The following is a 115,343-nucleotide window of genomic DNA, read 5'->3' on the forward strand; positions in this document are numbered from 1 at the left end:
CGCAGGATGCCGAAAGCCTGTTGGAATGGGACCATCGATTTGCCGACGTCTTTCCACGGCGACTTGGCCGCGTACGCGTCACAATCAAGTACGCCGACCTGAAGCGATATCGCGACAAGTATGGCGTTCGATTCATGGTTGTTGACCGCCGCATCACCGGCCCCAATCTGCCGCTCGTCCAACTCTATCCCGTGGGCAAAGAAATCAACGCAACCTATGCCGTCTACGAATTGCCGCACGCTGATCGGTAACAGATCGCGATTGCCTTGGCAGACGCGGTCAAGTCATTGGTTCTTTTGCTCACCAAAAATGATCCCGGGAACGTAGATGGCGACTCCGATCGCAGCGGAAACCATCCAAGATTGCAACGACTGCATTCCAGGCACACCCAGGGTCGGCCCGAACAGGATCACGATGGTGGCGATGATCGCGAACGGAGTCATTCGCCACCCAGAAACAAAAGCGGACAGGGACAACAAGAGCCCCGCTAAACCGATCGACCAATTGCTAGTGGCTTGCCCCAGCAGTTTGCCGCCCGTGTCAGTCTCCAGCGTCGCCACATTGATGTCACCGGCGCGGACGGTATCAACCAAACCCGCGTTCTTTGCCCAAATAGCAAACAAGGCTAACAGCAAACTCCCGGCGATCAATCTTGACTGGCCGCCCAAAGCAAATCGAACGATGGCAAAGGGGTCTCGTTTTCGTTTGTACTTACCGCTGCGGGCATCGGCCAACATGACTTTCTGTCGTTCACGTTTGATCTGCGCCGCGACGGCAAAGTCATCGCTGGACGTGGACTTATCTCGGGCGTTCGCCACAATCGCCTGAGCCATCTGCCATGCTTGATCGCGGGCCTTCGCGGCGCTGACGCCCTGGCTTGCCAAACCAAGTTCTTCGATCTTTGCCAATCGCTTTTGATCCTGACGATGCCGATTCGCTTCTGCTTTGGCCTGCAACGTGGCACTAACCTTGTCGCGTAAACCGCCGCGTGTGGATCCACCGCGAAAACTAGGATCGCTGCCTAGCTGTTCGCGCATCTGACAAAGCGATTCGTAGCCGAACAACGATTCGTAAAGTGGCTGCCAACTGTTGCCCGCGTACCTTGCCACAAACGACCGCACACCGTCTTCGTCGGCACCGTCGATTCGCAAATCCCGAACAAACTTCTCCGCATCCTTGATCGCTCCTTCCGCCGACGATTGTGTCGGCACGACAATCAAGAAATGATAGGCCGCACCCGCCATCGCTCCCAGAACCATTCCCACCATCACGCCCAACCAAAGTCCAATTACAAACCCAACTAAGAGGGCAACCAAACTACCGAAGACCGCTACTAGATAGTCAAACCACGACAAAGACGCAAGCCAACGCCGTGCACTCGTCCCAACCGCGCTCTGTGAACCTGCCAGCACGGTCGCAACGACCAATGCGGTGACGAACATGGCCGGGGCAAACAGCAGCCAGTTGATCGCGATGAACGGCATCGCCAACGTGAGCAATCCGCAAAGCAGCGCAAAACCGAACAAAACCGGAGTCGACAGCCGCGACCGAGTGGTCGCTTCGGCAAACTGTTTGCCAATCGTTTCCCACTGGTCCGCCTGTTCGCTGGTCGGCGAGAACGAACCGTCTTTACTGACGCCCAGGTAAGACTCCAATTCATGGATCATTTCAGCCAGCGAAGCAAAACGATCGCTCGGGCGCTTTGCCATCGCTCCCTGGACAATCTCATTCAGCTCTGCCGGTACGCGCGCGTTGACGTCGACCAAACTAGGCAGTGCCTGCTGCGCATGCTGCTGCATGACTTCCGACACGACCGACCCGTCAAAGGGCGGCCGTCCGGTCAACATGTAAAACAAACTACACCCCAGCGAGTAGATATCCGCGCGATGATCGACACTTGCCGCATCAATGCCTTGCTCGGGTGCCATGTAGGCTGGCGTCCCAACGGCCGTGCCCATCATGGTGACCTGGGTGCCGCTTTGCATACCACTTGTGACGGCGCCGATTTCGGTCTCAGGATCAATCTGGTCAGGAATTTTGACCAAGCCAAGATCCGCGACCTTCACCACACCATCATCGCTTAACAACAAATTCGCGGGCTTGACGTCACGGTGAACCATGCCATTTTGATGCGCAAACTGAAGTCCCCGCGCGGCTTGCAAAGCGTAGCCGGCAGCACGCTTGGGTTCGATCGCCCCTTTGTTGCGGATCAGATCGCTCAATGGACCGCCGCGAACCCATTCCATGGAAAAAAAGTGACGCCCGTTGTCTTCACCAAAGTCGTAGATCTGTACGACATTGTGGTGTGTCAGCTGCGCAGCGGCGTAGGCTTCACGAGTAAACCGGGCCAGCGAAGCGGGGTTATTCGCAAGTCGGCTACGTATTGTTTTCAGTGCAACGATTCGGTCCAGTGAAATCTGCTTGGCTTCGTAGACAGCCCCCATCGCACCGCGTCCAATCATTCGCATGACTTTGTAGCCACCCAGACGTTCCGGAATAGCGGCCACTTGGTCGTCGCTCTCCGACACGGCGGGCGATTTCACCGAAGCCCCCGATCGATCGCCGGTTCGCACTGACGCAGCCGATTTGAGTTGCACCGCCTCACTTCGATCGACGGTTTGGTCAATCGTTGCATCAACGTTCGCTGCCGTTTGGTTGACCTTCGTTCGACTGACACTCGTTCGGTGCGGTTTGGTGCCAACGTCCGCCGATGCAGCTGATTTTCCAGCGGACACTGATGCCGAAGCAGTTGCCGTCGGGCTAATCTGACCTGTGGAATCCATCGTCTCGTCAACGAGCGTCCTCGCTACGTCATCCGCCGGCGAGCTTTCCAAAGGCGGCTTGGCTTGCTTTGGTTTGATTCGACCAATACCGATCTTGGCTGGTTCGTCATCAGTGACCTTCAATATGAATTGCTTTCCGCATTGTTTGCAGCGAGGCCGGTACTTACCAGGCTTTGGCTGCCCCAAGTTCAATTTAGATTTGCACTCGGGACATTGAATTTGCATAGCACAACAAAGGGGCAGATGGCTGGTCAACGCAGCGATGACTTCATACTGAACGAACTTGACTAGCCGAGAAGGAGCCCGTCATTCTAGTTGATCGGATAACGCAATGTGTTTTCCAAACCAGAGACGCGTTCATTCGCCTTCAATCCATTTGGCCAACCGCTTGCGCCAGCGAGACAGGTTTTTCTCAAGCGAGTTTCGGCCAAGCGGTGGCAGAGCCCCGGCCAGCGAATCTGCCCGTCGGGTTAGTTCATCCCCCATCAACGCGAAACAGTTCGCGCGATAGTCATCACAGATCGCTCGCAGCTTTTCGTGCAAACCGCGACTCCAATCACCCGGCGCGTCGACTTCATCCTGCACGACCAATTTGATCAATGCTCGCGCATCTGTCATCCACGGGGTGTCATCCACTTTGGTCTCGCCGCGATCAAGCCAACGGAGCAAGCCTGATGACGAACCCACCGCATCGACCAAATGTATGGTGCCTTGATGGTCGACGATCAAGTTTTCCGCGTGCAAACCTCCGTGCCAGGCACCACTGCGATGAGCTGATTGCAGGACATACGCCACCTTGGAAAGCAAGTGAAGACGAGAAGGAATTTCCGCCGACTGGGATGTGATTTGCCAGTGCGTGCCAAAACACCAGGGACGAATCACGGCCAAGTATCCTGATTGGACAGCGGCAAGCGAGGGTCCTTTCCAGGAAGGATTCTTGACTTGAGAGGCACGCTCGCACGCATCAAGAATTTGATCAACGATCGACGTCGTGATTTGAGTTGGCAGCTTCAATATTTTAAGCCCAAGCGTTTGCCCGCTGTTTGTATCGCGACCGCGCAGGAGCCAATGATCCGAAGTGCCAGCCACGCAGGATTCACCCACGAACCAATCGGGCAACTGCACGGGTAATTGGACGGGCAAAGATGACGCGAGCCCAACATTGGCCGGTTCGAATTTGCCGGTACCCGAAGAGTCATACGACAGTTCGGCGTCGCCTAAATCGGCTTCGGATTGCTCAGCTAGTTGCATCCCATTTCGCGTTGGTTCACTACCGGAGGAGTCCAATGGATCGTTGCAGATGTGGGCGGCGTCTCCTTTGCCGTCCAAACCAACCAGCTCGTTGATCTGCTGCTGCAAACTCGGAAAGCGGCGTTGGTAAGACTCCAGCTCTTCTTCGTTGCTACGGTCGCCGCTCAGCTCGCGACGAATACAGAGCTCGGCGTCGACCAGATCCAACAAAAACTCGCCGCCTGCAAGCTCGGGAAACTGTTCAACGTAGTCTTCCACCTTCGTTGGAACTCCGACACGATGCTGCTCAATCAGGTCGATGCAAACCAAGTCAACTAATTCGTCAGGTGTCATCTGCCAATCGCTGGGAAGCAATTCGCAAAGTCGCTGACCGGGATCGTCCTGCCGTTGCCGATTCAGCCAATCGATCCTCTGCTCAAATGTGAATGGCTCTGCGGTCATGCTTCGTCCTGCCCCAAACGGGGCGATTCAGCCTGCTCGTCATTCAGCGATGAATCCGTCAGACCGATGTCACCACGAATGCGATCTAAGGCTCGCCGCACTCGCATTCGCGCTGTGTCGGGACGCAGATCCAGAATTTTGCCGATCTCTTGCCAATCACGATTTTCTAACATGAGATCCACGATCCGAGCATCTTCGGGGCCGAGAAGAACTCGAATGCGTGACATGACTTCTTTGCGAATCGCAACTTGACTGGGTGTCGTCGCAGTTGTCGCCATGGGCATCTCATCGACAGGCAACGCATCGTTGCGACGAAAGTCTCGGCACTGACGGGCAAGTGTGCGAAAGGTATCTAGCACTTGATTGTCGATGGCACGCATGATGTATCCCAGCACAACATTGGCATCCAACGCTGTGCCGCCCGCAGGTGATTTCTTTTGCCGACGGGCCAAATCGACCATGACATCGTTGCAGATGTCCATCGATTCGGTCTGACCGGTCAGCCCGTATTGCCGCAACCGCGTCCGCGCTCGGCGGCGAAGCTGCGATCCAAATTCACGCCAAAGCACATCAAGCGAATCGCTAGACGACGAAGCGTCTTTGTCGGTCGACGATTTTTGCGGTGACAATTCCGTTGGCCTTGATCAAAGAGAATGGACAGGACTGGGAGCGGCAACATCAATAGGCGACAAGTCGCGTGCAAAGCGAACAGGGGTCGCGAAAATGATTTCCTCCGTTATCACGACGATCTCGGACACGACCTCGTATTTTAGGCGATCGGTCGAACATTCGAAACTTAAAAAACCCTGCAATCGAGAAACCAAGAGGTTCTCAACAGCAGGGTCTGGATGTGTCTGTCATCTGACGATTCGAGAAGCGTCAGGACTTATCACGCTGAGCAGGCTTACGATTTGGCCGATCCGTCGCCGGCTTTATGGGAGCCGATACCAGCGGTGTTCAAGGCAGCTGCATCGTCGATGGCGTCGGCCGACTGACCGGCATCACTATCCAGCCCTTCAATCTGAGCCATGTCGGATTGACTGATCTCGCCGGATTCGGCCGCTGCCATTCGTGTGCTGGCTTCTTTCATCAAGGCCATGCCTTCTTGACCGTACATCACCGCGACCACGATTCCTAAACCACAGCACATCGCACACCAGATCAATCCGAGTTGCTCGCGGAAGTAGATGCAGAGCAAACCACACGCAAGTCCGGTAATCGCCCCCAGAAACTTGTAAACCGCTTTGACTTGTGTATCACGTGCTTGAATGCGAACACTTCTTGCGACCGCGCTCCGGGCCGACTCGTTCGCCAGATCACGCATCGCTGACATATTGCGACTGCGTTCGGGAGCTTGCGAACGCGGAACCAAGGGAGCATCAGGATCCAACGGTTCGGCATCGTCGACGACGATTGAATCGCTGTCCGCCGATTCCATCATCACCGTATCACCGGCAAGACTCATCGACTTGGTTTCACCCATCGCTTCTTCGTTCGATGCGTCGGGTTCCGTTTGCACTCGCTTAAGCAAACGGTTCATGTACGCTTCGATCGAATCATCGTCTTCACTGACCGCCTCGGCCGCATCATCACTGGCCGAATCGGCAACTTCAGCAGACTCGGCTTCCACTTCGTCGGCAACACCTTGATCGTTCGCACCGACGCTGTCGGGCTTGTGCAAATCCCAAGCCGCATCGTCGTCGTCCAAGTCATCTGGCTCGTTGAGCAAAGACTCCATAACAAAGGTCGACTCGACCGATTCAGCTTCTTTCGACTCGACTTCATTCGGATGTTCTTCGCGAAATGCGTCTAGCGAATCGGATTGCTCGTAGCCCACCGAATGATCTTCCGCTTCGACGCCCTCTTGCGAAGCGTCATTGTCCATGTCGCGAATCAACATGTCGGCCAACGATCCAACGGATGCGTCTTCGTCGCTGTTTTGGGACGGATCGTTCTCTTCGCCAAGGTGGTTCTCCAAGGAACTAGAGACGGATTCGTCGGAACCGTTTACTTGAGCCCAAGGATCGATCGGTTGGTACCCTTCGGCGGATTCCTCTTCAGAATCTTGTGCTTCATTGTCACGCCAAATGTTGGCTGTGGGTTCAGGCTCCGCATCGTCGACAACCGAACTGCTCCAGGGATTGAACTCGTCCGCACTTGCTTCTTCACTCTCCGTGATCGGTGTGGCGAAATCGCCAGCGTCCGTTTCGACATTTTCGTCCAACATGCCCGCGACGGCATCGCTGGCAACTTCATCAACTGCAACTTCATCCGCGACAACGTCATCAGCGGCAACGCCGTCGATGTCCGCGATTGCCTGATCGACATTTTGCTCGATGTCCGCAATGGCTTCGTCCAGAGCCGTCTCTGGCGATTCGTTCTGCCAAACAGGCACATTTTCGGGAGTCACGCCCGCGGCGGCGGCAGCATCGCTCGCCGAAGCATCTTCGATCGAAGCATCCGGACTATCCCAAGCGGAAAGATGCCCCGTCGTTTCGACCTGCTCTTGGCCATCAGGACGCCATTGGTTTTCCGTGGACTCAGCTACGCTAGAGTCTTCGATGGACTCGCCCGCCGACGGCGATTGATCGATGTCTTCGCTGGACGATTGCCAAGGGTTTGCGTCTTCCGCAGCTGGCTCAAACTCAGACGCCGCATCGATCTTCTCGACCGGAGACTGATACGTTGGCCAAGCTTCGCTGTCGTCTTCGTCCTGCGAATCGTTGCTGGTCTCAGTCGAATCAGCGTCTGCCGAAGGGGCATCCGCGGTCTCAAAAACAGTCGGTGTTTCTTCCGCAACTTCGTCGACCGTTTCGATCCCCGACGACGCATCGGTGTCAGAAATCGGTGCATCAGCAGACGGCATTCTGGCCAACGAGTGACCGATCAGCCCCATTTCGACGCTCGAGACAGAGTCCGTCGAATCCGCGACCTCTTCTTCTTGCAGAGAGCTAGCTGACTGATCGATTAAGTGATCAACATCCGCCACCTCACTGCTGAACTGCTGAGGCTCTTGCGAATCGATCCGCGCGAGTGTGTCGTCGTACTCTTGCTGCATTTGCTCCAACCGCGACTTGACCGTATCAAGTTCATCACGCAGCGAATCAAACGCTTCAGTGGTCGGTCGAGACTGCGCGTCTTCGACTGCGGTGTCACGTTCTTCACGCGTTTGCGTCAAATCACTCGACAAGGCATCATTAGCCGCGCGAAGCTCGGTCAGCTCCAAATTGGCTTGGCCAAGATCGTGATTCAATTGTTCGACGCTATGACGCAAAGCATCGGATTCGATTTCCAAACCGCCGCGAGCTTCATCGCGTTCGGCGGTGGTTTGATCGACCAGCAATTCAAGTTGCCGGATCGATGCACAGGCACCTTCGTAGTCCTCACGAAGTTGCGAGGCTTCTTCGGTAACCTGTCGAACCCGGTCTTCAAGTTCGACGATCTGCGAACGTAGTTCAGCGGCAACCGATTCGTCTTCGGAAACCAGATTAGCATTATCCGCTGCAGCACTCTCCATGGTTTCGATTTGCTGAATCAGTTCAGCGACACGATTTTCGGCACTGTGCCGCTGGGCTTCACTCTGAGCACGAGCATCGACAGCTTCGTCGCGAGCTGTTTCCAGTTCGCGTTGCAACTGACGATGTTGCTCCATGTGCGAATGATCGCTCGTTTCAAGAGCGGTTTGTTGCTGCGTTAGACGCTCGAGCTGCTCATTGAGCGACGCGAACTGTTCTCGCATGCGCTGAACAGCTTCGGTGGCACTTTCGGCCTGCTGCTGCGAAAGCTCCAACTGCCGCGTGGCATTGTCCACCTGCTGCTGGTACTCAAATTCCATGTTTTGAATTTGGTCTTGCCGCTCGTCCAGCAGACGGCGCTGCACACGACTTTCGTCACGCAGTTTTGCGAGCTCTTCTTTGCGTGCCAGATACTCTTCTTGAATCTGCAGTGCAGCCGTTTCCTGCGACATCAGTTGCGTTTCGCGGCGATGCAACTGGTCGGCACGCGACCACATGTCGGCTTCGCGAGCGCGAAGTTCGGTTTCGCGTTCAATGCAACGGTTCTCTCGCAAATCGACTTCGCTCTGACGAATCCGCCACTGTGCGGCTTCACGTTGCAAACGCGACTGCCATGCCTGTTGATCGTTTGGATTGCTGGGGTCAAACGCCGCATGATTCGGGTCGTGAATCGTATCACTGCCCGGAACCGCTGACGCCAACTTGGTGGACGGATCGATGCCCGAGAGAAGTTCGAATCGGTAGGCGCCCATGCGCATCACGTCACCGATTTGCAACGCAGTCTCGGTGACCCGGTTTCCGTTGACTTCAAGCGGAACGCTGTAGGCTCGTACCAAGACACGATTCGCATCACGAATCAGCACCGCGTGCATCGGACGCAGCGTTGCGTCGTTGAGCCGAATCGAGCAACCTTCCGCACTACCAAACGTGTACCGATTGCCGGTCAAACGCAGGCGTCGCACGGGAACCCCGGGGCGAATCACGCGAAACTCAACGGCATCGACTTTCGGTCCCGGCATGGTGGTCGAATCACTGCGTCCAACATCCAACGCTTCTGCGCCGAATCCCCCAGCGGATTGACCGATGGGAAGGTCTGCAGGGATCGATCCCTGGATGCCCGCATTAACCATCGAACTGGAGCCAACGACAGGCGGCGAATTGATATCGATTGGATGACTGCCCATTGTGAATGGGGGCAAAGAGTCGCTGTGATCAGTACTCACCGTCAATGTCCTTCCGTGGCAAACAAATACGCGACCAAGGTCACGCCCAGAGCAAACTGTCTGGGCTGGCTCGCATTCATTTCGATTTAAAGTTTCGTAACGCCTGGTAGGCGTCAGGCCGGATCACGAATCAACGCATTCCAATCCGGCTTCTTGTGTTCAATTTGGATGCGCAGAATGCACCCAGAAGTCTTATTTCGGCTCGCTAGCCGCTGCCTGTTAGAGAAACTGCAACGCCTGTAGGGTTTTTGCCAACGTTTTGGACTGGCCAAACTAAGGACAGCGAAAAACCACCCTGCAGAGTGGTTTGCAAAAGTCGCTTTCCGATCACCAACAAACTGTCCTGCTCGATTCGCGGCTGTCACTTTGGCGGTCCAAATCGCCTGAAAGTCATTTTTATCCTTAGTTATGGAACGCTTCGGGCGGGGGATTCGTCCAAATCCGGAGACAAGGGGCGGTTTAGTTGCCCCATGCTTCTATCATTGCGGCGGAGTGTAAAACCCGGATCAGAGCCATTTTGGGAAACCGAAATTTGACCTGCTCCGTACTATTCACTGCCAAACGGTCTCTCTTAGCGGAGAATTCGCTTGGCAACCCATGTCCAGCGGCATGTGATGTGCAACACGATTCATCCGTCGATGAGATCTTGCTGGCATCCGTTTCGCCGGCATGCCCCCCCCAACGTGCATTGCGAGAAAACTTGTGTGTCGCCCGAGGCCGTCGGTTCTTGGTCGGCGCCTCATCGTGCGATTTGAGACCAAAGTGGTTTCAGCGAAGAAGAAAACGTTTAGCGATACCGTCCATCGAGTGCATCCTTTTCCAATTTCGAGGTGTTGAAATGTCCCGCAAAGAAGCCATCAAAAAACTTGAGCAGACGCTCATTCGGCGCCGTGACGCGATTCGCCGAGCACTGAAGGGCGACCTAAGCCTTTTCCAAGAATTGCACCAGGAAAAGACAGGTGATGTCCTGGATGCTGCAGCGGACTCTGTCCAAGACGAATTGAACAGCCAATTGATCGAAGTCGAAGCACGCGAGTTAAGTGCGATCGATGAAGCCATCGCACGAATGCGTGATGGTTCCTACGGCCACTGCGCGGGCTGCGGCAGATCAATCCCGCTGACCCGACTGCGTGCGGTACCTTATGCGACCGATTGTATCGAATGCCGTCGCAAATCCGAAAGCAAGGCTAAACGCGGTGGTGTTTCTTGGAACCGAGTTTACGACGAAGCCGACGCAACTAGCTAACCTCTGCGATTGGATGCTCGTCGTGCTAATTGTTGGATCTGCAACAATTAGCGTTCGGCCCAGCTGTTATCACTCGCACGACTGTAACGCTGAATCGCAAAGCGACCGGACGATTGTCCGGTCGTTTTTTAATGCGCCATCATTACTGATTCTGCTGCCTACTGCGCTGAGGTATGCCCAACGTTTATGACAGCAAGCCGACTTGCCGAAACGACGATGCGTACAATGCGAAGCACTCCCCGGTGCAATGGTTTGTTTCCATAAACCAGCATCATCGATTGTTCGCGTCCTGATTCGCTCCCAACGCTCGTTACTGTCTAGCCGTATGAAAACAACTTCGCGTCGACGATCGAAAGCCAACCGTTGCCTGGGCCAACGCATGTCCTTTTCGCGGATTTCCTGGTCCCGAAATACAGCGGTGCGAACGTATGCTCGTACGGCTGCCATGGCATGCGTGACGTTCGCCCTTGGTTTGCAAGGCGTTGGATTCAATCCGGCTGCACAGGCACAGGTCGTCGGTGACGCTGTGCCTCGGTTTTCGTCCGATGCGACGACTGGTATTTCACCACGTTCGGAGGTTGGCATTCGTAGCCGCACCGATGTGAATCGAACAGACATCAGACGAATTGCAACGCCCAGCCGCGTCGGTGACGGTGGGCAATCAATTAGCGTGCGAAAGCCCTCGTTGGGGCCTCCGTCGGATCCAATCCGCAGTCCTGCTTTTGATCAAGCTTCTAAGCGTGATCAATTGTTTGCGGCGTTGGCCGACGAAGTCAGCATGTTTGATCGCCTGGGCAATTTGGTTCGTCGCGTGTCGCACTTGGTCAAACCAAGCGTGATTCATATCGAAGCCCACAAGACGGAAACCAAAGACGGTCAGCGAGAATCGTTTGACGAAGCGGGAAGCGGAATTGTGGTGAGTTCAGGTGGCCAGAACTGGGTGCTTACGAATCGCCACGTCATTTTGGGGTCCAAGATAAACGAGATCGTTCTACGTACCAACGACGGACGAGACTTTCACCCGGTCCGAATCTTGGATGATCCCAATACAGATGTCGCTGTCATGCAGATTGACGTTGGCGATTTGCCGCCTGCCCGCGTCGGGGACAGTAGCCAAACCGAGATCGGTGATTTTGTGATCGCAATCGGCAGCCCCTTTGGACTCAGCCACAGCGTGACCTTCGGCATCCTGAGTGCCAAAGGACGTCGTGACCTGTCATTGGGTGAACAACGCATCGACCTGCAGGACTTCTTTCAAACCGATGCCGCGATCAATCCCGGAAACAGTGGTGGCCCTTTGCTGAACCTGAAAGGCGAAGTGGTTGCCCTGAACACTGCCATCGCCAGTAGCAGTGGTGGCAGCGAAGGCATCGGCTTTGCGATTCCTATTAACATGGCCATGCAAGTCGCAAACGAATTGATCCAACACGGTCAGCTACGCCGCGGTTACTTGGGCGTCACATTGGATCCTGATTTCACGGTTAACGATCTGGTTTCAGCTGGCTATGAACTCCCTGGCGGAGCGTTGGTCAAAAGCGTTCAGAACGGATCGCCCGCTGCTGTCGCCCACCTGCAACGCGGTGACATCATTGTCGAATTCGGTGGCAAGTCGGTCGACAACGACGACCACTTGGTCGCTCGAGTGGGACTGACCCCGATCGGTTCAACGGTTCCGATGATCATCTATCGCGACGGAAAACGTTATCGCACCGATGTCGTTCTGAAAGACCTGAACTAGCCGCTTGAGGGCTGCGACCACCACTGGTCCACTCTGTAAACGCCGGTCAGCCGAATTATTTCCGCGAAGGCAAGCCGTGTCTTCGCAAACCTCTCAGTGCGTTCGCTTGAGACCTCGACAGCGTTCGGCCGCGAACCAGTCCGCGATCAGACCATTCGCATCTTTCGCCAACGACCTTGGATGTACCGGGCCGTCATCGCGGAAGCCAACAGCCCGATCCAAAGCGTGATCATCCACCACCACCAATGCAGTGCGCTAAGGTCGACTGGCGACGTCTTGGTGGGCTCCATGGTCAGCCCCGCTGTGAAGGCAATCGCGATCGCAAACACACCTGAGTACAACACGTACCAGGTATCGCCCGCCCCACGAAGTGCGCCAGCCAATGTGAGCTGAGTCGTATCTAAGAACAAATAGACCGCCACGAAGAAAAGCAGTCCTTTAGCAATCGCAATGGATTGCTCGGTCGATGCGTCACCTTCTTGCAGGGAGTAAAAACTCATCAAAGCTTCCGGCATCAACAGGAACATGGCAATCCACACCGATGCGTAGCTCAGTGCGACCACCAACGCAGCCATTGCACTTTTGGCAGCCCGCGCAGGTCCGCTTTCCAGCAGATGCTTGCCAGTCAGAATCGAAGCCGCGATCGACACGCCTATCAACGGTATAAACGCGATCATATTGAAATTGATCGCCATCGTCGTCGCTCGCAGCGGAATATCGCCCAGCCGACCAATTCGGAACACGATCGCCGCAAAGCCACCCGATTCACTGACGTACATCAATCCCGTCGGCAGACCAAAAAACAACAGGTTCCTCAGCACCGGCCAGTCCAATCCGCGTGCCCCCCGGAACTGATAGATCTTTTCGTAACGGGGCTGCAAAATCAGCCAACTAAAACACGCGACCTTGAACCAAAATGCGATGGCTGTTGCGATCGCGGCGCCCATGATCCCCAGGCTTGGTATTGGGCCAATCCCGAAAATCAAAACCAAGTCCAAGACAAGATTTAGCAAACCTGACGCAATTGACACCCACATCACAATTCGTGTTCGCTCGATCGCGCTAAAAAACCCGCTCAGCGCCGTTTCCAAAACAATGCCCACCGACGAAAGCATTAAAAAACGCAAGTAAGTCGTCTCCAAATCGATCAATTCACTTGGTTGCCCGGTCGCTAGAAAGAACTGCTTTGCGAAGAGTGCGACGACCAAGAACACAGGAGCAAACATCAGCGACAGCCAGATGCTCTGCCAAAGCAAACGCCCGATTTTGTGCCGATCGCCCGCACCGATGTGTTGCCCCATGATTGCGCCAGTCATCGATACGATTCCGACCGGCAGGCAAACCAAAACCCAAAATAGATTTCCCGCCGCCATCGACGCGCTCATCGATGGACCGTCATGCCACAGCAGTAGCGTGCGATCGACAAACAGCACAATCGAAAACGTGCCAGCGCTGATCATCAACGGCACAGCGACTCGCAAGACTTCTCGGATGACGTTTAAAAACGAATCATCGCCACCGGATTGGTTTTGCAGCGGCAATGCATCATCTGACGCCGGTTCGTCCATCGCGGACAAGTCGTCACTTGGCACTTAGTTTTGAAACCTGAACGACCAGCACCGCGGCGAGTATTCCGGAGATGAAACCGCCGATGTGAGCACCGTTGGCAACACCATTGATGACAAAGATACACGCCACCAACCAAACCAACATGATGATCACATTCATATCGTCCAGCTGAATGGGGTAGCTGCGATCCAGCGCAGGCCGAATCCACAGGTAACCAAATAATCCGTAGACGGCTCCCGAGGCACCGATCGCAAACGGAGAGCCTGCCAGTCCGCTCAGCACGTCCGGTAACGCGTCCGCGCCAGGCAACGAAACTTGCACAATCATCCCAATGACATGCGTGACGATGACAAGAATCGCCAGGAACAACGAACCATGCAGTCGTTCGATCACGGAACCGAGAAAGAAAACAAACATCATGTTAAACACAAGGTGCATCGTCGCGCCGTGCATAAACATTGGAGTGATCAAACGCCAAACTTCGCCCTTTCTAATCGATGCAAAAGCGTCGTTCTTCGAATGGTGATAGTCACGCCAGTCGACGAACGACAATGCTCCGTACAAATTCTCTTCGGTCGAATACTCTCCCGGGACACGAGACTTGCGAGGTCGACCAAACCCGGTCGCAAAACTACACAGAACCGAAATCGCAATGATCGCGATGGTGACCGGAATCTTTTGCTGTTTGACGTCACGACTGAGTAAACCACCTCCGACAGCGGCACCGCTGCTACGAGGCATCTTCTGGACCATCGCTTTTTGCTGTTTCAGCTTTCGTTGCTGATCAGCGACTTTCTGATGGCGAATTTCATCCGCTTTGCCCGCGACATTAAATCGGGAATCGTTGGGATTGGCTTGAAATGCCTGCAGAGCTTCGCGAGCGGCAGCGACGTGTGCTTCCTCACGGATCCAAATGTCCCACGTCGAATCAGGCGCTGTATCAGATGCGGCTGACCGAGTGGATGCTGGACTGCTACCACTGTCGGCGATGCCTTTTTCGCTGGTCGCGTCAATTGACTGCGTTACCATGAAATCACAGAAACGTTTGGCCTGGGATCCATCGGTCAGGGTGCCGATTCGGCGCATAGCAAGATGACTTGGTCGGAGTGCGTTGTCAGGGAAAAACTTCGGCGGGAAAGCGACGGATTTGAACGCTCACAAATGATCCACCGGGGTGGCATTGTTGTACGCTTGATGCCCAGATCACGCACGCCCTGATCCATTTGGCCGCTTCAGAATCATTCCTGCCGACTTTCCTTCATCCAGTCTGACTAGCCTTCCAGGCGGCGAAATGCGGGCCAAACCATCGGATTTGCCGCTTTCAGCGACGGCTTCGCGGCATTTATGCCTTGCCGCAATCCAACGATGGTGAATAATATGGTGGTTCATGGAAGCGCACTAGCAATTCCAATAAACTGGCGGCCGATAATCAAACCCAGGCCGCACCTCCAAACAACCAACAACGATTCCTGGCACCTGCGATTTCACTTCGCTGGGCCAACAAACAAAGGTTGAATCAACAATGGCAGTTAAGCTGACAGAACGAGCCGCTCAGGAAGTCCGCCGCTTTCAAACCGAGCACAATTTCGATGAGAGCATGGTCCTCCGCATTGGTGTCGCCGGCGGCGGATGCAGCGGATTCAATTACACACTCAATTTCGACACCGACTTCGACGAAAAAGCCGACAGCAAGTACGATTGCCACGGTGTCTCGGTCGTTGTCGACAAAAAAAGTGCCCTCTACTTGGACGGCACCACCGTCGATTGGCACGAAAGCCTCGAGAAGCAAGGCTTTACGTTCGAGAATCCTAACGCAGTGAAATCCTGCGGCTGTGGAAGCTCGTTCCAAGCGTAAGCTTGTCCTGAACAGGCACAGGCTTGCGAGAGCAGGCTTCACGCCAACAAGTACAACGAAACCACGCGTCAATTTTGATGCGTGGTTTTTTCGTACCCAAAACCAGTCGCCCCAGAACAGCGACCCCCGATCAGCCGTCCGACTTTTTTGCTTCGTCGATGCGGTACATCTCCCGCCAAGGCAGCTGAATCCCGCCGTCGATCGTAATGGTGCTGCCCGTTAGATACTCACTGGCAGGATCGCACAAAAACACCACGCCGCGGCCGATCTCCGATGGTTGCCCTAGTCGCCCCCAAGGCAACTTCGCTGCTTCGGCGGCCAACGTTTCTTCGCTAAAGAACTTTCTTTCTCCCGGAGTATCCGTCCAACCTGGGTGAATAATGTTGCAGCGAATTCTCTGCGGCGCCAGTTCACACGCGACCGTTCGCGCCATCTGATCATTCGCAGCTTTGGCCATATTGTAGGCCATCGCGCCGGGCATCGCCATGTGCGCATGCGGACTGCTGATAACAACCACGTTGCCGCCGTTGCCCGCGTCGACCATTTTTTGGCATCCAGCACGCACCAGGTAAAACGCACCCCACATGCTGATGTCGATCGTCTTGCGAAACTCATCAAGGTCGGACTCAAGCATCAAATGCCGGTCGCTGTACGCAGCATTGCTGACCACGATGTCCAATCCGCCCATCAGGTCACAGGACTGTTCGATCAGGCTTTCGACGTCCGATTGCACGGCCAAATCGGCTGCGACCTTATGAGCCTTGCCGCCGGCGGCTTCGCACTCGGCGATGACCTCATCGGCTTCCTCGCCGTGACTTCGGTAGTTGATCACGACTTCTGCACCAGCCTTGGCGAGTTCGACGGCAATACCTCGACCGATGCCACGGGATGAACCGCTGACGACCGCTCTTTTTCCCTGCAAAACACTCATGCGTTGATGCTCTCAGCTTGTTCCTTTGATAACGTGAACGTAGATTTTCGTCGGCATCGCGACAAGATGCGAGGGGGCACTAAGATTTGCCCGTCCTGAGCACTCGCCGCCACCAGGGAAACCAGGGAACGCGGCAAATTAGAGCATTGCCTTGGGAAACAGAACTCGCAGAATGTCTTCGGACGCCGCGGCATCCGATCGTCCGTCGGCAGGGCTTAACCGACGAATCCGTCTCCAAGATGTTGTCCCGCTGCTATCAGCCAATTTCGATGGAACTCGGAAAACGAAAAAAGGAATGCCGCGAATCAACACGACACTCCTGATTGTTTTCTAAGCCGGCTGTGCTCAGCGAAGACTTACAGCGATGTTCCAGCGTCGCTTGGGCTACCGATGCTTGGCTCTTGCGATTGAGTCAGAACATTTGTATCCATCGTTTCGATGCCATCGACTTGAGTCTTTACCAGAGTGACCATGGCTTCGACCCAACCCGCAGCAGCTTTCTTGCGAGCGTCGACTGCGCCACGAAGCTCCGTCGCATTGCTTTCGACTTCGCTTGCTTTGAAATCGTGGTAAGCCGTATCGAACTCGTAGCGATCTTGGAACTGCTGCTTTAGAGTGCCCATTAGCTTCGTCTTTTCACCATCATCTTTGGTGCTCTTAAGCTGCACCATGGTTTCTTGAATCTGCCCTTCCAATACAGCGACGAAAACTCCTAGTCGCTGTTCCGCAGTCAGATCATCCGCTTCAGGTTTCACCGTCTGACGCTCGTAGAAGGTTTGATTTTCGACCGAACCATCTTTACCGACCACCTTGCTGTCGCGTCGAACTTTGATGGTTACGAACTCGGGCAACTCAGCAGCCAATTCACTCAGGTCGCCACCGAATCCGGGCTCTTTCTTGTCGCTTTCCGCATCGTCGAGTTCTTTAGCAGCGTCGTCGCTGTCGACAGCGGCTTCGGCTTCCGGCGCGTCTGCTTGGGCCGAGTCCGAAATCGTGTCCTGTGCAAACGAGGGGCTCAGTGGTGACAGAGTCAAGCTAAGCGAAAGAAGGGCGGCAAAACAAATAAAGTAGCGGGTCATGGTGTCTCTCCAGGATGCAATTCAGTTATCAAACAATTGGTTCATCGCGCCCGAAAAGGTCCCCCCGAGCAAACGACATGGCACGCATCTTAGTGAACCTCCCGCTTTTCCTCAATTTCCCATTCCCCCATTTGTGGCGATTGTTCCGACTAGCGACCAGCCACTCCGCAGCACCGACTCACGGGCGGAGATTCGCTTGCAAAATCGCAGCACCAGCTCTCCTAGAGCGGCCATTTGCCAGGAAATGATGGGTTAAGATGAGACAAAACCGCTAAATCTTGGCGTTTATCTTTCATTTCACCATTTTAGTGATTGTTTTCTTTCACCATTGATAGAAAACTACCAATGATTGGCAACTTGACGAACCTAGGGGATTGATAGTGGGAGTTCCGGTGACGACCGAGTTTCGACGCGATCGACTTCGCGAATTGGTGCAAAACCGTGGCTTTGCGGCCCTGGGCGAGCTAGCTGATTCGCTGGAAGTCAGTGAGTCGACGATTCGCCGTGATTTGGAACAGCTTGAACAAGCTGGCGATGCCAAGCGAACTCACGGTGGTGTGTTCTGGACGGGTGAACCGGCGACGATGCGGATTTTTGAATCGCGTCGGGATACGCACTGGCCAGCGAAAGTCGCCATCGGAGCAGTGGCGGCGGAACTGATCGAAGACCACGACACGATTTTGCTGGACGGTGGGAGTACGACTTACGAATTGGCCAGGCAGCTGGTCGGGCGGCCGTTGCAGGTCGTGACCAATAGCTTGCCAATCGCACATGTCTTGAGCAGCAGTGATGCCACCGACTTGGTGATGATCGGCGGCTGCGTGCAAGGACAACGTGGCGTCGCGATCGGGCCGATGACCGACGCGATGATTGCCACGATCAACGTTTCGAAGGCGTTTTTGTCCGTCGCGGGTGTTACTGACCGAGGCTATTTCAATAGTGACATGATGTTAGTGCAAAGCGAAAAAGCGATGCTGGCTTCGGCCGACCAAGCCATCGTGGTTGCCGACAGCAGCAAGTTCGGAAAAGTCAGCCTCAGCCGATTGTGCGGATTAAAAGAAGTGCACACCGTGGTCACCGACTCCGCAGTGGATTCGCACTGGAAAGACATACTGGAAAACCAGGGAGTCCAACTAGTCTTGGCTTCTGGGTCCAATTCAAACACCGAAGAACCGAGAGAAATGCCGTAGTCCTGTAACGGCGTTTGCAGGGCATTTTTCGCAAGACACTTTCATGTCCTGCAGAAAAGCACACATCAAACAGAAGCGTCTGGGACGCACCATGCCGTGCGAGCGGTGTCGCGGAACTCATCAAGAACGACATTATGAATCAAACGATCGATCGAAACCAAATCGAACAACTTGTCCGCAACGCCCTACGCGGTGGTGGACCAAGTGCTACGCCTGCGACCGGAAAGTCTGCATCTGCCGGTGGCATCAGCCCACCGGGCTGGATCGACGGACAGCCAAACCTGCGCGTCAGTATCTCGGCTCGCCACGTTCACCTGACAGACGAACACGTTGAGACCCTTTTCGGTGCCGGAAGCGTTTTGGAACCAGACAAAGACCTGTACCAAGATGGTTTCTACGCAGCCAAACAAACGGTGATGGTCGTTGGCCCGCGCCGACGAATGCTTCCGAACGTTCGCGTGCTGGGACCAACACGAAATTTTAGCCAAGTCGAACTGGCTCTTACCGATTCAATCTCGCTGGGCATCGACGCCCCGATCCGCCACAGCGGCAAGATCGAAGGAACACCTGGATGTGTCTTGGTCGGCCCTGCTGGAACAGTGCAGCTAGACCAAGGTGTCATTCGCGCCGCTCGTCACGTTCACATGAACTTTTCCGACGCGGACCATTTCGGCGTGAAAAACGGCGACATGATGCAACTGAAAATCAAAAGCCATGACTGCAGTGTTGTGTTCGAGGACGTTTTGGTGCGTGCTGACGAAGCCGCCAAATTGGAAGTGCATATCGACACAGACGAAGGCAACGCCTGCAACTTGGACGCCGCCTGTGAAGTTGAACTTCGCAAAGACGATTGCAATTGCAAACACTGACTTGGTGAGCCGCTGGCGCTACCCACCGGCGTTTATCCGGCGGACCCGAAAAGGCCGGTGGCTGGCGTCCGCGGCTCACAATAAAACGAACAAGTGCTAGCCGCGCAAGTTCAAAACCAAACCATTTACCCCTTTCGACCATTTCTCCTTTCCTTAGAGGCAAAAATCAAATGGCAAAGATTAGTGAAGCGCTCGGCATGATCGAGACCAAGGGCTTTGTTGCCCTGATCGAAGCGACCGACGCAATGATGAAAGCCGCCAACGTTCAGTTCCTTGGCTGGGACAAAGTTGGTGGTGGACTGGCTGCAGCATTCGTCACCGGCGATGTGGCTGCCGTCAAAGCAGCGACCGACGCAGGTGCATCGGCTGCAGGACGCATCGGCGAAGTCGTCAGCGTTCAAGTGATTCCACGACCACACGACGATTTGTCCAAGGTCCTGAAATTGGCTGCTGCCAAAAAGTAGCTTCTGGCTCCTTCGTTAGTTCAACAAAACAAAGCAACAACCTCTACAGAAGAATCTCCCATGAATGATGCACTCGGTTTGATTGAAACCAAAGGATTGCTTCCCCTCGTCGAAGCAACCGACGCGATGGCCAAAGCCGCCAACGTCGAAATTGTCCAACGCGTTGACATCGGTGGTGGCTTGGTCACGACCGTCGTCAGTGGTGACGTCGGCAGCGTTCGCGCAGCCGTCGAAGCAGGTGCAGCCGCCGCCGCACAAGTTGGCGAACTACTTAGCAGCCACATCATCCCACGACCAGCTGAAGGTTTGGTCAAGGCTTTTTTGGCCTAACGCCTACGAGTCCTGCGACACTGATCGCAGGACACGACAAAGGCAATCACGCCCTGCGATCAGTGTCGCAGGACTACTCTCAGCTTCGTTTCACAAATGGATTTAATGACGTGCTTATCCTCGTAGCCAACCTTGGTTCGACCAGCTTCAAGTATCGGTTGTTTGATATGACCGATGAACGTTGCCTTGCGCGCGGTGCGGTGGATCGAATCGGCGAAAGCGAAAGCAGTTGCAGCGTGGAAATCGGTGACTGGACCGAAGAGCGAACCATGACGGTGCCGGATCACGGTGTCGCAGTGGCCGCTTGCTTGGAACAACTCACTGACGCTGAACACGGAGTTTTGAAGGACGCATCCGAAGTTGCCGCGATCGGTTTTAAAGCCGTTCACGGTGGACGAATTTCGGGCGTGTTCCAGGTCAATGACGATGTGCTTGATGCGATGGCAGAAATGAATGCCGCCGCACCAGCTCATAACCCGCCGTACATCGCCGCCATGAAAACCTTGCGAGAACGCTTTCCCGATTTACCTCTGGTAGCTGCGTTCGAGACAGACTTTCATCAAACGATTCCGGCGTCAAGAAAAGAGTATGCGATCCCACGTGAGTGGGCCGACGGACTACACATTCGCAAATGGGGATTTCACGGTGCCAGCCATCGTTTTATCGCGACGCGAAGTGCCGAACTGTTGGGCCTTGAAGATGCACGCGTGATCTCCTGTCACCTTGGTGGTAGTAGCTCCGTGACCGCTATCCAATCCGGCAAAAGCGTGTTGACGACGATGGGCATGACGCCCCAGACTGGTTTGCCGCAAAACAATCGCGTCGGAGATTTCGACCCCTTCGCATTGCCGCTGATCATGAACGAAACGGGCATGACGCTAGAAGAAGTTTTAGCCGAGCTTGCCAGCCGAGGCGGACTGTTGGGACTGAGTGGAAAAAGTGCCGACTGTCGCGACTTGGAAGAAGCTGCCGCTGAGGGTGACGAAGGTTCGCAATTGGCACTGGACGTCTACGTACAAGAAATCCGCCGACATCTTGGCGGAATGATTGTGGCGATGGGCGGTGTGGACGCGATCGTGTTCACTGGTGGCATTGGCGAAAAAGGAGCCGATATTCGCGAAGGTGTTTGCCGCGGCTTGCAAGAGCTGGGAATCGCCATCGATGACAAGGCAAACCAATCGCTTCGAGATGAAGGAACGTTTCACAGTGATGACTCGCGGACGCAGTTGTGGGTGATCCCGACCAACGAAGAGTTGATTGTGGCTCGACAGACCACGGCCGTTTTGAATCAGAAAGCCTGACCCCGGAGAGCAACCATGTTCATTGCACGCGTAACCGGATCGGTCGTCTGCACGCAGAAGATCGAAACAATGACAGGCCACAAATTGCTGGTCGTCGAACCCTATCGTTTAGAAGAGAAGAAACGTAGCACGTTGGCCACCACGGGCCGAACCTTCATCGCTGTCGACACGATCGGTGCTGGTGAAGACGACTACGTGTTGATCGTTCAAGGCAGCAGTGCCCGACTGACGCCCGAGACAAAGGAGTTGCCGATTGATGCGGTCATCATCGGCATTGTCGACTCAGTGCACATCGAAAAGAAAAACATTTACGACCGCAACAAATAGAAAAGTGGCCGAACACTCCGTGGTCGGATTTACCGGCCGTTCATCCGATCGAGGAGCGTTCGGCCGCGAAAACCAACGTCTCACCTGAATAATAAACATCATGCAATTCGACGAAAATCTAATCCGCAACGTCGTCGCTCAGGTCCTCTCCGAAGTGGGCCCGATCCCGGCTGGACCGAGCAGCACCGGCCTACCAATGGGCAGTGTCCCCGGCGGCCGCCATGGGATCTTTTACGATGCGGACTCAGCTGTTCGCGCCGCTCGTGCCGCCTTTGAGCAACTACGAGAACGCAGCATGGCCGAGCGCAAACAAATCATCGACATCATCCGTCGCATCTCGATTGAGAACTGCGAAGAGTTGGGCTTGATGGAGATGAACGAAACCAAAATTGGTCGCCCCGAACACAAGATCGAAAAGCTCAAAACGCTGGGCGAGCTTTCGCCGGGAACTGAGTTTCTGAAAACACAGTGCTTCAGCGGCGACGACGGACTGGCCGTCATCGAACGCGCCCCGTTTGGCGTCATCGGCGCGATCACGCCTGTCACACACAGTCTGCCAACGATCACCGGCAACGCAGTCAGCATGATCGCCGGCGGCAACGCTGTGGTCGTGAACCCGCACCCTTCGGGAAAACTGGTCGCAGCGGAAGGCGTTCGTCGATTCAACGAAGCGATTCACAACGAACTGGGCATCGACAACCTGATCTGCGTGATCGCCGAACCAACTCTAGAAACCGCCAGCGATTTATTCGCACATCGCGACATCGCACTGATCTGCGTAACCGGTGGACCAGCTGTGGGCCGTGCGGCACTCAACAGCGGCAAACGAGCCATTGTTGCCGGCCCGGGCAACCCACCTGTGGTCGTCGACGAAACCGCAGACTTGGACAACGCGGCGCGCTGCATCATCCAAGGCGCCGCTTACGACAACAACTTGCTGTGCATTGCCGAAAAAGAAGTCTTCGTTGTCGAATCCGTTTTTGACCAAATGATGGCCGCGATGCAGCGTGCGGGTGCCGTCATGCTCAACGCCGGTCAGATTGCCGCTTTAACCAGCAAGGCCATCGTGAAAGTGGGCGACGACAATCACGACGCGGCTTGCAAAGATTTCATCGGCAAAGACGCTAGTGTTTTGGCCGCCGCCGCCGGCGTCAGCGTGCCAGAAGGAACCGAGCTAGTGTTCGGCGAAACAGACGAGCACCACCCATTCGTGACTGTCGAACAAATGATGCCGTTCGTGCCGTTCGTACGTGCTCGCGATGTCGATCACGCGATTGAGCTGGCCAAAAAGTATGAACACGGCTTCCGCCATACCGCGATCATTCACAGCCGCGACGTCCACAACATGACCAAGATGGGTCGCGAACTGGACACTACTCTTTACATCAAGAATGGTCCCTGCATGGCAGGACTGGGACTTGGCGGCGAAGGTTACTTGTCGTTTTCGATCGCGGGCCCGACCGGAGAAGGCGTCACCACACCGGACACTTTTACCCGCGAACGTCGATGCAGCATGATCGGCGAAGGCCGCGTGGTTTAGATGAAACCAACTCGTTAGCTGCTGGCGCTAGCCAGCGGCGAACACGTCGAAACCTGCGGAACAACAAACCAACCACACCAAATGCAACCTGCCATCGTCCTTGGATCGACTCGCGCTACCGTCAAGCATGACAGCTTGGACGGCCAGCGTTTAGTGATCGTGCAGCCGACTGGTGTGGACGACGCTGCCGATGGACCACCACTGATCGCGATCGACGCGCAAGGCTGCCGCAAAGGCGACCGCGTGATGCTGACCAGCGATGGAACTTACGCACGCGATGTGACAGGACACAGCGAAACACCGGCACGATGGAGCGTCATGGGAATCATGGACGACACCAAATCGAAATGAATCAACTAGCGACCAACACCATCGACCCGGCGCGAATTGCTGCGATCGTTCGTGAAGTCATCGCTCGCATCAAACAGTCCAACCTATCGGCCAACTTACAAACAGACACAGCTACAAACCCACTGCCGGACAAAATCATCACGGTCGCCACGATTGAGTCTTTGTCAGGCAGCCCCTGCGACGTCACCATCGACAGCAAAGCGGTGGTTACGCCCGCCGCTCGCGACGAAGCGAAACTTCGCGGCATCACGATACGTCGCAGCGATGCACAACCCAGTACTCAGAATTTCAACACAGAACCAAGCACCCAACCAACCGAAATCGTTGATGTCTCCCAACCCGAGCGAGCCGTTTCGATGCTGGCTCAATTGGCGCGCCGCGGCATCAGCTCAATCGGATGCAAGATCGTCCTGAGCGAAACGCCTGCCGCAGACGTGTTTCGATTTTGCCACAACGAAAACCAACGAGCCGTCATGCTCACTAGCATCAGCGACATCCCGCGTTTTGCTGGCGAATTACAACCGACGGTTTGGGTTTTGGACATGAAACGAATGAACTTGATGACTGCCGTCAACGCGGCCGTACAGATCGCACAAAAATCATAGGTCACACAAAAACTGCAACCTTATGAAACTGGCCCGAACCATTGGAACCGTCACCCTTTCGCGCTCGCATCCGGCATTGGCAGCAGCCAAGCTGCGGTGTGTAGAGATTGTTGATTCCGTGGACCGCATCGATACCCAACCACTCGGTGGCGACCTAGTCGTTGCCTGGGATCTTTGCGGCACCGGAATCGGCGACCTAGTGGCTTTGGCCGAAGGCCCCGAAGCAGCACAACCGTTTCGCCCGGACGTGAAACCACTCGATGCCTCCATCGTCGCGTTGTTGGACAACGTGAATTTGGAATAAGAAGAACTTTACCACCCCAATAGTGAGCCGCTGGCGCTAGCCACGGGCCTTGCTCAGCACGCTTAACCGATTCAACGAAACGCCAGTAATCGCAAAGGCCCGTGGCTAGCGCCAGCGGCTCAGAACACGACAAACCAAAACACAGCTTTAGCACCCTCGGAACTGTCAAATGCAAAACCTTCACAAGATCAAACAAGACATGTGCGACATCGGTCGTCGCATCTACAACCGTCAATTCGCCGCTGCCAACGATGGCAACATCACGGTCCGCGTCAGCGAAAACGAAGTCCTTTGCACGCCGACATTGCATTGCAAAGGTTTCTTGAAGCCGGATGACATTTCACTGGTGGATATGACGGGCAAGCAACTCGCCGGTCGTAAAAAGCGTTCCAGCGAAGCACTGCTGCACTTGGAGATCTATCGCCAACGCGAAGACATCCGCAGCGTTGTTCACTGTCACCCGCCACACGCCACGGCATTTGCGATCGCTCGCGAGCCGATCCCACAGTGCATTTTGCCTGAAGTCGAAGTGTTCTTGGGCGATGTGCCGATCACGAAGTACGAAACTCCAGGCGGACAAGAGTTTGCCGACACCATCATTCCGTTCGTCAAGAAAACGAACGTGATGATCTTGGCCAACCACGGTACCGTCAGCTACGGCGAGACCGTCGAGCAAGCTTATTGGTGGACGGAAATTTTGGATTCGTACTGTCGTATGTTGATGCTGGCTAAACAGCTCGGCAACGTGTCGTTCTTGAGCCAAGAGAAATCGCAGGAACTGTTGGACCTGAAAGACAAGTGGGGCTACAAGGATCCACGTAACACCGAAGACTACAAAGACTGTGACATCTGTGCCAACGATATCTTCCGCGAAACATGGGAAGAATCCGGCGTACAACGTCGCGCGTTTGCCGCGCCACCCGCTGCAAACTCGCCTTCTGCCGCATCGGCGGGAGCAGACCCTGCCGGAATGCCAGCAGGCGTTAGCGAAGAGCAATTAGTCAAAATGATCACCGACGAAGTCATGCGGCAGATGAAGTCGTAAGTAGAAGCTGATCTGAGCCGCTGGCGCTAGCCACGGGCCTTTTCGGCATCCCCCCAACCACATGGCCTGCGGCGAACGCCGTCGGCTCACAAGTACCAGAGACACATCATGAAAGTTTCAATCATCGGCGGCGGTGGACTGGTCGGTTCTTGCGCCGGCTTTGCTCTTCAGTGTGGCGGCATCGTTCGCGAAATCGCTTTGCTGGATGTCAACCAAGAAATGGCCGTCGGCCAGGCACTCGACATGCTGCACGGCGGGCCAAGCGTTGCTGATCAAGTTATCAGTGGCGGCGGCTACGAACACATCCCGGACAGCGATGTGATCTGTATTACTGCTGGTTTGCGTCGCAAGCCCGACGAATCGCGACTGGATCTGATCAATCGCAATACCGACTTGTTCATGCAAATCTTGAACGATGTCAAAGCAGCCGGCCCCAAGCAATCAGCGATCGTCTTGGTCGTCAGCAATCCGGTCGACATCCTGACGTACTTGGCCGCTCAAAAGCTGGGCCTGCCGAAGCATCAGGTCCTGGGACTGGGCACACAGCTTGATACGATTCGTTTCCGCTCGTTGATCGCACAGCAGCTCAATGCCGCACCAACGCAGGTCAAAGCACTCATCCTAGGCGAACACGGCGAGTCCATGGTTCCGATTTGGAGCAGTGCGACAGTGGCCGGATTGCCGTTAGATAAATTCCCTGGCTGGAACACGGGAATGCAGAATCAACTTTTCACGCGGACTCGCGGCAGTGGTGCTGAAGTCATCAAACGCAAAGGCGGTGCCGGTTTCGCGGTCGGAATCGCGATTCGCGACGTAATCGAAGCGATTGCACTTGATCAACAGTGCATCCTGCCCGTCAGCAGCGTAATCAACGGCTGCTACGGCATTCGCGACGTCGCTCTGTCGGTGCCGTCTGTCGTCGGCCGAAAAGGAATCGTCGATCACTTAGAGATTGATCTATGGCCCAAAGAAGTGCAAGGATTGCGAGCCAGTGGAGCAGCACTTCGAAAAACTCTGCAGATTGTTCAGAACAGGGTGGCATGACCACCCGAGGGAACTAGAGTATCGCAGAGACTAGCCGCCGATCAAATGCTCAGGCGTCCACGCAAGGAATACCTGGAGAAGCGAATTTGATCGACAATCGTGGCCCGAAACGGGGCGACAGGTTTTGAATGAGCGTTGTTAACGGCTGCGTGAAACTTAATTGCCTGTAGCTCCTTTTCGAGGCCACGTTTTAATGCCGGAAACACAGGACCGGAATTGAGATCGTCCGGTGAAGCTCTGCGTGAAAAGAGACGGTCGGTCCACGCGGTGAAGATTAGATTCTGCGGTGTCGCTAGAAACCGTCGACCTGTTCAGCGGGCTTCGCCCGCAGCACTGATGGAACTCAGTGGCCTACTGAATCAGAATCAGTAGGCGTGACATTTGATCAGGACCATCAGTGTCCAGCATCGATGTCAACGGAATGCGTCCTGTGCCTCGCATCGGCATAAACGTCTTGTCGGACGCCAATTCATTTGCGACTTGATCGGCTACAGCACCCTGCAGCAGCCAAGACTGATCGTGGCGAATCGCACGCACCGCATCAGGACTAAGCGACCGAACGATTCGTCGTTCCGCCGGTGTCGCGATCATCTTCAAGCCAACAGATTCTATCCCGTCTTTGTCAGCGACAAGAGCATCAAAGAACACATCGACCTTCTTTGCCGGAAGCTCCAAGTACAACAATTGCGTCCCGGTTGCCGCTTGTTCATCGCCTTCCAGCGAATCCGAAACAGCCCCCACCAGCCCATCGCTGAGCGTTTTCTCTTGAACCGGTTTGATCCCTGCACCACGCAGTGCATTGCGAACAGTACGCGATTGGCGTCCCTGTTCAGTTCGTTTGACAAGAAACGTCAGCACGTTCGATTTGCCCAGCAGTTTGGCTGCCTCGGCTTCGGTCGGCATCTTCGGTGACTTCAACGGTTCCACCGACTCTGCATTCGCGGGACTGCTAGCGATCGCGTCCACGGACGGCGTCGCTGCACCGGCACGCATCGGCTCGGGTGCTTTTTCTACGGCAACCGTTTCGCCTGTTTTCGATGGGTCCAATCCAATTTCCGGATCCAGCGAATCCACTACTGTGTCGGCAACCGCGATCAATGCCTCGGGCTCAATTTCTGTCGCTGGATTGACGATCGCTGGATTGACCACTTCGGGTGCCACCAGCTCATCCGACCGATTCATTTCTCCCTGCGGAGACGCTTTGGCTAACTCGCCGCCCATCACACCTATCGGCTGCTGGGGAGGCCGTAGCATGACGATTCCAATCGCGATCGAAGCAGCCAAAGCAATCAGTGCACCGGCAATTTTGCCGATCGGCATTTGTTTTGCTAACTGCGGCGTATTGGGATGTTCAGCCAATTTGATGAGTGGATGGTCTTCGCCAAGTCCTTCGGCGCTGGCTTGGGCGACCGCTGCGCCCATCACTCTTTCGGCAAACCCGTCATCCAACCGAACCCCCGCATCGGATCGACAAATTTGACGGAGTGATCCACGAATACGCCGTAGATCTTCTAGCTCGGCCGCGACGTCCAAGTCGTCGTTGAGAAGTTGCTCGAGGCGACTTTTTTCGTCATCGCTAAGGACATCATCCAGATATCCGCTTAGCAATTGGTCGAGGAGTTCGCGTGGAATTGGCATGGCTCAAAATACTGCTTTGCCGCGTCAGGCGGCCAAGGCGGAGTCGTATCAATACGATTGCCGCGTGTGGTAACGTCTCTCTACGCCAAATCGGTATCGAGTCCTAACAGGTTGGATTTGCTCAATGCCAGTCCATCGGCACCCGACAAACTGATCGGGACAGCAAACTCCATAATACCTCGATATCGAACAGCGCAAGTGCTGGGCGATAACGATCCGATGCGTTCGCGAGGGCCAAAGTTCCCAGCTAGCACTTGATCAGGCCTCGAAACGGCGAAAAAGCACGTTTTGAAGGCTTTTTTTACGGGAAACCGTGCGTGAAACTCCCTATCTGGGCTCTGCCACCCCACCGCATCTACTCTATTTTCGTACAGCTGCGTGGCGGTAGCCCCAGCCGCGACTTTGCCAGCCAGTGGCATCCTTTGCGACCAAGATCACCCAGACACCATCGAAAGTACGGCCCGTGCACCGAGACGAGATCCTACGAACCAATCGGCGCGTCTACGATGCAATGGCAGCCGCCAACGACCCGCTGTGTCGCCCAGCCAAGGACGACGAGCTGTCCCAACCGTTGATCACCGTCGACGCAGGTGGCTGGCTGGGCGATTCAATCGCGGGCCAACGTGTACTCTGTTTGGCGGCCGGAGGCGGGCGGCAAAGTTCCTTATACGCAGCCGCTGGAGCAGACGTCACCGTCGTCGACCTGAGCGGTGCAATGTTGGAACTAGATCGTCAAGTCGCGAAGGAACGAGGCTACTCGCTGCGTTTGCTTGAGACATCGATGGACGATCTTGCCGGTCTTCGTGATCGGGAGTTCGACTTGGTGATCCACCCAGTGAGCACCTGCTACGTCTCCGATGTCCGCCCGGTGTTTGCCGAAGTCGCTCGAGTGCTTCGACCAGGCGGTCTGTACATCAGCCAACACAAGCAGCCGACCAATTTACAAGCGTCGATGGAACGCAACGCTAACGGCTACGAACTGCAACACGCGTACTACCGCGACACGCCGGTACCGCCTCCAAGTGTCCAAAACCGCAACACCCGACGTCTCCGCGAGCAAGGCGCCGTGGAGTTTCTGCATCGGTGGGAACAACTGGTTGGCGGGATGTGCCGCGCGGGATTCGCAATCGAAGACTTGGTCGAACCGATGCACGCCAAGCGAAATGCTGATGCCAACTCGTTTGCGGACCGAGCCGCCTTCGTAGCGCCGTACGTTCGCATCAAAGCACGTCGATGTAATTCGGAACCCAATCGACGTGGGCAAGATCACGGCCAGCAAAAAGCTTCGACGCTTTGGATTCCGGAGTCTTAGCGCGCTAACCAGTGCAATTGGACCAGCCCAAATCGATCCGTGCGATCTACCCGGGCGACTTACCAGTGCCAACCAATCAGTGGCTCAGCCGCTCTTCGATCGTTTCACGACTGGCCCGTGTCCCCAAAATCCCCCAAAGTCCGTAGGGGCTTCTGATGTAGTTCCCGTCGGAATCGGTAATCGCACTCGGCGGTTCGCTGCCGAGATCACCAGATTCGATCGAATCAGAAAAAAAGACGACTGCTCCGTCGCACATTGCAGCATGGCACCCGTCCAGATGCCGACTGGACGCGCTAAAGATCCCGTCAACCGCAGCGGTGCCTTCGATCGCGACGCTTGAACTGTTTGGTGGAAGAATTGTGTGCCCTAAGGAATATCCGCCAGCACCATCAGCCCAATTTCCTCCCCGGCCCAAATCACTCAGGCGAGTTTTCTTAAAATATCGATCGCTCCGTGCTGGATCGACAAACTGAAAACAGTCTTGGGGAGCCTGCATTTTTTCGATGGGCACATCAACCACGAACTGACCGGCGATCGAATGACCTCGCTTTGTCGCCGTTTCCAACATCATTATCGTATTGGACAAACCATCCAAGATTTCACGGAACCGAATCGCGTGACCCGGCGCAAACGCGCCACGCACATTGTCCTTTGATACTGGTGAGTGCAAATTTGTTACCAAGTCCCCCACAGAGAAAACATAGTTCACCGAAGCAAACGTTCCTTCTTGCGAAGCATCGCTCGGGCATCGCAGAGTGGCCAACTGGACTTGCCAGGGAAGATAACTTTTGTCCCAAGGAACAGATCCGCCTGCTGCAAATCTAACACCATCGATAATCAACACTTGGCTGATTGATTGGTGAAGTTCTTGCTGATCAAGATAAGGCAACAGCTCGACCACCCCGCTTCGACGATCTGAAATTCCAAGGAGAGTGGCTCCCATTGCTTGCGGCATTCGCTTGTGCGTCGAATGAAAGTTATGCACTGCGAGCGTGATGTAACTCAACCGGCCAGCACACATTGATTTTCGCGCTCGCTCACGGGCACGCAAGATCTTCGGCAGCAAGAGTGCTAGCACGACCGCCGCGACCGTGATCAAAATCAGCAAATCGCGAATCGAAAATCGGCTCAGCGATGTTCGCTCTGTCATCACTTGGATCAAAAAGAAGGCAGGGATTGGCACATTGCCCCACCGATCTTAACGCATGACGCGATCAAGTTCCGCTGCAAGGGATTCGACCGCAGGCGATTGCAGCATGTGAGCGTGATCGCCAGGAACATTGATCGTGTGAACTTGCCGGACAAATTGTTGCCAACCCAGAACCGGATCGTCGAACAAATCCCCCGTCTTTGACTGTTCGTTGGGACGAAACAAGTGCACGTCACCATCGTACTTAGATGCTTCGTACTGATGCACGGCTTTCACATTCGACTGAAACACACCTAAGACATTCCCAGCTCGATCGAATTCCTTGGTTGGCACGATGCCCGCCGTCGCGGCTCGTTCGACGAAAAACTGCAATTGGTCGGCGGGATCTTTCTGTCGCAATTCTTCCAACGGGACGTTCATCGCCCCGGGGAACAACGCCCCCAAGAGCGGCAAAAAATCCTCTTCTGACAACTCGGTGTCCGGCGACAGCAGCCCCGAATCCAACAGCGCCACGACTTCGACTTGACTGCCAGCCAACTTCAATTGCCGTGCGACTTCGTAAGCAATATTCCCGCCCAGTGACCATCCTGCGATGTGAACCGGTCCGTCGCCGCATTGTTCCCGAATCGCTTCGCAGTAAAACGTTGCCATTTCCAACAAGGTATCGTGTGGCGGGTGAATTCCATCAATGCCTTGAGCCTGCAGCCCGTAGACTGGCCGCGCGACATTCAGTGCCTTGGCGAGTTCCAAATAACAAAACACGGTTCCGCCAGCCGGGTGAATGCAAAACAGCGGCGTACCCGAATCGGCCTTTCGCAGAGCGACCAGAGTCCCTGTCTTCGATGCCGAATCTCCTTGGTCGATCAGATCCGCCAAGTGCGCCACGGTGGAATCTTGAAACAATGCTCCGAGCGGAAGCTGTCGCCCGAGCGATTTGTCGATCTCCGCGATCATCCGGACCGCCAACATACTGTGACCGCCAAGTTCAAAGAAATCATCCTTGACGCCGATGGGACGCACGTCCAAAAGGTCTTCCCAGATTTCCGCAACCGCCTGTTCCGTTTCGTTACGCGGCCCGACAAAATTGCCCGCCCAAGCCGGCCGGCCCACTGGCGCCGGCAACGCCTTCTTGTCGATCTTTCCATTGATCGTTCTTGGTAGTTCATCCATCACGACAAAAGCTGCCGGAACCATGAACGCAGGTAACTGTTCTCGCAGTTCGTCACGCAATTTCTGAGTCAGTTCGCGATGAATGCGTCCACCCAACGGTTGATTGGCTTGTGATGCAATGTCGATCTTGGCCAGGTCGCGTACTTCGGAAGCAATTTGCCGATGCCCAACTGTCCCCACCGATGCCAGTACGTCGTATCGTTCGGCGTGATCATTGTTCCAGCAACAATCGACGTGATCGTTCGTGCCAGCTACTGCGCGATAGTATTCATTGGGATCAACACTGTTTGCATGGCCAGCAGATCGCTTGCGAAGCTCGCCAGCGGATTGAATCGTTTGGTCACGATTGAGCAACTCGGTCGCCAGGCAATCGGCGGCCACGCGCGGATTTAGAATCCCACGCACGACCACACCAGCTTGACCCGCAATCCGAATCTGATTGGCCAAGTCATCGGGTGAACAACCCGTATCCAGTTCAACCGCGTTTCGACCAACGCTGGCGACTTCTTCGTCGGCAGGCACTGCTTCGGTCGTTAAAATGACGTCGTAGCGATAATTCGCCAGTTCATTCACTGCGTCGGTGTTCTTCAGCAACACCCGAACGCCCGTTAGTTTTGGAAGGCTGTTGGCAAGCTGGTGAAAAAGGCTGGGCGCCAAAAGCAGTTCTTCTTCGTGTTCGATTCGAGTTTGAATTTGATTCTTCAGACGGTCAACGGGCAGGTCGTTGGGCGCGTTGAACAATTCGATCGATGTTGCCAATTGCTGCTGAAGGCAGTAGTTCCGAATGTCACCCAGGAAGATTGAACCACCGGGAGCAAGGTGGTCGAGGGCGCCCTGCAAGACTCGCAAAAAATAGTCGGCACTCGGAAAATACTGCACCACTGAATTCAAAACGATCGTGTCAAAGGTCTGGCCGGCAACGGCATCAAAACGATCGGCCAATTGCCTGTGCAAAGCGACCTTCTTCGCAACTTCGGGTCGTTTGCGAAGTGCGTGTTCGATGTTATCCAACGACGATTGCAGAAGATCGGTGCCAACGTAAGATTTGCATTCTTCGGCGATCTGCAACAACAAGAGACCTGTTCCACAACCGATCTCCAACACGTTCTTTGGACGGAGCGATTTGATACGGCTCACTGCGCTCTCTGCCCAAGACCGCATCTCGATCTCAGGGATCGGCTTGTTGGTGTACGTACTGGTCCAGCCAGAGATATTAAAATCGGGATTCAACACCACTGGTGCTGCTCGGTGTGCTTGCTGAAACAGATCCGACCATCCCGACACGTGCTGGGATTCCAAAGCACTGTCGACGCCGGCGTCTTCTTTCGCGGGAACGACATACGCAACCAATTGATTCTGGTCGCCGTCGTTGCGTTGAACGACGACGGCCTGCTGCACGTCATCGCAGGTCTCCAGCACAGCGGCAATCTCGCCCGGTTCGATTCGGAAACCGCGCAAGCTTATTTGGTCATCCACGCGCCCGATGAACTCCAGCATCCCGTCGTGCCGCCACCGTCCCAAGTCTCCGGTGCGATACATCCGCCCGCCAGGAACTTGCGAAAACGGATCGCTCAAGAACGACTCTTGCGTTAATTCTGGCCGCTTCAAATACCCTCGCGCGACTCCCGGGCCACCGACATAGATTTCGCCCTTGGCTCCGACCGGCACAAGCTGCTGTTCCCCATCCAGAACATAAATCCGCATGTTGTTCATAGGCCGTCCGATCGGCGGCCGCATGGTTTCGCCGCGTTCGACTTCCATCATGCTGCAGCCCACAGCCACTTCTGTCGGACCGTAACCATTGAAAAACCGGCGTTCCCCAACCGCCCAACGGCTTGCAAGTTCGCCCGTCAGCTTGTCCCCCGCCGACGCGACCACTTTCAACAAATCAAATTGATTTTCATTTAGCATCGCCAACTGTGCCGGCGCAAACTTCGCCACCGAAATAGCGTGCCGATTGAAATGCGCCGTCAGTTGCGACGGATCGCTCATCACAGCTGCGTCATTCACCACGCATGTCGCCCCGCTGCCCAACGCGAGAAAGATCTCCGAGAGAGCTCCATCAAACGCCGGCGAAAAGCTGAACCCAACTCGATCACCTGGCACTACCCCCATGCGATCAATCTGGGCCAAAACAAAATTGACGATCGAAGCATGCTCAATCTGCACGCCTTTCGCTGCCCCAGACGATCCCGACGTAAAAATCATGTAGGCCAAGTCGCTCGGGGCAATCGTGGGCGGATCGAATACGAGTGCCTTCGACTTTTGCAGTAGTTCACTAAACGTCGGTGCGTCGATCTTGATCACGGCGTCGGTTTCGTCACAAATCGAAGCGATACGCTGTGGCGGGTAGGACGGGTCGACCGGCACGAATGCTCCGCCGGCTTTCAAAACAGCCAGAAACGAAACAATCAAGTCAATGGATCGTGGAAGTGCAATGACGACCGCCGATTCGCTTATAACGTTACGCTGCATCAATGCCGCTGCAATCTGGTTGGCACGCGTATCAAGCTGGCGGTAGGTAATGCGTTCTTCATTGTGCACCACCGCAACTAGGTCCGGCTGTTCGTCAACGTGACGCTGAAAGAGCTGATGCAACAACGTCGGCGGTTGGTTTGCAGTGGTTCCCGCGTGCGTCGTGGTGCCGATCTCGTCAACCAATCGCTTACGTTCGCAAGTCGAAATCATCGGCAACGTTTGAATCGCGGTGTCTGGTTCTCCGACGGCAGCAGATAGCAACGTTTGATAGGAATCGATCAAACGCTCAATCGTCGATTGTTCGAAGAGCATTGTGCGATATTCCACATGACCGGTTAGCCGCGACTCCTCCTGCCAGAGGAAAAACGTCAGATCGTACTTGGCTGTTCCGTTGTCCACCGCAATCGGTTGAACAGCGATGCTTTCACCGGAGCTGAAATCGCGAGGCAAGTTCTGTAAGACCATCGCGGCTTGAAAGATCGGTGAATAACTACGATCACGGCCCGACGCAAGCTGATTGACCAGGCGTTCAAACGGAACATCTTCGTTTTCGTGGGCTGCGATCACCGTCGCATGAACTTGATCCACCAGTTGCTCAAACGTCAACGTGCTGTCGAGGTTAACCCGTAGGGCAAGCGTATTGACGAAGAACCCGATCAAGGATTCCGTTTCGGCTTGCGACCGCCCGGCCGAAGCCGTTCCCAGGACCAAGTCATCCTGGCGCGAATAGCGTCCCAGCAAGAGTGCTTCGGCGGCGAGCAGAACGACGAACGGCGTGGTGTTTCGTTTTCGAGCCAGATCGTTAATCGCGGTCGTTAATTCGGCCGTGAATTCCAGTGGCACCGTTTTGCCAACGAAGTCCTGCACGGCGGGGCGGGGCCGATCCGTCGGTAGGTCCAGCACGTCCGTCGCATCAGAAAGTTGATTGCGCCAAAACGCAAGCTGCTTGTCGAGCGCAGAATCTGTCAAACGATCGCTTTGCCAATGCGCAAAATCAGCGTACTGAATTGGCAGGGGCGTTAAAGCAGGCGTCTCTTTGCGGCAAGCGGCATCGTAGGCAGCTGTTAGCTCTCGCAGCATGACGATCATGGACCAACCATCTGAAACGATGTGGTGCATGACCAATAGCAAGATGTGTTCTTGCGCGCCGACTTGATACACGACGACTCGAAGGAGAGGCCCTGTTTCCAAATCAAACGTCTGTCGTGACGCAGCTCTCAGCCGATCATCTAGTTGATCGTGTGACTCGGCCGTATACCGAAAATCGATCCACAACGGCACAATTTCGACGCGGTCATGAACCACACGCTGAGGTTGTCCGTCGACCAAGTGATAGGTTGTCCGCAGCGTCTGGTGCCTGCAAACAACCCGCGAGATTGCTTCCTCAAACGCGGCGCGATCGAGCGGCCCACTCAGTTTTGCCGCCAACGGCATGTTGTAGAACGGATCGTCTCGCTCAAGCTGATCGACGAACCACAAACGTTTTTCGGCGTGCGAAAGCGAGGTGACGCTACCGGGATCCTGCCGAGGAATCGTCGTGCCAGCGCCGCCGCCGGATTTCTCAAGCAACAACTTCTCTAGCAGAGCTCGCTTAGCCGGCGAGAGGCCGCTTAAACGTGCTTCGAGGTCGGACATAGATGACTCGCGTAGTTGCCTCGAATCCACTTTTCAGCACTGTCACCCGAACGCTCGGGATCATTGATCAGACGCGTAGACCCTGCGGACAGATGCTGTTGCAGAAATTTCACAAACTGGTTGCGGTGAGTGTGCTGGTACTTCGTTGGATCATCTTGACCGACAAAATCCAATTCGCGAATCAACGGCCGTTCACCAGGATGTTTGCCGACTCGCCAGTCGTTTTCGAGTGATTCAGAGATATGGTGTTCGTCAACGAATTGCCCACGGAACATGCGGCGAATCCGTGGATGCAAGTAAGCATCGTCGTACGCCTTATCGGGATGCGGCTCCCGTTCAAGACTGAACAAATTCCCGTCAAAATCGCCATACTCCATCGTGATAATGTAGTAGTGATCATTGTCGGAAAAACTGCAATCAATGATGTAGTCGACAGCGATGGTTTCGTAATACTTTGCCTTGCCAGTCTTTTCGTCGACGACCAAACAGTCCCCCAAAAAACCGGGCTGGTGCATCAAACCTGCGGCCGAACTGACCCGATCGGTAATCTTTTCGGCAATCGTTTCGGCGTCTGCTTCCAAAGTCTGATGGACCCAAGGCTTTTCCTGGTACCGTTCGGTCAACAGGTTAAACAGACTCTTGATATTGAAACGAAAACCGTGCAGCACGCTAGACATGGTCTTTTTAAGGTCGCGAATCTGCGTGATTGTTCCGGCATAAAAGACGCCGGGCAAATTCGTCGATTCCCATGCGCTGGTCATCGCGGGAAGACGGTCTTCGCAGGCCAATGCTGGCTGACATCCATCGCCAAAGAAACTGGCATCCCAGCTGAATCCCGTGCAACAGAGGACTCGATCGTACGCCAACACTCCGCTTTGGCCTTCGGCATGAGTAAACGTGATCGAAACGCGATACTCGCCGTCAACTTTTTCAATCTTGTTGACGTTGGCATCTAAGACTGAATTCTGACCTTTCAGAATGTAGGTGTCCAAAAAGTCATTATTGACTGCGCGAAGGTGCCCAAAGAAGTGCGTCTGCCAAGCCATCTTGATGGAGTTAGGACTACAGAGGTGGGTCACGCGCGTGGCGGCTATCAGGTGGTTTGCCGTTTCGAAAGCTGAGTTCCCTTTCCCCAAAATCAAGACACGTTGTCCGGCAAAATCATCCGGATCAATCGACATCGTCTCGTAGTTTTCGCTGAGTTCGATCCCGGGTATTTCGGGAATGTAGGGCTTCGGGATGCCTGTGGCAACAATCAAACAACGTGTGCGCAATTGGTTGCCGTTGGCATCGCGAACCACATACGCCCCCTTGGAGACCGGATCAGGATGAACACTTTGGACTGACGTGTTGTACTGAATATTTAGGTCGAACTTCTCAGCAAAGTCGCACAAGTACTGAGCGTATCGTTTCGCGCTCGGGAAATACTCTTTGGAGTACTTTGTAAAGGCAAACTCATCGTCGTCGCACAGCAACGAATTCCAATCGTACCGCAGTTGCGCTTCGCGTTCGGTGTATCCCGTGTGGACCTTATTGATCGAAAGCAGTTTGTCGTGCCGAGGATACAGTTCAAACGCTGTGCCGGGGCGGTCACGAGATTCCAGGACAACGTAGTCGTTGCCGGCTCGCTCCATGAAGTACCCCAGTTGCAACCCGGCCGGCCCGGCACCGATGATCACGTAGTCGACTTCACGATCCTTTTCGATCATGTCCATTGTGTTTCTCGCGGTAGGTAAAATCAGGCTGGTGCACAGGAAGGTCTAAACATCATCGGAACCAAGTTTTCGTCCAAGGATCCGGAGAGCCTCTTCGTCTGAGAGCGTTTCGATCTGATCCAGCAATTCGTTAAATTCGTTTGGTTGCTGTAATGATTGTCGTTGGACGATCAGTTCGGACAGGGAAGCAATTGTAGGACGCTGATAGACTTCGCGAAGCGGCAGATCCATCTTAAACCGTTCACGCAAACGGGCAAACAACTGTGCAGCGAGCAACGAATTTCCACCCATGTGAAAAAAGTTGTCGTTGCGACCGACTTTCTCGCAGCTCAGCACGTCGCACCAAACCTCCGCCAAACTCGATTCAAGCGGCGTTTTAGGAGCGTCTGACTCCAGGTTAGTCTGCCATTTAGGGGAGTCGAATGATAACGCTGCGTAGTTTGTTTTTCCGGCCGGACTGCGCGGCATAGAGTGAACAAATGTCACCACCGGAATCATGTAAGCAGGTAGATAAATTGCTACAAACGATTCCAACGCTTCAGCCGAAATCAGTTCGTCACCTAGCTGGCAAAACGCGATCAGTCTGGGATTAGCAACGTTGGACTGATCCAAAACGACGGCAGCTCGCTCGACACTGCGATGCCGCTGCAGCACCGATTCGATCTCGTCCAGCTCAATGCGAAAACCACGAAGCTTGACTTGGCGGTCATTGCGAGCGAGGAAATCAAGCTGACCGTCCTCACGTAGACGCGCGACATCGCCGGTGCGATAGAGTCGTTGACCATCGACCCAAACAAATTTTTCCGACGTCAGATCGTCTCGGTTGAGATACCCACGGGCAAGACCGAGCCCGCCGATGCACAGTTCACCCATGACACCGATCGGAGTCTGACGCATCTGATCGTCGACAACGATCAGTTGCGTGTTCGCTATCGGGTGACCAATGGTGATATCGTTTGCATCGTCGATCAACTGCACCGCGGACCATACCGTCGTCTCCGTCGGGCCGTAGACGTTCCAGAGAACGCATCCCAGCTCCAACAGTTCAGCGGCAATGTCCGGCGTGAGGGCCTCGCCGCCACTAAGAACGACCAGACCCTGACGAGGTTTCCAATCGGACGACAACAGCATTCGAACCGTCGACGGTGTGGCTTGGACATGAGACACACCGGACGACTGGATTGTTTCGATCACCGCATCGGGATCGCTTGCAACGGTGCAGGCCGTGATCCGACTGGTCGCACCACACCACAGCGGCAAGAACAATTCCAGCACCGAAATATCAAACGACAAAGTTGTCAGAGCCAACATCGAATTGGCGTCAGTGAAATCGAGTTCGCTTGCAAACGATGCCAACAAGTTCGCGACGCTGCGATGTTCGATCGCAACGCCTTTGGGTTTGCCGCTCGAACCGGACGTGTAAATCGCGTAGGCCAAGCCATCCGAACGGAGCGCTGGTAACGAATCGCCGTTGTCGCCGGCCGATTCCTGCAGCTTGCTGAACGTTTCACTGTCGATGATCAGCGAAAGATTTGCGTCATCGACCATGTCATTAAGTCGCGATTCGGGTAGTTCATCGCTTAGCGGCACGTACCCGCCGCCTGCTTTCCAAACGCTCAAAATCGCGACCGTCATCGCCCGCCCACGTGGCAAACGTATTCCGACCAAAGAGTCGATCGTAACGCCTGAATCTCTTAGCCCCTGCGCAATCACGTTGCTCTGCGATTCCAAATCGCCGTAACTTAGCGAACACTCGTCGTCTTGAATCGCGATCGCGGACGGTTTCGTCGTGGCAAAATGCTCCAGTCGGTTCAACAAACATTCGTTGGCGGCGTCCATTGCTGGGCCTTGGCTTGCCTGACGCAATGTCGAACGTTCGTCCGCCGCTGGTAGCTCTAACTGCGCGATTTCCAACGCGGTGTCATCACTTTCAAGACAACTGGCGGCCTGACCAAGTACTTCTGCCAGCGACGCGAGGATTCGGGCCGCAGTCGCGTGATCACAGTGTTCACCGTTGATCAACGAGACCTCGAATCCTTGGTCAACAGGGTGAACGATCAATGACAAATCGTATGCCGTCACCGCCGAATAGTCTGGCGTGACCGACAACACCTTTGCTTGCCCCAACGATTCGATCGTCTGAAGTGATGGCTGATACAAGAACATTGTCTGCGCCAGCGGCATGCGATCCGCAGACCGATCGTGGCTGATCGTTTCGACAACACGTTGAAACGGGACGTCGGCGTGTTCCAAATCAGCCAGCAAATGATCGCGTGTATTGGCAAGGGCGGCGACGAGGGTTTGCTGCGGATCAATTTGAGCACGGTAGACAATCGGATTGACATAACACCCAACCACTTGCTCCAGATCGACCACCGCACGATTCGACGATGGAATCAAAATCCCAAAATCCTTCTCGCCACAGTACCGGCTCAGTACCGTCTGGAACGCCGTCAAGAAAACCATGGACGGCGTCACACCCTGCTTCGCTGCTGCCTGTTGAATTCGCTTGGCATGCTGGCCAGTGATGGCGATGTTGGCATGCCGGACAGGCGCATCTAATTCAGCGCAAGCGGTTGTCATATCACAAGGAAGCTGGATCACCGGAGGCACATCCCCCAGACGCTCTTGCCAGTAGCCCAGCGAATCTTCGATCTGGGAAGCATGTTCCTCGCCCCCATCCCAGCTTGCAAAGTCGACGTACCGCAGCGAAGAAGCCTGGGCATCCTGTTCTTCATTCGCCAATATTCGGTGCAAATCATCTAACAAAACCGCCACACTGCCCGCATCACAAATCGCATGGTGAAAGACGAGATCGATTCGATCATCGCCGTTCGCCGATGTCGTCACCGCCACCCTCATCAAGGGAGCTTGCGATAAATCAAACGGAGCGTTGCTAAACGATTCACGCATGGCCGCGTTATCGGCCTCAAGCGATTGCAGACCAAACGTCGTCTCGTTCGCAATGACTTGTTTAGGACCTTGTGTTGATTCCACCAGCGAGGTGCGAAGAGCCGCATGACGCTGAACCAGAACATTCAAGGCGCGTTGCAATTCGGTTCGATCGATCGAACCACTTAACTGCACGGACACTGGCACATTTAAAAATGCGTCTGTCTGCTCCAATCGACTGAGCAGCCAAATTCGCTGCTGCGCAGCCGACAGCGGATGCAATTGATCGTCGGCGATTTCTGATGGAGAAATCTTGGTCGATGAAGCGTGATCGCTATCCTGCACCAAACGCGAAAATCCTTTCAGCGTGGGATGATGAAAAATTGCATGCAGCGGCAAATCGATTCCAAAGGTTTCATTGACCGTGGTGATCATCTGTGAAACCAGCAACGAACTACCACCAAGCGAGAAGAAGTCGTCGCTTCGACCAACCGACGCGACCCCCAATTGGTGCAGCCAAAGCTGTGCGACCTGCTTCTCAACGGGGGTCTCCGGAGATTCAAAAGGTTGATCATCGGACTCGCTGGACTGACCGCTTTGCCAACGCAGCAATTCTTGCAAATCACCGGCCAAAAACGCTTGCTGGACGTCGCGACGCCGCAGTTTCCCACTGGAGGTTTTCGGCAAGGAACCCGACCGGACCAGCACGACAGCGTGCGGAGTGACTTGCAAGTTTTCGACGAGGGCAGAGACCGCTTCACGCAGCACCACTTCACGATCAAACCGCTTTGGACGGGTAATTTCTTGCACCACGACCAACTGTTCGCCCTCGTTGGTTTCCACCCCAAACGCTGTTCCGCTTCCCGATTTGAACGCCGGCGAAGTCGATTGCACGACCTCCTCGACGTCATGCGGATAGAGGTTCTTTCCAGCAACGATTATCAATTCTTTTCGTCGGCCGGTGACAAAAAGTTCGCCATCAATCATCACGCCCAAATCACCCGTTCGCAGGTAGTCGTCGTGCTGTCCGCCGATGACCCCAACGTTGAAGGACTCCGCCGTACGCTCCGGCTCTCTCCAATACCCATCCGCCAGGGAATCGCCGCGCACCCAGATTTCGCCAATCGCTCCTGGTTTGGCCAGTTGCCGAGAATCGGGATCAACGATCGCTACTTCGATACCCAACACCGGGTCACCGGAACTGACCAGCGTTAGCGTTTCACCGACCTTTTCGGTTTCGACAATACCGTTTTGCAACTGCAACGTATCGACATCGACTTTTTTGAAAGGCTGCCCGACTTGAGACCCCGAAACAATCAAAGTGGTTTCAGCTAGTCCGTAGGAGGGACAAAATGCAGCGGGGTCAAAACCGAACGGTGCGAATTTTTCGCAGAACCGTTTCAAAGTCGAGTGGCGCACGGGTTCAGCGCCGGCAATCGCGACTTTCCAAGAACTCAGATCGAGGCCTTCGCAATCCGCCTCCTTGATCTTACGAATGCAAAGTTCGTATCCAAAATTGGGCGCCCCATTGCTGGTACCGCGATAGTGATCGATGCATCGCAACCACAGCAGCGGATCGCGAACAAAATCGGTCGGCGACAACAACACCGTTTCAACACCGGTGTAGACCGGAACTAAAATGCCGCCGACCAGCCCCATGTCGTGATAGGGCGGAACCCATTGCACACACCGAACGTTGGGAAAATGAAACTGATGCAACAGCGCTTTTAAGTTGGCCAAAATCGAGCGATGCCGGAGCACGACGCCTTGTGGATTACCGGTCGAACCTGACGTGTATTGCAAAATCGCCACGTCATCGGCCGCCGGCATTTCTTCTTTCCACTGACCAGCTTGGTCAACCGAGACTTCATCGACAGCGATTGCGGCGCTGTCGTCCAATCCCCAGATCGGCCCAAGCGAATCGCCAATCGTGGCTCGGCTGCTAAGCATCAGTTTGGCGCCAGCGTTGGCAATGATGGCTTGCAGACGCGACAACGTGTGCTGCAGTCGTAGCATTTGCGGTGGATAAACCGGCACCGCGATTGCCCCCGCGTACATGCAGCCATACAAAGCCGCTGCGTAATCGATCCCCGGATCCAGCACGATCAGTACTGGCTGTCCAGAACCTCCGCGCGACTGAATCTCCGCTGCGATGGATCGAGCCTTCAAATCGAGGTCGGCAAAGCTGTACCGATGGTGTTCCCCGGGACCACCTTGAATATGCGTAAAAACTGGCTGGCTGGACTGGGAACCTGCCGCATAGAATCGCCCATGATGCACAATCGTGGGCAAATCGTCAGGCACCGACGCGTAGACTCTTTGGCGAGCCGCCCGGGAAGTGTCGAGCGTCAGAGGGGCTGGCGAGGATTGGTCCACAACGGCTTGGGGGTGAATGGTGTTTGCTGGGCAGGTTGCATCTTGGGCCGTCGGATAACCGGTACCCAATTCAGACCAACCCTTCCGATGCTAAATCAAATCCCGTCAGGCTCCAGATTGCGGATTGCCTGATCAGACCAAGTAGCCGTTTTTTTGTCGACGACTAGGGTACCGTGCCCCGAATAATCGTTACATTCCGATTGGACCTCGCCGTCGTTAATCTTGCTGTCGCCAATCTCGTCGTCGACATTCAACGGGTGCGTTGTCGTGGCGATCGCCTCAAATCAACGCGTCAGGCAACAGTTCGGCTCCCGCGCGTTTCATATCCGCGATCGCCTGCTGAACATCCCCCGGCTGCAAATCGACACCACGACATCCTTGCAGGACCACTCGCACAAGGTAACCAAGCTCGATCGCGTCGAACACTGTGAACTTCACGCAGTAGTCCGTCGCCAGACCCATGATCGACAATTCCATGACCCCCTTGGATTGCAGAAGGGCGTGCAAACCGGTCGCCTTTTTGTGTCCATTGTCAAAAAAACCGCTGTAGCTATCGACCGTGGGATCGGTACCTTTCGGAACCACGTGACTAATTGCATCACGTCGAAGTTCGGCGCTCAGTTGGGCTCCAGCGGTACCTTGCACACAGTGGTCGGGCCAAGCGACTTGCGGCAATCCATGGAGATCAAACGTATCGCCCACCGTTACACCTGGATGTTGGCTAGCGAAACTTCCGTGGTCCGCTGGGTGAAAGTCTTGCGTAGCGACCACCAAGTCAAACAAATTCATGATTCGATTCGCGACGGGAATCACGGCATCTCCCTCTTTCACGGCGAGGGCACCGCCCGGCAAGAAATCGTTTTGCAAATCAATCAGCAACAACGCATGCATCGAATTTTCTCCATGGGAAACTTGAATACCAGTTTGACACGCGTTTGAGCGGGCACGTTCGCCGTTGACCGACATTGCGGTATTCTAGCCGACATCTGATTCAAACGACTTTGGATTACTCAGACTCAAGGGACCCCAAACTTGACTCCTTATTCGCTTATCCGAACAGTCCTCTGCACAGCCATCTGCCTACAGGCTTCGCTGACTTTCGCTCAAAAACCGGATGCCCCGGCAAGCCAACTCAAATCACTACTTGATCGTGTGTGGGAATACGAAATCCAGCAGTCACCGCTTCTGGCGACCAACATCGGCGACGAGCGTTTTCAAGATCGATTGGCCGATGTCAGCCTGACGGCCCTCAAAAACCGAACCGCCAAGCGACGCGATTTCCTGCGGGAATTGAATGCCATTGAACTCGACGCTCTCAGCGACTTGGCTCAAGTCGACCACGTATTGCTGCAGCGACGACTGGAACAACAGATCGCTGACTTCGATTTTAAAAACCATTTGATGCCGATCAGCAAACGCGATGGTTTTCACATTGAGTTTCCGGAACTACCGCGGTTGATGAATCCAAAGACACCGGCGGATTTTGACAACTACATCGCACGCCTCGACGATTTTGGTCGCTTCACTGACCAGCAGATCGAATTGCTTCGCGGCGGAATACAGGCTGGCTTGACGCAGCCGTCGGTCATCATGCGTGAGAGTGTTCAACAGGCCGAGGCTCATATCGTGGACGATCCGCGGCAATCGCTGTTGCTTTCGGGAATTTCCGATGACGCCAAGAACAAACTTGACGACGAAACTTGGTCCGCCATCGAAGAAAGAATCATTGCGTCGATTCAGACAACCGTTATCCCTGCGTTTCAACGTTTCAAGTCGTTCTTGGAAAGCGAATACCTACCTGCCTGCCGCGGCCCAATCGGCGCGGCCGCCATGCCAGGAGGACGCGAGTTTTATCGGGACCGAATTCGCAAGTTTACGACGTTGGATTTTACGCCCGAGCAGTTACACGAAACCGGGATTCGCGAAAACGCACGCATTCGCAAAGAGATGAATGCCATTCGCAGCAAAGTGGGTTTCGACGGCGAACTGCCCGCCTTTTTGCAACATCTACGCACCGACCCAAAGTTTTATCCCAAGAGTGCTGACGAACTGATGAAAGCGGCGGCGCTGATATTGAAAACCGCCGACGGACGTCTTCCTGACATGTTTGGCCGACTGCCGCGAACACCCTACGGGTTGCGAGAAATTCCAGCTCATGTCGCGCCGCAAACCACGTCGGCGTACTACTGGCCACCTTCGACTGACGGCAAACGTGCTGGGATGTATTACCTCAACACCTACAACCTGTCCTCGCGACCACTGTACCAACTGGAATCGCTCTCGCTGCACGAAGCCGTGCCTGGACACCATCTGCAATTGGCACTGCAGGCGGAACTGACAAATCTGCATCCGATCTCACGAGAGAGCAGTATCACCGCGTTTATCGAAGGCTGGGCTCTCTATAGCGAACGTCTTGGGCTGGAGATGGGCTTCTTCACCGATCCCTACCAGGACTTTGGTCGGCTAAGCATGGAAGCCTGGCGTGCGAGTCGCCTGGTTGTCGACACCGGCATTCACTACCTCGGATGGACACGTCAGCAAGCGATCGACTACATGACCGAAAACACCGCACTAAGTCCACACAACATTGTCGCCGAAGTCGATCGCTACATTGGTTGGCCGGGACAAGCACTGGCGTACAAAGTCGGCGAACTGGAAATATCAAGCATTCGCCGCGACGCAGAAACGGAGCTTGGCGAGAAATTCGACCTGCGGACGTTCCACGACAAAGTGCTGGAGGTCGGAGCGATCCCCATCCCACTTCTGAAAAAACGAATCAGCCGATGGGTCGCTTCGGTCGAGTAAGTGTGATCGAGCTGAGCTGAACTTAATGGAATCGCTCTATCCTCGTGCTGCCTTGATCATCGCCCGCTTTTGCTTTGCCAGTCGAATTTCAAGGCCCGTTGGATAGACCGCGTTGTTCGTAATCGAACGCACATCCGCTGGCAATTCGCCGCGCTGCTGCTTGGCGTAGTCACGGATCTGCGACAGCTTTGGCAACTCAGCAACTTGATCGCCACCGCGAAGCACTTCGACCAACAGATCGCGGCTATGCGTGACGCCCAACAGTTCGACAAAACGATCGGGCAGTGCTAACGATTCCGAACAAGGGGTTTTCGGCGCTCCGATCAGTTCACAATAGATCGTATCGCCCATCATTTCGTTTTCGGTCACAGCGTCGCGTGCATAGTAGCGACGGACTTGCTGGATTCCCGGTGTCGAGGTCTTGATCACCTGTTCGGACAATTTGACTTTGGGTTGCCAATTGCCTTCATCATCAGCAATGGCAGCTAGTTTGTAGACGCCCCCTAGCGCCGGCTGATCTCGGGCCGTCACCAGATTCGTGCCGACGCCCCAAACGGCAATCTTGGCGCCATTGGTTTTCAACTTAAAAATCGCATACTCGTCCAGATCATTGCTGGCGACAATGGATGCGTCGGGAAATCCGGCTTCATCCAACAGCTTGCGTGCCGCGATGCTGAGCTGGGCCAAATCTCCCGAATCAAGTCGAACGCCGACCATTTCGTGTCCCGTATTTCGCAACCGTTTGCCGATTTCGATCGCGGACTTCACGCCTTCGATCGTGTCATACGTGTCAACCAAAAACACACAGTTATTTGGCATCGCGTCGGCGTAAGCATCAAACGCTTCGATCTCGCCATCAAACGACATGACCCAACTGTGTGCATGCGTGCCTTTGACCGGAATCCCAAAGATCTTGCCTGCCAGAACATTGCTGGTTGCTACACATCCGCCAATGTAGGCGGCACGAGAGGCCGACAATGCTCCATCAATCCCCTGGGCTCGGCGCAAACCAAACTCTAAAACCGAATCGCCTCTCGCGGCGTCGCAAACTCGCGCCGCCTTGGTCGCGATCAGCGTTTGAAAGTTGACGATATTCAACAGAGCCGTTTCGATCCACTGGCATTGCCACAGCGGCCCCGTGACCCGAATCAGCGGCTGATGAGCAAACACAACCGTGCCTTCGGGGACCGCGTCGATGTCAACACTTAATCGCAGTCCCTGCAACGTCGCCAAAAACTCACTGCTAAACAGCGACTGACCGTCATTGCCTTGAAGAGTTGCCAAATACTCCACATCGTCTTGGGATACTTCAAACGACCGCAGCCATTCCACTGCCGTTTGCAAACCCGCCGCGATCGCATACTGACCACCGAACGGGCACTGCCGAAAGAACAAGTGAAAAACGGACCTGCGGTTGTGCATCCCGTTTTGCCAGTACCCATACCCCATCGTCAACTGATAGAGGTCGGTTAGCAGCGACAGCGATGTGCCGTAGGTTTGATCGATCATGTTAGAAAATTCGTGTCGTTGCGTTCAGGACCGTTTAAATCTTGAGAGTCTTGGACGCCGGCGAAGGTTCATTCCGATTCCGAAATCTCATTTTCGTGCAGCAGCACAAACGGAAAGATACCTGAGTTATGACCATCGCTAAACGCAATGTTGTAGGCGTAGGATCCGACCGGCCGCATCGATTCGATTCGCAGCGGCTTGGCTTCGGCAGCGCTCAAGATCGGCAACAGCATCGGTCCGGTTGCGTCTTCCTTGGCCTCGTCATTGCCACGTTTCTTTTCGCGGCAAGTCGCACACGGACAGGCTTTCCGGAGTCGCGCGGCTGTCCACTGAGTTTCCGTTCCGTCACTCCAATCAATCACGATGATCGAATCACCTTCGCGTTTGATGTCGGTCGGCGTCACATCGGTTTCGGTACGTTTAGGATCAGGTGTGTTCATAGGGTTCATTCGCTTCGACGATCAACTAACCGACGGGCTTTGGCTTGAAATTGTGGCAGTGTGCCAGTTTCTACATTCTGGACCGCCACACGCAGGGCAAGCCGGTCGCGGAGCAGATCGGACAGTCGTTTGGAATCAGCGATGCTGAGTTCGGCTTCGACCGCCAACTGATCCATTTCGTCTTCGCGCGTCGCAATGATCCGAAACTCCGCCGTCGCATCGACCTCGCGCACAATCGCTTCAATACTACTAGGGAACACATTCACGCCGCGGATCACCATCATGTCATCGGCACGTCCTAACACGCCGCCGCGAAGCCACAAAAAATTGCAGTCGCTGGCATTGCTGCGATCCGCCTGCACGATGTCACCGGTGCGGTAGCGAATCGCCGGACCGCCGAAACGGCCCAGGTTGGTCAGCACCAACTCCGCCGTTTCGCCTTCAGCAACAGACTGTCCACTGGGGTGATCGTCGTCAAAATGAAGGAGTTCGGCGATAAATTCAGATTCGATCACGTGCATGCCGCGTCCATCGTCGCTGCCAAATCCCCAAGCCCCCAACTCACTGGCGCCGCTGTGATCAATGACTTTCGCGCCCCAACCTTCTTCAATTCGTTTCCTGACGATCGGCATGGATCCACCGGGTTCGCCAGCCACGATAATTCGTGTCACTTTGGTGGCAGCCAAATCGATTTTGTTTTCCCGCGCGACCGAAACAAGGTGCAACGCGTAGGTTGGTGTACAGCAAACGATCGTGCATTCGTTGTCGACGATCATCTGCAAACGGGCTTCGCTAGACATCCCACCACCAGGAACGACCATCGCACCCCGTTGGACTAGAGCGTCATTGGCAGTCCAAAACCCAATGAAGGGACCGAACGAGAACGCCATCATCGCGACGTCGTTGCTGGTTACGTTGGCAGCATCAAGAACAAACTGCCAACAGTGCAAAAACCAATTCCAATCCTGCGGTGTGTCATACACAGGCATGGGCCATCCGCTGGTCCCACTGGTTTGATGCATCCGCGTGTACCGATCACGTGGCAAACCAAAAATTCGCCCCGGCAGCCCACGATGGGCGGGAATCATGTCCGTTTTTGTCAAAATCGGCAGCGTTGTGATCTGGTCCAAGCTCGTCAGCGGCAATGACACGTCCGCTAAACGATCTGCGTAGAAAGCCTGCTTTTCGGCGACTCTCAGCAATTCGTTCAGCTTGCGCAACTGCAACGCTTGCAGCTCATCGCGCGAAAGCCCGCAAAGTTTGCGGCGTTCGATTTGTTCAGCTTCGTTGAAGTTCAACACAGTTCATTCGTGAAGGTTGGTTGGCGACCACAGGTTACCGCAACCTTACTTTCTTCGCGACATCGTTGTGGTATCCTCCCAACATGAGCGAATCTGATAACCCCGCACGGCCTGACGGGACTGCCGAACCCGACCGTCCCGTTGAACCCGATTTTCCTGCCGAAGGTCGCCTGGCAGCCATCGATTTTGGCACCGTCAGAATCGGGATCGCGATCTGTGACCCCGACCGCATTCTGGCGAGCCCGCTGGAAGTGCACCCGGCATCTCACTGGAAAGAAGACGGCGAGTATTTTCGTTCGCTGATCAAAGAAGAACGCATTGCGGCATTCGTTGTCGGCCTCCCGATTCACTGCGACGGGGGCGAAAGCCAAAAGAGTCGCGAGTGCCGCGAATTTGCACGTTGGTTGGCCGAGCAGACGGGTGCACCAGTGCGCATGTTCGACGAGCGATTCACAACCAACGCGGCCAAACAGCGAATGGCCGGCGCTGGCCTGAGCCGCAAAGGCAAAAAGAAACGCGTCGATGCGATCGCGGCTTTGGTGTTGCTGGAATCCTTCATGGAATCTTGTCGCTACCACGGCGAACTGGTCGGCCAAAGCATTTACGACAAACCCCAGGGCGGTGATTCGCTGGAGTGAATGGCAATCAGTCTCACTGCGAATCAGGCTCATTGCGAATCGCTTCACTGATCGCTTGCATTTCCTTTTGAATTGCAATGCGAGATTGGCTGCCAGACAGTCGTTTGCTTCCTCCTACCGATGGCACAATGCGATGAATCATCCCACGAAACAACTTAGTGGCTTCTGCTCATTTGCGCTGCGTGCAGTATTTGTTGCAGCAACGATTACCGGCGTGATCCGAACAACGAATGCGGCAGACAAACCCACCGCAGTCGACAAGCCGAACGTTTTGTTCATTTCGATCGACGACTTGAACGATTGGCTGGGATGCTACGGTGGACATCCTCAAGTAAAGACGCCGCACATTGACGCTTTGGCAAAACGTGGTGTGTTGTTTTCTAACGCGCATTGCCAAGCACCGATTTGCAACCCGTCTCGCGTTAGTATGCTGCTGGGACAACGACCGTCCACGACCGGCATGTATTTCTTGGGGCCCCGGTTTCGCACCGTCGAGCCGACGAAGAAAGCCGAAACAATTTTTCAAACGTTTCGCAAACACGGCTACTTCACGTCCACGAAGGGCAAGATTTTTCATGGCAATGCCGACCCGGCATCGTTTGACCACATCGAACGAACGACAGGTTGGCGACGTGGTGCCAGCAAAATTCACTACACGCTTAAGGGTTCGCATCCGCTTTGGGACTGGGGCCAAGTCGACGTACCCGATGAAGATCAACGCGACTACCATACCGCGGACTGGGCCGTCAAAGAGCTGCCAAAATTGGCCGCCAGCGATCAACCATTTTTCTTGTCCGTCGGATTCTTTTTGCCTCATGTGCCGATTTACGCGTCAAAAAAATGGTTTGACCTGTATCCGTTGGACAGCGTGCAGCTCCCAGAAACAACTTCGGGTGACCGCGATGATTTGCCGGAAATCGCCAAACAACTCACTGACAATCCCACCGCACCACGCCATCAATGGATGGTCGAAAACGACCAATCCAAACATGCCGTCCGCGCTTACTTGGCTGCCAACAGCTTTGTCGATTCGCTGGTCGGCCGAATCATCGCCGCGCTCGATGCAAGTGGTGAAGCAGACAACACCGTCGTGGTGCTCTGGAGTGACCATGGATTCCACCTGGGCGAAAAACAACGCTGGGCTAAGCGAACTCTGTGGGAAGAAACCACTCGAGTACCGCTAATCGTATCCGGCCCCGGTGTCAGCGAAGGTACGCAGTGCAAACGTCCGGTTGAGCTGCTGGATTTGTACCCAACACTCCTGGATCTATGTGACTTGCCGCAGCGAGATGAACTGGAAGGCGTCAGTTTACGACCGCTGCTGCAGAACCCCGCCGCGAAATGGGAACGCCCCGCACTGTGCACATTTGGCCCCAACAACCATAGCCTTCGCGGCGACCGATTTCGATACACAATCTACGCCGATGGCAGCCAAGAACTCTACGACCATCAAAACGATCCCAATGAATGGTCCAATCTGGTTGCCCCGGATGGGACAGCTTCGCCAGAGCACCGTGCCGTGGTGAACGACATGAAACAGTGGCTTCCGCTCAAGAACGTCGCTCCTGTACCGGGCAGCGCCGGATCGGACTCGCCCTTGTATGGTGAAGGCGGCAACATTTCGCTTGGCGAAGCAATGCAGAAAGCAAAGTAAGCCGCGCGGCATGACGAGGTCGTTACTTCGTCGGAATGTAATTCAACGTGTAGTACGCTTCTTTGTGAAGCAACGGCGCTCCCTCGCTGGACCGGACTCCGTCGCTATGCAATTCGTGGACATGGCCGACCTGCAATCCATCGACAAACAGACGCACGCTCTTGCCGTCCGCTCCGGCGACCGCTTTCGTGATCGTTGGTGTCGTGTGATCGACCTCCGGGCTGCCGTACGATTCTTGGTAGATGTACGTGTAGGTGGACAGCTTGTACGACTCCAAATTCGTGACACTCTCTTGATCGACGCTCTGCGTAAATGTCAGTTCAAACCCGTCCGGCTTGGCACGCATTTCGTGAACCTCAAACGGCATCTTTCCGGTCCAGTCGACGCGTTCGACAGCGAAAGGCCGGCGTCCGCGTGATCCCCAACCGCGATTGGTTCCGCCGACAAACATTTTGCCGTTGGGAGTGATTTCCAACGCCAAGGATCCACTGTCGAACCCTTCCAAGAAAGGGAAACAGGCTCCCTGATAATGGCCATCAACCTGTTCTAAGTAGCATCGCATCACGGTGCTGTAAGATTGGTCAGTGACGAACATTTGTTTCCTAAAAGGCCCGAATTCTCCGTCCGTGGTGTCACAAGCAACGCCAGCTGCCGACTTGCCCATTTTGTTGTACGGAAACAAAATCGCGGGCGGTTCATACGAAGGCAGCCGTTTGGCTTCGGTCATGATGCGGCTCCCGCTGTTGGGTTCGTCCGGCTTCTTGCCCATTGCGGATTCTGCCAATTTGTACCACTCGAATCCACCGGGATGTCCCATCGATTTGCCAGGCACCAAGTGTTTCAACGAACACGTTCCGTTCCACGGCCCTTGATTGTCCGTGTAGAACATGTCGCCCTGATCATTCGCAGCAATACCGCCTGGCGATCGCACCCCACTGCAAGTCGGAATCATTTTTCCGTCCGGCGTGACGCGCACGCACCAGCCACGGAAAGGAACCTTGCTGGAGAATGATCCGGTCAAGCACAGGACTACCCATGTATCACCGTTCTTGTCGAATTTCGATCCAAACGCATACTCGTGGTAGTCGCCTGAGATTCCCCAGTCGCCGTTGACGACTTCAAAGTCATCGGCGACACCATCGTCATCGGTATCGCGCATCCGCGTGACGTCACTGCGCTGTGTGGTGTAGAGCCAACCATCTCGTTGATCCAACGTCAGCGTCTCGTGCAACCCATGGGCAAAACGCTGAAACTGTGACGCGCTGACCGACTTGGAGAACGGATCGTTGACCATCCAAATCTCGCCACGACGCGAACAGACCGCCAGCTTACCGTTGGGCATCATCTGAAAACCACTGGCTTCCAAAACGACGTCCTTGGGCGTCTCGAACGTGGTGATCGGATAGTAGTCCGCTTCGATCGGTAAATCTTGAGCCACGGACGGCACCGCAAACGAAGCGGCGAGCAGAAGGGATCGAAAAAGATGATTCATTGCGTTGTAAAATGGTGTTGAAATGGTTTCAATCTGCTGAGAGAACACTCGTGTCCTGTACGCGGTCTGTCGCATCGACGGCCCCGAGCAAATCAGATCCGTACGAATCAGATCTGTGCGAATCGGGTCCGTTACCAAACGATGCTTTGCGCGATCGTCGTTGCACCGTCGATCGGAACGATGACCTCCATCGTCCCATCGACATTGCGCAGGATGGGTTCGCCGCTCACTCGCATGACCGTGCCGTCACCTAGTGCAAAGGCCCCGTCATCGGACCGTGTAATCGATTTGCCAATCGCAGCGCGAAAATATACACGCCCCTCCACCTTGGTCCCTGTCGGCACATACTTGATCTGACGATCCAGGCTAGCGACGGGATCTCCCGGTTTGGGGATAGGCTTGTCCTCGACGCTCGCCAGCGGGCTGGTAAAACGAAACGTCGGGCGTCCCACGGAATCCAACCGATAGCCCTTGAATCGAAACCCGCGTTCTTTCGGTGTTTCGCTAGGCCAGGGAGTACGCGGGCTCTCCAAAACGGCAAACGGCGACGATGACTCCCACTTCATGGTACCTCCGCCTAGAGGAACCTGATTGCCTTGTCCTCGGCCATTCCAGTGTTTCGACGCATCGATAAACCGATCCTGCCAGAGCAAAGCCAATGACATCGTATCGGCGTCCCAACACAAATTGACTTTTTCGGGATAGCCAACTGCGATGCCGCGCGGCGAAACGCCCTCGATAAAGTTGCGATAAATGATAGGTCGATCAACCGGCTTCAGTTCGGCCATTCCGCCCACGATGCCTTCGGGGACACCGCCCTTGGCTCCTTTCTCCAAAAAGGCCCACATCGCCGAAAGCTGCTTGGACGGGTCGCCTCCGTAAATATTCGTGACCGTGCTTTTGCCTTCCGGAAACCCCGTTGGCATCCGCGTTCCAGGGCGGTATTTCTGCGGGTCTGGCAAATACCGATGAAACCAGTCTTCGCGGATTCGCTGTGTCATCGTGTCCAACGCGATCGCCTGAATCCCTGACGATTTGAAGTCACCATACGTGTGGCAACTGACGCAAGCCAAGCCTTTCGCGCCCACCATTTGTCGCCCTAAAGCAACCTGCCTCTTGGCCGGGTCGTCAACTTTATCGATCGTCGCTTCCGTCTTCTGATCCAGTTTGGCAAACACGTCCGCCAAGTGGCCTGCGTTGGCTTTGCCAAATTTGGGCATGAACGTTTTCATGTACGGTCGACTTTTATCGCCATTGCTGACGACCTGATTGATCCAATCGCTACGGAGTTTATCTCCAACTCCATTGAGCGGCGGTGGCAGACGACCTTCGTCACCCATCTCGGGAATCGTACTTTCAAACAAAACGTTTCGATCTGACTCAGCACCGCCGATACCGTCGCGAACATGGCATGCGTAGCAGTTCAGTGACTTCATCGTGTGATTCAACGTGGTTGCAGATTCCGCTTTGGGCAGTTCCGCGTTGATCGCCGCAATGACAGCCGATGCCTGAATACTGGTCAAATCAAACTGGGGTGCATTCGCTGTTCCGTCGCCAAGACAACCTTGCAGTGAATCACATGCGGCCAACTTGGGTGGGGAAATGGCCGACTTAATTCGCCGCCCGTCAATCGTTTTGGAGTGGCACGCTGCGCAGCCCAGTTCAGAAAAAAGCTGTTGTCCTCGCGCGGCTTTCTGCCCATCAAAGACAAAACCATCACTTTGCTCGTTGCTAATGGCTGGCAGATCTTCGGGCAGCGGCGAATCGGCATTCAACACAATGAACCTGTCGATCGGACGCATCTGAGCCCCCGGACCAGACCAATCCAGAGTGAGCGATTTCTGGCCACCGCCGTCAAAGTAATCAACGCGAATTTCGTGAACGCCCGCCGCCAGTTGCACCTTGCCGTCCTTCTCTTCATGCGGATGAATGCCGTCGTTGTCGATGACTTGTTTATCGTCGATGTACAAACGGGCTCCGTCATCGGCTCCCAGTCTAAACCGATAGACGCCTGTTTTTTGGATGGGCAGAAACCCTCGAAAGCTGAGAATGAACTTGGTATTGCGGCCAGCCGAAGCCAAGTTGAGTCCCTTTGACTCTCCCTCTTGGCTCGGTTTCAACTGGCTCAGGTCAGGCAATTGCGAAACCGTTTTCAAATAAGCCTTGAATCGCAAGTTCGGCTGTTTGGGCATTTCACGATCGCGTGTCCCGGCCGAAGTCGATGAATCATCGGTCAAATACTGAGCCACGTGCAGCCAATTGTTTTTGCCCAAATCCAGCTGCGGCATCCGACCCGATGGACGAACGGCGAGCGGGTCTTTCAAAAACGCTTCAAGACTAGTGCGCGTGTACTTTTTCTCGATGCCGGTCAAAGGAACCGACGTCGCTCGGTTCGCCTTTCGGTCATTGCGAGGCAAATGGCAAGCAACGCAACCGGACTGATGAAAGAGATCTTCGCCTTTGGAAGCGTCTCCCAATTTTTCGTCGACGACAACGAGGTCTTCCCCCACCAAAAAGTGCGTCAGCGCTTCGGCGGTTTCAGCTCGCTGCTCTTTGCTCATCGAAGCCAACACATCGGGCATGGTCGTTCCCGGTTTGGTGTCGTGCGGCTGCGAAATAAACTCCAACATCCATTCAGGACGCACGCGAGCTCCAACGTCATCTAAGTTAGGAGCCTGCTTGGGCTGTACAAAATCGACTAACGCGTCGTCGCCGGCATGGCAAGCGACACAGTTCAGTTCGCCAATCAACAGTCGGCCACCCTCGATCATGTCGACCCCACCGGCATGGAATCGCTCAAATCCTGGCACGATCGGTCGGCGCGCTTCGGCCACCAGATCTCTCTCCCGTACCCAGATATTGCGATAGCGCACCGGGTTTCCGTGGTTTTGCAAAAAGATCGGCCCTGCGTCTGGACCTTCCTTGTTCGGTGCTGCGCGAGTGATGTGAGGCAACGCGACATCTCGCTGAACCACCACGCCGTTGAGCTTGACGGTGATGGCTGCGTTGGCGATTTTCTTTCCATCGGCACCGTATCGAGCCGCGGTGAAATCGACGTCGTACGTTTGCCAAACCAGTGGAGGCAAGCACATGTTTAAATCGGGAGCACGAATCGTATAGATACCACCGGTTTCGTCCATCTTGCCGTCCAATCCGAACGAATCGAGAATCTGGGTTTCAAAACGGCCTTGGTGGTAGACGCCACTGTTGCCGCGAGCCTGACCTCTGGCCGCTGGCATAAATGGTGTTCGAAATTCCAGGTGCAGTGAATAGTCACCGAATGTGTCACGGCTTGTTGCACCTTCTTGCAACAGGCCATCGCCCGTGATCTTGGCACCTTTTTTCCAGTGCTTTTCCAAGCTGTCCCGTGTGCCATCAAAAAGCACGACAGCGCCGCTGGGTGGTTGGGCACCCAGAGTAGGGCTCTTTCGCTCGACGCGATCAAAGTTCGATAACAACGCTTCGACTGCATCGGCATCGACTTCGATTACTTTCTTGTCTTTACCATTCCAGCCTGCCCCAGGAAGCCCATCGGTGTAGGTGACGACTTGAAATTCGCCGTCGCCCAACGCGACCACCTGCAAACCCCGCGTCGAATCCACGTACTCGCCTTGCAGTTCAAAATCCGGATTGTCACTGGCCTTTTCAAGTGTCTCAAAAACCTGGCCCGAGCAGAGTGATAGGCAAAACAGAACGTTCAGAGCGAGCAAAAGAAAACGCATGCGATCAAGTCGATGGTGGTAAGGTTTCAGTTCAAGCCAGACAGTATGATCCAAGTCCCTTTCACTTGCACGGTGCTTGATTCCAATATTCGTGCCTTGCATTCGCACTCTGGATTCGTGCTCTGGATTGGTGCTCTGTGAACGGGGCATCAGCCGGATCCAATTTAGCTACAATGACAGCCCACCTTTCTTTTGCTCTGATCCGAGACCCTCCAAAGAATGAACCGCCAACGAATGAGCCGCCAATTGCCCCGCGCCATCGAATTGCTTGCCTGCCTTGCGATCGTCGCCTGCCTGCCCCAGCCATCGACTGCCCAAACAACAGCCGTCCAGACGCCCACCGTCAAACTGACGCCCGCTGATGGCAAAGTCGTGGTGACTGTCGGTGACAAACCGTTCACTGAATACATTTACTCAGGACACGCCAAACCGATTTTCTATCCCGTCATCGGGCCTCGTAACATCGCAATGACGCGCAGTTATCCGATGATAAAAGACATCGACAACGAAGCCAGTGACCACCCGCATCACAAATCGCTTTGGTACACCCACGACGATGTAAACGGCGTCAAGTTTTGGATTGAGTACGACAAAGAAAACAACGCCGTGTATGGAAAGATCGTGCAGACCAAGAGTGAGATTGACGGCAACACGCTAAAAACCGAGAACGAATGGAGATCAAACGCAGGCGAACCGGTATGCAGTGATTCGCGCGAGATCAAATTCGGCGCAGACGAGACGTCACGCTACATCGACTTTGCGATCACTCTACGCGCAACCCATGGCGACGCCGTTTTCGGTGACACCAAAGAAGGATCCATGGGAATCCGCACCAACCCGTTGTTGCGATTGGACGCCGATAAAAAACGAGGCACTCACACTGCCAAAGGCCAATCCATCAACAGCGAAGGCGACGAAGGCAAAGCGATGTGGGGCAAACGCGCGAAGTGGGTCGACTACTGGGCACCGATCCAAGGAAGCAATGTTGGCATCGCGATCATGGATCACCCTAGCAACCCGCGTCATCCGACATGGTGGCATGCAAGACAGTACGGACTGGTTGCAGCGAACCCGTTCGGCATCCACGACTTCGAAGGAAAGCCTGCCGGCACTGGCGACCTGACGATCAAGGATGGTGAAAGCGTGACGTTCCGCTACCGATTTGTATTCCACGAAGGCGACGTGACCGAAGCGGATATTGACAGCCGTTTCATAACGTTCGGGGACAATTAGTCGAATGTTTGTTTTCGACGCACACTTGGACCTCAGCCTGAATGCCCTGGAATACAACCGTGATTTGAGGCAAGACATTGCCCACATTCGCGGTTCTGAAGCAGGCATGAATGACCTTGCTGGTCGCGGTGCGGGGACGGTTTGTTTTCCCGAGATGCGAAAGGCCGGCATAGGCCTTTGCGTGGCGACTCAGTTGGCCGGCTGCATGAAGCCGGCCGCCCCGGTCGGCGCATGGAATTCGCCAGCGCAAGCTTGGGCCATGACGCAGGGCCAATTGGCTTGGTATCACGCGATGGAGCAAGACGGTCAGCTCCGTCAAATCACGGATGTGGACGGGCTCAAGGAACATCTAAGCAATTGGGAACGTGATGCCCAAAATTGTCCGATCGGCTTCATCCTTTCGCTCGAAGGCGCCGATTCGATTCGCACGCTTTCAGATCTAGAGGCATCGCATGCACAAGGTCTGCGGGCACTTGGGCCGGCTCACTACGGCATTGGCCGTTATGCTCTTGGGCACGACTGTGACGGACCATTGTCAGCCACAGGACGCGAGCTAATTGCGGAGATGGATCGACTGGACCTGATACTCGATGCGACGCACCTTTGCGAACAGACGTTTTGGCAAGTAATGGACTTGTACAAAGGTCCCATTTGGGCTAGCCATCACAATTGCCGCACCATCGTCGACGACCCTCGCCAGCTTACTGATCAGCAAATCAAAGCGTTGGCCGATCGTGGCGGCGTGATGGGTGTCGCGTTGGATGTTTGGATGGTGGCTCCGAATTGGGTTCGACTGGAATCAACTCATCCGCACCCGGGTGCTACCTTGGAAGGATTGGCGGATCATGTCGACCACATTTGCCAGTTGATTGGCACGGTGAAGCACATCGGGATCGGCACTGATTTAGATGGCGGGTTCGGCACCGAACAGACGCCGGGCGATTTGGATACGATCGCCGACATTCAAAAACTGTTCGGGATCTTAAGTAAGCGAGGCTACAGCGACGACGATCTGGAATCGATCGCGAGCAAGAATTTCATTGACTTTATTGTGAAAGCTTGGAGCTAATGTCGATAGATTTTTTTCAAATCTCAAATCCCGACAAGATCGATTCTCCCGCGCTGATTGTGGATGCCGAACGAGTACAAAGCAACATCAACAAGATGATTGCGATTGTCGACGGTGGCACCAGCCGATTACGCCCGCACGTCAAGACACACAAGATGGCGGACGTTGTCGCGATGCAGGTCGATTTGGGCATCACGAAGTACAAAACAGCGACACTAGCGGAAGCCGAAATGGTCGCCAGCGCGGGCGGCAACGAAGTGCTAATCGCTCATCAACTGGTAGGCCCCAAGATCGCTCGACTAAGGAAACTGGTTCAGCAATACAGCACCGTTCGGTTCGCGACCATCGTTGACAATCTTTCGACCGCCCGTCAGTTGTCCGATGAATTCTCGCAGTGTGACTCGGAACTGTCCGTTTACATTGACGTCGACTGCGGTATGACCCGCTCCGGAATCCCACTGGGATCGCAGTGTGAAGAACTGATTCAGAAAATCGACTTCTTGGATGCCATTCAGTTTGCAGGGCTGCACGTTTATGACGGCCATTTGCATCAGCCGTCATTGGAACTGCGGCGAAGGGCAGCGTGCCAAATCATCGACCAAGTCCGCGAATTCACAAAACTCTATCCCAACTGCGATGTGGTTGGCGGTGGATCGCCGACGTTTTCGACTTGGGCGACCGAGACGCAGTGGACTTGCAGTCCTGGCACGCCTGTTTTTTGGGATGTCGGTTATGGCAGTGCGTATCCAGACTTGGATTTTGACATCGCAGCCGCAATCCTGACACGAGTCATCAGCAAACCAGGGAACGACCTGCTTTGTTTTGACGTCGGCTACAAGGCAGTCAGTTCGGAGATGCCTCTTGAGCGCCGCGTCGTGTTTCCCGAAATCGCTGATGCCACGCTTGTCAGCCATAGCGAAGAACACCTTGTCATTCAAACCAAGCACACGGCGAGCGTTGGCGACGCTTTTCTGGCTTTTCCACAACACATCTGTCCGACCGTCGCCGATCATGCTGCCGCACACATCGTTCGGTGGGGAAACGTCACCGATGAAATTTGGCCCGTGACGGCAAGAGACCGGTAGGCTTTCACAAACGACTTATTGCAGAAATCTCAATGAAATACTTTTGCTTGTTCCTGTCTGCCGTCTTCGCTACATCAGCAACCGCAGCCGACGAAAGGCCGAACGTGATCGTGGTCTTGGCCGACGACCTTGGCATTGGAGACATCAGCCCGACCAATCCAGCGTGCAAGATCAAGACTCCCCACTTGCAACAAATGGCCGACCAAGGCTTGACGTTCACTGACGCGCATACGCCCAGCAGTGTCTGTACGCCAACTCGCTACGGACTACTTACCGGCCGATACAACTGGCGATCACGACTGGCCAAAGGTGTGCTGAGCGGAACGAGCAAGCACTTGATCCCCAGCGAACGGCCGACTGTTGGTCACTTGATGAAAACGGCTGGCTATCACACTGCGATGATCGGCAAATGGCACTTGGGCTGGGATTGGCACAAAGACAACCAAGGCAAAATCGATTTCACCAAGCCAGTCAAGAACGGCCCGAACATCAACGGATTCGACAGCTACTACGCCCACTGTGGATCCTTGGACATGCCGCCCTACGTGTGGGTCGACACCGGCAACGTGACCGCGCAACCTGACCGCACCGAAGGCGTCACCAAAAAACAGGATCCCTACGGCTGGTATCGCAAAGGGCCCATTGGCAGCGATTTCAAGATTGACGAAGTGCTACCACACTTATTCGGCAAATCAATCGCCCATGTCCAATCGCGAACCGGTTCCGACGCCCAAGGAAAGCCGTTCTTTCTGTACCTAGCGTTACCCGCGCCGCACACTCCGATCGTTCCCGTACCGCCATTCAAAGACGCCAGTGGCATCAATGCCTATGCGGACTTTGTCATGCAAGTGGATCATCACATGGGAGAGCTGCTTGCTGCCCTGAAACAGGCCGGCATCGACGACAACACTCTGGTCCTTTTCACCAGTGACAATGGCTGCTCACCCGAAGGCAATTTTCAAATACTGAAGCAACACGGCCACGACCCCAGTGCTGGCTACCGTGGACACAAAGCAGACATTTTTGAAGGCGGCCATCGCGTGCCGTTAATCGCTCGCTGGCCTAGCACAATCAAAGGCGGACGCACGACCGATGCCATGGCATGCCTGACCGATGTGTATGCGACTCTGCAGGATTTGACCGAACAACCACTAGCGGCAACCGGCGGCGAAGATGGCTACAGCTTGGCCGGGGTTTTCAAGGGCCAGAATTCGTCTGGTCGCGAATCGCTGGTCAGCCACAGCATTGGCGGGTCATTCGCAATCCGCCAAGGTTCCTGGAAACTTTGCGTTTGCGCGGGAAGTGGCGGATGGAGTTCGCCGAAAGAATCCGTGGCAAAGAAACGCGGCATGCCTTCGATGCAACTGTACGACTTGGCCAACGACAAAGCGGAACAGAACAACGTCGCGAGCGCGAACCCTGACAAGGTAAGACAACTTCTGAAACTGCTGGACGATCAAGTCACCCAAGGACGTAGTACACCCGGCGAATCCGTTGCCAACGATCGCGAAGTTTCTTTTCTGCCGTAATTAGACTGCCCTTCATCGCTCCCCCACGCCCCCTCCCTCCAAGCAGCCCACCAATGAACAAATCTGTCTTTCTACTGCTCTTCTGCGCACTCAATGTGCTGCCAGCGCAAGCCCAAAAAGCGAAAACCGATGCCAACAAAATTGCTGGTCGTGATTTTGCCCAGCGGCTCTCGTCCGTTTCTAATTGGCAAGACTTATTCAACGGCACAGACTTGACCGGTTGGTCTGGCGACACCGACGGCTACGTTGTCGAAGACAACAAATTGGTGTGCAAGAAGGGCGGCAAAAATCTACGAACCGCCAAGCAGTACAGCGACTTTGTGTTTGAGTTCGAATTCAAATTAGAAGAGAGTGGCAACAACGGCGTCGGCATTCGAGTTCCTGAAGGAGGCCATCCCGCTCAAGACGGCATGGAGATTCAAATCTTGGATCACAACGGAAGCCGCTACAACGGCGTCGCCGAAATGGATGGCGGTAAAAAACGCAAACTGAGCTGGTTGAAACCGTGGCAGTATCACGGTTCTATCTACGGAATCACTCCCGCAAAAACTGGCTACCTAAACCCCGTTGGCGAGTGGAACAAAGAAACAATCGTCGCGATCGAAGACCACATCATGGTGATCGTCAACGATGCCGTCATCGTTGATGCGTTCTTGGACGAAACGACTCCCGTCGACGGCGGCCAGCACCCTGGCATGAAGAACGCTGCGGGACACATCATGTTGGCTGGCCACAGTGATCGTGTGGAGTTTCGCAATCTGCGGATCGCTGACTGCTCGGCATCGGCACCATTGCCAAAATCTGACAAAGACAATTCTCCGCCTGAAGGATTCGCGAATCTGTTTAATGGCACGGACCTGACAGGCTGGAAAGGCTTGGCACACAAAAATGCCAACGAGCGACGCAAACTGTCTGATGAGGCTCTTGTACAGGCTCAGCAAACCGCTGACAAAAACATGGCCGAACACTGGAGCGTGATCGACGGTATTTTGACATATGACGGAAAGGGGCAGAGTTTGTCGACGGCCAAAGACTACGGCGACTTTGAAATGTACATCGATTGGAAAATCCCATCCGGCGCCGATTCGGGCATCTACCTGCGTGGCACGCCGCAAATCCAAATCTGGGACCCTTGGAGCGTTCAAAAACACAAATACAAAGCCCCACCGACCAACGCGAAAGAGTTTGTCGCCGACTACAAGAACGGACAAAACTTGGGCAGTGGCGGACTTTGGAACAACAAATGTTGGCGCAATTCACCGACTACATTGGCCGACAAACCGATCGGCCAATGGAATACGTTTTTCATCCGCATGGTAGGTGACAAGGTTTCGATCTGGCTGAACAAAAAGCAGATCGTCAACCGCGTCAAACTCGAGAATTACTGGGACAAAACCGGCTTAACCCCCATTCCACGAGCCGACCAAATCGAACTGCAACACCACGGCAGCGAATTGTATTTCAAGAACATCTACATTCGCGAATTGCCGTACTAGGTGCGAATCATTTTCGCTCGAACGTCAGCGGGATCTACGAATTCCGCTGAGGCACTTTGCGTTTGATATCGATGCGATTTTGCTTCAGGCCTTGGGGCGGTCGGTTGGCCGATTTGATTCGCTGGCGCAACTGCTGCGAGAGTCGCTGGATCGTTTGCGTTTGTGCAGGATCGTCGGCCAAGTTGTTCATTTCCGAGGGATCTTTGCGCTGGTCGTATAGCTCGCGACCTGCCGCCGCGTTTTCGCCCCATTCGGTGTAACGGAAATCGGCTGTCCGAATGCTGTAGCCGCTGTCGTACTGAGTAAACGCAGAATCGCGTACGATCGCGTTTGGATCTTTCAGGGCAGGCACCATACTTTTTCCCGATAGAAAAGCTGGCTTCTCCAATCCGGTCAAATCCGCCAGCGTCGGATAGAAATCGACCATCTCCGCCATCGTGCGAGCCACCTTGCCGTTTGCGATTCCCGGGCCGGCCATGATCAACGGCACGTTCGTCGCGTTGTTGAATAGCGTCGACTTTTGATAGTGACCATGCTCGCCCATGTGATAGCCGTGATCGGATGTAAACAACACGATTGTGTTGTCAGCTTGGCCCGTCTGTTCCAGGGCATTCAGGATGCGTCCCAACTGCGCGTCCGCAAATGTGATGGATGCGTAGTAAGCCTGAATGCACTGTTTGGCGAGATCTGTTTTTAGATTGACCTGCGCCTTCTTACGTGTGATTGACGCTTTCGCAGGCGACGGCAAGGTATCCAAGTAGCCGTCAGGAACCGTTGGAACTTGAATCGAATCGATGGGGTACATGTCAAAGTACTTTTTGGGCGCGACATACGGCGTATGAGGTCGATAGAGACCAACGGCCAAAAAGAAGTTGCTGCCTTCGTCAGCATGACGCTGCAGCATTTTGGTCGCTTCGGTTGCCGCAATCCCATCGGTTTGTTCTTCGTCGGTTCCGTCGGCCGCCAGCCAGCTGATTGACCCACCAAAGTTACCTGGAGTGACCGAAAAAATCTGCCCTTCGTCCTTCTTGTCACGTCCTCGCGGGTTGATCGTGTAGTTCCAGGAATACGGATCGTCATGGCCGCTGGTGCCGATGTGCTTGGGCACATTGTAGTGATACATCTTGCCAATTCGCGTCGCAAAATAACCGGCGTCTCGATACATCTGCGAAAGCGTATTGACGTTGGGCAAGTGTTCACGAATGTAGATTCCGTTGCGCCGCACAAGCGTTTGATCGCAGTACAGCCCCGTCATGAACGATGCTCGACTGGGTCCGCAAAGTGGGTATTGGCAATGAGCATTGGGAAAGCGAACTCCGCGAGCCGCCAGCGCGTCCAGATTGGGAGTCTGGACTTGAGCATGCCCGTAACTGGAGAGATCGCAATTCAGATCGTCGCAGATCAGAAAAAGAACATTCGGTCTGGAATCGGCAGCATAGGAGCTACAGAGCCCACAGCCCCAGACGATTGCAAACAGAAACAGATTGCGTAGGTACATCATTGCGACGGAGCTCTCAGCGGGGATCGAAAGTTGATCCCGTCAGTCTAGCTCATTGCGCACCATCGCTGATTGTCGTGGCAAAGTGCTACGCCGCGCGGCGGACGTTTTGGTCGTGACCCAATTGGCTAGCCAACCGCTTGAGCTCGGCTTCGGCCTGTTTTCGCTCGATCGCACGGATCTTTTTCGCCGCTTCCAATTCGCGAGTAAGTCGGTGGATCTTCTCTTCGGATTCGATCTGCTTGGCCGCCGACTGAGCGGCAGAAGGCCTGTCAGTGACCGGTTGATCATCGGTGAGTTGCTTTAGGACCGATTCCGCTTTGCGACGTGCGGCGGCTTCGCGCTGCAGGCTGTCTTGTAGTTTCTCTGATGAGTGCTCCAACCAAGACACGGTTCGGCTCAGCTGGCTGTTGGAAAATTCGACTTGCTGCCGCAACTGCGACTGTTCGTGAATTTGCTTATTCAGTTCGATCACGTGCTGGCGAAAACGCTGGAGCGTCTCAGGATGCGACTTTATCTTGCGATGAACGCGAATCACTTTGCGAAGCCGCGCCTTGAGTTGCTGTTCGCGCTGCTGAGACGTCGCTTCGGACGCCTGGGTGGCACTGAGATCACTTCTTAGCAGATCGTTCTCTTGTAGAACTTGTGTCATCTGCTGACGGTCTGCCGCAGCTTGCTCCTGAACCGATTCAATCTGCAACGCCTGCTGCGAAATGGTCGCCAGAGCCTCTTGCTGCGCCTGCTGATGCTGACCTTGGAGCAACGCCAGCTGTGCCTGCAACTCTGTCGCCTGGATACCGTGCTCCGACTGCACCTGCCCGGTGGCTTGAATGGTTTCATGTGCTTGCGACAGTTCGACCTGCGTCGACTGTAGCTGATGCGTTGTGGCCTGGAGATCTGCCTGCAATTGCTGCACCTGCGCCGACAGTTCCGCGCGGACTTGATTGACCGACGCCGACGAATGCTGTTCACGCAGCGCGATTTCGTTGCGATGCTGATGGATTGCTTCGTGGTGCACCGTCTGCAGATGTTCGACCTGCTGTTTTAGTTCGTGAATCATTAGCTCACGATCGTTTCCGGTTTCTTCTAACGAAGCAATGACATCACGCATTCGTTCTGCTTCGGTTTCGGACCGAGCAATCGCGTCGCGATGTTCGTTTTCGACTTCGCAGAGCCTTCGATTTGCTTCGCTTCCCAAATCCGCCACGATCTGTTTGAACTGCGTTTCGCGTCGATAGGTGCGCATCGCGAGCGACCGAAGCTCTGTTTTTCGCGAACTCACCTTTTCGGACGATTCAGCCATCGCCGCTTCCAGCTTTGCGACCTGCAAAGTGTGAGCTTCGACCGCTTCGTTGAGTTGCGAATCGATCGAATCGCTCATCTGTGACACTTCGTCCAGCTCAGCCTGCTTGGCTTCTAACTCCAATTGCAAACGCTCGTTTTCGGACGTCTGCGTCAGAATCAGCTGTTCCTTGGAGTCGATTTCCTCTTGAAAGAGTTCGATCTCGGCCGAGTGCTCCTTCTTTGAATCGATGAGCTCTCTCTCCGCGGCTTCGGCAAACGCATTGGCTTCGATGATCTCGGCAGCTCGTTGGTCGCACAGTCGGTCCAAGTCGTAGATCGTCTGAGCTTCGTTGGCCGCAGCCAGTTCAAGCTCGGCGACTTGCTGACGAAGTGTTTCGACGTCGCTGCGATGTTGTGTTTCGGTTTCGTCGAGCTGTTCGCGCAGTCGCTGAATGTCGGTCTGTTTAACCGAAACCAGCTTTTCGCTTTCTGCCAGACGATCTTTGGCTGTGACGTCAACTTCGGCCAACGCCAGTGCCTTTTGTTCGATGCGTTGTGCTAGTTCAGCGTTCTGCTCCTGCAAGACGGCAATTGCGGCTTCACTCTTGGCCAGGGACGCGGCTAGTTCGTTGCGAGCGGCTTCGCGAACGTCGGCGGTCTGCTGATACTCCGATACGACTTCGCGCATTCGTTTCGCTTCGGCATCGTATTCCAGCGATACCTTGGCCAGTCGTTGTTCGGTCCCCGTGATCGTGGCTTCGTATTCACCTCGCGCGGCGGCCAATTCGGTCGTAAGCAATTTGACTTGAGAACGAAGGCTGGTAATGGTGGTTTCGCGAACAGAGGCAGAATGTTCGTAGGCCGCGATGGTTGTCAGAAGCTGTTCGGTTTCTCTGGCATACGCATGTTCCGCATCCGCCAAACGCTTTTCCGCCAAGCGAACCGCGTGGTGGGCGTCTTCAAGTTGCCAGAGCTGAATCGGTTGATTCAGATGACCAGTCGTGGGTTGCCATTGCGAATACATGCTCAGTTACCTTGCCTCACAAAATAAGGGATGATGCGGGCATAGCCTTTTGGCGGGTGTTGACGGAAGATCAATATCGTTTTGCGAGTTTCACGCCCTGTTTTCAGGTGCCAACGTCAGCGATCAAGTTTGATGCACCAATTTCATTTGTATTTGTACGGGCCTGAGTGCGGTCCCATTGAGTCCACGTTCGATGCCGCCGCCGCTCGGTTGCAAGCAATCGAAGGCCTGTACTTCGAACCTGATGGTTCGTTTGTGTACTCGCAAGCTGCCGGACAGCAGATCTATGGAATGCTCTACGACGCGGCCAATCAGTTGCAATACGTGGAGCTATGGGGTGACTGCAAGCGACCAGTTTGGACGAAAATCGTCCAAGCCGTCGTCGGCCCGGTCGATCACGAATTGGCAGTCATGTGTCTGCCGCAGCGGCAGTTGCAAGATTTGCAAGGCTTTGAAGAAACCGCCTTTTGATAGTATTTGCAGACAGAGGTCCATTTTTTTTTCGGCATTGTGATTTGATTCACAAAGCCCCGTAAAAAACGGTAAATCCGTTCTATTTGTCGCGAACTGAATGTCGCCGACCTACGTCGAATCTACTAATTGGCACACTGGTTGCTTCTCTCTCGTTTCGCCCTGAACGAGCCAAACGATTTTTGAAGCAGTCAGGCAATCATTTGGAAACGAACTTTCTCGTTTCAATGAGCCATCACTTACCCGGAGGGATTCTCCTATGTTGACGATCGCACAACTGACCACTGAACCAACCAACGAAGTTTCTGAAGCTGCCATCGTGACCCCGATGGAAACACTGCCATCGGACGCGGAAATTTCGAGCCGAGTATTGAATATCCGTTCACGCTGGTCCGTCGAAGAGCGAATCGCTCGTCGCCGCGAAGCAGACAGCCGCTTTGCTGATTTGCTTTGTGCATTGATCGACGCCGACACAGCTGCTTAGATGAAATCGGAAGGCCGTGACACTCGCTCGCGGTCTGCCAAACGGACAGGACTATGCATTGCGACTTAACAAGTGTGTAGATCAAGTCCGGTTCTAATGCTGGAGTAGGTGGTTTCAAATGCACTCTGAATTGTCCTGACTTTCAGAGTGTTCAATGACCGACCATCCTCAGCCTGCCGAAGAACTTCGCGCCGCGATCACATCGCAGGACGCGGAAGCTGCCGACCTTTGCATCGAAGAGCTAGCATCTGCGGACTCCGTCCGCGCGGTTTTGCGATTGTCAGACAATGATCAGTCGCAGCTGATGACGATGCTGCCAAACGACCACGCAGCATCGCTGCTGGAAGAGCTGCCGGAATCTGAAGCAGCTAACTTGGTGTCGCATTTGACCGCGGACCAAGCGGCCGACATTCTTAATGAAGTTAACAGTGACGAGCAGGCCGACATTCTAAGCCGGCTAAGTGCTGCGGATGCCGAAGCCATTCTGCGAGAGATGGAACCGGAGGAGGCAGACGACGCGCGGCGTCTGATGCAGTACGCCGGCGATGTCGCTGGTGGATTGATGATATCGGAATATCTATCCTACGTCGAAAGCTCCTGCGTCGAAGACGTCCTGAGCGATTTGCGAAATCACGCTGCCGACTACGCCAGGTATCAAGTGCAGTATGCCTATGTCACCGCACAAGATGGACCACTCGTGGGTGTTTTGCGGCTAAGAGATCTTTTGCTGTCCAAGCCAGGGACGTCGGTTAGTGACCTGATGATTCGAGACCCCGAATCGGTCAACCTTCTAACGCCGCTTCGTGATCTGGAACAGTTCTTCGATCGACATCCGTACTTTGGCGTTCCCGTGACCGATGCAAATGGCACGCTAGTCGGGGTCGTGCGACAAAATGCGGTCCTGGAAGCATCCGAAGAATTAGCCAGTCAAACGCTTTTGAAGCTGACAGGTATTTTGGGCGGTGAAGAACTACGCACGATGCCGGTACGACTGCGAAGTTTTCGTCGCTTGTCTTGGTTAAGTATTAACATTGTTTTGAACATCGCAGCCGCGAGCGTGATCGCGATGTACCAGGAGACACTCGAAGCAGTCATCGCGTTGGCAGTCTTTTTGCCGATCATTTCCGACATGAGCGGCTGCAGCGGCAATCAAGCGGTCGCAGTCAGCATGCGTGAATTGTCGCTCGGTCTAGTCAAACCGTCCGAAGCCTTTCGTGTGCTGTGGAAAGAAGCGTCTGTCGGTATCATCAACGGCGTGACGCTGGGTTTGCTGCTGGGCGTGATTGCGTTTTTGTGGAAAGGCCAAATCGCACTTGGGATCGTCGTGGCAACCGCGCTGGCCGCGAACACGATCATCGCGGTTTGCATCGGAGGATGTGTGCCGCTGCTTTTGAGCGGGCTGAAGCAAGATCCAGCATTGGCTTCCGGACCGATTCTAACGACGATCACAGACATGTGCGGGTTCTTGCTGGTGCTATCGTTGGCAACCGCCATGCTGCAGTGGCTGGTCTAATTCTTGCCAACGCAATAGATTTTTGACGCGGTACGAATCAACAGCTTTCCATTGGCGACCGCTGGTGTTGCGATGGCCAATTCGCTTAGGTCGTTGGTCCCCAGTAGTTTAAATTCTGCACCGGCTTGGATGACATACGTCAAACCGTCTTCGCTGAGACAAAACACTTTGCCGTTGTACGCCCACGGCGATGCAGTGAATGATCCACTGGGTGAAAATCGTTTTTTGCCATAGATCTCTTCGCCCGTTTTGGCATTGTGACACGTCATAAACCCTTGGTCGTAGACCGTGTAAAGAAAGTCTCCGTACACAAGCTGCGTTGTGTTGTATGCCGAAGCGGTGGGCTGATACCACTGAATAAACTCGCTGTCCGTAAACCCACCCTCGGGAGTAAAGTCCCCCGACGCACCGGGTTTGATCGCGAACGTTGGTCGATGAGCGTCGCCAACGTACCCCGATGCGATGTAACACATCTCGTGAGCAACGAAGGGTGACGGTATCACGAGGCCGGACATGCGTCCGTCAAATTCCCACAGCAGTTGCCCGTCCAGATCGTAGGAACGGTTGCGTTTTTTACCCGGCACCACGATCTCCGTTCGCAATTTGTTTTTCCAAATCAAGGGAGTTGCCCACGAATGCGTTTCGTCTCGCTCGGTGCGCCAACGATCGTTGCCAGTCTTGGCATCAAACGATGCAATCCACGAGGGTCCAAAATTGTCGTACACGACGATCACTTGGCCATCATCAACTATAGGCGACGCCGCGGCTCCGTAGTCTTGTAGCGTTTTCTGAGGTTCGATGTCTCGTTTCCACAGCGGATTTCCGTCCAAGTCGTAGCAGTACAAACCCAAATCACCAAAGAGCACATAGAGCCGCTCTCCATCGGTGGCCGGAGTTTCTGCGGCGTAAGTACTTTTGGGGTGCCGTGGCACTTGGGGCTGGCCGGCGTGCGCCTCTTGCTCCCATAGCTTTTCGCCAGTCGCAAAGTCGTAGCAATAGACCATCCAGTGATGAATGCCTTTAGCTGGATCGCGAACGCCTTTGCCCAGATAAAGGCCCTTCGACGGCTTCAAAATGTCGTCTCGTTCGGCAACAACCGTCGCGACAAACACCTTGTCGCCCCAGACAACGGGAGAAGCCCAACCGTAACCCGGCACATCGATGGACCAAGCCACATTTTGAGTCTGACTCCAAACGTCAGGCAATCGAACGTCATCAGGCGAAACACCGCGACCGCCGACACCACGAAAACGAGGCGAATCTTTGTGCGGCTCGCCACCGATTTCTTGGGCATTCAGATTTGAAGTCGCCGCATCGGGCATCGACGGCGATTCGGGCTTGGCGTCCTTCTGTCGCTTGGCTGTGAAATCGATGTCACCGACGTTGCCATCGACGGCATAATTCAACTCGCCCGTCATCTCGTCGCCGCGAGGGATTCCCGTAAAAGAAACGTCCAGGCGATTATCCCCCAAAGCAGTCACGATATCGAATCGCAATTCGCCGCGAACGATCTCCAAATTCGCCGGTGTAATGTCTTGGCCAAACGAAGTGTATTTGCCGACAAGCTTTTCGTCCTTGACCTCAAGCGTCAACGTCGGGTTCAGAGTCTGGTCGTCGGGCGTGACAATGGTAAACAGCCACGAGCCCACAACATCGGCGTGTTTGAGATTGGTTTCGGGTTTGTCTTGAGCGAAGGACGTTTGACCAATCGCAAGCAACAGCAAAATCAACAGAACACGCATAGCAAGATCCCTGAATGGACACGAAAAGCAGCCACGCAGTTTATCACACTCGTTTACCACTCGGGTAAATGCAGGTTGCTGTCGAATTCGAATCGCATCCGCTTGCTAAACAAACTCCCAGCGACCGACCAAGCCGTCATTTAGATCGACAAAGTACATGAACCCGTCGGGGCCTTGGACCATCTGCACCACAATCTGTGCGCCCGTTGTAAACGTCTGAACTCCCGCAACGTCTCCATTTGCATCGAAGCTGATGTTGCGTACGATTCCTTGACCGAGATCGTTGAAGAACAGGTCCCCCTGATACTCAGCCGGGTACTGGTTACCCGTGTAGATATCGCCCAACACAATTGCGTTGATTCCGTCGGCAGCATGATTGAGCGCCAAGATTGACGGAGTCACATCGGCATTGGCGTAGAAATCGACAGCTTCAGGAAGATTCTGGTAGTTGTTTGTCGGCGAATTGGAACCGCTGGCCCCTTCGTAAAACGGCCAACCAAAGTTCGCGCCCGGTTCGCCCGCGTTAATTTCTTCCCAGCGCGTCCAACCTACATCACCGACGTAGACTTGGCCGGTTGCGTCGTCCACGGTGATACGAAACGGATTACGAACGCCGTACTGATACACCTTAGAGCGGTTTGCGTCGGCATCGCCGTTGTAAAACGGATTGTCACTGAGGCCTTCGCCCGTAATCGGATCCACGCGAAGAATCTTACCAGACAAATTGTCGATATCTTGAACTCGCAGTGTTCGCACATCCACTTGGTTGTAAGACGTGCCATCGCCAATCGAAACATACAATGCACCGTCGGGTCCGAATTCGATCGAACCTACCGTGTGGGATTCGCTGTCTGTCGCGATGAAGTCTTGTAGATTCGATCCGTCTTCAAGAATGCCCGCCGGAGGTTCGTTGAAATTGGACGTGCTATTGGCGAACGCGTTGAAGTTGTCCCACGTGCTATTGCCACCGATTAACACGACTTCGCTGTCGGCGATCACAGACGTGTAGCCCGTTGACGCATCCAAGGTGACTCGTGTCATCCGGCCAGCCCGGTTTCCGTTGCCATCGGCACCGGCCAGCGATCCAGCTGCTTGCCCGCTCACTTGCGGCGGATCGTACGTGTATAGCAAATAGAGATAAGGGCTATTTGCCAAATCAGGATGCACCGCAATATCTAGCAGGCCACGGTCTCGCGTGCCGTTGACTCGATCCGTAAAATCCAAGAGCGTGCCTTGATCGACTCCGTTTTGATACACGTGAATGATTCCACGCTGCTCGGCGATGTACATATTGGTTCCGTCAGCAGTGAAATCCATCGAGGTTGGTTTGACCAATCCCGTTGCGACCGACTGTGCAACCAACGTCCCGCCAGGATTGGGCGGATCGGGAATCGAAGGCACGTCGGTGTTCAACGTCCAATTCAGAATGTCATGATTGTTCTGAAGCCCGCCCACTCCCGATGTAAATCCAACATAGGCTTCGCCACCAACCAGAGTTTGCAGATCGATCGTGGTTGTGATCAGCGGATTGCTGGGTTTACTGTTGCTTTCGGATAGGTAGACCGCCAGTAGGTTGTTCGTCCCGTTGTACTCGACCCAAGCGTATTTGGTGGCACCGTTGTTCAGGTCGACAGCGTAGGTCTTGGTGGCAATCGGAGTGGTGGTGCTGCCATTGACCAAGACCGAGACGTGGTTCGCGTTGACATCGCCGCCGTTTTGGTACGTATCAAATTCGATCGCTAGACTATTGGTGATGCCCTCGTATCCCAACGCTCCTCCCGACGCGCCCAAAGCCGAAGCGTCTGCAGAGTTGCCTTGGATGACAAACGTCAAACCGTCTGCGCCCCCGCCTCCGTCTCCACCATTGATGTTGAACGCAAATTGAGACTGGATCGATGTCTGCGTATCGATCGGTAATGCCGAATCATAAAACACGCTGCCCGCGGTGTCTTGATTCGTCGTCGTCAACCGAAGACGGGAACCGCTCTGCTGCGCTGCTCCATTCAGATCAAGCCCCGCTGTGCTGCTAAAGCTGGTGTAGTTGGGCAAAGCGATATCGTTGATCGTGATCGTCGCTGTGCGCGGCACCAACAGTCCTGCCCCAGCGGGATTGTCGATCGTAAACGAAAACGTTTCGCTGCCTTCACCAATCGCGTCAACGACAATCGGGACCACGATATCACGCGAAGTTTCGCCAGGCTGAAACACTAACACGTCATCAACCCCATCAAAATCGGGGCCATCTTGTGCTGTGATACTGACGGTGCGGTATTCGATTGCGGCCGGAGTGGAACTGCCGCCTGTGCGATTGATCGTCAGCGTGGCCACGCCGTCGGCTTCATCGATGTTCACGACGCTGCTAGCGAGTCCAAAGTCGCCATCGTCGACTGGCGGATTCGATGCGTACTGGAAATACCCGTCGGTATTGAGGACGTCGCCACGCCCGTAACCATCCACGATGCCATCCTCGCTAGTCCAGGCGCCTGTGGAAAACACATAGTAATCCTCGGTCTGATACGTGTTCCCATCGATTTCGATCCGATCGACGCGGACATTTCGGTCCGTACTGGCGTTGAACAGATCATTGGTAAACGCCACGCGAACTTGATCTGCGGAAACCACGTCGCTTGCGTTAAAACTCAAGATCTGGGAACTGGTCCCGATGTCGGTCCACTGCTGAACACTCTGCCCATCGATCAAAAGTTCGACCAATTCATCACCTTCAAAACCCTGCACGGCGACATTGATCGTCGAACCACTGGTTTGCCCACCGGCATACTGAAAGTATCCGTCTGTGTGAAGCGTGTCGCCGCGTCCAAACCCAGGCGTCACTCCTTGTCCTGACACCCACGTTCCGTTCGAGAAAACTTGACTAGACTCTGTTTGAATCGTCTGCCCATCAACGACAACAAAATCAACAATCAAATTGCGGTCGATTCCATTTGCTTCGTCAAACAGATCATTGGTAAAGGCAACGCGAACTTGGTCCGGCGTGACGCCTTCGTCAGCGACAAAAGTGTAGGCGCTGCTGTTGCTGCTAACATCGTCCCACGACGCGACCGTTTCGCCATCGATTTGAAGCGACATAGACTCTTGCCCGGTCGCGCCCCGCGCTTCAATCGTGATCAGGGTGCCACCCGTCGCACCAAACTGTAGGTATCCGTCCGCGTGCAAAAATTCGCCGCGTCCAAAACCATCCGTTACGCCATCGCCGGGCAACCAAGTCCCCGTCGAAAACACGCTGGGGTCTTCCGCCTGATACGTCACACCATCAAGTGCAATGCTGTCGATACGCAAGTTGCGATCAACGCCGACTGCTTGGTCGAACAAATCATTCGTAAAGACAACTCGAACTTGATCCGGACGAATCCCATCGGCGTCATACGTGTAGGTCTGAAATTGCCCACCGTAAGCGTCGCCACCGACGTTGTTGAAAGTTGCAACCGTGGCACTATCGATTTGCAACTGCATCTGTTCGTCATTGGTCACACCTGCAGCGAGTATCGAGATCGGCAGAACACCGGCGTACTGCTTTCGCATCTGGGCACTCAGCGCCAAGCCGCTTTCAATCTTGCCCACGCTCTGCTCCAAAATCCAGTCGCCGCCTTGTGCTGACGCACCGGTCGCATCGTCTGATGCGGCTACGTCGGCTCCGGTGAGCGAGGCTAGTCGCTGCATGAACTGGAGCCCACTTACACCACTGCCCGTATGGCATCCGTAAATCAAGATATCTGCGTCCGCCGCCAACGCATTTCGCCAGCCTCGCAGTCGATCCTGACACTGTACCAGCGTCGCTTCCGTGACAATGCTGTTACCGATTTGCACTTGCCCTGACTGACCGTGAGCGATGATGTGAATACTCGCTACGTCGCGGTGCGTTGCAATAACGCGGCTGATCTGATCGATGCCATCCTGATCGGCCTGCAATAGCACCAGTTCGCTACCCTGGTGAACTCCGTCGACGATTTGCGCCATCTCCGGAACATTTGGATCAACAAAAACCAAATGTTTGGCCGTCGACTGAGCTGAAACACTTGTCGCTGGCGAACTGGCTACCGGTACCGTGTCACAATCCGCGACAGCCCCTACTGCTGCTCCCGCATCGGCGGCCAGCATCAACCGCTGCTCCAATGGCCAAACGGACCAAGAGGGATGATTAATACGATTCCGCTTCTGATTTTTCGTCAACATGCTAAGTGATCCTTAGTTCGTGCGCCGCTCTGCGATGTGTCTGGTTGGCGTGGTGGCTGCGTCGTGCTGAAGCCCTACGCTAGCCCCCAGTAACTTGCCCATTACCAATCGTGATCAACACGCGAGCCGTGTTATTGGTTTCGTCGGTTTCCTGGATATTGTTCTCCGGATCCGTCGTGATTTCCAAGTAGTACTGCCCGTCCGCCACGTCCGTGACGTCAATCCATTGATCATCCAACGAAGCTGAATAGACGTCGGAATAACCGGTACTGATGCCCTGGACGTTGCCGCATGAATCTCCGCCACGCCCGTGCACTTGCCCCGCGTTGGCAGTGGCGTCTGGCAAAGGCTGACGAATGTTGATCAAACAAAAACTGGTCTTCCCACCACTGGCGACAACATTGCCGCTGGTGTCAGTCAAAATCAAGTCGTACGTCGCGAACCCTTCAAAGTGAATGTGTCCATGACCGGGATGGTAAACAAATTCACCGGCCAGCTGATCGCGGAATCCACCATCGGCTTGATACACTCGTTGGAAAACCTGCTGCGAATTGCCGGACACAGAACCACCCCAAATCTCCAGCGGACCATCACCGCCGTTGGCGACTTCCGTGGAAAAACGAAGTAGTTCACGCCCGGGGATTTCGCTGGTATCGATACTCAAGTTCTGAAGCAACGTGCTGGCGATCGGGAGCATGTCGGGCAAGTAGTCCGCGACGGTGCTATCGTTGTCCGCGATCGTCACCACGGCACTGGTATCGCTGCCAAGCACAGCGCCGTTGGTAGGATTCGAGATCACCAATGTAAACGACTCGAGGTCTTCATCCGTCGCGTCATCGTTGATTTCAATGGTGACGGTTTGCTGACTCTCCCCATCGGCAAATGTCAGCGTACCGCTTGTCGCGGTGTAGTCGCTGGCATCGGCTGATCCATCGACGGTTGCAAAGTCAACACTGACCGTACCGACTCGGCCATTGGTTCGTTCGACTACAACCGTTGCCGTGCCATTGGATTCGTCGATATTGACGCCCGTCGTCGCGACACTGATGGTTCCGGGTAGAGCCGGCAATGATTCAATTTTGACGTCGTCGACCGCGGCTTCGATCAAACTGGCGCCCATTTCGTCCGCTGCCTCAAACAGAATCTGAACTGTCTGGCCTGCGTACGCCGACAGGTCCAGGGTCACGTCTTGCCACTGGGCCGATTGGTCGGCGTCGTGGGCGTGGTCGCTGTAAAGTTCGATGTCATTGCCGTCGACGATGACCGCGGCGTGAAAAAAGTCGTCATTGCTGGCGTTGTTCAAGTACGCCAGGTAGTAACTAAATGACAGTTCAATCTCAGCCCCGTCTGGCAGTGCGATCTCTGGCGACAGAACCGATGTCAGACCTGAATCAACATCATACGATCCCACACTTCCGCCAGCGGCCAATCCAGTGACTAAAGCTCGCGAACCCGTGAGTCCGCTATCAAGCTGCAATGTGGTCGATCCACTTGTCGTCGACTCGGGAGAACCTGCTGCCCATTGGCCCGTCGTCGCCGTGTCCGTACCAAACGGGTTAGCCGTCCAGTTGGTGGAACCTTCAAAACTGTCCTCGAAAATCACGCCCGTGAAGACGTCATCGTTGTCGGTGATGGTCACCAATTGACTGGTCGTCGCCCCCAACAAAGCGCCACCGGTTGGATTGCTGATCGAAAGTGAGAACGTTTCGTCACTTTCATAAAAATCGTCATCCGTGATCTGCAGTGACAGTTGCTGTCCAGTGACGCCATCGTCGAAAGTCAGCGTGCCGGAGATGTTTTCGTAATCACCATTGCCGGCGGTTCCGTTACTGGTCGCGTAGTCGACGGTGACGACTCCGTCAGCACCTCCTTCGCGAAAGACAATGAAATTCAACGTGCCAAGGCTCTCATCGATCGTCAGCTCGCCAAGGGTCAGGCCAATCGTTCCAGGATTGGTGCTTACCGGTTCGCTGGCGTACTGAAAATAGCCATTCGCGTGCAGTGTTTCGCTTTGGCGAAAGCCCGGAGTGATGCCATCGCCCGGCAACCAAGTGCTTGTGGAGAAAACGTCAGGCGATTCTGTTTCGTAGACGGTCGCGTCGATCACGATTCGATCGACGTCTAAGTTTCTGTCGATGCCGTTGTCAGGATCATACAGATCGTTGTCAAACGAAATGCGAACGCGGTCCGCCGTGACTGTCTCGGTTGCTTGATAGGACAAAACGGCATTCGCCGTTCCGATGCTTTCCCAACTCTGGACCACCACACCATCGATTTCGAGTTGCAAGTTTTCGTCACCGGTGGCTCCCGATGCTACGATCTCGATCAGAGAACCGTCGGGCGACTGATCTTCTGCAAATTGAAAGTACCCATCGGTGTGAAGGAATTCGCTCTCGCGAAAACCGGGCGTGATTCCGTCGCCCGACAACCAAGTCCCCGTCGAAAAGACATCGGGTGACTCGGTCTGATAAGTGGTGCCGTCGATCGCGATCGAATCAACTCTCAGATTTCGATCGATTCCGGCTGCCTCGTCATAGAGATCATTGGTGAAAGCAATTCGGACGCGATCGGCGCTGACGCCATCCACGTTGTAAGTAAAGGTTTGAAATTGCCCGCCATACGCGTCGCCGCCTACGTTGTCGTAGGTCGCAACCGTGACTCCATCGATCTGCAATTCCATCTGTTCTTCATTCGTCACACCGGCAGCACGTATTGAGATCTCCAGCGTGCCATTGAACCGTTGCATCGCTCGCGAATCCAAAGCCAGTGCAGCATCGATAACGCCGACACTGTGCTCCAAATCCCAATCGGCTCCCAGACGCTCACTGCCGGTTGCGTCGGTCGAAGCAGCAATATCCGCTCCCGTCATCGCAGCCAAACGACGAACAAAGCTTGCCCCGGCTTCGCCTTCGCCAGTGCTGCAGCCATACAGCAAGATGTCAGCGTTCTCAGTGAGCGAAGACGACCACGCGCGAAGTTCGGATTGATGATTGATTAGCGCGGCTTCATCGACAGTCTGGTTGCCAAGCTGAATGGAACCGCTTGCTCCATGAGCGATGATGTGGATGCTGGCGACATCGCGGTGCTGCGACAAGACACGCGAAATCTGATCGAGCCCCGAGGTAGCCCCATCCAGCAAGATCATGTCGGCGGATGGATCGATTCCATTGGCGACCGTTTCCAAATCAGGAACCGATGGATCCACAAAGACGACACTTCGAGGCGTTTCGGGCTGCACGGCGGCTGAGTTCAGATGCACAGGCTGGCCAACTTCCGCAGGCAAGGCTACCGCAGCGCCGACGTCTCCTGCGAGCATGATCCGCTCTTCCAACGAAGTCAGATTCCAGAGTGCCGATCGGCTATTGATCGAGCGACGTGAAATACTCTTTTGAATCCCGAACATGATGCGAACTCCCGCCGTTAAAAACCACAAACCCCCTATAGCCACTAGGCAGCACAGGTTACTCGGTCAGGATATCGCAAGCTACCTCCGGCTGGACAGAAACTGGCCCCCTGAAGGAACGGATCAACTGCCACGTGGGCTGAAGCGGCTTCGCCTCTGCCGTTCAACGCCTTGGCACGCGTTCCGCCAAGATCGCGAGGAAACTGGCGACTGTTAATTCTATACGGCTTCGCAACCCTTGCTGCGTTACACGCGATGCTGCCTTGCACACACCGCGGCTTGCTTAGCGCTGGTGGCATGGCGACGATCGAAACGCTACTTCGTCTCATGCAGCAACTTTCCATCCGCGACATTCCAAAACCGAATCACTCCATTTTGCCCGCCAGCAACCAGTGTCTTGCCGCCCTGTGCAATCGCAAGTGTGTAAAGAAAATCGCCCGACGCGCTAAAACTTCTGATCAACTTGCCGTTGGCGTCGTGCAATCGAAGTTGGCCGTCAGCACAGCTGGTGACGAACTGATTGGTTTGTTCCAGAAATGCGATGGCCGTAATTTCTTTGCCAAAGCCAGCGATCGTTTTGTTTTGCTCGCCGGTTTTGGCATTCCAGACTTTCACGTTTTGGTCCGCACTTGCCGATGCAAGCACGCGTCCATCGTCTTGCCAATCGACACCGAGAACATGATGAGTGTGCCCTTCAAATGTTCGCATGATTTCACCGGAAGCAACATTCGACACGCTGACGATTCTGTCGGCAGCCGATGTCGCGATGAGTCTTCCATCAGGCGAAAACCTCAGACCAAGCACCGTATCGCCGTGCACTTTTCCTAAGTCACGAACCATTTCGCCGCCATTGACCGCGAACACTTTCACTTCACCAAACCCACTGGGTGGGCCACTTCCAACAGCCAACGACAGCCCATCGCGGCGGAAGTCCAATGCTGTCACGCGATCACTGATTTCAGAATCGGTAGGCGATCCAATGACTCGCTCCAGTTCCCACGATTCATTGATCGACCACATAGTGCTGGGGACCGACTGCCCAAACAGGCACAAAGAACCATCGCCTACGATCAACACACCGGTGGAGTCGACTTGGCCATCTACGGAGGCAACTGGCAAACCGTCGGCGACTCGATAGACTCGTCCTGATCCGTCGGCATGCACACTGGCCAGACGAGTACCGTCGTCGCTAAAGCAAACATCCACGCAAGCCTGGCCGGCCGATGCTTGCCGTTTTTCTGTTTCTGACAGACGATTCTGAAGAACAGTCAATTGTCGCTTGGCGTTCCCGACGATGCCCTGATACTGCGGCACGGCATCAGCGGCTCGTTTCTTAGCTGCCGTTGCAGCGGATAGTGCTTTGTCTTTCTTTGTCAGTTCAGCCTCCTGCTGCGTCATTGCGGTGCTGGCTGATGCGGCCGTTTTTTTGGCTGCCTCAAGATTTGTCTTCGACGTGGCAAGTTGTTTGGTTAAAGCCGCGATGACGCCCTTTGCCGCCTCCGCTTCTGCTTTTGTTTTCGTTAGGGCATCGGCAACCTTCTTTGCTTCGGATTTAGCCGCCTGCAGTTTTTCGCTAGATGCTTTTGCCGCGGCCTCGGCTTCCAGCAGTTTCTTCTGGTCCGTCTCTTTCTCTTTTTCAAGCAATTGTGCTGCTGCGGTCAGCTTCTTCGATTCGGCCTCCAATTGCGTCGCAATCTGTTCCAACTCTGCCAGTTTGGTCGCATTCGCAGCAGTCTCTTTCGAAGCTTTTTCGGACGACGTCTTCGCCGTTTCAAGTTCGCGGTTCGTTGTTACGATCGAGGCGTCAATTTGAGTTACCTTGGCAACTGCTTCGGTTGAAGCCTTTTTCGCGGTGGCGAATTTCTTCGCAGCCTCAGCTTGTTCGGTTGCCAGCTTCTTAAAAACTTCTTCTTCCTTCGCTGCAACTTTTTCCAACTCCTTGGCTTTCGCCTCTTCGGCAGCCACGATGACTTTTTGGCGGGCAACATCGCGTTGAGCCTGCGTCAGCAAATACCGCGAGACGGCTGTGCCCTGAAAAACCTGGCCGGCTTTTCCATCAGCGAGCTTCCAAAGTCGGATGATGCCGTCGCGGCCACCTGTCGCAACTTGACCGTTTGCAGAATCGATCGCCACGGCGGCAACCGGGGCACCGTGATCAAGCTTGTGCAGTACTTTTCCGCTGGAGGAATCCAGAATCACCGCGTTCGACTGGCTGCCAACGACAATCTGCGGCGACGGCTGATCCCCCAAGGCGATCGAACTTGCATCTTTGATCGCATCAAGCGATGGCATCGGCTTCTTCACAATACTGGATTGCTTTGGATCCGAAGACTTCCATTCCCAAAGCTGCGGTTTGCCGTCGGCGCTGACCGTGACGACCAACGTTCCATCTTCTGAAACAGCCAGCGAACGAAATGACTGGCCGGTGTTTTCCCCGGCGATTAGTTTTCCCGATCCAGCGTCCCAGATCGACAACCAACCCTGATCGTCGCAACTGGCTAGTCGATTATTCTTTTGTGACCACGCCATCCCAGTGATCACGCCGCCAGAGTTGCGAAGCACAAAATTGCGTTGTTCGGGTTGCAAGCTCCAGACTTCGATATCACCGATCGCATTTACCAAAGCAACCTGAGAAGCGTCAGGGCTTTTGACGACCATGCCCGATGAACGCGAAAGCGGCGTGTCATAAATTTTCCGCGGCGGCTTCTTCTTCCAAAGCCGAACCGTCCGATAGCCGCCGGTCGCAATCCGATCTCCGCGGGGCGAAAATGCAATGGCTTGGACTAAATCCACATCGGCGACACCGGGTCCCGAGATGGAATCTAAACCAGGATCCGACAGCACCGCGACCTCCGCGCCCGACGCGATGTCGTATACCGCCACGCGATTTCCATGCCCAGCGGCGACAAGCTGTCCATCGGGCGAAGCAGCCATCGCGTAGGTCGCGCGAACGGACTTGGGAATAGGCTGCCACTGGATACCGTGATCGACAGTCACCTGACCGCCCTTTGCACCTTGATTGATCCAAAGCTTCAGCAGTCCCAACTGTTTCGCCGTCAACGTCTTCGCGCCGACATCATTGTCCTCGGGCGGCATCAAATCGTCTAATTGCCCGGACGCGCGAGTGAAAACCAAACTCTCTGCGATGTTCTTCGCCACCACCCCCGGACCACTATCGCCACCTTGCTGCATCAGAGAATGCGTTTCTAAGTTCAGCCCGCCTTCGGAGTCCTTGGCGTGATGACAGGCCAAGCAGTTTTGCCTCAGCAGCGGAAAGATCTCTGTGGCAAAATCAACCGGTTCGTCGCGCACCACTTCTGCGATGGCCAATTCTTCGGACCGAATTCCAGGTGTCGGACAGAGCCATGACACAATTACGAAACTGGCAATGATTAGCCGATAGCGGCGGGAGGTGTCACGTTGCATGACAATTTGGTGGGCTGGTGGGAGAGGCGAATGGGATCGCAAAATCAACGCCGGGGAGACGTCGGCTACATTGTAGTTTCGCGAGCAGCGACTTTGTGGACAAACTGGCGAATCGCTCATCGCTTTGCAGGGTTGTCAGGACACGCCGCTGCCATAAGCCGATCACTCGTTGTCCCTTAGCATTTGGTGTCGATCAATCTTTGTGGCCGACACCGCTGAGCTGAAAATCGACTTGCTCTTGAGCGTCTCGACGAAGAGCGGTGATCAATTTAGCATGCTGTTTGACCGCTTGCTTCTGTTCCCGCCTCGTGCCTCAATTCTTGCTGAGAAAATCCCTTGGACGCCCAGTCAGTTACCGCCGCGATCCGTCACCGGCGCACGATCAAACCCAAGTTCTTTTCGGACCAACCGGTCGATGAGTCGTTGATTCAGACCATGCTCGAAAATGCCAATTGGGCGCCCACGCATGGCATGACCGAACCGTGGCGTTTCCAGGTTTTCATTGGGCCAGCGCGAAAACGGTTAGCTGATTTCCTGGCAGCGACCTACAAGCAGCTAACGCCAGCGGACCAGTTCAAACCCAACAAGTACGAAGGCATGAGCAAGAACGCGATGCTAGCGCAGGCCGTGATCGTGATCGGCATGCAGCGGCAAGCGAGCGAAAAAATCACGGAACTGGACGAAATCATGGCGGTCGCATGCGCGGTTCAAAACATGCACTTGACCGCATCCGCCCACGGCCTGGGAGCTTTCTGGTCGACCAACATTGCCGCGGTCAGCGACGAAATGCGGCAGTTCGTTGGACTAAAACCGAAAGACCACTCGCTAGGCCTTTTCTACTTGGGCTACCCAGCGGAAACCTGGCCGACCTGCCAGAGGGCTGCCATCGATGACAAAGTCGACTGGGTTCGAGAGTAGAAGCTGAAGCCAAAAATTGTCATTTGGTCGTGAAACAGCGTATTCTGACAGCAGGAAAGAACCGATTTTAGAGATCAGGCCCCTCTTTCTTGCGCCCTGAATGCGAGCAATGGCTGCCTATTTCAGGTGAGAGAACAACAAGGTTTGTTTCATGGTCAACGCTAACGCCCGACAAATCACGACAAACAAACGACAGATCGTTGTCGCTTGTGCGGGGGCTTTATTGGCAGCAGGACTGACGCTTGCTTTCACGGTCGTCAATCAACCCGGTGAGGCGCCCGACGTGCCTCGCAGCGCAACACCAGCGCAGCAGGACGTGGCTGCCGATTCGCAAGAGCAGTCATCCAAACGCGCCGTTCGACGAGCCATCTTCTTCGATGAAAAAGTTGAGCCACGCATAGTCGAAGCCGATGCCCTGAACCGAGAAGCCGCGGATCGCTGCATCGCAAAGATTTCGGCGGCCATGGACCATTACCGCGGCGGTGTCGAACCCTTTGTCGACGATCTCACCAGCATCTCGACACGATTCGGAATCGTCAAACGAATGCCGAGTGATTGGTGGCGCAAAGAAAACAAAATCGAAAATTTCGTCGAAGACAAATTCCAGCAGCATCTGTTTTCGCAGCAGACACTGATGGATGACATTGCCGTGATTCTGGCCGACTTCAAATCCGAAATCGACACCAACCAAAAACGAATGCTCATCAGCGTCAAAACAGATCTGAACGCAGCCGATTTGCCGGAAGTCCAAGCCGATGAGTACCAACCTTTTTTTGAATCTGTGTCGCGACAATTGCAGGGCTACAGTGCCAAACAAGGCACCGCCAGTGTTCAAAATGCCGTTGGTGTGTTGATCATCAGCGAAGCGGGCGTCTTTGCCGGCCGAAGTATCGTAGTGGGCCTGCTAGCACGCTTTGGATCAACCGCGGTTGTCAGCAGCGCCGCTGGCGCAACAGCGACCGCTGGAACAACCGCCGCGGGAACGGGAACCGGAGCATTCGGCGGTCCCGTTGGAGCAGTGGTTGGTTTTGGAGTAGGACTTGCCGTCGGCATGGTCATCGATTGGTGGATGACAGAACAGTTCGAAGCCAAGATGCGCAGTCAGATGTATGGCTACTTGAATACGCTTGAAAACACGATTCTGTACGGCGGCGCCACCAGCGCCGATGCGACTGCCGCCAACGAAGACGGTTCATCAGGACTAGTGGGTGCATTGCCCGTCGTATGCGATCGACTATCAGTAGCCTATCGCGAACGCTTTTACGAACAAATCGTCACTGGAACATCGACGCCATGAAAATAAGATCACTCGCCATCGTTTTCACTCTGGCCGCACTCTTTTTGGGCGATGCGATTTCCCAGGGCAACTCCTCCCATGCGTCTGCATCGCAGCCAGCCTTGGTCGCTGTGGCTTCGTCGGTTGGTCGTGCGGTCCTCAAATATTTTGGAAAAGAGAGCTTCGAGGAAGGCACCGAGTACCTGGCCAAACAAGGTGGTAAACAACTTGTTCAACGAGTCACCACCAAAGCAGCCAAGCAAGGTGGAGACGACGCCGTCGAACAAGTTGCCAGGTACGTCGGAAAGCACGGACCAGACGCACTCAAAGCACTCGACAACGCTCCGTCGCTCGGCCCAGTGTTGTCGGCACTCGATGAAATCCCGGCAACCCAAGTTCAAGCAGCCCTTGCAAAACTGGCCGCTGGAACGACGGGCCGCGAACTAGCCGAAACCGTATCCAAACACGGCGCAAAGGCACTGACAAGCGAGCTGATGCACCCCGGCGTCGGCATGGCTCTGGTGAGATCGCTTGGGGATGACGGCGCCGAACTGGCAACCAAGCTTACGAAAGGTCAAGCCATCACCGTCGCCAAACACGTCGACGACTTGGCAAAATTGCCTTCCACCCAACGCAATGGTGTGGTGGCAATGTTTCGCAAAGATGCCGATCGCATGACTTCGTTTTTGGGTGACTTTGTCAAAGCCAATCCCGGCAAGTCGCTCTTTACCGTCGCTACAACCACGATCGTGCTGGCTGAACCTGAGCGGATTCTGGGCGGCGACGAAGTGGTTTTTGATGCCGACGGCAACCCAATCGTCGTCAGCAAGGGCGGCATAGTGGGTCGGTCAATCGAAGCGACCGGCAACGCAGCCAAACACGTCAGCGACGGCTACATCCGACCACTCTACCTGACTTTGATCGCTTTCCTGGGAACATTCTTTGCGCTCTGGTTGATGCTAAAGCTGTGGCATACCCACAAACGCGAAAAGCTAAAAACTCAGTCCATCACCGACAAACAAACTGCTACGATCGACGCGAAAAATACGTCAACGACGACGAAGCAGTAATCTGGCTTTTCACGGCAACTACTTTCCAACCTGTGCAGCCAATTCATTTGCATGGTAGATGGACTTGAGCGCTTCGATGATACCGACCCCCGACACACTCACGGCACGTGCCTGATTGTCTGTGTAGAGATAGTCGCTGGTCAGACTTTGGATGTTGCCATCGAATATCAGGCCGACTAATTCTCCATCACGATTCACAACAGGCGAACCGCTGTTGCCGCCAATGATGTCCGCAGTGCAGACAAAATTGATCTGTGCGTCTAGGTTCACTTCCGATTTTGCGTCCATCCACGACTTGGGCAAGTCAAAATCCTTTTGCCCTTTGTGTGAAGAAGCATGATCGTAGGCCCCTGCAAAATTGGTTGTCGGCGAAATCGTCTTGCCGTCCTCTTCGTATCCTTTGACGACTCCGAATGCTAACCGCAGTGTGAACGTGGCATCGGGATAACCTCCCGCGCCCTCAACAGCGTTAACGGCACGGGTGATCTTGGCATAGGCCTGACGTTCGCGTTCTTGCAACTGCTCGTTGACTTCGCGAATCCGCCGATACTCTTCTTGCAGAATCTTAGCCAAACCAATCAAAGTGTCATCACTTGAATTGATTGCATCCATGCCGCCGTCAATCAGCTTTTGACGCTCGGGAACGAGATCCAACTTGCTGCCAGCCAACAATTCTGCTGCACGATCACGCGGACCTTTCCCCGCCATGACTTTGCCGACCAATTCGTCTTCTGCTCCACGCAATTCAATCAGTCGCGCCAGTTCGTCAGCAAGCTTCACTTGCTCCAGATCACGATAGACCGGCGCGGTGCTCGTTAATTCCTGCAAGAGCGAATCACGACCGGCGTCGGTGTACTCGCGAAGTCGATCGACGTTGTCTTTCTGATTTTCAGCCGCCAACAAAACTAGTTCCATGGCGATACCGTAAAGCTGACTGCGCAGACTGACGGTTTGCTTTAGCATCTCACTTTTTGCTTTTTGAACCTTCGCGATCTCGTCCCATGCACCAGCTAGTTCGCTTAGCTTGGAATTGCCTTTTACTTTCGCAAGCAACTCCGTTTCGCTTGCTTGCTTGGCCAACATCGTTTGCGGGTTCTGCAGTCCCGCCAACATTCCGGTGTATGCCTTTCGCGAATTCTGAATACCGAAAAGTTCGTCGCGTGCTCGACGTGTTTCCTCGGTACCGTTTAAGCCAAATTGCTGCATCAAAATCTCTTTGCGTCGCAAAAAATCCAGCACGTAAGGTATCCGGTCATCTCGCAGGTACTTCAGCGCCGCGGTGGTGAAGATTCGCTGCGTGCGTCCAGGATTCCCGCTGACAAAAACTAGTTCTCCGCCTGTTAGTGGTTTGCTGCTCCAACGAAGGAAATTCTTGAGTTGGGCTGGCTTGCCGTCTTCGTAGACCCGCATGATTGTCGCATCCAAGTTGTACCGCGGGTATTCAAAATTATCCGCGTCACCGCCAAAGAATGCGGCTGCCGTCTCCGGTGCCCAAACCAAACGCACATCGGTGTATTTCTTGTAGCAGTACAAGTGGTACTGTGCACCGCCGAATAGTGTGACTACGTCGCTTCGCAGCCCTGTCTTTTCTAGCGACTCCTTCTCAATCGTCGCCATTACCGCACGGCGCTGTTTGGCCGCATCCTTGGCGTCCGCGCCACTATCAACGGCTTGGTTCACGCGATCAGTAACATTTTCGATCGTGACCAACTGATTGAGTTCCAGGTCAGGAGCTTTCAGCTCTTCGGTTTGGTTCGTCGCCAGGTAGCCATCGTCGATCAAGTTTCGCTCAGGCGTGCTTAGTTTGTGCAGCGTATCGCTGGCAACGTGGTGGTTGGTCAGCACCAATCCATTGCTAGAAATAAACGATCCCGAACCACCACTATTGAATCGAACGGACGAAAGTCGCAGATCGTCTGCCCACTGTGCCGTCGGCTCAAAACCATGATCCGATTTCAAAGTGGCTGTGGGCAATTCATTGAAAAGGTACATGCCCTCGTCAGCGTTCGCGTTGGAAATGCTGGCAGCAACAAAGAGACATGCGCAGAGAATGCGTTTTGAGAACACGATCGATCAGCCTTGATTTGTGAATGTTCTGCGTCCCCCATCGCAGGAAGAGGGCACGACACTGGTAGTGGTTGTCCAATTCACTTTCCGATCCAGCAATTGGCTTCAGCGGGCCGGTGGCAAACAGCCATTCAGCTGGCGTGCATTCGGCGAACCGGCCAACAGCCCGGCGCCGTAGCGACCGGATCTTTGAGTGATCCTGAGAGTATAGCGATTTTGCATTGTTCGATCGGCGCATAAAAAAAGAGCCTCGAAGACATAATCTCCGAGGCTCCATCCTGTTTCCCACATCTAAAAGACGTGCGAAGGGTTAATTATTTGCAACAGTCGAAACTAGTTGCAGGTCGTGCAACCAGCACCGGTAGCCATAGGGGCTGACTCGATAACTGCACCACCGCTGATGACGCCACTTCCGTAGCTGCCACCGTCGATGATTGTTCCACTGTTGTAGCTGCCACCGTCCATGATCACTTCTCCACCGTAGCTTGCACCGCTGTCCATGACAGCAGGAGCAGCCGAAGCAGCAGGAGCGTTGTAGACAGGAACACTTACAGTCGTAGGAACTTGCTTGCAAGTTTGAACTTGAACTGCACGCATGGTCGTAACAGGAACGCGAACCTGGAAAGTTTCAGGAACTTGCTCAGTGACGTTGTTGTAAACAGTCACATTGTAGTTACGAGTACGTGTTTGTGGCACGTTCACGGTGTAGTTGACCTGACGACTACGCTGCTGCGATTCCATACGGGTCTTCTGGACCTGACGGGTGCGAGTTTGCGTGGTCATCGTCGTTTGAGGAACCATACGAGTACGAGTTTCCATGCGAGTTTTCGTCACAGGAACCATACGAGTCTTGGTCTCAGTTGTCATTGTAGTGACAGGAACCATACGAGTTTTCGTTTCGTTGCGGTACTTAGTAACGCTACGAGTACGTTGCTCTTGACGGGTCTTTGTCACAGGAACCATACGAGTCTTGGTTTCGGTTGTCATTTCCGTGTAAGGAACTTCGCGGGTGCGAGTTTCTTGACGGGTCTTGGTGACAGGAACCATACGAGTCTTCGTTTGGGTAGTCATCGTAGTGACAGGAACTTCGCGGGTGCGAGTTTCTTGACGTGTACGCTGAACAGGAACCATACGAGTCTTCGTTTGAGTCGTCATCGTCGTGACAGGAACTTCGCGGGTGCGAGTTTCTGTACGAGTCTTCTGAACAGGAACCATACGAGTCTTCGTTTGGGTCGTCATCGTCGTAACAGGAACTTCGCGGGTGCGAGTTTCCATACGAGTCTTCTGAACCTGACGAGTACGAGTCTGGGTTGTCATCGTGGTCACAGGAACTTCGCGGGTGCGAGTTTCCATGCGAGTCTTAGTGACTGGAACCATACGAGTCTTCGTTTGGGTTGTCATCGTGGTCACAGGAACTTCGCGGGTGCGAGTTTCCATGCGAGTCTTGGTGACTGGAACCATACGAGTCTTCGTTTGAGCTTGGTAGCTAGTAACGTTGCGAGTACGGGTTTCCATACGCGTTTTCGTTACAGGAACCATACGAGTACGAGTCTCGTTACGTTGCTTGGTTACGCTAACCATGCGAGTACGAGTTTCGGTACGAGTACGTGTGACAGGAACCATACGCGTTTGCGTTTGGCAAGTCATACGAGTCGTCGTGTACGAGTAAGGAACTTGGCTAGATTGTTGCTGATACGAGGTAACAGGAACTTGCTTCGTCACAACGTTAGGAACGTAGACGCGACGGTATGAAGTCGTAGGACCACAAGCCGATCCGCCAGCGTAGCTTCCGCCACCGACGATGCCGCTAGCGTAGCTTCCGCCAGCAACAGCAACCGATCCGCCAGAAGCACAGCCACCACAGCCGTTGTCACATCCGCCACAAGCAGGTGCTGCTGGAGCACATCCGCCACAGCTTCCGCAACCGCCACAAGCAGGTGCTGGAGCACATGCACCGCAACCGCCACAGTCTGATCCGCCGCAACCGCCTGCTGCACCACCGCTTACGACGGCACCGCCAGCACCAGCTGCGTAGCTTGCGCCACCGCTAGTGACAGCTTGCAACTGGTAGCTACCAAGGTCTTGAGTTACGTTGCGAGTTGTCGTCACAGGAACGCACTTGCTGACCGTACGGTAAGCCGTTTTAGTTTCCTGAACAGGAACTTGAACTTGGTAGCTCTGTGAAACTTGCTCAGTGTAAGGAACGCTGACGGTGTAGTTCTGAGCGACTTGCTCAGTGTAAGGAACCGTAACGCTGTAGCTTTGCTGAGTTTGCTCGGTGTAAGGAACAGCAACTTGATAGCTTTGCTGAGTCGTTACAGGAACTTGCTCGGTGTAGCTTTGAGCAACTTGCTCAGTGTAAGGAACCGAAACTTGGTACGACTGAGTCGTTGTCGAAGTAACAGGAACCTGAACGGTGTAGCTTTGCTCAACGTTCTCAGTGTAAGGAACCGAAACTTGGTACTGCTGAGTCGTAGTCGACTGAACAGGAACCTGAACGGTGTACTCTTGAGTGTCGGTGTAAGGAACCGAAACTTGGTACTGCTGAGTTGATGTCGATGTGACAGGAACTTGGACAGTGTAGCTTTGCTCAACGTTTTCGGTGTAAGGAACCGAAACGGTGTACTGCTCAGTGCGAGTCGACTGAACTGGAACCTGAACCGTGTAGCTTTGCTCAACGTTTTCGGTGTAAGGAACCGAAACGGTGTACTGCTGAGTTGATGTCGATGTGACAGGAACTTGGACAGTGTAGCTTTGCTCAACGTTCTCGGTGTAAGGAACCGAAACGGTGTACTGCTCGGTGCGGGTCTTCTGAACTGGCACTTGAACAGTGTAGCTTTGGGCTACTTGCTCAGTGTAAGGAACCGACACGGTGTAAGCTTGTTCTTCGGTGTAAGGAACGCTTACTGTGTAGTTCTGAGCGACTTGCGAAGTCTGTGGCACCTGAACGGTGTAAGACTGTGCAACTTGCTCAGTGTAAGGGACCGATACCTGGTACGACTGTTGTACTTGAGTCGTTACAGGTACTTGTACCGTGTAGCTCTCAGTATCAGTGTAAGGAACGGCAACTTGCACGGTGTAGTTCTCAGTGCGTGTTTGCTGCTGAGGAACGTTCACTGTGTAAGTCTGCTGACGTGTTTGCACCGATGCAACACGCTTTGTGACTGAACGCATACGAGTTTGCGTTTGGCACTGGTAGCTCGTTTGAGGCACCATCTTTGTTTCAGTCACGTACTGTGAACGCATCACAGTTTGTGTCTGATAAGATACGCCACAAGCACCGCCTGTACCGTATGAAACTGCTGAGCCGGCATCATAGCTGCCTGCTCCGCTACCGTAGACGACGCTACCGCCATCTGCTGACGAACATCCGGTGCCGCTATCGCAGCCTCCGCATGAACCACATTGGGCTTGCGCTGCTGTCGCGAATACGAACGCGGCAGTCAAAGCAAAGAAATTCTTAAGCATGTGTGCTTTCATCAAGGAAACCCTCCAAAACGTCTCACAGCCTGTGAGCAACAAGTAGAAATACGAGGAAGTGTAACGGCTGCGCAATATGGGCTAACAAGCCCTGCGAGCAAGAATCTAGACTGGTGAGACTGAGTGTCAATGATTCAGCTCCGGCAATCTGGGATAAAAAGGCGAATTCAACTGGTGGAAACGGCTCGACCGATGTCGGACTCTGTGCCATGCCAACTGGACCAATCCCTACCTTGCCCATTCACCGCAAACCATCCGTTCACTAGCGGTCGACAGGGAGCACATGAACACCCTTAGGGTACCCTGCGCACGATTCGCTCACTTTGTAGTGCGGTTTTGGGAGCCTTTCTTCCCAGTACTTTGGTCCCAACGGATATTTCAGCCCAATTTTCTCCGATCTGACTTTTCGCGCTCTCAGGGCAGCGGGTTCGGCCAACCCCTGCCGACTTGAACATCCCAAGTCACGACCGCACTGATGACCAGAACAGAGTCAAAGAAACCCTTGCAGGCGCCCCACCCCGAGCGCCCCCCTAAACCACCAGTTTGATCTGGCATCTTGATGCTGGGCGATTCACCTTCCCCCTTAGGTGAGACTGAGAGTCTTTCGATCGGCTCCAGCGCTCGACTGTCGACCGAGCGCGGTCCCACGTTGCCCGCCTTCGGAGTCATGGATCGGTGAATCGCCTGTCGCCGCGATGTGAGTCGTTCGACACGAGGGATGGCGTTTGCACCCGTTCTCAATGACCAGCCATCAACACCGGAACGGAATCCGATGCCGTCGGGCGACCACAGCAACTCATCATCCGCCACTAATGAGGCCCTACTGTCAGTTCAGCCGACTTTGCGGCGAGGCACGCCGATCGACTCGGTCGGCCAGACCAGAAGTCAGGCAGCGGCAAGCTGCCTGATGACACAGAGCTGTCGCCGAAAGAATCCGATCGAGTGACAGCGCGGGATGCTTCGAGCGAGAAAGTTGCCGCCAAGTCAAAAGCAGACAGGATTTCTGAATCGATCAAACCGATAGGCAATCGAATAGCAAGAAAGATCACGAAACGGACCAAAACATGACTGTCAGCGATAGCTTACTTGCACCTATTATGCCCACTGTTGGTTTTGAAAAGCTTGCTTCTCATGGAAGGGCAAACGCATGCTTCATTTTTCGGTGGCATAGACCCCGCCGCAAACTGAGCCATCCTGTACCAAAATAGCAAACTCAACTGTCAAAGGATTTGTCGAATCGCACTGCGAAGGACACGGTCGCGATTAAAAACGCGATTGCCTTTACGAGAGGTTGCGACGATAATTCTTTGAACAGAACGAAATCGACGACGGGAGCAGATCGATGAATCGATCAACGCCGACTAGTGAAAACGTCGAAAAACCGCGTAAACTGATTTGCGTTGGTGATCCGCTTTCGTTGCCGACCGACGTCGACACCAGCGAAATGGTCGTCATCAATACGGCCGCGGCTGTCTTGGACGAACTGAACGAGCCAGCGATCGAGGGCGTCTGGATTGCCAGAAACCACCTTCCGCAGCTGAGCGAGCTTCGCGGTGTTTGCCAGAGCGGGCTGATGCTGCGTGACATGCCCGAAGGCGTCGCGCTGCTGGACTGTGACATTCGCGTCCTGTGGGCCAACCGCCGACTTCGGCAGTGGGCCAACCGACCTGACGAAGCGCCGGTCGGTATGACGCTGTATGAACTGTTAGACAATCCGGAAATCATGGGCCCCGATTTCTGTCCGTTCCACACGGCATTGGCAACCGGCGACGAAAGCACCAGCACTCTCTGCAGTGGAAACAATCAGTACTTCCAAGTCCATGCAGCTCCGATTGTTCATGAAGACCACACGCGTCAACTGATTGTCACGGTCAGTGATATCAGCGAAGAAATCTTGCAACAGCAAAAGCTGGCGGCCATTCATCAAGCAGGCCGTGAGTTGGCCGATCTTCGTCCATCAGAAATCTTCATGATGGAAGTCGACCAACGAATCGATCTGCTCAAAGAAAATATCCGTCACTATCTGAGTGACCTGCTGAATTTTGAAGTGATCGAAATTCGTTTGCTCGAGCACACCACCGGGAACTTGGTTCCGCTATTGAGCGTTGGCATCGACCAAGAAGCCGCCGACCGCCAGCTGTACGCGCACCCGCAAGGCAACGGAGTGACCGGCTACGCTGCGGCCAGTGGCGTCAGCTACATCTGTCACGATGTGGTCAATGACCCGCTGTTCATTCCCGGCGTGGCGAACTCGCGTTCTTCGCTGACGGTGCCGCTGATCCTGCACGACCAAGTTCTGGGCACAATCAATGTCGAAAGCCCGCAGCCGGCTGCGTTTGGCGACAGCGATTTACAGTTTCTAGAAATTTTTGCTCGCGACATTGCATTTGCACTGAACACGCTGGAGCTGCTCAACGCACAGAAAGCCAATACTTCGCAGCAAAGCTGTGATGCAATTCACAGTGCCGTCGCGATGCCAGTGGACGAAATCCTTAACGACGCTGTGAACGTCATGGAGGAATACATTGGGCACAGCAGTGACGCGACCGACCGCATTCGACGCATTCTGCAGAACGCCCGCGACATCAAACGGACCATTCAGCAGATTGGTCAGAAAATGACTCCGTTGGAAGCAGTGCCCGTCGGCATTGTTTCGATGCAGCAACAGCAGCTGATCGGAAAACGCATCTTGGTCGTCGATGACGATGACCAAGTTCGCGAAGACGCCCACCAGTTACTGGAGCGTTATGGCTGTGTCGTCGAAACCGCTCACCGTGGCGACGAGGCAGTGCTGATGGTTCGCAGCGACGATGACACTCAAAGCTACGATGTGATCATCAGCGACATCAAACTGCCCGACTACAGTGGCTACCAACTAATGCTCCGATTGGGCGAGATCATGGACCAAGTGCCGATGGTGCTGATGAAAGGCTTTGGGTACGACCCAGGTCATTCGCTGGTCAAGGCACGGCAGAATGGCTTGCCATCCTGGGCCCAACTGGCCAAACCGTTTCGGCTGGACCAATTGATCGACGTCGTCAACAAAATGGTCGAGTCACACCAGGATGCGCCGCCAAAGTTGCTGAGCGAAGAAGAACGCAAAGCAAAAGCCGCCGCGACGCCGGAATCTTAAAACCGCCGCCGCTTGCAAGGCCACCAAAGTTGCCGCTACCAAGCAACTTTTCTCCAGCGGACCTTTTTCTTGAATGCCGCATTCTTAACGAAGTGCCGCTTTTTTGAACGCCGCAGAGCCTTCAGATGCTCCACGTTTTCAAAATGCTCTGCTGCCCTAAGACGCTTGGGGCTGGTCGTCTTCCATGCTCTGAATGTAGCTGCGCAGGCGATCCAATTCGTCTTCGGTGCCTTTGAGCCGCAGCATGTTTTCGACGCGTTTGAGCAACTCGACCTTATTGACCGGCTTACTCAAGAAATCGTCGGTCCCCGCTTCGACAGCGCGTTCGATGTCGCCCAATTCGCTTAGCGCGGTCACCATCAGCACCATGATGCGCCGCGATTGCTCGCCTTCTTTGATCTGTTTACAGACCTCGAATCCGCTTAACCGGGGCATCATCACATCCAGCAACACCAAGTCGGGATGGAAACTGGCGATCTTATCCAGCGTGTCCTGACCGTCGACGGACGTTTCGATTTCGCAGTCGACGCTCACCAAGTACGCCTCCAGCAATTCGCGGTTCGCGTCGTTGTCATCGGCAATCAAAATTCGATGCTTTTCGTCGGCCATCAAACTGCTTTGTAGGACTGGAAGTCGGATAAGGGGAGAATCAAAAAGTCAGATACTAGACGACTGCGTTAACAGTCGCGATCAGCTGGAACCGGGAAGCTTTCGCAAAGCGTTTTCACTTCACCGCGAATCGATTCCAAAGTCTTTTCATCGTCTGCGTTGGTGAGTGCTTGGTGAATCCATTTGCCAACCTGTTTTAGCTCGTCTGTGCCCATTCCGCGTGTGGTCAACGCAGGTGTTCCGATTCGGATGCCCGATGGATCCATGGGTTTGCGAGTATCAAATGGGATCATGTTCATGTTGACGGTGATGCCACAATGATCCAGAGTCGCTTCGGCCTTTTTACCGCCCATGCCAACCGATGACACATCCACCAACATCAAGTGATTGTCGGTGCCGCCACTGACCAAAGGCAATCCACACTCCAGCAGTGTTTCCGCGAGAGCTTTTGCGTTGTCGACAACAGCCTGACCGTACGATTTGTAGTCAGGCCTGAGAGCTTCAGCAAAACACACCGCTTTGGCAGCGACGATGTGCATCAAAGGGCCACCTTGCGTACCGGGAAAAACACTGCGGTTAACGCCTTTGAGATGCTCTTCTTTGCACATGACCAGACCACTGCGAGGACCACGCAGGGTTTTGTGGGTCGTCGTGGTGACAAAATCTGCGTGTGGGACGGGGCTGTTGTGAATCCCAGCGGCAACCAACCCCGCGTAGTGAGCCATGTCGACCATCAGCAGAGCACCGACTTCGTTTGCGATTTCGGCAAACTTATCGTGAGGAATCTCGCGGGGATACGCACTGGCACCAGCGACGATCAGTTTTGGCTTGTGCTCGCGAGCCAGTTTGGCGATTTGGTCGAAATCCAGTCGGTGCGTTTCTTTGTCCACGCCGTAGCTGAGAAAGTTGTAAAGCTTTCCGCTGATGTTGAGCTTCATGCCGTGAGTCAGGTGCCCGCCTTGAGCCAAGTCCAGCCCCAACACGGTGTCACCCGGATTCAGGCAGGTCAGGTAGACAGCCATATTGGCTTGCGAACCACTGTGCGGCTGCACGTTGGCAGCTTCGGCACCGAACAGCTCTTTGGCTCGATCGATCGCCAATTGCTCGACCACGTCGACATGTTCGCAACCGCCGTAGTAACGTCGCCCTGGATATCCCTCGGCGTATTTGTTGGTTAGCACGCTACCGGCGGCTTCCATGATCGCGCGGCTGGTGTAGTTCTCACTTGCGATCAACTCCAAACCATCTCTCTGGCGAATCGCTTCGGCTTCCATTGCGGCCCAAACATCGGGATCTTGCTTACTGAGAACGTTCATCATCGCGGAGTGTCTTGTTCAAAAGAGTTGATTGACGGCAATATTTGTACGCTGGCGTTTACCAACGCTCGATCCGGTTTCCCAAACCGCTGGAGAGGGACAAATTGTCGGCGTCATCGTAAAAGACGTCAATCCGATCAAATTCCTCTCATCCGGACCCAAACCGGCGAATGCGTCGGCTGCAAAACCGGAATGTCGGACAACTATTTGGTTCTGGGGAACTTTTTCGGATAAAACAGTATTAAGGACATGCGGTCTCCTTTCCGCGAGTTTTTGTCTCAAAGCTAGGCCAGCCAGTGCGGAGCGAGCCCAGCAAATTAGGCTGTTTTCTGCCTCAGCGCCCCAACGATCGTTCACGTGGTGGTGACTGTAACCTACCTTTCAAAGGATCACCCTCCTTTTTGTTAACCGAGTGTTCGGAATGAAACCTATTAAGTCAATTGTTGCTTCCTTGCTGATCACGGCGTTCGGATTCGTGATGCCTGCCTCAGGCGATTTACCCACATTCGACAAAGTGTCGGAGGGTTACGAGAAAATCGCCGTCTCCGATATGCAAAATCCCAAAGGGCTTTTCAATCTTTGGAAACGCAAAAAGGACGGTCAAGTTCTGGGTGAACTGCCAAAGAACTTCGCTGGAAAGACCTACTTCATTGCGCTCACCGTCAGCAGCGGCGATCGTTACGCCGGACTTCAGTCGGGCGAATGGGTCGTGCAGTGGCGAAAATATGACGAGCGCATCGCGCTGATTGCCCCCAATTTAGACATCCGAGCCACTGGCGATGCGGAGTCCAAAGCATCCGTCAAACGGCTCTTCACGGACCGCGTTCTGCTGGATGTCCCCATCGTGGCAACCGGCCCATCAGGTGGTCCCGTGGTCGACATGGATTCGCTTTTGGTCAGCAACGCGTCGACGTTTTTTGGCCGCAGCGTTCGCGTCACCAACACACGATTGAAAACGATTAAATCGGCCAAGGTCTTTCCAGCCAACGTCGAATTGGCGTTTGAGATCGTTGGGTCCGGCGGCAAGTTGCAAACGCTGCATTATTCGTTTAGCGAAGTGCCTGCCACGTCGGCTGGTTTCAAACCCCGCGACGCTGATGAGCGCATCGGCTATTTCACCACGGCGTTTTCCGACCTGAGCAAGTACACGGACGATGAAACTCGCGTACGTTACATCAACCGCTGGAAACTTGAAAAACGCGACAGCAAGCTAAAGCTGAGCCCTCCCAAAGAACCGATCCGCTTCTACGTCGAACACACCGCACCGGTCCGCTACCGTCGCTGGATCAAAGCCGGTGTGGATTACTGGAACAAAGCGTTTGAAAAAGTCGGTTTGGTTGACGCAATCGTGATCGAGTACCAAGACGCGCAAAGCAAAGTGCACATGGAGAAAGATCCCGAAGACGTTCGATACAACTTTATCCGTTGGTTGAACAACGACATCGGAACCGCGATCGGTCCCAGTCGCGTTCATCCATCGACCGGCGAAATTTTGGACGCCGACATTGTTTTGACAGACGGCTGGATTCGCCACTTCAATTTCAACTACGAAGACTTGATGCCCAAAATCGCGATGGAAGGCATGAGTCCCGAAACGCTGGCATGGCTGGGGCAACACCCTAGCTGGGATCCTCGCGTTCGTTTGGCCGGCCCCGCTAACGCGAATCACTTGCGAATGAAATACGCTCGTGAATCAGCACAACCGATGGCCGGTTTCCGAATGGCACAGGCAGATCCGTCATTGATCGGCGATGAAGAATTTGACGGGTTGTTTGGGCAAGTCAGCCAAAAGAATGGATTGTGCATGGCCGCCAGCAGCCGCAGCCTGGACCTGGCTTTGACGCGAATGAACTGGGCTCTGACGCTAATGGCAGCCGAAGACGTCGAAAAAGAACAAGCAAAAGAGGAAGAAGAGAAAAAGAAGAAGGACGAGGACAGCGACGAAAAGGACGCCGACGAAAACAAGAAAAAGGATGACGACAAGGACGAAAAAGTCGCGGAGAAAAAAGACGACGACAAGAAGTCTGAAAAGACGGCGTTGCTAGATGGCATGCCTGAATGGTTCGTCGGTCCGCTCTTGGCCGATTTGGTCGCTCATGAAGTGGGCCACACGCTAGGTCTTCGTCACAACTTCAAAGCTTCGGCTCACTTGTCGTTGGACGAAATCAATAGCAAGGATGCCAAAGGCAAAAAGACGATCGCTTCGTCAGTGATGGATTACATCCCCATCAACTACCGTTTCGAGTCCGGGGAAGTCCAAGGCGATTACGCAATGATCGACATCGGACCCTATGACTTCTGGGCGATCGAATATGGATACACATTTGATGACAAGAAGCTTCCCGAGATCCTGAAGCGGTGCAGCGAACCGGCTTTACAGTACGCCACAGACGAAGACGTCAGCGGTCCCGATCCACTGGCTCGCCGTTATGACTTCTCAAAAGATCCTCTGGATTTCGCAACGGAGCAAATGAAGTTAGTGAAGCTCTATCGCGGACGAATCCTGGAGAAGTTCGTTAAAGATGGTGACAGCTGGGCCAAGGCGCGACGCGGTTACGAATTGACGCTGAATCTCCAAACCAAGGCTGCCAGCATGATGGCGAACTGGATCGGCGGTGCATTCGTCAATCGCGATAAGAAAGGCGACCCCGGCGACCGACCACCCGTCGAAGTCGTCCCTGCGGATCAGCAGCGAAAGGCTCTTGAGTTTGTGATCAACACGTCATTCAAAGACGACGCTTACGGGTTGACGCCTAAACTGCTGGAACGAATGAGCGTCGACAAATGGTTGGATTCGGGCGGAACATCTGCCATGTCCAGTGAAGCCGCTTGGCCAATTCATGACCGAATCCTGGGCGTTCAAGCGTCCGCGCTAACTTGGTTGATGAATCCCACCACGCTACGCCGTGTTTACGACAATGAATTGCGTTTACCCGAAGATGAAGACGCTTTGACGCTGCCGGAATTGCTTGGCACGATCAACAAAGCGGTTTGGACAGAACTGGAACAGGACTGCCCTGAAGGTCGCAACGACCGCAAACCGATGATCAGTTCGCTGCGTCGCAACTTGCAACGCGAGCACATGCAACGCTTGTTGGATCTGGTTTTGGAATCGTCCGATGATACGGCCGCCTACAAACCCATCAGCAACTTGGCTCGTATGGAACTGCGAAACCTATCGGCAAAGATCGAATCATCGATCAAGAAATGCGGCAAGAAGATGGACGCCTACACATTGGCACACTTGACCGAAACCAAGGAACGCGTCGACCGAGCACTTGAAGCTGGCTACACCTACAACGCCGGCAAAGCTGCTCCGATGACGATGTTCATGTTCGGTAAAGAAGCAGCCGAGAGCCAGAACGATTAAGTTTGGCTTGACCGTCAACGAACGCAAAACGCCAGCGATCGAATGCTCGATCGTTGGCGTTTTTCATGCAGCGGTTTCGGATCGCCAGTGAGCTAGGCTCCGGTTTGAACAATCGGCTGCGTGTGGCGATCGCTGCACAGGACGACCAGCAGGTTGGAAACGAGGGTCGCCCGTTGATCTTGGTTCAAGATCAACCATGTCGTCTCGCTTGAGATGATCCAAGGCCATATCGAGCATTCCCACGGCACCATCGACGATCCATGTTCTCGCCGCAACCACCGCGCCGGCTTCCTGCTGCAACATCGCCGCGATTTTCTGTGCATGAAAGATTAGAACAGCAACGATTCTTCCAAATCGGTCTTGTCATCGTCCGCCAAAGCAAAGATCTGGTCGACTAGGTTGGCAAATTGCAGCGATTCTAGTTCGGGACGATCGTTCGCCCGGGTACTGAGGAAGTTGATGATCTCCAGAGCATCACCCGGCGTGACGTGTCCGTCTCCGTTGACATCGTACCGCTCATTTTGAACCGTCTTGTCGGTGAGTTCACCGTGCGCACGTTCGCTCAAGTCATTCAGGACCATCAAGATGTCCAGCGGTGTGACTTCGCCATTGCCGCTGACATCTAGTGCCGATCTTGCAAGGCTAACCGGGTCAGCATTGCCCGCAGCTGAGCTGCCCGCCGCTGATATTTGCACCGCCGCGGAAAACTCCGATGTGTTGCCGTCGGCATCCGTCGCGGTGGCCGAAATGAAATCACCCGGTGACAAATTGAACGCTGATACGGCCGCCGGAATCGCCCGGGTCACGTTGCCGACATTAAACGCGGCGAAGTTGTAGACAACCGAACCTAGATACTCCGCCCCCTGGCCCAAGCTGTCCGAGCGGAACACCTCAATGGTCAGCGGATAGGCAGCATTGGCCGGCAGTGTGGGCACGTTAAAATTGACATTCAAGTTGTTGCCGTTAACGAACGCGGATTGCAACTCGGGATGATTTTGGCCTCGGTTGGGGCCTTCGTCGGCGTCGTTTAAATCGTTTGATGATGGCCCTGGGCCAGCTAAGTCGATGCCGATTGTATTACTTTGCAGAATGTTCTGCGTGATCGTATTTTGCGAACCGCTATTACCTAGAAAACGAACGCCGGTGTCGTTGAAAAAGATTTGGTTGCCAGGGCCGACGATGTTGTCGCGTGCACCTTTGGCAAATTGGACGCCCGTCGTATTTCCCGAAATGCTGTTGTTTGACAGGACATTATTCCTGGCACCTGCTTCGGTAAATACGACACCGCGAGTCGAGGCCCCAATTGTATTGCCGTCGATGACGTTGTTGGATGCTGAGACGAGGACGGCAAACAATCCGTTGGCCAATTGGTCGGTGAAGCCCTCCGTGAAACCGATGTGGTTGCCGTCGATAGTGTTGTTTTGTGTGTCGATGCCAATCAAAGCCAAGCCACTGGCTGTGTTGCCTGAGATCAGATTGTCGACCACCAAGTTGTCGGATGCGCCGGCGAGGAGGATGACGCCGATTGCGTTATTGGGGACCGCGTTTTGACCTGTTAGATCGGTGCCGACATTGTTGTCTCGCAGCGTGTTGTTGTTGGAACGAGCAAACGCGACGCCCGAGCCGCCGTTTCCAGATACGATGTTGGCATCACCGAGATTGCTGCCACCGATTTCGTTGCCATCGCTATTGAGAACGTAGATGCCATAGGAAGTGTTGGCGATCGCCGCTGTTCCAGTGACATCCACGCCGACCAAGTTGCCGCGAACAGTGTTGTTGTCCGCATTGTTCAGCAGTAAACCCTGGCGGATGTTGCCGGAGATGACATTGCCTTGGCCTTCAGTAGAACTACCGCCAATCAAGTTGCCATCGGATTGAACCAAAATTCCAAAGGCACCGTTGGCAAGCGCAGATGAACCGGCCGCGTCCGTGCCGACCAAGTTGCCTTGGACGGTGTTGGCGGCACCCGCAATGATCAAACCTTGCTTGCCGTTACCCGAAAACTGATTGTCGACCACGAAGTTGCCTGTTCCGATGACATTCATTCCCGCATCAACGTTGGGCCGAGGGGAGTCACCAATCGGGTCTGTGCCGATTTTGTTCAAGCGAAATGTATTCTCCGCCGCCGTCGATGTGACAAACACACCCGTTCCGGTATTGCCACTGATAACATTCCCGTCGATCAAGTTGTCAGTAGAATTGCCCACCTTTAAACCAAAGCGATTGCCGCTCGCGACGCCAGCCGGATCAAGTCCTAGCCAGTTGTCGGCAATCGTGTGTCCCGCGCCTTCGCGGATCTCAATGCCATCGTTAGCAAATCCAGTTACCGATAGGCCTTTAATGGTCACGTCGTTAGTGGAAATGCGTAAGCCATCCGAAACAATACCATTAGCATTGAGCTGTATGATGGGTGCATCTATGAAACCATTGGTTAATGTGCCGTTGATCACGACTGGAGCAGAGATGGTTGGCAGTTGGCTTGCGACATTCATTACATGCGGGCCAACACCATCAAATTCGAACAAGATGGTTTCAATTCCAGGCGTGCTATTGGACAGTGCAATCGCTTCTCGCAGCGAAAGGTCCGATGGATCAAAGGTAGCGACATCTGTATCGGAAAGATCGTTTTCATCCGTCAATTGCGTTACGACAAACGCGATTTCGGCCGCTTCAACCGCACCGAGATCGACGGTGTTTTGACCAACGCCGATTCCTAGCAAGTCAATTTTTCTCTGGCGATCCGCGGCATCGCCAATGGAAAAGATGCGTGAGTCGTCACCATGATCAAGTGCTGGATTGTTTGGGTTTTGCGATAATGCAACTGTGCGCACACGCCCACCGTTATTTGCTAACGCACCGCCCTGTGAAATCGGGTCAATGCCTGCGAAAATCGTTGTGGCATCTCGGGTCCCTAGGCCGTTAACGCCAACGATGTTGCCGTCAACACCGTCGGTCAGCGTGACAAACGTGGCGGTGGTGCCAATCAAATTGTGCGACGAACCAAGCCCGACACCCGATTCAATATCGGAAGGCGAGTTCGCAGTTCCCTTGAAGTTCGCTGCAACAATCGAGTTGTGCAAAGCCAAGGTCGGGAATGAATCAAAGAACCCTCCCGCCTGGCCAACGCCGTCCCCGTCCGAGTCGCCGCGGTTACCCGTCAGTGTGCTGCTTTCGACGGTTCCCGCAGAGAGAGGTAGCAAACTTGCCAGGCCCCCACCGTGGCGTTTTGCGGAATTTCCACTCAGCGTTGCCTGAACGATTTCCACGGTGCCGGTGGATTCGAGCTGGATGCCACCGCCGTCTCGTTCTGCCGTATTGCCGTCGAATGTCGAATTGCGAATGGTGAGTCGACTACCTGTTCCAGCGATACCGCCGCCATCCAATCCCGATGTATTGGCTGAAAACTCTACGCCATCGATCAAGACCTGCTCACTGCCTTCAATATGCAAGCCGCCACCTTTTTCGGTAGCAGAATTGCCTTCGATTATGCTATTGATGATTGCAAGGGTTCCTTCGCCAGACTGAAAAATGGCACCGCCTAGCGAGCCAGCATTGCCATGCAAAACGACGTTCTCGATGCTCAAGTTCTCGCGATTCAAAATCGCACCGCCAAAATGCGGAGCATCAGAGCGTCCACCACCAGTGATCGTTAGATCGCTAATGATGATGTCGATTGCACCCGCATCATTGTCGGTAATATCAAAGATACGTTGGTTAGTGCCTGTCGCGTTGATGATCGTAGCATCGGGACCATTTCCGCTTACCGTGAGCGAACTGGTTAACGGCAACTGTGATGTTAGCGTTGCTTCAGTGACTCCTTGGGCGAACGTAATCGTGTCATGTGTCAATCCATCTCCATCGGCATCAATGTTGACCGTGTTCGCCAGAAAGACGGCCTCGCGCAGTGAAGTCGCGAAGTCATTTGGATCAACTACATCGGACGCAGTCGTAACATGCAGGCTTGGTAACTCCTCAGTATCTAGCTGCAATTCGTAGGCTCCCAAATCAATTTGGTTCACGCCCTCGAAACCGGGTAGGTCCACGAGTCTTAATAGGCCTCTGGCATCAAAAGAACTTGGGTTCAGCGCGTCGATGCCAGCATCCAGTGCTGGATTAGTCGTCGACGCTAGCAATGGCAAAGTGGGAAGTGCGCCCTCGGTGACTAATTCAGTCGTAAGGAAAACGTCATCTGCTTTCGCGCTTTGGACGTTCGTGTTAAGGACTCCGAAAGTTGAGCCGGAAGATCCGGCGATATTGTTTCCTTCGAACGCGAGTACACCGGTTACGAAAAGTTCATCCGCATTGGCGTCTAAGCTTGCCGACTGGTTCGATAACACGATGCTGTTTCGCACCGTCGCGTTGTTGGCAAAGAAGGCACCGCCCAAAGACGTCACGCCGTTGGCAGTGTTTCCGACAATCGTACTAGAAACCAAGGTGATCGTATCAGCGTGAAGTGCACCGCCGTTGGATACGTCATTGGATGTTTCGTTGTCCGTTACAGTTGCGTTCGTCAAAAACGCTGACTCGGTGGCAAACAGCGCGCCGCCGTGGGCCTCGAAGCCATCAGTGGAATTGTTATGCAGGGTAACATTTTGCAGATTAACAGGTCCGGTAGCGTAAATCGCGCCTCCATGGGCACCCTCGCCGGTTGTACGGTTGTCAAAAATCTGACTATTAGAAATCGTCAAATCTCCACTTGATTGAAATCGGATCGCGCCGCCGGGTTCGCTCGCCACATTACCGCCAGTGAGCGAAATTGCGTTGATCGCTAAATCGCCAGTGGGTGACGTAAAGTCAATAACTCGCGATGCTCCGGCGGCGTCGATGGTGATGTGACCGGCGTCAGACGCATTGATTAGGAGGGTTTTGTCGATGGACAAAGACTCTCCCTCGCTGGAAAGAACGATCGTTCCATCTGCGAGCGACGGATCGAAGGTGATCACGTCTCCATTTTGCGAAAATGCGATCGCTTCACGAAGGGAGATTTTGTGATCGAAATCGAATTCCACATCGTCCAAAGTGGTCACAACCAATCCCTTCGTTTCGGGAATGGTCGTCTGAACTTCAGACGATCCAATATCCACCGTTGACCCCGAAGCGGATATATTGAGGGCCACGAAGGCATTGGCAGTCGCTGCGAAATTACTGGTTGCTTGCGATAAGTCGACTTGCCGACCGACACCTCGGATATCGAAAGGAACCGGTTCGGTAGTATCGCCGTCGTTGTCCAGGTCTTGGTCATCGGTTGGGATTTGGCTATCGTCGCCCGCGTCGGTTGCGGGGTTCGATGCGGTGGCCATTAGAGCGATCGACTTCAGCCTACCGCCGTTGTCCTTTAGCTCCCCGTTCTTAAACCCCAAAGCGTTTTCGACATTCAGGAAGCCGTCGCCGTCGCTGTCAAAACGCAAGCTCTGAGTTGAGGCAAAAACCGCGTCTGGATTCGCATTATTGACATTGGAATTCACGTTTGCATCGAAGGCCGTCGTGTTGCTGCCAACGATATTGTTGCCTCCAAACGATAAGTTGACGGCCGTGATTTCGTGACCAGAATTCCCTGCTGCGTAATTACCCAGGCTAAGCGTGTTTTCCAAAACCAAGTCGTTGACTGCAAAGATGGCTCCACCCGAAGAATTGTCATCCGAGCCGGTCGAATTTCCGCTTAGTGTTGACTGTACGACGTAACCACGATGAACCAACATTCCGCCGCCTTGCGAATAGGCTCCCGAAGTGTGGTTGCCACTGATCGTACTGTTGTCGATGAGTGCCAAGAAACTCGAGTACACACCTCCGCCAGCAGCATTTACGTTTTGCGTGCTATTGTTGGCGACGGTCGCATTGATCATTGTCAATCGCTCACTGGAGATACCTCCACCAAAGGAAGCCATGCCTTTCGTTTTGTTGTTGGAAACACTGCTGTCAGCGACGATGAAGTCTAGCAAACCAAAAGCGATCGAGCTGATTCCTCCACCAGGCGAGTCATCACCGAGGGTACGGTTGTTGTCGATGGAACTCTCAATGACAACACTTTTGCGGGTGCTAAGACCACCTCCCGGTGAAGAATTTCCGTTCGTGTAGTTTTCAGTAATGGACGACTCAGTGATGGACGCGTAGACAGTTGAGTTGATTGCACCACCGCTCGCGCCGTTTCCAGACGTGTGGTTAAGCCTAAGCTGGCTGTTGGAAAGAAGGAGTGTCGGAGCGGCAATCGCGCCTCCGTCTGACTCATTGCCTCTCGTTGAGTTCTCTGAAAAACTTGACTCGAATGCAGTCGCATCAATCAATGCGACAACACCGCCTCCGTCAGACCGATCTCCGAGGGTAAAGTTGAAACTGACATTTGAGTCAAACATCAGCAATTCTCTTGCAAGTATTGCTCCTCCAGGCGCGTCATTTCCCCGGGACGAATTACTAAGAAACGAGCTCTCCAGGGCAAAAACGTAGTCAGCATAAACGCCACCTCCTCGCGACCTATCTGCTTGGGTTACGTTACGCAGCATGCTTGAGCTGTAGGCGTTGAATTCGTCAGCGAAGACGGCACCTCCGCGTGAGTAGTAGCCCCGCGTCGAGTTGAGCTCAAGGATTGAATCTTCCAAAGTGACGTCATTCGCCCAAACGGCACCGCCATCGGAATAGGCCCCTTCGGTTCTCGCTTCCGAAACCAGACTGTCGTCGGAAAAGTGGACGATATTGGCGTAAATTGCGCCGCCGTCCGCATTGTCATTTCGAGTCGACGATTGAGAGATTGAACTGTTCGTTATGGCGACGGTTCCATCAGATGCCGCGATGCTTCCTCCCTTTGCGTTCTCGCCGAAGGTGCGGCTATTCCGAATCACTGAGTTTTTCAACGTCAACGTACCCGTTGAATCAAATCGGATCGTGCCACCACTTTCGTTGTCATCGATGGTCGAACCGTTGACAAGACTTAGGTTGGCAATTTCAACGTCGGCGTTTTCACTCTCGAAGTGAAAAATGCGACTTGAAAAATTTGCGTCCAAAGTAATCCCTTTGTTCAGCGGTCCTGTGATTGTCAGACCGTGCTGGACAATGATCTCACTGCTCAACTGAATACGCGAACGTGGGACGCCAAGATTGAACGTTACTTCCGAAAACGCATCGTTCGGGTCAGCATCAACAAAGGCAATGGCTTCGCGCAATGTCGTCGTGTTTGTCGTGTCATCGAATTCCAGGGCGGTCGTGACGACGGGACTCGTCGGGTTCGGAACGACACCCAAGTTCTGTAGATCTGGCAAAAGTAAAACTGTGTCAATCGACAAGGTGGAGCAGTCACCCAGCGGTAGTCCCGGCTGATCGGTACAGCCAACTGATAGTCCTCCGTTGTCATCCAGTACACCGCTTTGAAAGCTAATGCCGCCATGCTTAAAGCTGGTCGTTTCGTCAAAGACTCCGTCAACTAGAAAGGTGGTAACGCTCCTTCCTGAGCCCGAACGACTGGTCTGTACGATATCGTCAGCTTGATCGCCTTGTCCAATAATCGATGAACCTTTCCGATTCAGCGCGACAGTGAAAACTTCGTTACCTGCGTCGATCGCAGCGTTGCCCACGATAACGCTATCTCTGGTTGTGACTGACACCGAGTCAGGATCGAAGACCGCTCCCTCCGCCAATACTCCGCCGCCGACGGCGAATAATCCTCCTCCGCTACCGCCGGCTCGATTACCCGTAATCGTGGAGCGAGTTGTTTCGATGCTGCGTTCAGCAAAGATGGCTCCACCATTCGCCACACCGGGAGACAAGAAGCGAGATTTGTCCTCAACGCTGTTGTCGACGAAGGTTGATTCGACCGTTGTTACGGTGCCTTCGGAATACACGGCACCTCCGTGCGCTCGTGCACCGGAGGTGGAATTGCCGTCGAAAAGGCTGCCCGAAATGGATGCACTTGTCCGTGCGTGAATCGCTCCACCGCCAGCAGGATTCACGCTGCCAATTGAAGAAATGATCTGAGTATCCGACTTCGTCGAATTATCGCGAAAGACACTATCGACGATCGTCACTTTATCTGCTGCGATTGCGCCTCCGCTGGCAGCGTTGCCTGTTGACTTGGTCGCGTTGGAAGAAAGCACCGATCGGTAAATGTTGGCATTGACTGCATCGATTGCGCCGCCATTACTGTTGGACGACAATGTTGAGTTGTCGGTAACGACCGTATCATTAAGCGTCACCGTGTATCCGGCGATTGCACCGCCATCGGATGAATCATCTTCCGTTTGATTCATGTTGAAGAGGCTGTTGCTGATCGAGATGACGGATCCATCACCGCCGAAGACGGCTGCCCCATCGGAGTTTGTTCCTTCGGTTCTGTTTTCTTTAAAGGAACTGTTCGCTACGACAATGAAGGGGTTGCTTTGGATCTTTACACCCTCTCCCAAAACTTTGTCTTTTTTGCCGCCAACAGCCAAGGCTCCTCCGTGCGAACCGGGTTCTTCGGTCCAATTGGACATAAAAGTCGAACCAGTCGCATCGATCGAAAGAGATGCAAATAGTCCGCCCCCCTGGCCGCTATTGCCATCGGTATAGTTGCGCATAATCTCGCTGTTGCGAACTTCGATGGTTCTGGCAAATGCACCGCCACCCGATCCGCCACTGCCGAGCGTCGCGGGACAGGGGTCAAGGTCAACGAAGTCAAAATTGGAGTTGGCAATCGCGAAAGCAGTGTAGAGCGTCTGCGCGACATCAACCACAGGAACGGGGATAATCAAATCTAACCCGATCAAAGGCGCGGATTTGAGCAGATTGACCGCAAAGTTACAGGCAAGGTGAGCAGCCTTTGAAACGCCTCCTCGGGTGCTGTTGTCAGCCAGCTCCGAGTCGTGGATTTTCAAGTTGCCCAGTGCGTAGATCCCGCCACCAGATGATAGCCGACTATTTGTATAATTGTTCCTAACGAAACTATTGTCAGTTATCTGAACATCGTTAGCAAAAATTCCGCCGCCTTTGGAAAACCGGGTTAGTGTACTGTTCCCATCGACTTCGCTGGAGCTGACGTAGACGTTGCCCAAAATTGGCGTTTTGTCCGAACGAAGAGATCCGCCCGCGTAGATTCCGCCTCCCTGAGAGTATCTTCCGTTGGTCGAATTTCCGTTGACCTGCGCATTATTGATCAGTCGCACTTCGGTTTGTGACGCAAGACCACCGCCTGACGCTGCATAGCCTGATGTCGTGTTGCCGATGACATCACTATCGTCAACGACAATTTCTCCAGCCGAAAAAACGCCCCCGCCACTTGCGGCATCGCCAGTAGTTTTATTCTTGCTGATCAGAGTGCCTTGAGTGAGCCGGATCGTGCTCGATGCATCCTGCGAATACACACCACCACCCTTTGCGTTTTTGCCCCTCGTTTCATTGTCTCGGATGATTGAGTTTTCCAGGGTGAGCGTCCCTGTAGAGACAAAACGGATCGCACCGCCGTTGCTATTGCTGAATTCGGTGCGTCCGTTCTGAAGTGTTAAGTTGCTGATGTGTACATTGAGGTTGCCGACTGCGCTGCCGGCGCCTTCAATATTAAAAATTCGAGAATCGTCATCCGCGTCGATGCTGATTTTGTGTTCGCCAAGCGAGAACATTTCGCCAAGGATCGTAACGCTCTCAGTGATATTGGGCAGCAGAGTAACGTCAAGCGTGCCAATCAGCGTTGGTGAGAACGTGATCGTGTCATGGCCGATCGTCGTGTTGGCAGCATCAATGGCTTCACGAAGTGATATTTTGCCGTCAGCACCCGGATCTGCGATCAAGAGGTTAATGGGGAGTGGCTGCTGGTCAGCGCGGTCGTCTAACGTATCGACGACAACTGTGGCAAGCAATTTTCTTGTTTCTAACTGTTGGAATCCGCGCACCAGTTTCCGCCGATTCCTATTTCGCCGATTCCTATTTAGCTTGTTGGTGTCGCGTTTGCCGCGTCGTTCGTTGGTGCGATTGGAGATCATTTGCGATCGATGCGGGTGAGAGAAATCTGTCGTGGGATCTGGGTAAGGCGACGAGAACGAATTCAGATATTCTGACCGCTCTGGCATTTGGTTGAGTGCGCCGCAGCTATATTTTCTAAGTCAGTCATTTTTGTTTCGTTGTCCAAAATGCGTAGGCTATTGGCTTACTGAACTGTTTGCTTGGGCTCGGGCATCGTGTGCTGCTGCTGGTCAGTAGGTGCCTGAGCGACGATGCGGTAGGCGGCGGAGTGAGGCAGGTCATGCCAGAAAGAGAGCTGCGAATACCGCTGAAACAGATCCGGTGGCAGGATGGTCTCTCGCGGTCGAGGTTGGACCGTTTTGTGAACACGGTGCAGGCCGTCGAGGCCCAGCTGAGCGTCGAATTCGGGTGCGTCGTACTGGACATTTTCAAAGTCGTGCTCAAACGGTTCTTCGCCCAGAAATTCGTACAGCAGTTGGAGCACGTCAGCGGGACGTGCCGTCAGCAAGTCGTAGTCGACCAGAACCAAGCGTTCGGCGAACTCGCTGTAGCAAGCTTCGCGAAGAGCGTGCCATGGATAGCCAACTAAGCGATTGGCACCGGCAAGTGCCTCGACTCGAGTGTAGACGGTCGACCGTTCGCCAGGGTTGTTGAACAGCCGAGTGTTCTCGAATGCGTTGTTACGAAACTGTCGCTCCAGCGAATCCATTACCCAGGCGACGTTGCGGACCGTGCAGATCAGTTTGGCGTCCGGGAACAACTTCATCAGTGCCGAAAGCTGGGCGGTCCAAGATCGACTGGTATCAAAGATCACGGGCTGATCGCGATCGGCGTAGTAGCTGTCGAATAGGCCTCGCAGAATTCGGGCCCGCTGATCCGGATCGACCATCGTCGATATTTCGCTACCGGCAGAGACCTGGGAAATCACACCTTCAAACAAACCGGCTACCGGGCTGGACATGCCCGCGCTGAACCGTGGGTTTTGCCGCAAGAGTGCCGCCGTGAGCGTGGAGCCCGATCGGGGTAAGCCCGAGATGAAATGGAATTCGCGTTCTGAATGGGGGACTGGCATCGTGTTCACTGTAGACTTCTCGAGAACGGTGGAGCAAAAACAAAGGCGAAATCGGAGTCCCGTCTCCTTTGCCAATTCGGGAAACTTTTTCGGGAAACTCCCTCGCCATTTGAAAGTGCAGTCAGACACGAGCGAGGGCCTGCACACTGCACTGGACAATTGTATCAGCGAGCAAGATTGCCCTGCGACAATCATAGTTCTGCAGCGATTTCGCCACCCTGACGTGAAATCAGACTTACCAGGATCTTTGCATTCAAGCTTTCGCTGATGAACTGCGTTGATCCGTCGGCCAACAAGAAGTACGCGCCGCCCTGATGAAACGAATCAATGGCGTCTGCATTGGAATGATTGATCGCTGGGTGTGATCCCCCACGAAATTGATTCGTGGGGTCTGCCCAGCCCGCGGATTCGACATCGCCAACTTCCGTCAGCCGTCCGCGACGCCAGCATTCGTCCTGAGTCCGAGCCGCTAAGTATCGGCGCTGAAGAACAAAATACAACGGCCTCCTTGTCGCAGTCGACTAACCAAACAGACGTTTGCGTTTTTTACCTAACGCAACAAAGCCTCCCCAGAACGCGGCGACCAAGACGACGAGGATGCAGAAGACGCTTGTTTCGAAGAAGAACACGGACGGATCAAACGTCAGCGGCAACAGTAACAAGTTGTCAAAGATTGAGAAGAGAACCAGGAACAGCAGCCCGTAGCGAAGCGTTGCGACAGCGGGAATGATCGCGATGCCTAGATAAAGCCAGGCGGAAGGCAAGTTTTCGTCGCGCGCGGCTGCCGAAAGACCGATGCCCAGAAAAACGAAAGCAACCGCCAGTATTTTGGAACGACTGTATCGCAGCACCAAAATGAAGCTTGTGAAGATGATCAGCATCCATGTGACGAAACTGGCCCCCCCTCCCACTGCCATCCCAATGACTCCGGGCCAGCCTTGAAGCGGAATCGGATCAATTCCCATGGGCTGAGTACCTGGCAGGGACTGTACACATGTTAGCAGCATCTCCACCCAGACAGCGACTGAGACGGCGATCAGTAGATCCCGCCCGACGATTGGGTCAACGAAGCGACCATCCAGCAAACGCGACCACGACACCAATAGATGTGGAACGTGTCTTCGCACAACCGGCTCCAAAGCGAGATACACCAACCAAGCGGTCAGCGCGCTTCCAATCGCACTCTTTAAACCATCGCGAACCAAAAAGTATTCACTTGGCGACAACGTGTGACTGGTCAAGCAACTCCAGCCAATGACCTGACCGGCAAAAACAAAAACGGCGATCTTCCATGCTGCGCGACGGTCGCATCGGCGCGATCGCCAGTTGCGCATTGCAAAAAATGAAATCAACAGCACGGTGATGATGTTCGAAATCGAAAGACCGACTCCAGTGCCGCGGCTGTTTTGATGCACCGGTCGCGGAATGGAATCGGCCGTTTCAAACTCATTGGGCTTCATCACTCGAAACCAAGTGGGGCGACCGCGAAAAGCAGCGGCTTCCACGTAGATGGGTTCGTTCGATTCTGGCAAGCGACCTTCCCAAGCCATTTGAGCATCGAACGCATCCGGTGGCGTATGCCTCCACGTCGCCGGTGAGAGTGACGCCAGCTCGAAGCCGATCGCTTCTTTGGTGAACCAATCACTCCAAGCGACCGTTGCCGCCGGCAAGTTTTTGTCGACTCGCTGGTTCAACGGGGTCGCCCGAAACCAAGACAGTTTGCCCCCGGAGCCTGCGTCCAGCTTCATTCCCAGCATGCCAGGACGCGTCCACGGCGGGTCCACCAAGTTGACGATGGTTCCATAGTTGGCCGGCATCGCTTCCAGTGGAATCTGAATTCCGATCAATGGTTCGGGGCTTTCGCGATACCAAAACGCGGGGGCGCTTGCCTCGCTTTGACCTATCTCATGTCCCAAGAATCCGTTGGCCGAATCGAATCCGGCAGTGTGATAACCAAATCGCGAGATTAGTTTCCGGGCGTCGCGTTGGAGAACTTCTGGACGGTCAAACCCCGCCATGTTAACCCAGCGACTCTTGCCGCAAAGCATCAGAATGACTGCTAGGCCAATCACGATGGCAAACTGCAACACCAACACGGTTGTTGGCGACAAGATGCCGCGTTCGCCATAGGTCGCAACCAAATCCGGTGACGGCACTTCGTCCGTGATCATTGTCGCGGTAAGAGGATCACCGGCGGACAACTGCGTTGCCAAACTGGCCGCCGAAAGCGGACGCCCGCTTGGATCTGAATCTAAGCACCGACGGATCGCTGCATCGACGGCGGGTGATAGATCGTCGATCACGTCAGACGGTTTGGTAGGTTGCGACGCTTTTGAATGCAGTTCCAGCAGTTCGGCCATCGAGCCGTGGGCGTGCGCGCGCTGCCCGGTAAACAATTCGTACAGAACCAATCCCAGGGAGTAGAAATCACTTTGTACGGTTGTGACTCCCGACAGTAATTGCTCGGGAGCCATGTAGGCGGGGGTTCCCGGTGAGTCGCCGACGCCAGTTCGATCGGACGAAATGACTGCGAGGCCAAAGTCCGTGATGTACGCGTTTCCGTTCCCATCGACCATTATGTTGGACGGTTTCAGATCGCGATGTAGCAGGCCTCTGGCGTGCGCGGCGGACAGAGCCGAGCAAAGTTGATGCGAGATTTCGATCGCTTTGGAATGCGACAAGCGACCAACGCGATGCAGCAGGCTTCGTAAGTCTTCACCGTCGATGTACTGCATCGTGATGAATCGCTGGCCTTCGTATTCGCCAATATCATGAACACGACAAACATTGGGATGCGAGATCTGCCGAGCCAAGCGAACTTCGTTCAGCAGGTGATCGTCACGTGCCGTCTCCACTTCGTCCTGCGCGGGCTGGAATTTCAGCGCAACGCTGGTCCCCAATTCCAAGTCGTCGGCACGATAAACTTCCCCGATGCCACCTTGGCCGATTAGCGAAACGATTCGGTATCGGTCTTTTAAAAGCGTGCCCGATGGAAAGCGAGATTCGAACTCCGCGGATGTCTGCAACGACTGAAGCAGTCCCTGTTCGTTGGCTTGGGCGTCAAACTGCAGTAGTTGCTCGACTTCATGTCGCTTGTTTGCGTCAATCGTACGCAGGATGCGACGCTGCGAAGAATCACCAGCGGCGATCACTTCGCGAAAAATCGACTCGACGCTACTGCGATTCCAATCAGTCATTGACGATCGCTCATTTGGCCTAGCAACTTGGCGCGCGCCAGCCTCCAATCGGCCTCCACGCGACTTTCGCTGCAGGACAACACTTCCGCCGTTGAGGCGATCGTTAGCCCTGCAAAGAAACGCAGCGTGATCGTTTCGTGTAGACGTGGGTGCTCTTGGCGGAGTTTTTCCAATGCAGCATCAAGATCCAGAAACGACAGTTCATGCTTGGCCTCGAAATTGGCAAGCACCACGTCCAGCGAACGGGAGGACATCCCACGCCCGCGTTTGATCGAGTTGCGAGCACGCGCGTGGTCGACCAGTACTTGTTGCATTGCGCGGATCGCTGCAAAGAACAACTGACGTTTGTTCTCGACCGAATCGATCACATCGGCCTTTAGGATCCGCACGCAAGCTTCGTTGACGAGTGCTGTTGCCTGTAGCGTGTGATCAGGCCGTTCGTTTTGCATCAGCAGCGTTGCGTGCCGAAGCAAATGTCCGGCTAGTTCGCCAAATAACGCTTCGCGGGCAGATCGCTCTCCACTCTTTGCTTCGACCAACAGTTTGGAAAGGTCGGACGCAGGCGTATTGGGCAAGTTTTGATTCCCTGTGCCCGTGGAGATGGAATGACAATCGTTCGGCTCGTTTGGCAGAAAAGAACTGCGGCGGAGTGCGAGTTTAGTTGATTAGGTCCTGAAAATGTGATTCGGGGAAAAGAAAGCTAACAATTGGTGCCCACAAGCATTTGCGGTTGAAGTGATCGTCGTTGCTATTGCTCGTCGTCGCCGTCTTGCTCTTCTGCAGGAGCGTCGTCGTCGCTCGCAGGAGCCTCTTGCTTGGCAGAATCAGCATCGTCGGGCGAAGAGGTTTTGGTGTCTGTTTCGCTGCTGCTTTCTGGCTTAGGCGAATCCTTTTCGTCGGCTACTTTGGCATCTTCGTCCCCTTTGGCCTGTTCGTCTGCTTTCGCATCAGGCTCGTCGGACGCCTCTTCCTTCTTTTCGTCCTTTGTCTTGGCCTCTTCATCCTTGGCTTCGGTCATCTTCTGCTCTTTTCCTTCTTGCTCCGCAGCCTCCTTCTCGGCTTCTTCTCGCTGCCGCTCTTCCTCTTCCAACTCGCGACGACGTGCTTCCGCTTTCTGTTCTTGCTGTTCGCGGAACTCCTCGTAAGCCTCGCTGCTGGCCGATCCGTTGGACATCATTTCAGCAAACGAATAAAGAGGAAAATCTTCGGGCAAATCGTCCGAGTCGATCAAGTTCATGTAGCGAACAATCGAGTTGTACAAATTGTCTGCGGTATCATCGATTACCAAGACAGGGTAGTCGTTGAAAATTTCGGCCCAGATCTCGAAAGCTTCTTTGTACAAAGCAATTGCCTTATCCAACTCCGCATCGACGTTAGCCTGTTCGGCATCGTAGACCAGCTTCCGGGCCTTGACTGTTCGCGTTTCTTGCTCTGCTTGAGCGAGCGTCGCCCAGTACGGATAATTGATCTGGTTGCGATAGCCACGCGTCGTGTTCCAGCGAGTGGCTAAGTCGTTCATCTCATCGATCAACGTGATG

General features: G+C 54.3%; 68 protein-coding genes (2 of these 68 cut by a window edge). 33 read left to right on the forward strand and 35 right to left on the reverse strand.

The window, feature by feature from the left end; all coding sequences use genetic code 11:
* On the forward strand, nucleotides 1–251 hold the 3' portion of the coding sequence (locus K239x_RS24355; protein WP_419189349.1) for a DUF6798 domain-containing protein. It extends 1,468 nt beyond the left edge of the window; 251 of the gene's 1,719 nt are visible here — the last part of the coding sequence; the start codon falls outside the window, past its left edge; the stop codon is at nucleotides 249–251.
* Between the two features lie 33 nt (nucleotides 252–284).
* On the opposite strand, the gene K239x_RS24360 is transcribed toward K239x_RS24355, so the two are convergent.
* The 4 genes from K239x_RS24360 to K239x_RS24375 all read right to left on the reverse strand — a co-directional run bounded on the left by K239x_RS24360 (nucleotide 285) and on the right by K239x_RS24375 (nucleotide 9,213).
* Nucleotides 285–3,008 carry a serine/threonine-protein kinase gene (locus K239x_RS24360; RefSeq protein ID WP_145420930.1) on the reverse strand — a complete coding sequence of 908 codons (2,724 nt, stop codon included), beginning with the start codon at nucleotides 3,006–3,008 and terminating at the stop codon, nucleotides 285–287.
* Nucleotides 3,009–3,140: 132 nt separating this feature from the next.
* Nucleotides 3,141–4,475: a serine/threonine-protein kinase gene (locus tag K239x_RS24365; RefSeq protein WP_145420931.1), complete on the reverse strand. Its 1,335-nt coding sequence runs from the start codon at nucleotides 4,473–4,475 to the stop codon at nucleotides 3,141–3,143.
* Nucleotides 4,472–5,104: an RNA polymerase sigma factor gene (locus K239x_RS24370; RefSeq protein WP_145420932.1), complete on the reverse strand. Its 633-nt coding sequence runs from the start codon at nucleotides 5,102–5,104 to the stop codon at nucleotides 4,472–4,474. The genes K239x_RS24365 and K239x_RS24370 overlap by 4 nt, the downstream gene beginning before the upstream one ends.
* A gap of 275 nt (nucleotides 5,105–5,379) precedes the next feature.
* Complete coding sequence (locus K239x_RS24375) at nucleotides 5,380–9,213, reverse strand: FHA domain-containing protein (RefSeq protein ID WP_145420933.1); 3,834 nt, start codon at nucleotides 9,211–9,213, stop codon at nucleotides 5,380–5,382.
* A gap of 838 nt (nucleotides 9,214–10,051) precedes the next feature.
* Between K239x_RS24375 and K239x_RS24380 the strand changes: the two genes are divergently transcribed.
* The gene (locus K239x_RS24380) at nucleotides 10,052–10,459 is read left to right on the forward strand and encodes a TraR/DksA family transcriptional regulator (protein ID WP_145420934.1); all 408 of its coding nucleotides are present in this window, start codon (nucleotides 10,052–10,054) and stop codon (nucleotides 10,457–10,459) included.
* A 418-nt stretch (nucleotides 10,460–10,877) separates the two neighbouring features.
* A complete protein-coding gene (locus K239x_RS24385) occupies nucleotides 10,878–12,197 on the forward strand; it encodes a S1C family serine protease (protein ID WP_419189350.1) in 1,320 nt (439 codons plus the stop codon).
* Between the two features lie 146 nt (nucleotides 12,198–12,343).
* Here K239x_RS24385 and K239x_RS24390 read toward each other — a convergent pair whose 3' ends face one another.
* Both K239x_RS24390 and K239x_RS24395 read right to left on the reverse strand, forming a co-directional pair.
* Complete coding sequence (locus K239x_RS24390) at nucleotides 12,344–13,657, reverse strand: MATE family efflux transporter (RefSeq protein WP_419190114.1); 1,314 nt, start codon at nucleotides 13,655–13,657, stop codon at nucleotides 12,344–12,346.
* A 121-nt stretch (nucleotides 13,658–13,778) separates the two neighbouring features.
* A complete protein-coding gene (locus tag K239x_RS24395) occupies nucleotides 13,779–14,852 on the reverse strand; it encodes a rhomboid family intramembrane serine protease (protein WP_145420935.1) in 1,074 nt (357 codons plus the stop codon).
* 436 nt (nucleotides 14,853–15,288) lie between these two features.
* Between K239x_RS24395 and K239x_RS24400 the strand changes: the two genes are divergently transcribed.
* Nucleotides 15,289–15,621, forward strand: a complete 333-nt coding sequence (locus tag K239x_RS24400; protein ID WP_145420936.1) for a HesB/IscA family protein — start codon at nucleotides 15,289–15,291, stop codon at nucleotides 15,619–15,621.
* A 130-nt stretch (nucleotides 15,622–15,751) separates the two neighbouring features.
* Here the strand turns inward: K239x_RS24400 and K239x_RS24405 are convergent, their stop codons facing one another.
* Together K239x_RS24405 and K239x_RS24410 are read right to left on the reverse strand one after the other, a co-directional pair.
* Nucleotides 15,752–16,552, reverse strand: coding sequence for an SDR family NAD(P)-dependent oxidoreductase (locus tag K239x_RS24405; protein WP_145420937.1), 801 nt, complete (start codon nucleotides 16,550–16,552; stop codon nucleotides 15,752–15,754).
* Nucleotides 16,553–16,908: 356 nt separating this feature from the next.
* Complete coding sequence (locus tag K239x_RS24410) at nucleotides 16,909–17,631, reverse strand: hypothetical protein (protein ID WP_145420938.1); 723 nt, start codon at nucleotides 17,629–17,631, stop codon at nucleotides 16,909–16,911.
* Nucleotides 17,632–18,023: 392 nt separating this feature from the next.
* On the opposite strand from K239x_RS24410, the gene K239x_RS24415 reads away from it, so the two are divergent.
* The 12 genes from K239x_RS24415 to K239x_RS24470 all read left to right on the forward strand — a co-directional run bounded on the left by K239x_RS24415 (nucleotide 18,024) and on the right by K239x_RS24470 (nucleotide 27,001).
* Nucleotides 18,024–18,821 carry a DeoR/GlpR family DNA-binding transcription regulator gene (locus tag K239x_RS24415; RefSeq protein ID WP_145422551.1) on the forward strand — a complete coding sequence of 266 codons (798 nt, stop codon included), beginning with the start codon at nucleotides 18,024–18,026 and terminating at the stop codon, nucleotides 18,819–18,821.
* Nucleotides 18,822–18,955: 134 nt separating this feature from the next.
* Complete coding sequence (gene pduL / locus K239x_RS24420; protein ID WP_145420939.1) at nucleotides 18,956–19,690, forward strand: phosphate propanoyltransferase; 735 nt, start codon at nucleotides 18,956–18,958, stop codon at nucleotides 19,688–19,690.
* Between the two features lie 170 nt (nucleotides 19,691–19,860).
* The gene (locus K239x_RS24425) at nucleotides 19,861–20,154 is read left to right on the forward strand and encodes a BMC domain-containing protein (protein ID WP_145420940.1); all 294 of its coding nucleotides are present in this window, start codon (nucleotides 19,861–19,863) and stop codon (nucleotides 20,152–20,154) included.
* Nucleotides 20,155–20,214: 60 nt separating this feature from the next.
* A complete protein-coding gene (locus K239x_RS24430; RefSeq protein ID WP_145420941.1) occupies nucleotides 20,215–20,484 on the forward strand; it encodes a BMC domain-containing protein in 270 nt (89 codons plus the stop codon).
* A 110-nt stretch (nucleotides 20,485–20,594) separates the two neighbouring features.
* Nucleotides 20,595–21,785 (forward strand): acetate/propionate family kinase, encoded by a 1,191-nt coding sequence (locus tag K239x_RS24435; RefSeq protein ID WP_145420942.1) that lies wholly within the window; start codon nucleotides 20,595–20,597, stop codon nucleotides 21,783–21,785.
* A gap of 15 nt (nucleotides 21,786–21,800) precedes the next feature.
* Nucleotides 21,801–22,112, forward strand: a complete 312-nt coding sequence (locus K239x_RS24440) for a EutN/CcmL family microcompartment protein (protein WP_145420943.1) — start codon at nucleotides 21,801–21,803, stop codon at nucleotides 22,110–22,112.
* A gap of 100 nt (nucleotides 22,113–22,212) precedes the next feature.
* On the forward strand, nucleotides 22,213–23,652 hold the full coding sequence (locus K239x_RS24445; protein WP_145420944.1) for an aldehyde dehydrogenase family protein: 1,440 nt from the start codon (nucleotides 22,213–22,215) through the stop codon (nucleotides 23,650–23,652).
* A gap of 81 nt (nucleotides 23,653–23,733) precedes the next feature.
* Nucleotides 23,734–24,003: a EutN/CcmL family microcompartment protein gene (locus K239x_RS24450; protein WP_145420945.1), complete on the forward strand. Its 270-nt coding sequence runs from the start codon at nucleotides 23,734–23,736 to the stop codon at nucleotides 24,001–24,003.
* Entirely contained in the window at nucleotides 24,000–24,608 is a 609-nt protein-coding gene (locus tag K239x_RS24455; protein ID WP_145420946.1) for a hypothetical protein, read from the forward strand. Before K239x_RS24450 ends, K239x_RS24455 begins: the two co-directional genes overlap by 4 nt.
* A gap of 22 nt (nucleotides 24,609–24,630) precedes the next feature.
* A complete protein-coding gene (locus K239x_RS24460; protein WP_145420947.1) occupies nucleotides 24,631–24,912 on the forward strand; it encodes a EutN/CcmL family microcompartment protein in 282 nt (93 codons plus the stop codon).
* A 169-nt stretch (nucleotides 24,913–25,081) separates the two neighbouring features.
* Nucleotides 25,082–25,957: a class II aldolase/adducin family protein gene (locus tag K239x_RS24465; RefSeq protein ID WP_145420948.1), complete on the forward strand. Its 876-nt coding sequence runs from the start codon at nucleotides 25,082–25,084 to the stop codon at nucleotides 25,955–25,957.
* Nucleotides 25,958–26,065: 108 nt separating this feature from the next.
* Nucleotides 26,066–27,001 carry a lactate/malate dehydrogenase family protein gene (locus K239x_RS24470; protein WP_145420949.1) on the forward strand — a complete coding sequence of 312 codons (936 nt, stop codon included), beginning with the start codon at nucleotides 26,066–26,068 and terminating at the stop codon, nucleotides 26,999–27,001.
* 351 nt (nucleotides 27,002–27,352) lie between these two features.
* Here the strand turns inward: K239x_RS24470 and K239x_RS24475 are convergent, their stop codons facing one another.
* Entirely contained in the window at nucleotides 27,353–28,639 is a 1,287-nt protein-coding gene (locus K239x_RS24475) for an anti-sigma factor family protein (protein ID WP_145420950.1), read from the reverse strand.
* Nucleotides 28,640–29,150: 511 nt separating this feature from the next.
* Between K239x_RS24475 and K239x_RS24480 the strand changes: the two genes are divergently transcribed.
* The gene (locus tag K239x_RS24480; protein WP_145422552.1) at nucleotides 29,151–29,951 is read left to right on the forward strand and encodes a class I SAM-dependent methyltransferase; all 801 of its coding nucleotides are present in this window, start codon (nucleotides 29,151–29,153) and stop codon (nucleotides 29,949–29,951) included.
* A gap of 76 nt (nucleotides 29,952–30,027) precedes the next feature.
* On the opposite strand, the gene K239x_RS24485 is transcribed toward K239x_RS24480, so the two are convergent.
* From K239x_RS24485 to pncA, 5 genes are all read right to left on the reverse strand, one after another.
* Nucleotides 30,028–31,101 (reverse strand): DUF1559 domain-containing protein, encoded by a 1,074-nt coding sequence (locus K239x_RS24485; RefSeq protein ID WP_145420951.1) that lies wholly within the window; start codon nucleotides 31,099–31,101, stop codon nucleotides 30,028–30,030.
* Nucleotides 31,102–31,149: 48 nt separating this feature from the next.
* Nucleotides 31,150–36,384, reverse strand: a complete 5,235-nt coding sequence (locus K239x_RS24490) for a non-ribosomal peptide synthetase (protein WP_145420952.1) — start codon at nucleotides 36,382–36,384, stop codon at nucleotides 31,150–31,152.
* Complete coding sequence (locus K239x_RS24495) at nucleotides 36,360–38,099, reverse strand: NAD(P)-binding domain-containing protein (RefSeq protein WP_145420953.1); 1,740 nt, start codon at nucleotides 38,097–38,099, stop codon at nucleotides 36,360–36,362. The genes K239x_RS24490 and K239x_RS24495 overlap by 25 nt, the downstream gene beginning before the upstream one ends.
* A gap of 45 nt (nucleotides 38,100–38,144) precedes the next feature.
* Complete coding sequence (locus K239x_RS24500; RefSeq protein ID WP_419189351.1) at nucleotides 38,145–43,367, reverse strand: amino acid adenylation domain-containing protein; 5,223 nt, start codon at nucleotides 43,365–43,367, stop codon at nucleotides 38,145–38,147.
* 279 nt (nucleotides 43,368–43,646) lie between these two features.
* Nucleotides 43,647–44,258 carry a bifunctional nicotinamidase/pyrazinamidase gene (gene pncA, locus K239x_RS24505; RefSeq protein ID WP_145420955.1) on the reverse strand — a complete coding sequence of 204 codons (612 nt, stop codon included), beginning with the start codon at nucleotides 44,256–44,258 and terminating at the stop codon, nucleotides 43,647–43,649.
* A 141-nt stretch (nucleotides 44,259–44,399) separates the two neighbouring features.
* Here pncA and K239x_RS24510 point away from each other — a divergent pair, with 141 nt between their 5' ends.
* Nucleotides 44,400–46,172, forward strand: a complete 1,773-nt coding sequence (locus K239x_RS24510; protein ID WP_419189352.1) for a DUF885 domain-containing protein — start codon at nucleotides 44,400–44,402, stop codon at nucleotides 46,170–46,172.
* A 36-nt stretch (nucleotides 46,173–46,208) separates the two neighbouring features.
* On the opposite strand, the gene K239x_RS24515 is transcribed toward K239x_RS24510, so the two are convergent.
* The 3 genes from K239x_RS24515 to K239x_RS24525 form a co-directional block, all read right to left on the reverse strand.
* Nucleotides 46,209–47,681 carry a nicotinate phosphoribosyltransferase gene (locus K239x_RS24515; protein ID WP_145420957.1) on the reverse strand — a complete coding sequence of 491 codons (1,473 nt, stop codon included), beginning with the start codon at nucleotides 47,679–47,681 and terminating at the stop codon, nucleotides 46,209–46,211.
* A gap of 68 nt (nucleotides 47,682–47,749) precedes the next feature.
* Entirely contained in the window at nucleotides 47,750–48,121 is a 372-nt protein-coding gene (locus K239x_RS24520) for a DUF971 domain-containing protein (RefSeq protein WP_145420958.1), read from the reverse strand.
* A gap of 5 nt (nucleotides 48,122–48,126) precedes the next feature.
* Nucleotides 48,127–49,419, reverse strand: coding sequence for a phenylacetate--CoA ligase family protein (locus K239x_RS24525; RefSeq protein ID WP_419189353.1), 1,293 nt, complete (start codon nucleotides 49,417–49,419; stop codon nucleotides 48,127–48,129).
* An 86-nt stretch (nucleotides 49,420–49,505) separates the two neighbouring features.
* On the opposite strand from K239x_RS24525, the gene ruvX reads away from it, so the two are divergent.
* Both ruvX and K239x_RS24535 read left to right on the forward strand, forming a co-directional pair.
* Nucleotides 49,506–50,060, forward strand: coding sequence for a Holliday junction resolvase RuvX (gene ruvX, locus K239x_RS24530; protein ID WP_145420959.1), 555 nt, complete (start codon nucleotides 49,506–49,508; stop codon nucleotides 50,058–50,060).
* Nucleotides 50,061–50,193: 133 nt separating this feature from the next.
* Nucleotides 50,194–51,714: a sulfatase gene (locus K239x_RS24535; RefSeq protein WP_419189354.1), complete on the forward strand. Its 1,521-nt coding sequence runs from the start codon at nucleotides 50,194–50,196 to the stop codon at nucleotides 51,712–51,714.
* 22 nt (nucleotides 51,715–51,736) lie between these two features.
* Here the strand turns inward: K239x_RS24535 and K239x_RS24540 are convergent, their stop codons facing one another.
* Together K239x_RS24540 and K239x_RS24545 are read right to left on the reverse strand one after the other, a co-directional pair.
* Nucleotides 51,737–53,206 carry a DUF7133 domain-containing protein gene (locus K239x_RS24540; RefSeq protein ID WP_145420961.1) on the reverse strand — a complete coding sequence of 490 codons (1,470 nt, stop codon included), beginning with the start codon at nucleotides 53,204–53,206 and terminating at the stop codon, nucleotides 51,737–51,739.
* 131 nt (nucleotides 53,207–53,337) lie between these two features.
* Nucleotides 53,338–57,078, reverse strand: a complete 3,741-nt coding sequence (locus tag K239x_RS24545) for a 3-keto-alpha-glucoside-1,2-lyase-like domain-containing protein (protein ID WP_145420962.1) — start codon at nucleotides 57,076–57,078, stop codon at nucleotides 53,338–53,340.
* 84 nt (nucleotides 57,079–57,162) lie between these two features.
* Here K239x_RS24545 and K239x_RS24550 point away from each other — a divergent pair, with 84 nt between their 5' ends.
* Genes K239x_RS24550 through K239x_RS24570 form a run of 5 tightly spaced genes read left to right on the forward strand, consistent with a single transcriptional unit; the run spans nucleotide 57,163 to nucleotide 63,340 of the window.
* On the forward strand, nucleotides 57,163–58,161 hold the full coding sequence (locus K239x_RS24550; RefSeq protein WP_419189355.1) for a DUF6807 domain-containing protein: 999 nt from the start codon (nucleotides 57,163–57,165) through the stop codon (nucleotides 58,159–58,161).
* Nucleotides 58,162–58,165: 4 nt separating this feature from the next.
* A complete protein-coding gene (locus K239x_RS24555; RefSeq protein ID WP_145420964.1) occupies nucleotides 58,166–59,230 on the forward strand; it encodes a dipeptidase in 1,065 nt (354 codons plus the stop codon).
* The gene (locus K239x_RS24560; RefSeq protein ID WP_145420965.1) at nucleotides 59,230–60,315 is read left to right on the forward strand and encodes a D-TA family PLP-dependent enzyme; all 1,086 of its coding nucleotides are present in this window, start codon (nucleotides 59,230–59,232) and stop codon (nucleotides 60,313–60,315) included. Before K239x_RS24555 ends, K239x_RS24560 begins: the two co-directional genes overlap by 1 nt.
* Nucleotides 60,316–60,347: 32 nt before the next feature.
* On the forward strand, nucleotides 60,348–61,844 hold the full coding sequence (locus tag K239x_RS24565) for a sulfatase family protein (protein WP_145420966.1): 1,497 nt from the start codon (nucleotides 60,348–60,350) through the stop codon (nucleotides 61,842–61,844).
* A 53-nt stretch (nucleotides 61,845–61,897) separates the two neighbouring features.
* The gene (locus K239x_RS24570) at nucleotides 61,898–63,340 is read left to right on the forward strand and encodes a 3-keto-disaccharide hydrolase (protein WP_145420967.1); all 1,443 of its coding nucleotides are present in this window, start codon (nucleotides 61,898–61,900) and stop codon (nucleotides 63,338–63,340) included.
* A 34-nt stretch (nucleotides 63,341–63,374) separates the two neighbouring features.
* Here K239x_RS24570 and K239x_RS24575 read toward each other — a convergent pair whose 3' ends face one another.
* Both K239x_RS24575 and K239x_RS24580 read right to left on the reverse strand, forming a co-directional pair.
* On the reverse strand, nucleotides 63,375–64,841 hold the full coding sequence (locus tag K239x_RS24575) for a sulfatase (RefSeq protein WP_145420968.1): 1,467 nt from the start codon (nucleotides 64,839–64,841) through the stop codon (nucleotides 63,375–63,377).
* A gap of 85 nt (nucleotides 64,842–64,926) precedes the next feature.
* Nucleotides 64,927–67,146 (reverse strand): coiled-coil domain-containing protein, encoded by a 2,220-nt coding sequence (locus K239x_RS24580; protein ID WP_145420969.1) that lies wholly within the window; start codon nucleotides 67,144–67,146, stop codon nucleotides 64,927–64,929.
* A gap of 132 nt (nucleotides 67,147–67,278) precedes the next feature.
* On the opposite strand from K239x_RS24580, the gene K239x_RS24585 reads away from it, so the two are divergent.
* The 3 genes from K239x_RS24585 (at nucleotide 67,279) to mgtE (ending at nucleotide 69,614) form a co-directional block, all read left to right on the forward strand.
* Complete coding sequence (locus K239x_RS24585; protein WP_145420970.1) at nucleotides 67,279–67,617, forward strand: hypothetical protein; 339 nt, start codon at nucleotides 67,279–67,281, stop codon at nucleotides 67,615–67,617.
* Nucleotides 67,618–67,876: 259 nt separating this feature from the next.
* Complete coding sequence (locus K239x_RS24590) at nucleotides 67,877–68,101, forward strand: hypothetical protein (protein WP_145420971.1); 225 nt, start codon at nucleotides 67,877–67,879, stop codon at nucleotides 68,099–68,101.
* A 154-nt stretch (nucleotides 68,102–68,255) separates the two neighbouring features.
* Nucleotides 68,256–69,614, forward strand: a complete 1,359-nt coding sequence (gene mgtE / locus K239x_RS24595; RefSeq protein WP_145420972.1) for a magnesium transporter — start codon at nucleotides 68,256–68,258, stop codon at nucleotides 69,612–69,614.
* On the opposite strand, the gene K239x_RS24600 is transcribed toward mgtE, so the two are convergent.
* The 4 genes from K239x_RS24600 to K239x_RS24615 all read right to left on the reverse strand — a co-directional run bounded on the left by K239x_RS24600 (nucleotide 69,611) and on the right by K239x_RS24615 (nucleotide 82,376).
* Entirely contained in the window at nucleotides 69,611–71,356 is a 1,746-nt protein-coding gene (locus K239x_RS24600) for an outer membrane protein assembly factor BamB family protein (RefSeq protein WP_419189356.1), read from the reverse strand. The two genes, mgtE and K239x_RS24600, sit on opposite strands and share 4 nt — an antisense overlap.
* A 105-nt stretch (nucleotides 71,357–71,461) precedes the next feature.
* A complete protein-coding gene (locus K239x_RS24605) occupies nucleotides 71,462–75,547 on the reverse strand; it encodes a carbohydrate-binding domain-containing protein (protein WP_145420973.1) in 4,086 nt (1,361 codons plus the stop codon).
* A 79-nt stretch (nucleotides 75,548–75,626) separates the two neighbouring features.
* The gene (locus K239x_RS24610; protein WP_145420974.1) at nucleotides 75,627–78,950 is read right to left on the reverse strand and encodes a DUF4347 domain-containing protein; all 3,324 of its coding nucleotides are present in this window, start codon (nucleotides 78,948–78,950) and stop codon (nucleotides 75,627–75,629) included.
* 315 nt (nucleotides 78,951–79,265) lie between these two features.
* Nucleotides 79,266–82,376 carry a c-type cytochrome domain-containing protein gene (locus K239x_RS24615; protein WP_419189357.1) on the reverse strand — a complete coding sequence of 1,037 codons (3,111 nt, stop codon included), beginning with the start codon at nucleotides 82,374–82,376 and terminating at the stop codon, nucleotides 79,266–79,268.
* Nucleotides 82,377–82,712: 336 nt separating this feature from the next.
* Here K239x_RS24615 and K239x_RS24620 point away from each other — a divergent pair, with 336 nt between their 5' ends.
* The 3 genes from K239x_RS24620 to K239x_RS24630 all read left to right on the forward strand — a co-directional run bounded on the left by K239x_RS24620 (nucleotide 82,713) and on the right by K239x_RS24630 (nucleotide 85,640).
* Nucleotides 82,713–83,294 carry a nitroreductase family protein gene (locus tag K239x_RS24620; RefSeq protein ID WP_145420976.1) on the forward strand — a complete coding sequence of 194 codons (582 nt, stop codon included), beginning with the start codon at nucleotides 82,713–82,715 and terminating at the stop codon, nucleotides 83,292–83,294.
* A gap of 151 nt (nucleotides 83,295–83,445) precedes the next feature.
* Nucleotides 83,446–84,591 (forward strand): hypothetical protein, encoded by a 1,146-nt coding sequence (locus K239x_RS24625; RefSeq protein WP_145420977.1) that lies wholly within the window; start codon nucleotides 83,446–83,448, stop codon nucleotides 84,589–84,591.
* On the forward strand, nucleotides 84,588–85,640 hold the full coding sequence (locus K239x_RS24630; protein ID WP_145420978.1) for a hypothetical protein: 1,053 nt from the start codon (nucleotides 84,588–84,590) through the stop codon (nucleotides 85,638–85,640). The genes K239x_RS24625 and K239x_RS24630 overlap by 4 nt, the downstream gene beginning before the upstream one ends.
* 18 nt (nucleotides 85,641–85,658) lie before the next feature.
* Here the strand turns inward: K239x_RS24630 and K239x_RS24635 are convergent, their stop codons facing one another.
* Together K239x_RS24635 and K239x_RS24640 are read right to left on the reverse strand one after the other, a co-directional pair.
* The gene (locus K239x_RS24635) at nucleotides 85,659–87,632 is read right to left on the reverse strand and encodes a S46 family peptidase (RefSeq protein WP_145422555.1); all 1,974 of its coding nucleotides are present in this window, start codon (nucleotides 87,630–87,632) and stop codon (nucleotides 85,659–85,661) included.
* 408 nt (nucleotides 87,633–88,040) lie between these two features.
* Nucleotides 88,041–91,187, reverse strand: coding sequence for a ribonuclease E domain-containing protein (locus K239x_RS24640; protein ID WP_145420979.1), 3,147 nt, complete (start codon nucleotides 91,185–91,187; stop codon nucleotides 88,041–88,043).
* A 1,342-nt stretch (nucleotides 91,188–92,529) separates the two neighbouring features.
* On the opposite strand from K239x_RS24640, the gene K239x_RS24645 reads away from it, so the two are divergent.
* Nucleotides 92,530–94,320: a GAF domain-containing protein gene (locus K239x_RS24645; protein WP_145420980.1), complete on the forward strand. Its 1,791-nt coding sequence runs from the start codon at nucleotides 92,530–92,532 to the stop codon at nucleotides 94,318–94,320.
* Nucleotides 94,321–94,476: 156 nt separating this feature from the next.
* Here K239x_RS24645 and K239x_RS24650 read toward each other — a convergent pair whose 3' ends face one another.
* The gene (locus K239x_RS24650) at nucleotides 94,477–94,929 is read right to left on the reverse strand and encodes a response regulator (protein ID WP_145420981.1); all 453 of its coding nucleotides are present in this window, start codon (nucleotides 94,927–94,929) and stop codon (nucleotides 94,477–94,479) included.
* A gap of 68 nt (nucleotides 94,930–94,997) precedes the next feature.
* Nucleotides 94,998–96,245, reverse strand: a complete 1,248-nt coding sequence (locus K239x_RS24655; protein WP_145422556.1) for a serine hydroxymethyltransferase — start codon at nucleotides 96,243–96,245, stop codon at nucleotides 94,998–95,000.
* Between the two features lie 421 nt (nucleotides 96,246–96,666).
* On the opposite strand from K239x_RS24655, the gene K239x_RS24660 reads away from it, so the two are divergent.
* Entirely contained in the window at nucleotides 96,667–99,615 is a 2,949-nt protein-coding gene (locus tag K239x_RS24660) for a zinc-dependent metalloprotease (RefSeq protein WP_145420982.1), read from the forward strand.
* Nucleotides 99,616–99,944: 329 nt separating this feature from the next.
* Here the strand turns inward: K239x_RS24660 and K239x_RS24670 are convergent, their stop codons facing one another.
* The 6 genes from K239x_RS24670 to K239x_RS24695 form a co-directional block, all read right to left on the reverse strand.
* Nucleotides 99,945–109,433 (reverse strand): right-handed parallel beta-helix repeat-containing protein, encoded by a 9,489-nt coding sequence (locus tag K239x_RS24670; protein ID WP_419189358.1) that lies wholly within the window; start codon nucleotides 109,431–109,433, stop codon nucleotides 99,945–99,947.
* 287 nt (nucleotides 109,434–109,720) lie between these two features.
* Nucleotides 109,721–110,608 carry a sulfotransferase family protein gene (locus K239x_RS24675; RefSeq protein WP_145420984.1) on the reverse strand — a complete coding sequence of 296 codons (888 nt, stop codon included), beginning with the start codon at nucleotides 110,606–110,608 and terminating at the stop codon, nucleotides 109,721–109,723.
* Between the two features lie 191 nt (nucleotides 110,609–110,799).
* Complete coding sequence (locus K239x_RS24680; protein ID WP_145420985.1) at nucleotides 110,800–111,108, reverse strand: DUF1559 family PulG-like putative transporter; 309 nt, start codon at nucleotides 111,106–111,108, stop codon at nucleotides 110,800–110,802.
* A gap of 21 nt (nucleotides 111,109–111,129) precedes the next feature.
* On the reverse strand, nucleotides 111,130–113,805 hold the full coding sequence (locus K239x_RS24685; protein ID WP_145420986.1) for a serine/threonine-protein kinase: 2,676 nt from the start codon (nucleotides 113,803–113,805) through the stop codon (nucleotides 111,130–111,132).
* Nucleotides 113,802–114,380, reverse strand: a complete 579-nt coding sequence (locus tag K239x_RS24690; RefSeq protein WP_145420987.1) for an ECF-type sigma factor — start codon at nucleotides 114,378–114,380, stop codon at nucleotides 113,802–113,804. Before K239x_RS24690 ends, K239x_RS24685 begins: the two co-directional genes overlap by 4 nt.
* Before the next feature lie 173 nt (nucleotides 114,381–114,553).
* Nucleotides 114,554–115,343: the 3' portion of an ICP22 family protein gene (locus tag K239x_RS24695; RefSeq protein WP_145420988.1), read on the reverse strand. Its footprint extends 1,154 nt past the window's final position; 790 of the gene's 1,944 nt are visible here — the last part of the coding sequence; its start codon lies beyond the right edge, outside the window; its stop codon occupies nucleotides 114,554–114,556.

The organism is Stieleria marina, from assembly GCA_007741555.1.
GTDB lineage: Bacteria > Planctomycetota > Planctomycetia > Pirellulales > Pirellulaceae > K23-9.

Bases quoted from the DNA above. Each gene is read 5' to 3' on its own strand.
- K239x_RS24660 (WP_145420982.1), top strand. From the start codon at position 96,667: ATGAAACCTATTAAGTCAATTGTTGCTTCCTTGCTGATCACGGCGTTC.
- K239x_RS24600 (WP_419189356.1), bottom strand. From the start codon at position 71,356: ATGCGTGTTCTGTTGATTTTGCTGTTGCTTGCGATTGGTCAAACGTCC.
- K239x_RS24455 (WP_145420946.1), top strand. From the start codon at position 24,000: ATGAATCAACTAGCGACCAACACCATCGACCCGGCGCGAATTGCTGCG.
- K239x_RS24555 (WP_145420964.1), top strand. From the start codon at position 58,166: ATGTTTGTTTTCGACGCACACTTGGACCTCAGCCTGAATGCCCTGGAA.
- K239x_RS24380 (WP_145420934.1), top strand. From the start codon at position 10,052: ATGTCCCGCAAAGAAGCCATCAAAAAACTTGAGCAGACGCTCATTCGG.
- mgtE (WP_145420972.1), top strand. From the start codon at position 68,256: ATGACCGACCATCCTCAGCCTGCCGAAGAACTTCGCGCCGCGATCACA.
- K239x_RS24450 (WP_145420945.1), top strand. From the start codon at position 23,734: ATGCAACCTGCCATCGTCCTTGGATCGACTCGCGCTACCGTCAAGCAT.
- K239x_RS24440 (WP_145420943.1), top strand. From the start codon at position 21,801: ATGTTCATTGCACGCGTAACCGGATCGGTCGTCTGCACGCAGAAGATC.
- K239x_RS24580 (WP_145420969.1), bottom strand. From the start codon at position 67,146: ATGTATTCGCAATGGCAACCCACGACTGGTCATCTGAATCAACCGATT.
- K239x_RS24540 (WP_145420961.1), bottom strand. From the start codon at position 53,206: ATGAATCATCTTTTTCGATCCCTTCTGCTCGCCGCTTCGTTTGCGGTG.
- K239x_RS24585 (WP_145420970.1), top strand. From the start codon at position 67,279: ATGCACCAATTTCATTTGTATTTGTACGGGCCTGAGTGCGGTCCCATT.
- K239x_RS24405 (WP_145420937.1), bottom strand. From the start codon at position 16,552: ATGAGTGTTTTGCAGGGAAAAAGAGCGGTCGTCAGCGGTTCATCCCGT.
- K239x_RS24365 (WP_145420931.1), bottom strand. From the start codon at position 4,475: ATGACCGCAGAGCCATTCACATTTGAGCAGAGGATCGATTGGCTGAAT.
- ruvX (WP_145420959.1), top strand. From the start codon at position 49,506: ATGAGCGAATCTGATAACCCCGCACGGCCTGACGGGACTGCCGAACCC.
- K239x_RS24650 (WP_145420981.1), bottom strand. From the start codon at position 94,929: ATGGCCGACGAAAAGCATCGAATTTTGATTGCCGATGACAACGACGCG.
- K239x_RS24675 (WP_145420984.1), bottom strand. From the start codon at position 110,608: ATGCCAGTCCCCCATTCAGAACGCGAATTCCATTTCATCTCGGGCTTA.
- K239x_RS24410 (WP_145420938.1), bottom strand. From the start codon at position 17,631: ATGACCCGCTACTTTATTTGTTTTGCCGCCCTTCTTTCGCTTAGCTTG.
- K239x_RS24400 (WP_145420936.1), top strand. From the start codon at position 15,289: ATGGCAGTTAAGCTGACAGAACGAGCCGCTCAGGAAGTCCGCCGCTTT.
- K239x_RS24550 (WP_419189355.1), top strand. From the start codon at position 57,163: ATGAGCCGCCAATTGCCCCGCGCCATCGAATTGCTTGCCTGCCTTGCG.
- K239x_RS24490 (WP_145420952.1), bottom strand. From the start codon at position 36,384: ATGTCCGACCTCGAAGCACGTTTAAGCGGCCTCTCGCCGGCTAAGCGA.
- K239x_RS24430 (WP_145420941.1), top strand. From the start codon at position 20,215: ATGAATGATGCACTCGGTTTGATTGAAACCAAAGGATTGCTTCCCCTC.
- K239x_RS24390 (WP_419190114.1), bottom strand. From the start codon at position 13,657: ATGATCAGCGCTGGCACGTTTTCGATTGTGCTGTTTGTCGATCGCACG.
- K239x_RS24495 (WP_145420953.1), bottom strand. From the start codon at position 38,099: ATGGACATGATCGAAAAGGATCGTGAAGTCGACTACGTGATCATCGGT.
- K239x_RS24605 (WP_145420973.1), bottom strand. From the start codon at position 75,547: ATGTTGACGAAAAATCAGAAGCGGAATCGTATTAATCATCCCTCTTGG.
- K239x_RS24625 (WP_145420977.1), top strand. From the start codon at position 83,446: ATGGTCAACGCTAACGCCCGACAAATCACGACAAACAAACGACAGATC.
- K239x_RS24425 (WP_145420940.1), top strand. From the start codon at position 19,861: ATGGCAAAGATTAGTGAAGCGCTCGGCATGATCGAGACCAAGGGCTTT.
- K239x_RS24565 (WP_145420966.1), top strand. From the start codon at position 60,348: ATGAAATACTTTTGCTTGTTCCTGTCTGCCGTCTTCGCTACATCAGCA.
- K239x_RS24630 (WP_145420978.1), top strand. From the start codon at position 84,588: ATGAAAATAAGATCACTCGCCATCGTTTTCACTCTGGCCGCACTCTTT.
- K239x_RS24655 (WP_145422556.1), bottom strand. From the start codon at position 96,245: ATGAACGTTCTCAGTAAGCAAGATCCCGATGTTTGGGCCGCAATGGAA.
- K239x_RS24685 (WP_145420986.1), bottom strand. From the start codon at position 113,805: ATGACTGATTGGAATCGCAGTAGCGTCGAGTCGATTTTTCGCGAAGTG.
- pncA (WP_145420955.1), bottom strand. From the start codon at position 44,258: ATGCATGCGTTGTTGCTGATTGATTTGCAAAACGATTTCTTGCCGGGC.
- K239x_RS24615 (WP_419189357.1), bottom strand. From the start codon at position 82,376: ATGCAACGTGACACCTCCCGCCGCTATCGGCTAATCATTGCCAGTTTC.
- K239x_RS24575 (WP_145420968.1), bottom strand. From the start codon at position 64,841: ATGATGTACCTACGCAATCTGTTTCTGTTTGCAATCGTCTGGGGCTGT.
- K239x_RS24645 (WP_145420980.1), top strand. From the start codon at position 92,530: ATGAATCGATCAACGCCGACTAGTGAAAACGTCGAAAAACCGCGTAAA.
- K239x_RS24360 (WP_145420930.1), bottom strand. From the start codon at position 3,008: ATGCAAATTCAATGTCCCGAGTGCAAATCTAAATTGAACTTGGGGCAG.
- K239x_RS24445 (WP_145420944.1), top strand. From the start codon at position 22,213: ATGCAATTCGACGAAAATCTAATCCGCAACGTCGTCGCTCAGGTCCTC.
- K239x_RS24640 (WP_145420979.1), bottom strand. From the start codon at position 91,187: ATGAAAGCACACATGCTTAAGAATTTCTTTGCTTTGACTGCCGCGTTC.
- K239x_RS24485 (WP_145420951.1), bottom strand. From the start codon at position 31,101: ATGACAGAGCGAACATCGCTGAGCCGATTTTCGATTCGCGATTTGCTG.
- K239x_RS24470 (WP_145420949.1), top strand. From the start codon at position 26,066: ATGAAAGTTTCAATCATCGGCGGCGGTGGACTGGTCGGTTCTTGCGCC.
- K239x_RS24475 (WP_145420950.1), bottom strand. From the start codon at position 28,639: ATGCCAATTCCACGCGAACTCCTCGACCAATTGCTAAGCGGATATCTG.
- K239x_RS24515 (WP_145420957.1), bottom strand. From the start codon at position 47,681: ATGATCGATCAAACCTACGGCACATCGCTGTCGCTGCTAACCGACCTC.
- K239x_RS24610 (WP_145420974.1), bottom strand. From the start codon at position 78,950: ATGTTCGGGATTCAAAAGAGTATTTCACGTCGCTCGATCAATAGCCGA.
- K239x_RS24635 (WP_145422555.1), bottom strand. From the start codon at position 87,632: ATGTACCTTTTCAATGAATTGCCCACAGCCACTTTGAAATCGGATCAT.
- K239x_RS24465 (WP_145420948.1), top strand. From the start codon at position 25,082: ATGCAAAACCTTCACAAGATCAAACAAGACATGTGCGACATCGGTCGT.
- K239x_RS24590 (WP_145420971.1), top strand. From the start codon at position 67,877: ATGTTGACGATCGCACAACTGACCACTGAACCAACCAACGAAGTTTCT.
- K239x_RS24560 (WP_145420965.1), top strand. From the start codon at position 59,230: ATGTCGATAGATTTTTTTCAAATCTCAAATCCCGACAAGATCGATTCT.
- K239x_RS24520 (WP_145420958.1), bottom strand. From the start codon at position 48,121: ATGAACACACCTGATCCTAAACGTACCGAAACCGATGTGACGCCGACC.
- K239x_RS24570 (WP_145420967.1), top strand. From the start codon at position 61,898: ATGAACAAATCTGTCTTTCTACTGCTCTTCTGCGCACTCAATGTGCTG.
- K239x_RS24480 (WP_145422552.1), top strand. From the start codon at position 29,151: ATGGCAGCCGCCAACGACCCGCTGTGTCGCCCAGCCAAGGACGACGAG.
- K239x_RS24460 (WP_145420947.1), top strand. From the start codon at position 24,631: ATGAAACTGGCCCGAACCATTGGAACCGTCACCCTTTCGCGCTCGCAT.
- K239x_RS24535 (WP_419189354.1), top strand. From the start codon at position 50,194: ATGAATCATCCCACGAAACAACTTAGTGGCTTCTGCTCATTTGCGCTG.
- K239x_RS24545 (WP_145420962.1), bottom strand. From the start codon at position 57,078: ATGCCCCGTTCACAGAGCACCAATCCAGAGCACGAATCCAGAGTGCGA.
- K239x_RS24395 (WP_145420935.1), bottom strand. From the start codon at position 14,852: ATGCGCCGAATCGGCACCCTGACCGATGGATCCCAGGCCAAACGTTTC.
- pduL (WP_145420939.1), top strand. From the start codon at position 18,956: ATGAATCAAACGATCGATCGAAACCAAATCGAACAACTTGTCCGCAAC.